Annotated in this window: 97 protein-coding genes (2 of these 97 cut by a window edge); 62 read left to right on the forward strand and 35 right to left on the reverse strand. The window is 63.6% G+C overall.

All coding sequences use genetic code 11. The features are described 5' to 3' along the window. The 3 genes from hprK to BV071_RS12380 form a co-directional block, all read right to left on the reverse strand. Positions 1-170 carry the beginning of an HPr(Ser) kinase/phosphatase gene (gene hprK / locus BV071_RS12370; RefSeq protein WP_035607213.1) on the reverse strand. It extends 784 nt beyond the left edge of the window, so only the first 170 of its 954 coding nucleotides appear in the window; its start codon is at positions 168-170; the stop codon falls past the left edge of the window. A 75-nt stretch (positions 171-245) separates the two neighbouring features. Then, a complete protein-coding gene (locus BV071_RS12375; protein ID WP_052573255.1) occupies positions 246-1,466 on the reverse strand; it encodes an outer membrane protein transport protein in 1,221 nt (406 codons plus the stop codon). A 127-nt stretch (positions 1,467-1,593) separates the two neighbouring features. Further along, positions 1,594-1,956: a cupin gene (locus tag BV071_RS12380; RefSeq protein WP_035607220.1), complete on the reverse strand. Its 363-nt coding sequence runs from the start codon at positions 1,954-1,956 to the stop codon at positions 1,594-1,596. A gap of 71 nt (positions 1,957-2,027) precedes the next feature. Between BV071_RS12380 and BV071_RS12385 the strand changes: the two genes are divergently transcribed. The 4 genes from BV071_RS12385 to BV071_RS12400 are packed head-to-tail and all read left to right on the forward strand — an operon-like array spanning position 2,028 to position 4,269. After that, entirely contained in the window at positions 2,028-2,384 is a 357-nt protein-coding gene (locus BV071_RS12385; protein ID WP_035607223.1) for a DUF3817 domain-containing protein, read from the forward strand. A 34-nt stretch (positions 2,385-2,418) separates the two neighbouring features. After that, the gene (locus tag BV071_RS12390) at positions 2,419-3,171 is read left to right on the forward strand and encodes an FKBP-type peptidyl-prolyl cis-trans isomerase (RefSeq protein WP_265594367.1); all 753 of its coding nucleotides are present in this window, start codon (positions 2,419-2,421) and stop codon (positions 3,169-3,171) included. A gap of 9 nt (positions 3,172-3,180) precedes the next feature. Then, a complete protein-coding gene (locus BV071_RS12395) occupies positions 3,181-3,504 on the forward strand; it encodes a pyrimidine/purine nucleoside phosphorylase (RefSeq protein WP_035607226.1) in 324 nt (107 codons plus the stop codon). Positions 3,505-3,537: 33 nt separating this feature from the next. Next, positions 3,538-4,269: a DUF2459 domain-containing protein gene (locus BV071_RS12400; RefSeq protein ID WP_035607228.1), complete on the forward strand. Its 732-nt coding sequence runs from the start codon at positions 3,538-3,540 to the stop codon at positions 4,267-4,269. A 78-nt stretch (positions 4,270-4,347) separates the two neighbouring features. Here BV071_RS12400 and BV071_RS12405 read toward each other — a convergent pair whose 3' ends face one another. Further along, the gene (locus tag BV071_RS12405; RefSeq protein ID WP_081885955.1) at positions 4,348-4,740 is read right to left on the reverse strand and encodes a GreA/GreB family elongation factor; all 393 of its coding nucleotides are present in this window, start codon (positions 4,738-4,740) and stop codon (positions 4,348-4,350) included. Positions 4,741-5,107: 367 nt separating this feature from the next. On the opposite strand from BV071_RS12405, the gene BV071_RS12410 reads away from it, so the two are divergent. Next, on the forward strand, positions 5,108-5,827 hold the full coding sequence (locus BV071_RS12410; protein ID WP_035607238.1) for an NlpC/P60 family protein: 720 nt from the start codon (positions 5,108-5,110) through the stop codon (positions 5,825-5,827). Here BV071_RS12410 and BV071_RS12415 read toward each other — a convergent pair. Beyond that, positions 5,818-6,423: a YiiX/YebB-like N1pC/P60 family cysteine hydrolase gene (locus BV071_RS12415; RefSeq protein ID WP_035607241.1), complete on the reverse strand. Its 606-nt coding sequence runs from the start codon at positions 6,421-6,423 to the stop codon at positions 5,818-5,820. The two genes, BV071_RS12410 and BV071_RS12415, sit on opposite strands and share 10 nt — an antisense overlap. A 120-nt stretch (positions 6,424-6,543) precedes the next feature. Here BV071_RS12415 and priA point away from each other — a divergent pair, with 120 nt between their 5' ends. Then, complete coding sequence (gene priA, locus BV071_RS12420) at positions 6,544-8,766, forward strand: primosomal protein N' (RefSeq protein WP_035607243.1); 2,223 nt, start codon at positions 6,544-6,546, stop codon at positions 8,764-8,766. A gap of 37 nt (positions 8,767-8,803) precedes the next feature. On the opposite strand, the gene BV071_RS12425 is transcribed toward priA, so the two are convergent. Beyond that, positions 8,804-9,541 carry a YARHG domain-containing protein gene (locus tag BV071_RS12425; RefSeq protein ID WP_035607245.1) on the reverse strand — a complete coding sequence of 246 codons (738 nt, stop codon included), beginning with the start codon at positions 9,539-9,541 and terminating at the stop codon, positions 8,804-8,806. A gap of 64 nt (positions 9,542-9,605) precedes the next feature. On the opposite strand from BV071_RS12425, the gene BV071_RS12430 reads away from it, so the two are divergent. The 13 genes from BV071_RS12430 to BV071_RS12485 all read left to right on the forward strand — a co-directional run bounded on the left by BV071_RS12430 (position 9,606) and on the right by BV071_RS12485 (position 21,797). Further along, positions 9,606-10,313, forward strand: a complete 708-nt coding sequence (locus BV071_RS12430) for a DUF2306 domain-containing protein (RefSeq protein WP_052573306.1) — start codon at positions 9,606-9,608, stop codon at positions 10,311-10,313. A gap of 28 nt (positions 10,314-10,341) precedes the next feature. After that, entirely contained in the window at positions 10,342-11,739 is a 1,398-nt protein-coding gene (locus tag BV071_RS12435; RefSeq protein WP_035607248.1) for an ethanolamine ammonia-lyase subunit EutB, read from the forward strand. Then, positions 11,736-12,512 carry an ethanolamine ammonia-lyase subunit EutC gene (eutC, locus tag BV071_RS12440; protein WP_035607251.1) on the forward strand — a complete coding sequence of 259 codons (777 nt, stop codon included), beginning with the start codon at positions 11,736-11,738 and terminating at the stop codon, positions 12,510-12,512. Before BV071_RS12435 ends, eutC begins: the two co-directional genes overlap by 4 nt. A 5-nt stretch (positions 12,513-12,517) precedes the next feature. After that, complete coding sequence (locus tag BV071_RS12445) at positions 12,518-12,835, forward strand: hypothetical protein (protein WP_265594368.1); 318 nt, start codon at positions 12,518-12,520, stop codon at positions 12,833-12,835. A gap of 40 nt (positions 12,836-12,875) precedes the next feature. Then, positions 12,876-13,118, forward strand: a complete 243-nt coding sequence (locus tag BV071_RS12450; protein WP_265594369.1) for a hypothetical protein — start codon at positions 12,876-12,878, stop codon at positions 13,116-13,118. Positions 13,119-13,158: 40 nt separating this feature from the next. Beyond that, positions 13,159-13,869, forward strand: a complete 711-nt coding sequence (gene creB / locus BV071_RS12455; protein ID WP_035607265.1) for a two-component system response regulator CreB — start codon at positions 13,159-13,161, stop codon at positions 13,867-13,869. A gap of 102 nt (positions 13,870-13,971) precedes the next feature. Beyond that, on the forward strand, positions 13,972-15,408 hold the full coding sequence (gene creC / locus BV071_RS12460) for a two-component system sensor histidine kinase CreC (protein ID WP_052573256.1): 1,437 nt from the start codon (positions 13,972-13,974) through the stop codon (positions 15,406-15,408). Positions 15,409-15,491: 83 nt separating this feature from the next. Next, complete coding sequence (locus BV071_RS12465) at positions 15,492-16,259, forward strand: hypothetical protein (RefSeq protein ID WP_265594370.1); 768 nt, start codon at positions 15,492-15,494, stop codon at positions 16,257-16,259. Continuing rightward, positions 16,256-17,038, forward strand: coding sequence for a hypothetical protein (locus BV071_RS12470; protein ID WP_035607271.1), 783 nt, complete (start codon positions 16,256-16,258; stop codon positions 17,036-17,038). The genes BV071_RS12465 and BV071_RS12470 overlap by 4 nt, the downstream gene beginning before the upstream one ends. Next, on the forward strand, positions 17,035-17,166 hold the full coding sequence (locus BV071_RS35360; RefSeq protein WP_265594371.1) for a hypothetical protein: 132 nt from the start codon (positions 17,035-17,037) through the stop codon (positions 17,164-17,166). Before BV071_RS12470 ends, BV071_RS35360 begins: the two co-directional genes overlap by 4 nt. 87 nt (positions 17,167-17,253) lie before the next feature. Further along, positions 17,254-19,311, forward strand: coding sequence for a TonB-dependent receptor (locus tag BV071_RS12475; RefSeq protein WP_035607274.1), 2,058 nt, complete (start codon positions 17,254-17,256; stop codon positions 19,309-19,311). Between the two features lie 201 nt (positions 19,312-19,512). Further along, on the forward strand, positions 19,513-21,060 hold the full coding sequence (locus BV071_RS12480; RefSeq protein WP_035607276.1) for an FGGY family carbohydrate kinase: 1,548 nt from the start codon (positions 19,513-19,515) through the stop codon (positions 21,058-21,060). A gap of 32 nt (positions 21,061-21,092) precedes the next feature. Then, positions 21,093-21,797, forward strand: a complete 705-nt coding sequence (locus BV071_RS12485) for a hypothetical protein (RefSeq protein ID WP_035607278.1) — start codon at positions 21,093-21,095, stop codon at positions 21,795-21,797. A gap of 39 nt (positions 21,798-21,836) precedes the next feature. Here BV071_RS12485 and folP read toward each other — a convergent pair whose 3' ends face one another. Beyond that, positions 21,837-22,721, reverse strand: a complete 885-nt coding sequence (folP, locus tag BV071_RS12490) for a dihydropteroate synthase (RefSeq protein ID WP_265594372.1) — start codon at positions 22,719-22,721, stop codon at positions 21,837-21,839. 81 nt (positions 22,722-22,802) lie between these two features. Here folP and BV071_RS12495 point away from each other — a divergent pair, with 81 nt between their 5' ends. From BV071_RS12495 to BV071_RS12515, 5 genes are all read left to right on the forward strand, one after another. Next, positions 22,803-24,251: a radical SAM protein gene (locus BV071_RS12495; protein WP_081885958.1), complete on the forward strand. Its 1,449-nt coding sequence runs from the start codon at positions 22,803-22,805 to the stop codon at positions 24,249-24,251. 51 nt (positions 24,252-24,302) lie between these two features. Then, positions 24,303-25,190, forward strand: a complete 888-nt coding sequence (locus tag BV071_RS12500; RefSeq protein ID WP_052573258.1) for a sugar phosphate isomerase/epimerase family protein — start codon at positions 24,303-24,305, stop codon at positions 25,188-25,190. A gap of 60 nt (positions 25,191-25,250) precedes the next feature. Next, positions 25,251-26,375 carry a Gfo/Idh/MocA family oxidoreductase gene (locus BV071_RS12505; protein ID WP_035607284.1) on the forward strand — a complete coding sequence of 375 codons (1,125 nt, stop codon included), beginning with the start codon at positions 25,251-25,253 and terminating at the stop codon, positions 26,373-26,375. Between the two features lie 254 nt (positions 26,376-26,629). Continuing rightward, positions 26,630-27,295, forward strand: a complete 666-nt coding sequence (locus BV071_RS12510; RefSeq protein ID WP_035607652.1) for a superoxide dismutase — start codon at positions 26,630-26,632, stop codon at positions 27,293-27,295. Positions 27,296-27,452: 157 nt separating this feature from the next. Beyond that, entirely contained in the window at positions 27,453-29,159 is a 1,707-nt protein-coding gene (locus BV071_RS12515; protein ID WP_035607287.1) for an RNA polymerase sigma factor, read from the forward strand. A gap of 219 nt (positions 29,160-29,378) precedes the next feature. Here BV071_RS12515 and queD read toward each other — a convergent pair whose 3' ends face one another. After that, positions 29,379-29,744 carry a 6-carboxytetrahydropterin synthase QueD gene (gene queD / locus BV071_RS12520; protein WP_035607290.1) on the reverse strand — a complete coding sequence of 122 codons (366 nt, stop codon included), beginning with the start codon at positions 29,742-29,744 and terminating at the stop codon, positions 29,379-29,381. A gap of 312 nt (positions 29,745-30,056) precedes the next feature. On the opposite strand from queD, the gene BV071_RS12525 reads away from it, so the two are divergent. From BV071_RS12525 to BV071_RS12545, 5 genes are all read left to right on the forward strand, one after another. After that, positions 30,057-30,839, forward strand: a complete 783-nt coding sequence (locus BV071_RS12525; RefSeq protein ID WP_035607293.1) for a glycosyltransferase family 2 protein — start codon at positions 30,057-30,059, stop codon at positions 30,837-30,839. Next, the gene (locus BV071_RS12530) at positions 30,836-31,486 is read left to right on the forward strand and encodes a class I SAM-dependent methyltransferase (protein WP_052573260.1); all 651 of its coding nucleotides are present in this window, start codon (positions 30,836-30,838) and stop codon (positions 31,484-31,486) included. The genes BV071_RS12525 and BV071_RS12530 overlap by 4 nt, the downstream gene beginning before the upstream one ends. Positions 31,487-31,800: 314 nt before the next feature. Continuing rightward, entirely contained in the window at positions 31,801-32,415 is a 615-nt protein-coding gene (locus tag BV071_RS32880) for a TetR/AcrR family transcriptional regulator (RefSeq protein ID WP_052573262.1), read from the forward strand. Further along, on the forward strand, positions 32,412-33,509 hold the full coding sequence (locus BV071_RS12540) for an efflux RND transporter periplasmic adaptor subunit (protein ID WP_035607296.1): 1,098 nt from the start codon (positions 32,412-32,414) through the stop codon (positions 33,507-33,509). Before BV071_RS32880 ends, BV071_RS12540 begins: the two co-directional genes overlap by 4 nt. Before the next feature lie 173 nt (positions 33,510-33,682). Beyond that, a complete protein-coding gene (locus tag BV071_RS12545) occupies positions 33,683-36,769 on the forward strand; it encodes an efflux RND transporter permease subunit (protein WP_035607299.1) in 3,087 nt (1,028 codons plus the stop codon). 288 nt (positions 36,770-37,057) lie between these two features. Here the strand turns inward: BV071_RS12545 and BV071_RS34740 are convergent, their stop codons facing one another. Together BV071_RS34740 and BV071_RS12555 are read right to left on the reverse strand one after the other, a co-directional pair. Then, a complete protein-coding gene (locus BV071_RS34740; RefSeq protein WP_081885960.1) occupies positions 37,058-38,248 on the reverse strand; it encodes a polysaccharide deacetylase family protein in 1,191 nt (396 codons plus the stop codon). After that, on the reverse strand, positions 38,245-39,129 hold the full coding sequence (locus BV071_RS12555) for a hypothetical protein (protein ID WP_265594373.1): 885 nt from the start codon (positions 39,127-39,129) through the stop codon (positions 38,245-38,247). Before BV071_RS12555 ends, BV071_RS34740 begins: the two co-directional genes overlap by 4 nt. Before the next feature lie 177 nt (positions 39,130-39,306). Here BV071_RS12555 and BV071_RS12560 point away from each other — a divergent pair, with 177 nt between their 5' ends. Beyond that, positions 39,307-40,743 carry a sulfatase-like hydrolase/transferase gene (locus tag BV071_RS12560; RefSeq protein WP_035607301.1) on the forward strand — a complete coding sequence of 479 codons (1,437 nt, stop codon included), beginning with the start codon at positions 39,307-39,309 and terminating at the stop codon, positions 40,741-40,743. A gap of 25 nt (positions 40,744-40,768) precedes the next feature. Here the strand turns inward: BV071_RS12560 and BV071_RS12565 are convergent, their stop codons facing one another. Together BV071_RS12565 and BV071_RS12570 are read right to left on the reverse strand one after the other, a co-directional pair. Beyond that, positions 40,769-41,974 carry a hypothetical protein gene (locus BV071_RS12565; protein WP_035607304.1) on the reverse strand — a complete coding sequence of 402 codons (1,206 nt, stop codon included), beginning with the start codon at positions 41,972-41,974 and terminating at the stop codon, positions 40,769-40,771. Positions 41,975-41,977: 3 nt separating this feature from the next. Next, positions 41,978-43,903: a sigma-70 family RNA polymerase sigma factor gene (locus BV071_RS12570; RefSeq protein WP_035607307.1), complete on the reverse strand. Its 1,926-nt coding sequence runs from the start codon at positions 43,901-43,903 to the stop codon at positions 41,978-41,980. A 160-nt stretch (positions 43,904-44,063) separates the two neighbouring features. Between BV071_RS12570 and BV071_RS12575 the strand changes: the two genes are divergently transcribed. The 4 genes from BV071_RS12575 to BV071_RS12590 all read left to right on the forward strand — a co-directional run bounded on the left by BV071_RS12575 (position 44,064) and on the right by BV071_RS12590 (position 48,080). Beyond that, a complete protein-coding gene (locus BV071_RS12575; RefSeq protein ID WP_035607310.1) occupies positions 44,064-44,567 on the forward strand; it encodes a GNAT family N-acetyltransferase in 504 nt (167 codons plus the stop codon). Between the two features lie 145 nt (positions 44,568-44,712). Further along, positions 44,713-46,209, forward strand: coding sequence for a glycogen/starch synthase (locus tag BV071_RS12580; protein ID WP_035607312.1), 1,497 nt, complete (start codon positions 44,713-44,715; stop codon positions 46,207-46,209). 11 nt (positions 46,210-46,220) lie between these two features. Further along, positions 46,221-47,138 carry a metallophosphoesterase gene (locus tag BV071_RS12585; protein ID WP_035607315.1) on the forward strand — a complete coding sequence of 306 codons (918 nt, stop codon included), beginning with the start codon at positions 46,221-46,223 and terminating at the stop codon, positions 47,136-47,138. A gap of 84 nt (positions 47,139-47,222) precedes the next feature. After that, a complete protein-coding gene (locus BV071_RS12590) occupies positions 47,223-48,080 on the forward strand; it encodes a hypothetical protein (protein WP_052573264.1) in 858 nt (285 codons plus the stop codon). Here the strand turns inward: BV071_RS12590 and BV071_RS12595 are convergent. The 4 genes from BV071_RS12595 to BV071_RS12610 form a co-directional block, all read right to left on the reverse strand. Next, positions 48,077-49,798, reverse strand: coding sequence for a histidinol-phosphate transaminase (locus tag BV071_RS12595; protein ID WP_052573266.1), 1,722 nt, complete (start codon positions 49,796-49,798; stop codon positions 48,077-48,079). The genes BV071_RS12590 and BV071_RS12595 overlap by 4 nt on opposite strands. Before the next feature lie 66 nt (positions 49,799-49,864). Next, positions 49,865-51,334, reverse strand: a complete 1,470-nt coding sequence (gene lysS, locus BV071_RS12600; RefSeq protein WP_035607320.1) for a lysine--tRNA ligase — start codon at positions 51,332-51,334, stop codon at positions 49,865-49,867. A 105-nt stretch (positions 51,335-51,439) separates the two neighbouring features. Beyond that, positions 51,440-53,764: a M56 family metallopeptidase gene (locus BV071_RS12605; RefSeq protein WP_035607323.1), complete on the reverse strand. Its 2,325-nt coding sequence runs from the start codon at positions 53,762-53,764 to the stop codon at positions 51,440-51,442. Then, positions 53,761-54,153, reverse strand: a complete 393-nt coding sequence (locus BV071_RS12610) for a BlaI/MecI/CopY family transcriptional regulator (protein ID WP_265594374.1) — start codon at positions 54,151-54,153, stop codon at positions 53,761-53,763. Before BV071_RS12610 ends, BV071_RS12605 begins: the two co-directional genes overlap by 4 nt. A gap of 129 nt (positions 54,154-54,282) precedes the next feature. On the opposite strand from BV071_RS12610, the gene BV071_RS12615 reads away from it, so the two are divergent. Next, a complete protein-coding gene (locus tag BV071_RS12615; RefSeq protein ID WP_052573267.1) occupies positions 54,283-55,245 on the forward strand; it encodes an arabinan endo-1,5-alpha-L-arabinosidase in 963 nt (320 codons plus the stop codon). A gap of 302 nt (positions 55,246-55,547) precedes the next feature. After that, positions 55,548-56,807: a hypothetical protein gene (locus tag BV071_RS12620; protein ID WP_035607334.1), complete on the forward strand. Its 1,260-nt coding sequence runs from the start codon at positions 55,548-55,550 to the stop codon at positions 56,805-56,807. A 12-nt stretch (positions 56,808-56,819) separates the two neighbouring features. Here BV071_RS12620 and BV071_RS12625 read toward each other — a convergent pair whose 3' ends face one another. Genes BV071_RS12625 through BV071_RS12635 form a run of 3 tightly spaced genes read right to left on the reverse strand, consistent with a single transcriptional unit; the run spans position 56,820 to position 58,433 of the window. Beyond that, complete coding sequence (locus tag BV071_RS12625) at positions 56,820-57,422, reverse strand: acyloxyacyl hydrolase (protein WP_035607337.1); 603 nt, start codon at positions 57,420-57,422, stop codon at positions 56,820-56,822. Positions 57,423-57,440: 18 nt separating this feature from the next. Continuing rightward, on the reverse strand, positions 57,441-57,956 hold the full coding sequence (locus BV071_RS12630) for a YbjN domain-containing protein (RefSeq protein WP_035607340.1): 516 nt from the start codon (positions 57,954-57,956) through the stop codon (positions 57,441-57,443). Positions 57,957-57,965: 9 nt separating this feature from the next. Then, positions 57,966-58,433 carry a hypothetical protein gene (locus BV071_RS12635; RefSeq protein ID WP_035607343.1) on the reverse strand — a complete coding sequence of 156 codons (468 nt, stop codon included), beginning with the start codon at positions 58,431-58,433 and terminating at the stop codon, positions 57,966-57,968. 97 nt (positions 58,434-58,530) lie between these two features. Here BV071_RS12635 and BV071_RS12640 point away from each other — a divergent pair, with 97 nt between their 5' ends. The 5 genes from BV071_RS12640 to BV071_RS12660 all read left to right on the forward strand — a co-directional run bounded on the left by BV071_RS12640 (position 58,531) and on the right by BV071_RS12660 (position 65,192). Beyond that, a complete protein-coding gene (locus BV071_RS12640; RefSeq protein ID WP_265594375.1) occupies positions 58,531-58,890 on the forward strand; it encodes a hypothetical protein in 360 nt (119 codons plus the stop codon). A gap of 154 nt (positions 58,891-59,044) precedes the next feature. After that, positions 59,045-60,280 carry a TolC family protein gene (locus BV071_RS12645; protein WP_035607347.1) on the forward strand — a complete coding sequence of 412 codons (1,236 nt, stop codon included), beginning with the start codon at positions 59,045-59,047 and terminating at the stop codon, positions 60,278-60,280. 18 nt (positions 60,281-60,298) lie between these two features. Next, complete coding sequence (locus BV071_RS12650; protein ID WP_035607349.1) at positions 60,299-61,444, forward strand: efflux RND transporter periplasmic adaptor subunit; 1,146 nt, start codon at positions 60,299-60,301, stop codon at positions 61,442-61,444. Positions 61,445-61,446: 2 nt separating this feature from the next. After that, positions 61,447-64,584 (forward strand): CusA/CzcA family heavy metal efflux RND transporter, encoded by a 3,138-nt coding sequence (locus BV071_RS12655; RefSeq protein WP_035607352.1) that lies wholly within the window; start codon positions 61,447-61,449, stop codon positions 64,582-64,584. An 83-nt stretch (positions 64,585-64,667) separates the two neighbouring features. Beyond that, positions 64,668-65,192 carry a hypothetical protein gene (locus BV071_RS12660; protein ID WP_052573270.1) on the forward strand — a complete coding sequence of 175 codons (525 nt, stop codon included), beginning with the start codon at positions 64,668-64,670 and terminating at the stop codon, positions 65,190-65,192. A 144-nt stretch (positions 65,193-65,336) separates the two neighbouring features. Here BV071_RS12660 and BV071_RS12665 read toward each other — a convergent pair whose 3' ends face one another. Further along, positions 65,337-66,617: a hypothetical protein gene (locus BV071_RS12665; RefSeq protein WP_265594376.1), complete on the reverse strand. Its 1,281-nt coding sequence runs from the start codon at positions 66,615-66,617 to the stop codon at positions 65,337-65,339. Between the two features lie 170 nt (positions 66,618-66,787). Between BV071_RS12665 and BV071_RS12670 the strand changes: the two genes are divergently transcribed. The 6 genes from BV071_RS12670 to BV071_RS12695 all read left to right on the forward strand — a co-directional run bounded on the left by BV071_RS12670 (position 66,788) and on the right by BV071_RS12695 (position 72,315). Further along, complete coding sequence (locus BV071_RS12670; protein WP_035607357.1) at positions 66,788-67,102, forward strand: hypothetical protein; 315 nt, start codon at positions 66,788-66,790, stop codon at positions 67,100-67,102. Between the two features lie 313 nt (positions 67,103-67,415). Continuing rightward, entirely contained in the window at positions 67,416-68,783 is a 1,368-nt protein-coding gene (locus BV071_RS12675) for an efflux RND transporter periplasmic adaptor subunit (RefSeq protein ID WP_052573272.1), read from the forward strand. Then, a complete protein-coding gene (locus tag BV071_RS12680) occupies positions 68,780-69,460 on the forward strand; it encodes an ABC transporter ATP-binding protein (RefSeq protein WP_035607361.1) in 681 nt (226 codons plus the stop codon). Before BV071_RS12675 ends, BV071_RS12680 begins: the two co-directional genes overlap by 4 nt. Continuing rightward, entirely contained in the window at positions 69,457-70,605 is a 1,149-nt protein-coding gene (locus BV071_RS12685) for an ABC transporter permease (RefSeq protein WP_035607368.1), read from the forward strand. Before BV071_RS12680 ends, BV071_RS12685 begins: the two co-directional genes overlap by 4 nt. A gap of 5 nt (positions 70,606-70,610) precedes the next feature. After that, positions 70,611-71,762, forward strand: a complete 1,152-nt coding sequence (locus BV071_RS12690) for an ABC transporter permease (protein WP_035607370.1) — start codon at positions 70,611-70,613, stop codon at positions 71,760-71,762. A gap of 19 nt (positions 71,763-71,781) precedes the next feature. Continuing rightward, complete coding sequence (locus tag BV071_RS12695) at positions 71,782-72,315, forward strand: hypothetical protein (RefSeq protein WP_035607373.1); 534 nt, start codon at positions 71,782-71,784, stop codon at positions 72,313-72,315. Between the two features lie 6 nt (positions 72,316-72,321). Here the strand turns inward: BV071_RS12695 and BV071_RS12700 are convergent, their stop codons facing one another. The 6 genes from BV071_RS12700 to BV071_RS12725 form a co-directional block, all read right to left on the reverse strand. Continuing rightward, positions 72,322-73,488, reverse strand: a complete 1,167-nt coding sequence (locus BV071_RS12700) for a hypothetical protein (protein WP_035607376.1) — start codon at positions 73,486-73,488, stop codon at positions 72,322-72,324. Between the two features lie 24 nt (positions 73,489-73,512). Then, positions 73,513-77,580, reverse strand: coding sequence for an Ig-like domain-containing protein (locus BV071_RS12705; protein WP_035607378.1), 4,068 nt, complete (start codon positions 77,578-77,580; stop codon positions 73,513-73,515). 129 nt (positions 77,581-77,709) lie between these two features. Continuing rightward, complete coding sequence (locus tag BV071_RS12710; protein WP_035607380.1) at positions 77,710-81,066, reverse strand: hypothetical protein; 3,357 nt, start codon at positions 81,064-81,066, stop codon at positions 77,710-77,712. Continuing rightward, positions 81,063-84,416 (reverse strand): hypothetical protein, encoded by a 3,354-nt coding sequence (locus BV071_RS12715; protein ID WP_035607383.1) that lies wholly within the window; start codon positions 84,414-84,416, stop codon positions 81,063-81,065. Before BV071_RS12715 ends, BV071_RS12710 begins: the two co-directional genes overlap by 4 nt. Next, positions 84,413-85,789, reverse strand: coding sequence for a DUF3142 domain-containing protein (locus BV071_RS12720; protein WP_035607387.1), 1,377 nt, complete (start codon positions 85,787-85,789; stop codon positions 84,413-84,415). Before BV071_RS12720 ends, BV071_RS12715 begins: the two co-directional genes overlap by 4 nt. 102 nt (positions 85,790-85,891) lie before the next feature. Further along, positions 85,892-86,632, reverse strand: a complete 741-nt coding sequence (locus tag BV071_RS12725; protein ID WP_035607390.1) for an SDR family NAD(P)-dependent oxidoreductase — start codon at positions 86,630-86,632, stop codon at positions 85,892-85,894. Between the two features lie 91 nt (positions 86,633-86,723). On the opposite strand from BV071_RS12725, the gene BV071_RS12730 reads away from it, so the two are divergent. After that, a complete protein-coding gene (locus tag BV071_RS12730; RefSeq protein ID WP_035607395.1) occupies positions 86,724-87,329 on the forward strand; it encodes a TetR/AcrR family transcriptional regulator in 606 nt (201 codons plus the stop codon). 128 nt (positions 87,330-87,457) lie between these two features. Here BV071_RS12730 and BV071_RS12735 read toward each other — a convergent pair whose 3' ends face one another. From BV071_RS12735 to BV071_RS12745, 3 genes are all read right to left on the reverse strand, one after another. After that, a complete protein-coding gene (locus BV071_RS12735; protein ID WP_035607400.1) occupies positions 87,458-87,754 on the reverse strand; it encodes a hypothetical protein in 297 nt (98 codons plus the stop codon). 93 nt (positions 87,755-87,847) lie between these two features. Beyond that, positions 87,848-88,798, reverse strand: coding sequence for a DUF1080 domain-containing protein (locus tag BV071_RS12740; RefSeq protein WP_052573274.1), 951 nt, complete (start codon positions 88,796-88,798; stop codon positions 87,848-87,850). 66 nt (positions 88,799-88,864) lie between these two features. Then, on the reverse strand, positions 88,865-89,536 hold the full coding sequence (locus BV071_RS12745) for a DUF1080 domain-containing protein (protein ID WP_035607403.1): 672 nt from the start codon (positions 89,534-89,536) through the stop codon (positions 88,865-88,867). Positions 89,537-89,765: 229 nt separating this feature from the next. Between BV071_RS12745 and BV071_RS12750 the strand changes: the two genes are divergently transcribed. The 7 genes from BV071_RS12750 to BV071_RS12780 all read left to right on the forward strand — a co-directional run bounded on the left by BV071_RS12750 (position 89,766) and on the right by BV071_RS12780 (position 100,114). Next, entirely contained in the window at positions 89,766-93,026 is a 3,261-nt protein-coding gene (locus BV071_RS12750; RefSeq protein ID WP_035607405.1) for an efflux RND transporter permease subunit, read from the forward strand. A gap of 19 nt (positions 93,027-93,045) precedes the next feature. After that, a complete protein-coding gene (locus BV071_RS12755; RefSeq protein WP_035607407.1) occupies positions 93,046-94,110 on the forward strand; it encodes an efflux RND transporter periplasmic adaptor subunit in 1,065 nt (354 codons plus the stop codon). A gap of 87 nt (positions 94,111-94,197) precedes the next feature. Continuing rightward, positions 94,198-94,440, forward strand: coding sequence for a phosphopantetheine-binding protein (locus BV071_RS12760; protein WP_035607410.1), 243 nt, complete (start codon positions 94,198-94,200; stop codon positions 94,438-94,440). 16 nt (positions 94,441-94,456) lie between these two features. Next, complete coding sequence (locus BV071_RS12765) at positions 94,457-95,797, forward strand: hypothetical protein (RefSeq protein WP_265594377.1); 1,341 nt, start codon at positions 94,457-94,459, stop codon at positions 95,795-95,797. Beyond that, a complete protein-coding gene (locus tag BV071_RS12770) occupies positions 95,794-97,230 on the forward strand; it encodes a class I adenylate-forming enzyme family protein (RefSeq protein ID WP_035607416.1) in 1,437 nt (478 codons plus the stop codon). The genes BV071_RS12765 and BV071_RS12770 overlap by 4 nt, the downstream gene beginning before the upstream one ends. A 254-nt stretch (positions 97,231-97,484) precedes the next feature. Next, positions 97,485-98,774, forward strand: a complete 1,290-nt coding sequence (locus BV071_RS12775; RefSeq protein ID WP_035607682.1) for a reverse transcriptase family protein — start codon at positions 97,485-97,487, stop codon at positions 98,772-98,774. 53 nt (positions 98,775-98,827) lie between these two features. Continuing rightward, the gene (locus tag BV071_RS12780; RefSeq protein ID WP_035607419.1) at positions 98,828-100,114 is read left to right on the forward strand and encodes an NAD(P)/FAD-dependent oxidoreductase; all 1,287 of its coding nucleotides are present in this window, start codon (positions 98,828-98,830) and stop codon (positions 100,112-100,114) included. A gap of 6 nt (positions 100,115-100,120) precedes the next feature. Here the strand turns inward: BV071_RS12780 and BV071_RS12785 are convergent, their stop codons facing one another. After that, positions 100,121-100,528: an HIT domain-containing protein gene (locus BV071_RS12785; protein ID WP_035607421.1), complete on the reverse strand. Its 408-nt coding sequence runs from the start codon at positions 100,526-100,528 to the stop codon at positions 100,121-100,123. A 73-nt stretch (positions 100,529-100,601) separates the two neighbouring features. On the opposite strand from BV071_RS12785, the gene BV071_RS12790 reads away from it, so the two are divergent. The 5 genes from BV071_RS12790 to BV071_RS32885 are packed head-to-tail and all read left to right on the forward strand — an operon-like array spanning position 100,602 to position 105,783. Next, positions 100,602-101,582, forward strand: a complete 981-nt coding sequence (locus tag BV071_RS12790; RefSeq protein WP_265594378.1) for an alpha/beta fold hydrolase — start codon at positions 100,602-100,604, stop codon at positions 101,580-101,582. 37 nt (positions 101,583-101,619) lie between these two features. Beyond that, positions 101,620-102,138 carry a tetratricopeptide repeat protein gene (locus BV071_RS12795; RefSeq protein WP_035607425.1) on the forward strand — a complete coding sequence of 173 codons (519 nt, stop codon included), beginning with the start codon at positions 101,620-101,622 and terminating at the stop codon, positions 102,136-102,138. Further along, positions 102,135-102,539, forward strand: a complete 405-nt coding sequence (locus tag BV071_RS12800; protein ID WP_035607427.1) for a DUF6157 family protein — start codon at positions 102,135-102,137, stop codon at positions 102,537-102,539. Before BV071_RS12795 ends, BV071_RS12800 begins: the two co-directional genes overlap by 4 nt. Before the next feature lie 52 nt (positions 102,540-102,591). After that, a complete protein-coding gene (locus BV071_RS12805) occupies positions 102,592-104,784 on the forward strand; it encodes an excinuclease ABC subunit UvrB (protein ID WP_035607428.1) in 2,193 nt (730 codons plus the stop codon). A 39-nt stretch (positions 104,785-104,823) separates the two neighbouring features. Then, positions 104,824-105,783 carry an archaemetzincin gene (locus BV071_RS32885; RefSeq protein WP_052573277.1) on the forward strand — a complete coding sequence of 320 codons (960 nt, stop codon included), beginning with the start codon at positions 104,824-104,826 and terminating at the stop codon, positions 105,781-105,783. 1 nt (position 105,784) lies between these two features. On the opposite strand, the gene BV071_RS12815 is transcribed toward BV071_RS32885, so the two are convergent. Continuing rightward, positions 105,785-107,530, reverse strand: a complete 1,746-nt coding sequence (locus tag BV071_RS12815) for an SMP-30/gluconolactonase/LRE family protein (protein ID WP_035607431.1) — start codon at positions 107,528-107,530, stop codon at positions 105,785-105,787. 375 nt (positions 107,531-107,905) lie between these two features. Here BV071_RS12815 and BV071_RS35365 point away from each other — a divergent pair, with 375 nt between their 5' ends. Next, positions 107,906-108,070 carry a hypothetical protein gene (locus BV071_RS35365; protein WP_265594379.1) on the forward strand — a complete coding sequence of 55 codons (165 nt, stop codon included), beginning with the start codon at positions 107,906-107,908 and terminating at the stop codon, positions 108,068-108,070. Here BV071_RS35365 and BV071_RS12820 read toward each other — a convergent pair whose 3' ends face one another. After that, on the reverse strand, positions 108,071-108,907 hold the full coding sequence (locus BV071_RS12820) for a S1-like domain-containing RNA-binding protein (RefSeq protein ID WP_035607434.1): 837 nt from the start codon (positions 108,905-108,907) through the stop codon (positions 108,071-108,073). A gap of 108 nt (positions 108,908-109,015) precedes the next feature. Between BV071_RS12820 and BV071_RS12825 the strand changes: the two genes are divergently transcribed. Further along, on the forward strand, positions 109,016-110,467 hold the full coding sequence (locus tag BV071_RS12825; RefSeq protein WP_035607437.1) for an SGNH/GDSL hydrolase family protein: 1,452 nt from the start codon (positions 109,016-109,018) through the stop codon (positions 110,465-110,467). A gap of 207 nt (positions 110,468-110,674) precedes the next feature. On the opposite strand, the gene BV071_RS12830 is transcribed toward BV071_RS12825, so the two are convergent. From BV071_RS12830 to BV071_RS12840, 3 genes are all read right to left on the reverse strand, one after another. After that, on the reverse strand, positions 110,675-111,238 hold the full coding sequence (locus tag BV071_RS12830; protein WP_052573279.1) for a plasmid pRiA4b ORF-3 family protein: 564 nt from the start codon (positions 111,236-111,238) through the stop codon (positions 110,675-110,677). Positions 111,239-111,338: 100 nt separating this feature from the next. Continuing rightward, positions 111,339-113,519 (reverse strand): hypothetical protein, encoded by a 2,181-nt coding sequence (locus BV071_RS12835; RefSeq protein WP_035607438.1) that lies wholly within the window; start codon positions 113,517-113,519, stop codon positions 111,339-111,341. A gap of 393 nt (positions 113,520-113,912) precedes the next feature. Then, on the reverse strand, positions 113,913-115,343 hold the final stretch of the coding sequence (locus tag BV071_RS12840) for a PVC-type heme-binding CxxCH protein (protein ID WP_035607442.1). It continues 3,507 nt past the right edge of the window; only the last 1,431 of its 4,938 coding nucleotides appear in the window; its start codon lies beyond the right edge, outside the window; its stop codon occupies positions 113,913-113,915.

The raw sequence follows: 115,343 nt of genomic DNA on the forward strand, positions 1-115,343 counted from the left end.
TAGCTGAAGAAACCCGCGAGGGCGAGGCCGGGACGGTTCGGGGCGGGCTCGCTGATCGGGCGCTCGAAGCCGTGTTTTTCCCCTAGCAGGGTCATGGATAGAGCCCCGGCATGGCGCTCGAAAAACTCTCCAATCGTGATCGAGGCCGTTTGCTTGACGCGGGGTGTCATCCGCCGCTGACCCTAGCAAAACGCAGGGCCTGATGGCGATGGGAAAAGGTGTCCTGCCTGATCAAGATGAAGGAACTAGAAGCTCGCAGAGAGACCGAGCGACACGACATCGCCGGAGCCAGAGGCCTGGCCGCGGAAGCTGCCAAGGGCGGCGGAGCCCTCGCTGATGAAGACATCGTCGGCGAAGATGTGGGCGTAGCCGGCATCCAGGGTCCAGCAGGGGCTCAGCTCCCAGGAGAAGCCGAGGGTCAGCCAGAGGCGGTCGGCATCGGGGATGCGCAGGGTGATGTTGCTCTCCGGAATCGGGCTGCGGTCGTAGGCGACGCCGGCGCGGAAGGTCCAAGTCTCGGTGGCGCGCCAAGTAGTGCCGAGAGCGAAGCGCCAGGAGTTCTTCCAGTTCTCCGGCGAGGCGGGCGGCTGGGCCGGGGCACCGACGATGAAGGGCGCGAGCTGTTGGAATTTACTCCAGTTCGTCCACATCACGTCGCCATGGATCGACCAGTCGCCGATGTCTTGGACAGCGCTGACCTCAACGCTATCCGGCAGTTCGGTGGCGAGGCTGGCGGGGCCGTTGAAGGCGGGAAGCACGGAAACAGCACGGCCTTCCAGCTCGATGTCGATGGCCGAGCGGTAGTGCACCCCGATGCGGGTGTGTTCCCACGGCTTGAAGAGGACTCCTGCGTTAAAGCCGTAGCCCCAGTCATCGCCCGCGAGGTCCAGCAATGGCCTCACTCCGCCGAGAGAGGAGGTCAGCGTACCATCGGCGTAGAGGGCATCGAAGCCTGCACCGATCGACCACTGCTCGTTGATTTCCCAAGCGAGCGAGGGATTCAGGTTGAAGGAAACCAGCTGGCTAAAGTCCCCCAGACTGCTGGCGGAGAAGCCGACCGGGTAATTCGATTCCAGCCCGAAGGTGGTGTAGCTGCCGAAGCCGAGGACGAACTGCTCGTTCAGGCGCTTGGCGAGGTAGAAGTAAGGTAGGGCCGCGTTCTCGGAGACATTTCCGCCGATGGCGGGCACGGTAAGCCCCGGCGGAGCTGGTGAAGGCGGATCAAAGCGGCCATTGACCTCCACATTCGGAAAAATTCCGCTCACCCCGCCGGAGAAGGACCATTCGCCCGGCAGCAGGATCATCCCGGCGGGATTCGAGGCGATAACCGAGGCGTCATCGCCCATCGCAGCCTCGCCAGAGAAGGCGCGACCGAGGCCGGAGGCGGAGCGTTCCTGGAGCTGGAATCCGGCGGCGGAAACCGCATGCGCGGTGGCCAAGAGAAAGAACAGAAAGCGGACAGTCATCAGGAGGTGTCGCGTTGACGCGATCCCCCGCTGGATAACCGGACATACGTAAAAATGCGAGGTCTAAATGAAGGGCCGATTTTGGGAGGGTGATGCCATAACTCCCGACCCAACAAAGGTCAGAGGCTCAGGCGTCGCGGTGGACCGTATCCGGCGCGAAAGCAGGCAGGCAGACGGCGATGTATTCCGCGCCGCCCTCCTCCGGGGTGCTGTAGCGGACCCACTCGCCGCCGCGGGTGATGACCGCTTGGCCAGCCCGGACTTCGAGGGTGCCATCCTTCGACTCGACGTGCAGACAGCCGCGCAGGACCACGGTGTATTCGTCGAATTCCGGGGTCTGGCTAGGCTCCAGCCAGCCGCTGGGGCTGGTCATGCGAGCGACACTGAGGGCGGCGTCCCCGGAGTTCACGCGGCCGATGAATTCCTCGATCTTCTTAGGCGGGTGGCCGGCGGCTTCAATGATGGTGGGGGCGGGAATCAGGTGGGGCATGGCCGGATTCTCCGCGGCGAAAGGCGGGGAGGCAATATTGACATCCGCCGGAGGGCTGCTCCTTTCGGCCCATGTCTGCTCCCGATCTCCGTGATCCGGTCGGCCGCGTGCGCGTGGCGGGTATGGTGGAAGGCACGTCCTTCCTGATTCTCTTGGTCTTCGCCGTGGTGAAGCGCCTCCCTACCCTGTCCCCGGAATGGAACGAAATCGGCCGGATGGGCGTGCGGATCGTGGGAATCACCCATGGCGTGCTGCTGATGGTCTTCCTGCTGATGCTTTTCCAAGCCTGGGGCAGCCGGGCGCTGAGCGGAAGGCAGTGCGGCATGGCCTTCCTCGCCTCGCTGCTGCCCTTCGGGCCCTTCGTGATCGACCGGAAACTTGCGGTTGCAGAAAGCACTGCTTCACGGACCGAGGATGCGGCGGATTGACAGGGCCGCGGTGCGCGCCAAGTCTCCCCCCGCCATGCCCGCCGCTCCCTCTGACGTCCAAGCCCCGCCCGCCGATGCCCTGACCAGCCCCACGGGCTTGGCCTCGAAAGTCATCCAAGCCGGCAGTGGCACCGAGAAGCCAGGCCCGGCCGATACCGTGACCGTCCACTACTCCGGCTGGACCACGGATGGCCGCCAATTCGACAGCTCGGTGGACCGCGGCAAGACGATTTCCTTTGGCCTCGATCAGGTGATCAAGGGCTGGACCGAGGGTCTGCAGCTGATGGTCACCGGGGAGAAGCGCCGCTTCTGGATCCCCGCGAATCTCGCCTATGGGGAAAATCCGCGCGCTGGCGCACCGAAGGGCATGCTGATTTTCGACGTCGAACTCTTCGACATCAAGAAGGCCCCGGAACCGCCACCGGTGCCGGAAGACGTGGCCGCAGTGCCGGCCGATGCGACCACCACCGCCAGCGGATTGGCCTCAAAGGTCCTCTCGCCCGGCAACGGCAGCCGCCACCCGAAGGCCACCGACCGCGTGGAGGTCCACTACTCCGGCTGGACGACCGATGGCCAACTTTTCGACAGCTCGGTAGTCCGCGGCGAGTCGATCGACTTCCCGCTGAACGGCGTGATCCCCGGCTGGACCGAGGGCGTGCAGCTCATGGTCGGCGGCGAAAAACGGCGCTTTTGGATTCCGGCGAATCTGGCATACGGTAACAACCCGCCTCCGGGTGCGCCCGCCGGGATGCTGGTCTTCGACGTGGAACTCATCGACATTCTCTAATCTCCCATCATGCCTGAATCCTTCGACAACGTCTCCGTTTCCACCAAGGCCAACGTCTATTTCGACGGCAAGGTGGTCTCCCACAGCCTGATCCTCGCCGACGGGCGCAAGAAGTCGCTGGGATTGATTTTCCCCGGTGAATACCACTTCGGCACCGGCGATCCGGAGGTGATGGAAATCACCACGGGCGCCTGCGAGGTGGTGCTCGACGGCACGACCGAGACCCTCAGCGTCGCCGCCGGCTCGTCCTTCGACGTCGCTGGCAACAGTGGCTTCACGATCCGCGTGACGGATTCGCCCTGCGAATACATCTGCTCCTTCGGCACGCCCTGATTCAGGCTGCCGGCGAGCCAACCAGCTCCCGCCATGTCCTTGCTCCGCTCCCTGTTATTCCTGCCGGTGGTGATGCTCGCGTCCTGCGCGATGCATCTGCCGGAGCCGGAGGAATTTGCCACACGGAATGTCACCCGCAGCATGCCGATGGCGGCGGAGAGCGAGGGCGTGGACATTTACCTGCTCTCGGACAATCTGCACACCGGGCTGGTCTTTGACCTGCCTTGGTTGATGCAGAACGGCTACGTGCCGCCACCGGAGATCGCGGCGATGCCCAAGATCAAGCAGGTGACGATGAGCTGGGGCGAGAAGACCGCCTACATCCAGAAACAGTGGCTCAATCCGGCTCAGGTTTTCAAAGCACTGTGCACGCCATCCGACTCGGTGATGGAGATCATCCCGATCGACTGGAAGGTGAATGAGGTCTGCCACCACCAGACTGGCTACGTCGCCAAGGTGGACCGCTCGCGCGGCCGCGACCTTGCAGCCTTCCTGAATGCCTGCGCGGACAAGGGTCCGGATGGCAAGCCGATCACCGTCGCCCCATCGAGCTGGGGGCAGGGCCGTCTGATCCAGTGCCCGGACAATTACTCCTACTATTTCCCTCGTATTTGCAACGTGTGGACCGCTCAGGCGCTGAGCCATTGCGGATTCGACGTGACCACCCCGGGGGCAGTCTCCGCAAGCGGTCTAGTGCGCCAGGCGAAGCAGCCGAAGAACGGCTTCGTGAAGGCTTGGGAAGGGGACGGCAAGGGCGGGGATTGAGCCAGGTAGCGGAGCGGCTGCGCCGCTCCGGCTGGGGCAATCCTCCCTAACGAAACCCGTAGTGATCTACGGGTAAAATCAGACCAAGGCCTGCTTGCGCACGGCGGTGATGGTCATCTCCCGGGTGCCCGCCGGGGTTTCCCACGAAATGCGCTCGCCAATGCGGCGGCCTAGCACGGCAAGGCCGATAGGCATGAGCACGGAGATCAGGTCCTGATCGAGATCAGCCTCGGCAGGCATGACAATTTCAGGCTTGTACCAATCCCGCGAATCAAGCGGCGAGACCAAGGTGAGGCGGTCGCCGAGGGCGACGCAGCACTCCAGTTCGGAGAGGTTTGGGGTGGATTTGGTTTCCTCAAGCACAGCACGCAAGGCGTTCTGCTGCTCCGGTGTCGGTCGCGGGGAAGACGTGGATTCAAGGAGGTTTTCGAGGCGCGAAAAGTCGGCCCCGTTCAACATACGTGGGTTCATAACAATACTAGGTTGATGCCCGGACGACTAACAAGCCGTGGGCAAGTTTGCTTCCAAGGGACTTGGGAAACGGACAGCCGCGGGAAATGAATTCCCTTCAAAGAGGCTGTCCGATCAGGCCCGGAAGGCCGCCATGCGATGGCCACACCATCCCTGCAGGCGCTTCGCCGCGGGGCGAATGCCGTTGCCGGTTTTGATGGTGGATGCCGCTTGCATGGACGACGCTAGAATACCGCACTTTTCTAACGGAGCAACTCGAAAGATGACGGGCGCTTTCCAAACACCTCCTGTGAAGCCGTGATGAATTCGCGGTGAGGAACATCAATGGGCTTTGAGACGAAGCATCGGGAGAAGCATGATCCCGCGAATGATTCGCCGCTTGTTCACGGGATCGCGCCTGGCGGCGTACGGCAGCTTCGCGATCTGGTTCCTGCTATGGAGACCCTTCCATGATGGGATCCTGCGTTACGGCTTGATCGCGGCGATAACCGTGGTGTGGGCGGGCTTGCTGAACCTCGCATGGAAGCGCCGCGGCTGGCGGATCGCAGTCTTGCTGTTGCCTTTGCTGATGGCTCTACCCTTCGTCTTGCCCGGACGCACGCTCGACCAGCAGCGTTTGCGCGAGCGCTATCTGGAATCGATGAAATCCTTTGACGGGACGAAATACGTCTGGGGTGGCGAGAACCGTCGCGGCATCGATTGCTCGGGCCTGCCGCGAGCGGGACTTCGCAGCGCCTTGGCGGATCAAGCCCTTCTGGGGAATGGCCACGCGGCACGGCTGTGGCTGGAGCAGTGGTGGTTCGACACCAGTGCCAAGGCGATGGCGGAAAACTACCGCGGCTTCACGCGGGACCTCGGCATCGGCGGCGATATGCGGAAGCTGGATCTCGCGCAAATCCAAGCGGGCGACCTGGCGGTGACGATGGATCGCCGCCACGTGATGATCTACTTGGGCGGCGGCGAGTGGATCCAAGCGGACCCGGGCCCGGGCAAGGTCTTTACCTCACACGCCGGCTCGGAACTGAGCTTCTATCTGTCCTCCCACGTGACGCTCTGCCGCTGGACGGCACTGGAGGATCACGGATAAACCTGCTTCAGCTCCTTGGCCTTGGCGAGGTCGCGCGGGGTGATCATCTCGCGGTCGAGCGGGAGATTCCCCTGCCCTTCGATCGCTTCGATCACCGGCTTGTAGCGCTGCCAATCGAGCTCGCCGAGTTTCACCACATTGCCGAGTTCCTCGCCGGTGGCGGCCTTCCAGCCACGGAAGATCAGCTCGGAGCAGTAGATTGCCTCGGAGTCGAAGCGGTAGCGGGGATCGTAGGGCTTGCCGAGGTCCTTCCGCATAGCGCTGAGCGCAGCGGGGACGTGCTTGCGGGTGGAATCGTCGAGGCGATAGGCCCAGAACTTCTGCTCGCGGCCGCGGCTAGTGTAGTCGTCAAGGGCAGTCTCCTTCACTGGGCCGATGGCCTCGATGACCTTCCAGTCGCCGCCATCCTTGAAGACCATGCCGCAGTGGGAATAAGGCGAACCGGTGGAGCCTTCGATGGCGTCCACGAGGTCCATGCCGGGCTCATTCGGCAGGGACTGGAAGAGGATGTCGCCCTCCATGGGCTGGTAGGCGGTGGGCCTGTTGCCACTGCAAGCGGGAAGGGCGAGGGCCAGGAGGGCAAGCCAGCGGTACATGGGGACAGTGTAGGGAAGATCCGGCCGGGTGCAAGATAGGTCCTATAAGACCCATGGGGCCTATTCGAAACCGCTATCGCGGGTAGACGCCGGGTGCGGCATGCGCAATCCTCCCCGCAGATGCCTGCCGCGCGCGTCCTGATCGACGGCCCTTCCGAGCTTGTCTTTGACTACGCCATTCCGGAAGGCCTGCCGGTCGTGGCGGGCTGTCGTGTGCGCATTCCCCTGCGCAACAAGACCTCGCAGGGGACGGTGCTGGACATCGTGGAACCGCCTGCGGACTTGGGCTTCGCGCTGCGCCCGTTGCATTCCCTGAGCGACCCGGAGCCGTTGATCACGCCGAATTTACTCAAGGCGGGGCGTTGGATTGCGGACTACTACGGATGCAGTATCGAGAGCGTGATCCGGGCTCTTCTTCCGGAGGCGGTGCGCACCGAGGAAAACTCGGCGAAGGTCCGCAAGACCGTGGTGCTGCACAAGGACCCCGATCCGGAAGTGCTGGCGAAGATCACCAAGCGGGCCCCAAAACAGGCGGCGATCCTGGCGCTGCTGAACCATGCAGCAGACAAGAAGATTCCCCTCGCGGATCTGGGTGAAGGCGCCTCAGCCTCGGTGAAGTCGCTGGTGAAGCAGGAGCTGGTGCTGCTGGTGGAGGAGGAAGTGCGGCGCGATCCCGAGGCGGATGGCATCGAGGAAATCCTGCCCGACTCCCCTCTCCCGCTAAATGACGAGCAAGAGGTCGCCTTGGAGGTGATCCTCGAATCGATCCAAGCCGAGACCAAGCCGCCGATCCTGCTGTATGGCGTAACGGGCTCGGGCAAGACCGAAGTCTATTTGCAAGCCGCCCGACGGACGCTTGATCTCGGCAAGACAGTGCTAGTGCTGGTGCCTGAGATTTCCCTGACGCCGCAGACCGTGCGCCGCTTCCGCTCGCGCTTCGCGGACATCCAGGACCAGGTGGCAGTGCTGCATTCGAACCTCTCGCAGGGTGAGCGCTTCGACGAATGGCACCGCATCCGCAAGGGGAAGGCGCGGATCGTGATCGGCGCGCGCTCGGCGGTCTTCGCACCGCTGCCGGACCTCGGACTGATCCTGGTGGATGAGGAGCACGAAAACTCCTACAAGCAGGACCAGATCCCGCGCTACCATGGACGCGACGTCGCGGTTCTGCGGGCTTCACTGGAGGGCTGCACGATCGTGCTCGGATCCGCGACGCCATCGCTGGAGTCCTTCCAGAACACCATCGAAGGCAAGTATAAGCTGGTGCGCTTGATGAAGCGCGCCGACGGACAGTCGCTGCCGCTGATCCGGATCCTCGACATGCGCCTGGAGTCGAAGAAGCACAAGGGCGGCATGGCGATCCTTTCCGATCGCCTGCGGACCGCGCTGGAGCAGCGGATCGCGAAGAACGAGCAATCGATCCTGTTCCTAAACCGCCGCGGCTTCGCGCGCTCGCTGCAATGCCCCTCATGCGGGCATGCCTGCATGTGCCCGCATTGCTCGGTGGCGTTGACCTACCATCGCGAAGACGAGCGCCTGATGTGCCACATCTGCGGGCACCAGGCGGTAGTGCCGCGCAAGTGCCCGGAGTGCCGCGATCCGGCGATCGCGCTACAGGGCTTCGGCACGCAGAAGGTGGAAGAGGTGCTGGCGAAGGTGCTGCCCAAGGCGAAGATCGCGCGGATCGATGCCGATGCGATGCGCAAGAAGAATGCTCTGCGCGATCTGCTGAATGCCTTCCAGGCCCGCAAGATCGATGTGCTGGTCGGCACGCAAATGATCGCAAAGGGACTGCACTTCCCGAACGTGACCTTGGTTGGAATCCTCAACGCGGACATCGGTCTGCACGTGCCGGACTTCCGCGCCGGCGAGCGAACTTTCCAATTGATGACCCAGGTGGCGGGGCGCGCGGGCCGCGGCGATCTGGAGGGCGAGGTGATCGTGCAGACCTTTACCCCGCATTCACCGTCGATCCAGTTCGCACGGCATCACGACTTCGACGGCTTCGCCGAGCAGGAATTGGAGTTCCGCCGACAATTCGAGTTCCCGCCCTTCGCCCACTGTGCGGTGCTGACCAGCCGCTCGACGCACGAGCGCCGGGCGGAGTTTACGCTACAGACCTTACACCGACGCCTGAGCGAGGACCTCCCGCCGGGAATCTCCTTGGGTGAGCCCCTGCCCAGCCCCTTGGTCAGATCGCACGGACAGTTCCGCTTTCAGCTCATGCTGCGCTGCGCCAAGGCCCGGGTGCTGACCCGGCACGTTCAGCAGGTCCTGCAGAAGACCACGCTGCCGGAGGATGTGACCGTGGTGTTTGACATGGATGCGTGGAGTTTCACATGAGCGGCACTCCACGTCAGGACGTCTTTGTCCGCTCGCTTTATCGCCCGAAGTCGTCGTAGTACTCCGCGCTATACTTCTCGTAGCGTTTGATCAGCTCCGCGTTCTTCTTCTCCGTATCGGAGAGCTTGGTGCTGATGTCTACGGACACCGGCATGTACCAATCCAGCGCATCGAAATGCTGCCGCATATCCGCCAGCTTGAAGCTGTAGCCACGGCGCGCGTAGATCTCGTTGCGCATGATCCGCAGCTCCTCGGGGCGCAGGTTCTCGACGTCAGCTTCCTTCAGGACGCGCGCCGAGGCCTGCGGATACTGCCCGGCCTTCGGATTGTAAGCGAACTTGCGCGCCGGAAGGTCGAACTTCCGGGTGCCGATCTTCTTGTCGTTTGCCACCCACTCGCCGGACAGGGCCTTCGGTTTGGTCGCAAAGCTGAAGTGGAAGACACCATCGGCCGGATGATCGCCAGGCTCCTTGGCCACGACGGTGATCTTGCCATCCTCCGCCTTCCAAGACCCGCTGAAGGCGCGCTCATTCCCCGCAACGATGCTATAGCCGAGCACTGTGGTGCCCACGACCTTCTCAATGCTGACGGTAATCTTCCGCTCACCGAAGGCCCCGACGTAGGTGCCGGCCATCTCGGCCGCGGCGGCGTCCGGCACGCTCACATCCTCCGTGGTGTCCTCGCCCTTGTCTTTGGGCGCTTTCTTTTCCTGGGCGTGAAGCGGCGCGGCGAGGCAGGCGATACCGAGGGCTGACAAAAGGAGGAAAGGCTTCATGATCGAAGAGGGTCCGGTTCCGGTTGCGCCCAGCATCCGCCGAAGCGACGCTCGATTCAAGTCCATGCTCAACTCCGCCCATGCGAAAAAGCGCAGCCCGGTCAAGACCGCGGGCGGGGTCCTGCTGCTCCTGGCTCTGGCATTCTTCAGCGTGCTGATGGCGCGGATCACCGCGGAATACTGGCCGGTCCGGAATGACGCCGCCTTCCTCCAGATCAAGCAGCAGTATCTGGGCATCAAGCACTGGGAATTCGCCTTCTGGACCCACGTCTTCACCAGCATGATCCCCCTGCTGGCCGGCTTCACCCAATTCATGCCCGCGGTCCTGAGCCGCTGGCCCAAGCTGCACCGCGCAGTCGGCAAGACCTACGTGATCGCCGTGCTCTTCGTCACCGGCCCTGCCAGCCTGGTCATGGCCTTCTATGCAAATGGCGGAATCACCTCGCGGATCGCCTTCACCCTGCTGGCGCTCCTCTGGCTCTCCACCACCGCCATGGCCTGGCGGACCGCCCTCCAGCGGCAATGGACCAAGCACCGCGACTGGATGATCCGCAGCTATGCCCTGACCCTCTCCGCCATCACCCTGCGGGCGTGGAAATACCTCATCGTCCTCGCCTTCGAGCCGCGGCCGATGGACGTCTACCGCATCGTGGCATGGCTGGGCTTCATCCCGAATCTGCTGCTGGCCGAGTGGCTAGTGAGAAGCTACCGGAAGAAGAAGGCTCGCGTCGTGGAAGCCGTGAGGGAAGAACCGTCACAACAGCCGACTTGAGGCCCGTATCCTGCTGCCCGCATCCGCCATGTCCTGGACCATCACCCTCGCCGGCCGCAGCCACCACTTCCGCGACTTACGGACTTTGATGGCCAAGGCGACGCCGCACCGCTCTGGGGATACACTGGCGGGCCTCGCGGCTGAATCGGCCGAGGAGCGGGTAGCAGCTCAGTATCTCCTGGCAGATCTGCCGCTGAGACACTTCTTGGAGGAGTTGCTGGTCCCCTACGAAGACGACGAAGTCACACGGCTGATCCTGGACCGCCATGACGCCGCAGCCTTCGCGCCCGTCTCCGGACTGTCGGTGGGCGAGTTCCGGGACTGGCTGCTGGCCTACGAGACCGATGCCACAAAGCTCCGCGCCCTCGCTCCCGGCCTGACGCCGGAAATGGTCGCCGCGGTGAGCAAGATCATGGCAAATCAGGATCTGATCCTGGTGGCGTCCAAGTGCGAGGTGATCAGCCGCTTCCGGAACACCCTCGGCCAGCGCGGGCGGCTTTCCGTTAGACTGCAGCCCAATCACCCTACCGATGATCTGCGCGGGATCGCCGCCTCCATGCTGGACGGCCTCCTGATGGGCTGCGGCGATGCGGTGATCGGGATCAACCCCGCGACCGACCAAGTCACCACCACCTGTTCCTTGCTCCATTTGATGGACGAGCTGATCTCGCGCTACGAGATCCCCACCCAGTCCTGCGTGCTGGCACACGTGACAACCCAGCTCCGGGCCATCGAGCAAGGCGCAGCGGTGGATCTGGTGTTCCAGTCGATCGCCGGCTCGCAGGCGGCGAACAAGAGCTTCGGCATCGATCTGGCGCTGCTGCGTGAGGCGAATGAAGCGGCGCTCTCGCTCAAGCGCGGAACGGTCGGTACGAATGTGATGTATTTCGAGACCGGCCAAGGCAGCGCGCTCTCGGCAAATGCCCATCACGGCATCGACCAGCAGACGATGGAGGCGCGGGCCTACGCGGTCGCCCGGGAATTCTCGCCGCTGCTGGTGAACACCGTCGTCGGCTTCATCGGCCCGGAGTATCTCTTCGATGGCAAGCAGATCATCCGCGCGGGCTTGGAAGACCATTTCTGCGGGAAACTCTTGGGCCTGCCGATGGGCTGCGACGTGTGCTACACCAACCACGCCGAAGCCGACCAAGACGACATGGACAACCTGCTCACCCTGTTAGGGGTAGCTGGCTGCAACTACATCATGGGCGTGCCGGGTGCGGACGACATCATGCTCGGCTATCAGTCCACCTCCTTCCACGACGCGCATTACCTGCGGCAGGTGCTCGGCAAGCGTCCCGCGCCGGAGTTCGAGGCGTGGCTGGAGAAGGTGGGAGTCGCGGATCGCGCGGGGCACCTGCGCGACAATCCGCTGGCCCTCGCGGACGCACCGCTGGCCTTGGGACTTCACACCACCCAACCATGAGCGAGGAACTACAAGCATCGCTGCGACAGTGGACGGATGCGCGGGTCGCGCTTGGACGGGCGGGTGGCTCGGTGATTCATCGCAGTCTCTTGGACTTCCGCCTCTCCCACGCGCGGGCACGGGACGCTGTGCATCTCCCCTTCGATGCGGCGGCAATGGCGGTGGAATTGGAGGCGCTGGGGCAGCCGGTTCTGTTGGCGAGTTCTCAGGCGACTGATCGTGCCACTTACCTTCAGCGTCCCGATCTCGGCAGGCAGCTCTCGGAGGAATCGAGAGCCACCCTCGGGGGCGTACGAAGCGATCAAGGATACGATCTCGCAATCATTCTCTCCGACGGGCTCTCCGCAGAAGCCGCGCACCGCCAAGGCCCTCCCCTGCTCCGGGCTCTATTGCCACTGCTTGCCGGATGGCGGCTCGCGCCTCTGATCATCGCACCCTTCGCCCGCGTCGCGCTGCAAGATGAAATCGGGGAAGCGCTCGGCGCGAGAGCCGCGCTGATCCTGCTTGGCGAGAGACCCGGGCTGGGTTCCGCGGATAGCTTGGGTGCCTACCTGGTTCACTCCCCCCGGGCGGGGAACACCGATGCCGAGCGAAATTGCGTTTCGAACATCCGGCCCGCTGGACTTCCGGCGGAAGCGGCCGCACCACGGATCGCGTGGTTGCTCGGAGAGGCACGGCGGCTAGGCTTCAGCGGGGTGGATTTGAAGGATCACAGCGCCTCCGCCAGCACCCCCATTCTCGACACGACCAGCCTTGGTGATAGGCTCACATAGTGAGCTTGGGTGGCAAAATCACCGTCGGCCTCGCCTGCATGTGGGCTCTTGGCCACATTCTCCTGTGGGCGATGGCCAGCGGCTGGATCCACCTGTCGGAAGGCGTTCTCGCAACTTTAGCGTGTATCCAAATGGCCTTGGCCTTTCCGCTCGGATTTCTCGGCACCGGACTTGCCTCCATGGATCACGGAATGACCTCCTCCGAAGGGATCCGCTACCTCCTCCTCATGGTGCCGAATCTCTTCCTCCAAGGATACCTCTTGGCGGGAATCTGGCAGTTCTATCGGCGATTCACAGCACCCCTCCGGCGCGATTTCACGTAACCTTCACGCTCCCTGCACGCGGATGGTGTTGATTCCAAATGTGCCACGTGCCCTTCTCTGGATTCTGATTGCCCCGCTGTGGATTGCTTGCATCGGCGGCTTGGCCTATTGGCATTGGATGGTGGCGCCGGGGCTCGATGCCAGCGAAGGCTGCGGGGTCGCCTTCGGCGGGGCGGCGGTGGGTTGCACGGGTCCCCTCGTGGCGGTGGTTTTCACGACTTTGATTTTTGCCGCTGACCGGCTACTCAAGCTCCATTCCCGGCCCGGCTTCGTCCCGCTCTAACGTCATTCCCCTGTCCACCCTTCTCCTCTACCATCCCGCCATGAACGTCCTGCTCGTCGAAGACGAACCCGCCATTGCCGATACTCTGGTCTATGCCCTGAAGACCGAGTGCTTTGAAGTCCACCACGCCCTGACCGGCCAGGAAGCCCTGGATGCCTTCGGCTCCACCCGCTTCGACTTCGCCATCCTCGACATCGGCCTGCCGGACATGACCGGCTTGGACGTGTGCCGCAAGATGCGCGAGACCTCCAGTGTGCCGATCCTCTTCCTCACCGCCCGCTCGGGAGAAGTGGACCGCATCCTCGGTCTCGAGCTCGGCGGCGATGACTACGTGACGAAGCCCTTCAGCCCGCGCGAAATCGTGGCCCGCATCCGCGCGATCCTGCGCCGTGCCACGGTGCCCGCCACTGCCGCCGCCACCAATGGCAATGGCAGCTCTGCTCCGGCACCCGCGGAGGCAGCCGGCCCCCTGCACCACGATCCTTCGGCCATGCGCATCCACTGCCACGGCGCCGAGCTGGACCTCACCGCCCACGAGTACAAGCTGCTGCTCGTCTTCCTGAAGAATCCGCGCCGCGTGCTGACCCGCGACCAATTGCTCGACCACGCCTGGGCCGATCCCGGTGCCGTCACCGACCGTACCATTGATGCCCACATCAAGTCGATCCGCGCCAAGCTCCGCGTCGCGAAGCCAGGCGCGGAGGACCACATCCAGACCCGCCGCGGTCTCGGCTACCTCTTCGTGCCCTGAAGCTTCGAGTGAGAATGCCCGTGAAAAGCCTCAACAGCGCGGAATTCGTCCACTAGCCTCAGGCTGATTGCGGGCAGTTCTCGCCCTTGGAACTTCACGGACATGCGTCTCACCCGGGTTACCCTGCTCATCATCGCGCTGATCATCGGCGTCGGCCTCTACCTCTTGCTGCGCCAGCAGCTCCAGGTGGTGGAGCCGCAGACCTATCAGGCGACGGAGGAGTCGATGGTGGATGCGGCGCAGATCCTCGCCTCCTTCGTCGAGACCGACCTCGAAAAGGGCAGCTTCGACAAGGAGCATTTCCAGAAGGCCTTCGAGCGGGCGATCGGCCGCAGGTTCAAGGCAAAGATCCACGGCCACGAGAAAGAACACGTCGGACTCGGCGCCTACCTCACGAATGCGCAGGGCAAGGTCCTCTTCGACTCGAACGGCCGCCTGGAAGGCCTGAACCTAGCCGATGCCCGCGACGTGGCTCTCACCTTGCGCGGCGAGTACGGCGCGCGCAGTAGCCGGACCGACAAGGACAACCCGCTCTCCTCGGTGCTCCATGTCGGCGCGCTGGTGGGACCGCAGGATGCCCCCTTCGGCGTGCTGACCGTTTACAAGCCGCAGAGCGATGTGCTGCCGATCGTCGATGCCCGCCGCCGCAGTATCTACTGGGGCACCGGCTTGATCGGCGCCGGGATCCTCTTCCTGGTGACCGCGGTCTTCATCTGGCAATACCTGCCGGTTGGCCGCCTGACTGAGTACGCCCGCGAGATTGAGCAAGGCAAACGGCCGCCGCTGCCGAAGCTGGGCGCGGGCAAGGAAGTGAACACCCTCGCTCGCGCGCTCGAATCCATGCGCGAGGCGCTCGAAGGCCGCCGCTATGCCGAGCGCTACGTGCAGACGCTGACTCACGAGATGAAGAGCCCGCTGGCCGCCATCCGCGGGGCCGCAGAACTCCTCGGCGAAGAGATGCCGGTAGCCGACCGCCAGCGCTTCCTTGGCAACATCCGTGCTGAGTCCGGCCGCGCCGAGCGGCTGATGAACCGCTTGCTCGAACTCTCCGCTCTGGAAGGCCGCAGCAGCCTGGATGTGACCGAAGTGGTCGACCTTAATCCGATCGTCACCCGCGCCATCGAACAAGGCCAGCCGCCTGCCGAACTTGCCCGGGTCCGCCTGGACGTGGAGATGCCCGGCGATGCGGTGCCAGTGCGCGGCGAAGCTTTCATCCTGCGCTCGGCGGTGACCAATCTGTTAGAGAATGCCATCGATTTCTCGCCCGCTGGCAGCACCATTGAAGTTGCGTTGCGGCGCGAGAATGGCACCGCCTTCATCGAGATCGCGGATCGCGGCCCCGGCATTCCGGAGTATGCGACCGACCGGGTCTTCGATCGCTTCTATTCGCTGCGCCATCATGCTTCCGGCCGCAAAGGCACCGGCCTCGGCCTCACGCTGGTGAAGGAGACCGCAGAGCTTCACGGCGGTTGGGTGACCTTGGAGCCGCGCGAAGAAGGCGGCACCCTGGCGCGCCTCGCACTACCGGTCTACACCTGAGCTTCATGAAGTTCATGAAGTGAGGACCGCCTTTTCATGGCCGGTTCATCACGGGTTCACTGGGGGCCTCTTTGCTCGCGGCAGTGATTCGCCGCCTGCTGCAACCGACTTCCGAGCTGCTCGATGACCCCTCCCCGGGGAACATCGCGCGCACCGCGGGAATCACTGCCCTGGCCCTCGCCGCATACGGTTTCACCACCGGTTTCTGGCGCTCACCGGTGATGGGCTGCTACGTGGCGCTGAAGATGCCGCTGCTGGTCGCCTGCACGCTCGGCTGCAATGGAATGCTGAACGGTCTCTTGGGTTTGCTGCTCGGCGGCATCGGCTTCCGCCAGTCCCTGCTCGCACTCCTCAGCGCCTTCGCCTCCGCAGCCTTGATCCTCGGTTCACTCGCGCCGGTCACCCTGATGCTCGCGTTGAATGCGCCAGCGCCGGATTCACCCGATGCCGGCACCGCGCACGCCGGCTATTTGCTCTTTCATGTCTTCTTGATCGCGGTCGCCGGGATCGCGGGAACCCTCACGCTCTACAAGATTCTGCTCCAGCGCTGCAGCTCACCGGGCATCGCGATCACCACCATGCTGGCGTGGCTCGGTGGGAATGGATTTCTCGGCGCACAGTTCTCCTGGATCCTGCGGCCCTTCTTCGGCACACCGACCATTGCGGTCTCCTTCTTGCGCGATGACCCCATGCGCGGGAGCTTTTACGAGGCGGTCTGGCGCTCGCTCAATCGCGCCACTGACGGCAACGCCCTGGCCGCAGTCTGCGGATTAATCGCAGCCCTCGTACTCATCGCCATTCCCATCATCCTCACCCTGCGTCCCCGAAACCGGATTCCATTACCGCCATGAACAACGATACACCGCCCACCCCGCCGCCCTATTCCTTCACCCCTTCGACTCCACCACTACCGCCCGGGCAGTCGCCTGCACCTGTATCGGAAGCACTTCCCGCCCAACTCGATCTCCGCTCGATCCTCAGTGCCTTGTTGCGCAATCCCGGCGCTCTCATCCAGCGCTTAGCCGATCCAGGCAATGGCGCGATCTACCGCTTCATCGGCATCGCCATCGTATCCATGGTGGTCTTCGGCCTGGTGCTCGGCAGCTTCGCCATGCACGAGCAGCTCTGGGCGGCACCGCTGAAGATCACACTCGGACTCCTCATCGCCGGGTTGATCTGCTTCCCCAGTCTCTACATCTTCTCCTGTCTTGCAGGATCGCGTGCCGAGGCCGGGCAACTCGCGGCCTCACTCGCCGGCATGATGGCACTCGCCGGGCTACTGCTGTTAGGTTTCGCGCCGGCGGTCTGGATCTTCACCCAAGCCACGAATGCCTTCGGCTTCATGGGACTGCTCTCGCTGCTGCCATGGCTCGCCGCGGCAGGCTTCGGCATCCGCTTCCTAAAGACCGCCGTGAACCTCACCGGTGCCACCTCGAAGGGCCCCTTGGTCGTATGGAGCTGCATCTTCCTGCTGGTCACCCTGCAGATGACCACCTCGCTGCGGCCGATCCTCGGACGCTCGGACAAGCTCCTCACCGACGAGAAGAAGTTCTTCGTCCAACACTGGATCGAGGTGGCGGGCGAATCCCTTCCAACGACGCAAGTGCCCACCACAACCACCGCCCGATGAAAGCACGTCCGCCGAAAAAGCCTGTGTCCCCCTCCCGTTCCAGCAAGAAGCCGCTGCGCAAGAAACCGGTCACAGCGAAGCGCGAGGACCACCTCTTCGAATCACTGCGCCAGGAGCTGGGCCTCTAGGTCCAGCCCCGCCGTGGAGAGCGGGATTGCCTTTACTTGGGCGTCCCATCGCGGCTAGGAGTGGAGTGATTATTCTCCTCCCTCTTCATGGCTGCCGATCTATCTCCCCGCCTTCTTCTGGCCTTTTCCACCATGTTTTCCCCGGCCTTCGCCGCGGACCCCGATAAACTGGAGGATGTGGTGGTGAGGGCACGAGAGGAAAGCCAGGCACCGCAGCGCGAGGGCGACTTCGCCATCCCGCTCGCGGGAGGCCGCGGCTTCCAGGAAGTCATCCCCGGAATGCCCAACCTCCAGCAAGGCACCCCGAGTTCGACTGCCTTCACCGTGCGCGGCCTCGGGCAGGACAACGTGATCTTCTCGATCGGCACGCAATCGAACACGCTGGTGAACTTCACCAATGGCGGGCTGCCTGCCTCCGCCGGCACTCTCACCAGCGTCACGCCGCTGATGTGGGACATCGGCGAGATCAGCATGATCCGCGGCCCGGTGCTCTTCGGCCGCGGCGTGGCGGCGATGGGCGGCGAGTTCCGCCTTGAGCCGCACGTGCCGGAGTTCTTCCACGAAGGCAAGATTACCGGAGAGGTCGGCACCTACGGCTCATGGCGCGCAGGCATCACCGAGAATATCGTTCTGGTCGAGGACAAGCTGGCGCTGCGCCTCAACGCGGTCGGCGAAGGCACCTACAACGACGTGACCAACCTCTACGACGGCAACGAGCGTTTCGCCGAAACCCAGCGCTACAGCTACCGCGGCCAATTGCGCTGGCGACCCGCGGGCAACGACCAATCGGTGGTCGACCTGCGAGTGGATATTGATCGCGGCCGCGGCAACTTCTTCGGCCAAGCCTACGACCTGCCCGGTCATGATCTCTACGACCGAGTGGTGGACGTGAATGACACCGCTTCCCTGCCCGCCGATCTCTGGGGCGTGGTGCTGCGCGCCCGTACCGATCTCGGCGGCGGCTGGTGGTGGGACGGCGAAGCCACTGCCCAGAACCTGGACGGCACGCACTACACCGACTTCGATGCCACTCCGATCCTGGATTGGTTCTACCTCTACACCATCGATGAGCGGCGCTTCACCGCGAACACCCGTTTCGCGAAAGATAGCGAACGCTACCACTGGGTCAGCGGCCTGTATGCGGAAAGCTCCGAGTACGGCGTGACCTTCGAGGGCACAGGCCTCGGCCCGGTGCCGCAGGGCCGGCCCTTCCGCGACAAGTTCAACGAAGACGTCCTGATCGCCGCCGCCTTCTTCCACGGTGACCTCGCACTGGGCGCGGACTTCTGGCTGACCGGCGGTGTCCGCCTCGACTACCAGTCGCGGCAGATGAGCACCGCTGCCCGGCTCGGCGGCGTGACCACCGGTGCCGGCTACATTGAATCCGATTACACCGAGTGGCTCCCCGAACTCGGCGTGGAGTGGCGGCACAGCGACCTGACAGCCGGGGCCAAGATCTCGCGCTCCTACCGGCCGGGCGCGGCCTCGGTCGCCCCCTCGCTGGGCGTCGCCAGCCCCTATGGACCCGAGCGCGGTTGGGAGACCAATCTCTTCGTCGAGCAGAAGTGGGAATGCCTGCGCGCCGGCGGCCGGATCTTCTACGCCAAGCTCGACAACCAGCAGGTGCCCTACGTCCCGCCCGGCGGCATCCCGGTGGTGGACAGCTTCATCACCAATAGTGCCGAGTCTCAGCGCACCGGCGCCGAGGTGGAACTCGTTTGGGAAAACGGCGACTTCTCCGCAGGCCTCACCGCCGGCTATCTCTGCGCGAAATACGACGAGCTGATTCTGAATGGGGTCAACCGCTCCGGCCAATCTTTCCCGCTCGCACCCGAGTGGACCGTCGGCCTCGGCCTGAGCTGGAGCCCGGCTACCGGCTGGTTCGGCGAGATGGCCCTCAACTGGGCGGATACCTGCTACTCCCAGGCCGATTCGCCCAGCGGCACCAAGCTCGAGTCCCGCATGCTGCTCTCCGCCCGCACCGGCTACCGCTGGCAGCAGGTGGAAGCCTACATCTTCGGCAGCAACCTGCTCGATGAGGAATACGCGATGTCGAAGAGCGACTTCAGCGGCGTCGGCCAGCCGATCTCCGCCAAGCTGGGCATGCCTACGGTGCTCGGCACGGGAATGACCGTGAAGTGGTGAGCACTTTCAGCGTAGGCGCGTTCGTGAGAGCGCGGACGCCACGAGAACTGCCGATCACAGGTGCCGTTCCGCGCTGTCACCAGCGCGCCTACACGAAAGCCAAGCCCCCGGTGGAACTCTCCACCGCTTTATAGGACGATTCCGCCATCATGCCATTTTTCCTTCTGGTCTATGGCCGCTTGCCTCTAGTTTCTCAGTCCCATGTTCCTCGGTCTTGATTCTTCGACCCAGTCTCTCTCCGCCATCGTCATTGATCCCGCCAGCGGCCAGATCGTCCGCGAAGTCTCAGTGAACTTCGGCGCAGCCCTGCCTGCCTACAATTCCCCCAGCGGCTTCATCCCCGGCGGCAAGGATGGCGAGGTCCATGCCGATCCGCGGATGTGGCTCGATGCACTCGATCTCGCGCTCAAGCAGCTCGCCGATGGCTTCGACCTCTCCAAGATCGAGGCGATCGCCAGCTCCGGCCAGCAGCACGGCTCGGTCTACCTGGACGCCCGCTTCGAGCAGCGCCTGGCCGACCTCGATTCCGCGAAATCGCTCAAGGAGCAAGTTGCCCCGGCACTCACCCGCGCCACCGCGCCGATCTGGATGGACACCTCCACCGGCGCCGAATGCGCGGAGATCGCCGCTGCCGCAGGTGGCAATGCCGAGGTCTGCCGCATTTCCGGCTCGATCGCGATCGAGCGCTTCACCGGCCCGCAGATCCGCCGCTTCTACAAGCAGGACCCCACCGCCTACGAGCGCACCTCGGTGATCCACTTGGTCAGCTCCTTCATCGGCTCCGTCCTCGCGGGCAAGAATATCGAGATCGATCATGGCGATGGCGCGGGCATGAACCTGCTCAACCTGCACAGCCTCGATTGGGATGATACCCTGCTCGATGCCACGGCTCCCGGCCTGCGCGGCAAGCTGCCGCCCGCCGCTACCTCCACGACCATCGCTGGCTTTATCTCGCCCTACTTCGCGCAGAAGTACGGCTTCTCTAGTGATTGCCAAATCGTGCTCTCCACCGGTGACAATCCCTCCTCGCTGGTCGGCATGGGTGCCACCACGCCGGGCACCATGGTGATCTCGCTCGGCACCTCGGATACCTTCTTCGCCGCGATGGAGAAATCCGTGACCGATCCGCAGGGCTTCGGCCACGTCTTCGGCAATCCCGCCGGCGGCTTCATGTCGCTGATCTGCTTCCGCAACGGCTCGCTCGCCCGCGAAGCCTTGCGCGATGTACTCGGCCTCGACTGGTCGGCCTTCGACCGCAGCGGCCTGGCCGCCACCCCGGCTGGCAACGATGGCAACCTGATGCTGCCCTTCTTCGGCCCCGAGATCACCCCGCGCCGCGACTTCAGCGCCCCCATCCGCAAGGGCAGCACCGAGTTCGAAGCTGGCGGCAATCCGCCCGCCCAAGTCCGCGCGGTGCTGGAAGGACAGTTCCTCAACATGCGCCTGCACAGCCAGTGGATCGGCGAGAAGGCCAAGCTGATCCGCCTCACCGGCGGCGCCTCGCAGAACGACGGCATCGCCCAACTGGTCGCCAACATCTTCCAAGCCCCCGTCGAACGTTTCGCCATCGCGAATGGCGCCGGCCTCGGTGCCGCCCTCCGCGCCGCCCATGCGCTCGGCCACGACCTCACCGCCTTGCAGGCCAGCTTCTGCAAGCCGGCCGCCGGCTCCCGCCTGGAGCCGGATGCCTCCCTCGCGGGCACCTACGATCAGGCGTTGGCCGGCTACAAGGCCCTGCTTTCCGCATAGACGGGCGGCCCTTCCGCGCGGAGGATCGGGGCGTGAAGATGCCCGTCGTGATCGCCCTGTGCCTTGGCTTCGCCATCGCTGGATTCTTCGGTGGCCGCTTGTCCGGCAAGGACGGCGGCACCGCAACAGCCGGCGAAACCACTACCACCGGCGCGGGATCGACGAAGTCCTCGCGCCCGGATCCCGACGATCGTCCGGAGAAGACCGGCGCGGGCAAGTCCGACCGCCGCAGCATCTCCTCCAACTCCAACAGCACCCTCGCCGGGTCACTCGGTGAGTTTATCAAAAGCTGGTCTGATCAGAATATCGTCCTCGCGGATGGCGAGGAGCGCGAGGTGCTGGCCGCGGACCTAGGCCAGCTCTCCCGCCTGATGGCATCCATCGGCCGAGCGGATGCCGCCGATGTTGCGGAACTCAGGGAGTTGCTCAACCCCACCGACGAAACCTCCGAGGAGACGGACATGCTCAAGCACCTGATGCTCCTGCCGGTGCTCGGCCGCGAAGTTGAACTCCGCGGCAGCGCCGCCCTCGATGAGATGCTCGATAAGAACAAGGAGACGGAAGACGACATCTTCAGCGAGGCCATGCCACTTATGCTCTACACCTTGGCCAAGCAGAACCCAGCCGAGGCCGAGAAATGGCTGAAGACCTTCAAGGCCCGCTCCGACGCCGACGATTTCACCCTCGATGCCGACGAGCTGAAGGCGATCATCGAGAAGAGCAAGAAGGCCCCCTGAGCCTGCTCTCGTAGTGGAATGGCTGCGCCATTCCACTCCCTACCCCAACGCCGCCAGCATCTTCACCGCCTGCCACGCGGCGCGCACATCATGCACCCGCAGGATACCAGCGCCCCGCCTAACCGCCGCGGCAATACAGGCCACCGTCCCCGCATCGCGCTCCTTCGGCTCGGCAATCCCCAGGACCTCGCCAATCACTGTCTTCCGACTCACCGGAACTAACAGCGGCACCTCAAAACGCTGCAAGCGCTCCATCTCCCGAAACACCCGCAGATTGTCATCGCGCTGCTTCGCGAAATCGATTCCCGGATCCAGCACCAGCGCCTCCTTCGGGAGACCAGCCGCCGTGGCCATCGCGACCTTCTCCTCGAAGAAAGCCTCCATCGCCCCCATCACATCCCCCCACTGCTGGTGAAAGTGCGGCACCTTCGGCTCTCCCACCGAATGCATGATCAGGAGCGAGGCCCCGACCTCCGCACACAGCCGCGCATTACGCTCATCCGGCAGCCCGCCCATGTCGTTCAAGAACTCCACCCCGAGCGGCAGCACCTTCTCCACCACCTCCGGTCGCCAAGTATTCGCCGCCAGCACCGGCGGCCACACCTGTGCCTCATCGCGCGGCACTGCACCTGTTAGAGCCTCCGGCCAGGCCTCGAGGAATGCCCGGAAACGCCGGACCTCCTCCTCCACCGCAATCGCCGCCCGGTTTGTGCGCGCACTCTCCGCGCCGACATCGATGATGTCCGCGCCTTCCTCCGACTGACGCCGCGCCTGCTCCAGCGCGGCGCTGATATCCAGCGTCCCATCACCCGAGAAGGAATCGTCATTCACATTCACGATCCCCATCACCAGCGGGCGGCGGGGAAACAGGATCTCACGGCCCGGCAGGCACCATCTCACGCCGCATTCCAGCCCGGACCTCACGGAGTTCCAACCGGAAATTCACCGCCTTTCCCCCGCCGGTTCACGGGCAGATCATCTACCGCCCCCGGAATCGGCATCGCCATGAGAGTGAAGATGATCCTGCCCTCGCTCACCGAGGCGAAGAGCCCGCTCTTCCGCCCGATCAAGTATTCGCTCTTCCCGCCGCTGGGTCTCGCGACCCTCGCCGCCTACCTCGGCCCGGATGATGAGATCGACCTCCAGGACGAACACGTCGAGCACCTCCGCCTCGACGACGATCCCGAGCTGGTGGTGATCCAAGTCTACATCACCAATGCCTCGCGGGCCTACCGCTACGCCGACCACTACCGCGCCCGCGGTGCCCATGTCTGCCTCGGCGGCCTGCACGTGACCTCGCTGCCGGACGAAGCCGCCGCCCATGCGGACACCCTCTTCCTAGGCCCCGGCGAAGACACCTGGCCGGAATTCCTGAAGGACTTCAAGGCCGGCAAGGCCCGCCAACGCTACGTCGCCCCCGCCAAGCGCAGCATCCACGGCATCCCGCCGATCCGCCGCGACCTGATCAAACGCCACCTCTATCTGGTGCCGAACTCGATCGTGGTCTCCCGCGGCTGCCCGCACCGCTGCGACTTCTGCTACAAGGAGGCCTTCTTCGAGGGCGGCAATTCCTACTACGTCCAGAAGGTCGATGAGGCTCTCGCCGAGATCGAGCGCCTCCCCGGTCGCCATCTCTACTTCCTCGATGACCACCTCCTCGGCGACCCGCGCTTCGCCACCATGCTCTTCGAGGGCATGAAGGGCATGGGCCGCCTCTGGCAGAGCGCCGCCACGGTCAATTCCGTGCTCAAACCCAAGCTGTTGGAGAAAGCCGCCGACGCCGGCCTGCGCTCGCTCTTCGTCGGCTTCGAGAATCTCGACACCAATAACCTGCGCGATCACCAGAAAGTCCAGAACCTCGGCCGCGACTACGCCGCCTGCATCCGCCGCCTCCACGAGCAGGACGTGATGGTGAACGGATCTTTCGTCTTCGGCATGGATGCGGACGAACCGGACGTGTTCAGCAAGACCGTCGACTGGGCCGTCACCCACGGCATCGAGACCGCGACCTTCCACGTGATGACGCCCTACCCCTCCACCGGCCTCTTCCACCGGATCGAGCAGGAAAAGCGCCTGCTCCACCGCGATTGGGACCTCTACGACACCCGCCATGCGGTCTTCCGCCCGGCGCGGATGAGCACCACCCAACTGGAAGAAGGCTACCAGCGCGCCTACCGCGATTTCTACACATGGCGGAACCTTTTCGCCGGGGCCTCGGCGCACGAAAATTTGACCGGTAAACTCCGTCACTTCGCCTACGCCGCCGGCTGGAAAAAGTGCGAGCCCTTGTGGCATCTCTTGATACGCGGGCGACAGGTAGCCCGCGGCCTACCCTTTCTGGAAGCAGTGCTGGACGGTCTCGGGAAGGTCGGGGACACCCGCCGGGAGCATCTCCCGGAGCCCACACCAGCCACCACCGATGCCACACTTCACGCGGAAACATACACACCTTGACCTGATTCATCATAGCCCCTTGCCGGGTTTTCATTAGTGTGGTCGCCAATCATGAGCGTCACTTTTGGAGCAAGCACCTGGTTGTGGACTTCCCCTTTCACCTCGGAGCAAGGCGATTTGCTGCGCAGCATCGCCCGGCTCGGTTTCGATGCGGTCGAGCTGCCGATTGAAGACCCGGACCTCGTGGATCCGCAAAAAATCCGCCCGATCCTCGAGGAGACCGGCCTGACCCCCTACCTCTGCGGAGCCTTCGGCCCCGGCCGCGACCTGACGAATCCCGACTCCGCCGTCCGAGCGAATACCCGTGCCTACCTTTCCCGCCTCATGGACCTCGCCGAGGCCCTTGAGATCCCCTTCATCGCCGGCCCCATGTATGCCCAGGTCGGCAAGGCCCGCCAGCTCTCCCCGGACGACCGCAAGCGCGAGTGGGATCTGGCCGCCAGCGAATTGCGCACCGTCGCCACGGAGGCCGACAGCCGCGGCCTGAAGCTGGCGATCGAGGCCATCAACCGCTTCGAGAGTGACTTGGTCAACACCACCGCCGACACCCTGCGCCTGATCCGCTCGATCGGGCACCCGGCGGCAAAAGCCATGATCGACACCTTCCACATGACCATTGAGGAAGCCGACATTGGCGACGCGATCCGCCAGGCCGGCGACGATCTCATCCATGTCCAGGTCAGCGAAAACCACCGTGGCGTGACCGGCACCGGGCTCACCCCCTGGCAGGATTTCCACGACGCGCTCCGTGATATCAAATACTCCGGCGCCATCGTCATCGAGTCCTTCACTCCGGACAATCGCGACCTCGCCGGCGCGGTCTGCATCTGGAAGCGCTTCACCGCCACCCAGGATGAGTTCGCATCCCGTGGCCTTGCCTTCATGCGCGAACTCTTCGGCAGCCCCGCCAAATTGCCCGCCCTCGCCGCTTCCGCTTGATCGCGTCGGACCGATCGTCCTTATTTCATATCTTACATCCCGCCTCCCAGTCCTTTACCCATGAGTGATATCAACGTTGCCATCGTCGGCCTCGGTTTCGGTGCCGAGTTCATCCCCATCTATCAGCGCCTGAAGGGCGTGAACATGTATGCCATCTGCCAGCGCACCCAATCGAAGCTGGATGAAGTGGGCGACAAGTACGGGATCGCCAAACGCTACACTTCCTACGAGGACCTGCTCGCCGATCCGGATGTCCACGCGGTGCACATCAACTCGCCTATCCCCGACCACGGCCAGCAATCGATCAAGGCTCTGAAGGCTGGCAAGCACGTCGCCTGCACCGTGCCGATGGCCACCAGCCTCGACGAGTGCAAGCAGATCATCGACCTCTGCAAGGAGACCGGCCTGAAGTACATGATGATGGAGACCGTGGTCTACGCCCGCGAGTTCCTCTTCATGAAGGAGCTCTACGAGAAGGGCGAACTCGGCAAGGTCCAGTTCCTCCGCGCCACCCACCAGCAGGACATGGAAGGTTGGCCCGGTTACTGGCCCGGCCTGCCGCCGATGTACTACGCCACCCACTGCGTCGGCCCGATCCTCGGCCTCATGGGCAGCCAGGCGGAATACGTTTCCTGCTTCGGCTCCGGCACCATCGCTGAAGAAATGCATGCCTGCTACGGCTCGCCCTTCGCGATCGAGACCTGCCACATCAAGATGAAGGACAGCGATCTCTCCGCCCAGGTAGTCCGCTCGCTCTTCGATGTCGCCCGCCAGTACCGCGAATCCTTCGAAGTCTACGGCACCAAGAAGTCCGTCGAGTGGCCGCTGATCGAGCACGACCCGCTCGTCATCCACACTGCCAAGAAGCCCGAGCCGGAGATTCCGGAAGAAGTGCAGTGCCCCGACTTCGCCCACTACCTTCCGGAAGAAATCCAGCTCTTCACCAAGGGCGGCGTCTACGGCGGCGACAGCGGCGAGGACCACCTCTCCTTCACCCAAGGTGCCGGCCACGGCGGCAGCCACCCGCACCTGGTGTGGCAGTTCGTGAAGATGCTCCAGACCGGCCAGGACTCCTATCCGAACGCCGTCCAGAGCGCGAACATCACCTGCACCGGCATCCTCGCCCACGAATCCGCCCTCAAGGGCGGCGAGATCGTGCGCCTGCCGGAGTGGACCCTGTCCTGAGGCAATCGATTTCCGGGTTACACAGTTAGATCCGCATCAAAAGAAAGGCACTCCGCGAGGGGGTGCCTTTTCTTTTTCACCGGCTGCGCCCCTCCCCGCAACTCCCAGGCCATTCCTTTCACCCTCTTTCCATTTGTCGCACCGGTCCTCCTGTCTATCGTGGCTAGACCATGAGTGCACCGAACTACGACCGCCGATCCTTCGTGAAGCTGACCGCCGCCGCTGGAGCCGTCGCCGCAGCCGCCCCCTCCGTCATGGCGCAAGCCGGAGCCGCCGCTGACGCCGCCTTCTCGCTGCCGAAACTCCCCTACGCCTTCGACGCGCTCGAGCCCCACATCGACGCGAAGACCATGGAGATCCACCACGACAAGCACCATCAGGCCTACGTCGACAACCTCAACAAGGCCATCGCCGCGAACGCCGCACTCAAGGGCCAGACCCTCGAAGGCATCGTCGGCAACCTCGCGCTGATCAAGGACGAGGCCGCCCGCACCGCCCTCCGCAACAACGGCGGCGGCCACTGGAACCACAGCTTCTTCTGGGAAATCATGGCCCCCGCTGGCAAGGGCGGCGAAGCCAGCGCCGACCTCACCGCCGCGATCAAGGCCTCCTTCGAGTCGCTCGATGGCCTCAAGAAAGCCTTCAACGAAGCCGCCACCAAGCGCTTCGGTTCCGGCTGGGCCTGGCTCATCGTCCAGGACAAGAAGCTCAAAGTCGTCAGCACCCCGAACCAGGACAACCCGCTGATGAAGGAAATCATCCCCGACGCCGACTTCGGCAAGCCGATCCTCGGCCTCGATGTCTGGGAGCACGCCTACTACCTCCACTACCAGAACAAGCGCCCCGACTACATCGCCGCCTTCTGGAACCTCGTGAACTGGAAGGAAGTCGACAAGCGCTTCAAGGCCGCCACTGCCTGAGAAGCAAAATCTAGTCACGGGGACGCCCCTCCCACCTTCGGATAGGTCCTATATGTCCTATAGGACCTATTTCTTTTCCCGGTGAGTCCGCGTTTTCACCGTTCCGTGAACTTTTTTGTCCGTTTCCGCCCGTAGCCGGACAAACGATTCCATAACGATGTCCGGGCCCACCGATGCCGAACTCCTCTCCGACTGGCTGGATCGCCAGCGGGAGCCGGCCTTTCACGCCCTGGTGGACCGCTACGCCGGCCTCGTCCACATGGCCGCCCGCCGCACCACCGCCGGGGATGACTCCCTCGCCGCGGAGGCCTCACAGCTCGCCTTCATCACCCTCGCCCGCAAGGCCCGCTCCCTGACCGGGCGATCCTCCTTGGCCGGCTGGCTCCACGCCACCGCCGTCCTCCAGGCCCGCAACCTCCTCCGCCAGCGGGCCCGCGAGATCCGTAAACTTCAAATCCTGCGCACGCATATGGAACACGAATCGCAGGCCTCCCCTGCCGCGGACTGGCAGCGCGTCCAGCCGGTGCTGGATGAAGCCCTCGCCGCCCTCTCCACCAAGGATCGCGAGACCCTCCTGCTGCGTTTCTACCGCTCACTCAGCGTCCGCGAAATCGGGGCCGCCCTCGGCATCGCCACCGATGCCGCCCAGAAGCGCCTCGACCGCGCGACCGAGAAGCTCCGCGGCCAGCTTGCCCGCCGCGGCTGCCAGGTCGGCGGCTCCCTCGGCGTCGTCCTGCTCACCGGTTTCACCGCGGATGCCAAGGGCGCCGCGATCCCCTCCAGTTCCATGCTCGCCTCAAATGCCCTCACAGCAGCGGGCGCGGGCAGCACCGCCACTCTCACCACCATCGGAATCATTGCCATGACCAAGAAAGCCGCCATCACCGCCGGAGTCGTCGTTCTGCTCGCCGGAGCGGGCACCGCCGTATTCCTCAATCAAAACAAGGAACAAGCCGCCCCGAGCGGCCCCGCGGCCCCGACCAAGTCCGCCTCCACCCATCCCACCACCACCTCCGGCCTGGCTCCGACGGAATCCACCGCCAAGAGCGAGCGCCCCAAGGGCCGCGAAGCCGCCGATGACTCGGCGCTGGTCACAAAGTACGGCGAATCTCGTACCAACCTCTCCAAGCACGTCGCCACCCAGCTCATCGGCGTGCTCGAAGACGCCGTCGCCATGGGCGAACTCGCCATGTCCGACCAGAATGCAGCCATGTTCGGCGGCCGCCGCGGCGGCATGCGCGGTGCCATCGGCGGCGACCTCAGCGACAAGCTCGCCATGACCGACGAGCAGCAGGAGAAGGCCGGCGAGATCTTCAAGGAGTATCAAAAGCGCGAACTCGCCAAGACCAAGGAGTCCGTCGAGTCCATGAAGAAGGACCCCACCGCGCTCATGACCCTCATGCTCGCCAGCGACGCCCAGTCCAACGGCAAGATGACCGCCGACGAGTTCAAGGAAGTCCAGGCCTCCATCTCCGACGATCTCAAGGGCACCATCAATCCACTCGACCGCAAGAACTTCCAAGGCGGCCAGCCGATGAAGGACGCCACCTTCCGCAGCGAGATGGCAGCCATCCTCGAACCCGACCAGGCCGAAACCTTCAAGTCTGCCGCTGCCGAGCAGGAGGCCAAGAAGGCCGATGACCGCAGCATGAACAACCTGCCCTCCATGAAGCTGGAGGAAATGGACACCACCGTCAGCTCCGCCAAGAAAATGACCTCCGGCATGAAGAGCATGATGGAAGGCATGGGCGGCCTCGGCCCCTTGATGGAAATGGAAAAGAAAAAGCGCGAAGCCGAAGAAGCCGCCAAGGCCGCTGCCGAAGGCACCGCACCGGCAGTCCCCGCCACTCCCGCCGGGCAGTAAACCGCCCGATAGATTCACCTCCCTAACTCTCCCCGCCGCCCCCGGCTCCGTCTCCTCCCAGGCGGATTCCGGGGGCGGTTGTTTTATGACCCTAGTAGCAAGAGCCTCGGCAAGGACCGCAGCAGGAGCATGCGGTCCTCGGTTTCTTCAGGGCCAAAGGCCCGGCCTAACCGTGGACGCTCCGTTGAATCAAAAACGCCTCCCTTTTGGACCGATTAATCAAAACTCCCCCTTAAACGAGCACCGCGCCGTCGGCGTCTCGAAAATCACGATCTCCGCCAGCCCCGGCAGATCCGCTTCCAGCTTCCGCCAGAACCACGCCGCCATGCGCTCGATCGTCGGGCTCTCCAGCCCCGGAATGTCGTTCAGATACCCGTGGTCGAGCTGCTCCAGCAGCGGCCGCATCGCATCGGAGATCTTCTTGTGGTCGTAGATCCAGCCGATCGATTCATCCACCTCGCCCTCCACCGAGATCTCGATCTTGAAGCTGTGGCCGTGCATCTGCCGGCACTTGTGCCCCTCCGGCAGGCTCGGCAGGGTGTGGGCGGCTTCGAAGCGGAACTCTTTGGTCAGGCGGGCGCGCATTGTTGAAGGGTTCTAGCCGGGAATCCCGCGGGCAGCAATCGGGGAAGTGCCGGGCAATTCATACAGAGCCAGACACCGCAGAGGCTCAAAGGCCGCAGAGGGATCGCGGAGGAAAGGCAGGAATCCACTCCCTCTTTCTCAACTCTGCGATCCCTCTGCGACCTCCGCTCCTCTGCGGTGAATCGAAGCCAAGCTTCTGCGTGTTCCGTGTATTTCATGGTTTGATTTCCCCGTCGCGCAATTTGCCACCTCCGGCCCATCCCCACATTCCGGGTTGGACCACCCCTCCCCCAGCCGCCACAATCAGCCCCGATGCGCGAGTCAAACCCGGTGGTCCTCATTCCCAGCTACAACACCGGGGGAATCCTGCCAGGCACCGTCGCCGCCGCCCTCGCTCAAGGCCTGCCCGTCCGCGTCGTCATCGACGGCTCCACCGACGGCTCCCCGGACCTGCTCGATCCGCTCCTCACCAATCCCCTTCTCAAGCTCACCAAGCTCAGCCCGAATGCCGGCAAGGGCTCCGCCGTCCTCCAAGGCACCAAGAACGCCCTCGCCGAAGGCTTCACCCACGTCCTCTGCATGGATGCCGACGGCCAGCACCCGGCCGAGATGATCCCGCAGTACTTCGAGATCTCCCGCCGCCACCCCGAGGCCGCCGTCTTCGGCCGCCCGGTCTTCGATGCCTCCGCCCCCGCCCTCCGCGTCAATGGCCGCAAGGTCTCCAACTTCTGGGCCAACCTCGAAACCCTCGGCTGGGGCATTGATGACTCGCTCTTCGGCATGCGCCTCTACCCCGCCGCCGAGCTCGTGGAAGTCTTCGAAAGCACCGCCTTCGCCCGCCGCTTCGACTTCGATCCCGAGGTCGCCGTCCGCCTCGCCTGGCGCGGCGTGCCGATCGTGAACCTGCCCACCCCGGTGCGCTACCTCAGCCGCGAGGAAGGCGGCGTCTCGCAATTCCGCTATCTGCGTGATAACACTCTGCTCACCTGGATGCACACCCGCCTCTTTTTGGGCTTCCTCGCGCGCCTGCCATGGCTTGTGCTGCGCGGCGGAAATCCGCTGATTTCCCACAGCCCGCCGTCGTCCACCCCGTGACTGCCCAAATCGCCAAAAAACTCTCGGCACCCTTCCCCGGCATCTGGGCCCGCTCCTACGTGTCTTCGAAGGTGAAGACCGATCCGCTCTACGGCGCGGTCTATGAGGAACTCCGCGAGACCGGCCTGCCCCTCCTCGACCTCGGCTGCGGCATGGGTCTGCTCGCCTTCTACCTCCGCGAGAAGGGCCTCAACTTCCCGATCCACGGACTTGACTACGACGCCCGCAAGGTCGAGGCCGCCCGCCGCGTCACCGGCCTCCTCGGCCACCGCAGCCTCAGCTTCGATACCCACGACGCCCGCGGCGGCCTGCCCGAGCACGTCGGCAACGTCAGCATCCTCGATATCCTCCAGTTCTTCACCCCGCCCGAGCAGGAGACTCTCCTGAACCTCGCCGCGGATCGCGTCCTCCCCGGCGGCAAGCTGGTCATCCGCTCCGGCCTCCGCGACGACTCCTGGCGCTTCAAGGTCACCGTCGCCGGCGACCTCCTCGCAAAGGCCAGCTTCTGGATGAAGGCCGCCCCGACGCACTACCCCGCCGCCGCCGACTTCGAGCGCATCCTCTCCCCCCACGGCGAAGTCCGCATCGTCCCTCTCTGGGGCGGCACCCCTTTCAATAACCACCTCATCGTCCTCGAGGTCGGCTGAGGGGCACTGCCCCTCCCAAGGAGCCCAAGCAGCTCGCCATCAGCGGTATGTAGTCCCGCCTTTAGGCGGACGAAGTAGTTCTGGCGGCGGAGTCTACCTGAAGACCCTCCGGAGAATGCGGCAGTTCAAGTAGCTTCTCTCATTCGGAGAATCTTCTATTTCTCCGGTCCCCCCTGTCACATCCCACCTTCCCCATTCGTCGGAATGACGAACCGGTGCCGCACCTACGTAAATTCCCCTTGCCTCCCGACCGTCTGGACGGTTTGCTCCCGACCGTCTGGACGGTATCTCCGTCTTTTCCCTTCTTTGACCCAATGGGAATCTCTCGCACCAATTCCGTCCGCGACGCCCTCCTCGACGCCGCCGAAACCGTCGCCGCCAAGGACGGCATCTCCCGCCTCACCTTCGATGCCGTCGCCGCGGAGGCCGGTGTCAGCAAGGGCGGCCTGCTCCACCATTTCACGAACAAGGACCAGCTCATCGAAGCCATGGTCCGTCGCACCGCCGAGGGCTGGCGCAAGCACTTCACCGACTCCTACAACGCCGTCGCGCCCGGCCCCGGCCGCATGGTTCGCGGACTCCTCCAGGGCTGCTTCACCGATGCCGAGCAGTGGACGGAGGACCTGCGCCGCAGTTATTCCTCCGTCTTCGCCGCGCTGGCCCAGAACCCCGCCTTGGTCGAGCCGATGCGCGAGGCCTACAACGAACTCTACACCCTCGTGGAGGCGGACGGCCTGCCGGACGGACTCGGCGAGACCCTGACCACCGCCATCGATGGCATGTGGTTCTACTGGGTCATGCGCCTCCGCCCCGTCGACCAGAACGCCTTGGACCGCATGCGCAAGACCCTGGAGGGCATCCTGCATCAAGCGATGCAAGCCACCAAGCAAAGCAGCTCTGAAACGACTACTCCTCAAGAACAACCATGAGAGCTTTTCAATGGATCGGATCATTCGTCCTGATCGGCGGCGTCGTTGCGGCCGGCACCGGACTGGCCGCGTGGAAGAAAGGTGAGATCGGGAAATCGGCGGCGGCCGCCGCCGGCATGCCGGAGCCGATGGAAGCCGCCGTGGTGGAGACCGCCACCGAGATGGAGCATCGCAAGTCCACCACCGCCATCGGCACCGTGCTGGCGATGCGTTCCGTGACCCTCCGCAACGAACTCGCCGGCACCGTCGCGAAGGCGGACCTGACGCCCGGCAAGATCGTCGAGACCGGCACCATCCTCGTCGCCCAGGATGTCTCGGTGGAAGAAGCCGAGCTCAAGGCCCAGCAAGCCCAGGCCGAGCTGACCCGCACCACCCTCGAGCGAACCGAGCGCCTGACCAGCAGCAGCGCCACTTCCAAAAAGGATCTCGACCAAGCCATCTCGGAGCGGGAAGTGATCCTCGCCCAGATGGAGCGCACCAAGGCGATGATCGCCCGCAAGGTGATCCGTGCGCCCTTCCGCGCCAAGGTCGGCATGGCAGATCTTCACCCCGGCCAGTATCTGGAAGAAGGCACCGTCCTCACCACGCTGCAGGGCGTCGATGAAGCGGTGCACGTCGACTTCACCGTGACCCAGGCCGTGAGCACCGGCTTGAAGGAAGGTGATACCGTCGAGGTCGTCGTCGCAAACAAGGACAGCATTCCCGCCACCATTGAAGCCATTGATGCCCGCGTGGACTCCAACACCCGCAGCGCCGTCATCCGCGCCAAGGTCGCCGACGCCAGCAAAGTCCCGCCCCCTGGCGCCTCCGTTCAGGTGAAGGTCCCCGTCGGTCCACCGCAGAAGTTCGTCGCCCTTCCCGTCAGCGCCCTTCGCCGCGGCCCCGAAGGCGACCACGTCTTCACCATCAATCCGGACAAGGAAGGCAAGCCACGCGCCCACCTGCAGATCATCCAGGTCGCCACCGTGCTAGGCGATATCGTCCTGATCGAAAAAGGCCTCAAGCCCGGCGACCAAGTCGCCTCCAGCGGCTCCTTCAAACTCCGCGAAGGCGTCCTAGTCGGCGCCGCCCCACCCAAGCCCGCGGAACAATAAGGCCTCGCCACGAATGCCACTCAGTTAAGGCAGATTCCGTGGAACGCCAGCACTGGGTGCGCCGGCTTTAGCCGGCCCGAGTGATCGGCCAGCCAAGGACACGCCCGTGGCTTCCTCACTGATCACTCCCCGCCCTTCCACTGCTCACTGATCACTGCTCACTCGGCACTTCAATGACCCGCTCCTCTTTCACCGATATCTTCATCAAGCACCCGGTGCTCGCCGTGGTGGTGAACCTCGTCATCGTCCTCATGGGCTGGCGCGCCATCGGTTCGCTGCCCATCCAGCAGTACCCGAAGCTCGAGAGCTCCTCGATCATCATCACCACGCTCTACTACGGAGCCAGTGCCGAGACCGCGCGCGGCTTCCTCACCACCCCGATCGAGCGCGTGGTGTCACAGATCGGCGGTGTCGATCACGTGGAATCCACCAGCCGCGCCGGCGTCAGCACGGTGACCGTGCACCTGAAGCTCAACCACAACACCACTGCGGCACTCGCTGAAGTAACAGCCCGCCTGCAACAGGTGCGCTCCGAGCTGCCACCGGAGGCAGAGCCACCGATGGTCGAAATCCAGCGCGCCGACCGGCCCTACGCGACCTTCTATCTCAGCTTCAATTCCAAGGAGCGTGGTGTCCCCGCGGTCACCGACTGGCTGACCCGCACGCTCCAGCCACAGTTCGCCACTGTGCCCGGCGTGCAACGCGTGACCATCGAAGGCGGCCGCCAGATCGCCATGCGCGTGTGGATCGATCCCGATCGCCTCGCCGCGCTCAACCTCACGCCCGGCGATGTCCATGAAGCACTCCGCCGCAACAACTACCTCGCCGCCGTCGGCCGAACCAAGGGCAAGCTGGTCGAGATCAACCTGCTCGCGAATACCGACCTGCGCTCGAAGGACGAGTTCGACAAGCTGATCGTCTCCGAACGCAACGGCGGAATCGTCCGCCTCAGCGACGTCGCAACCGTCGAACTCGGTTCCGAAGAGCCGGACTACATCGCGAAGTACAGCCAGAAGGAAGGTGTCTATCTCGGCGTCTGGCCGCTGGTCGGCTCGAACGAAATCGACGTCCAGAAGAAGCTGACGGAGGAGATGGACCGCATCCGCCCCACCTTGCCTCCGGACATTGAGATGAGCTTGGTCTGGGACGGCACCATGTTCATGCGCGAGGCACTCAAGGAGATCAGCAAGACCTTGATGGAGACGATTGGAATCGTCGGCCTCGCGGTCTTCATCTTCATGGGCTCCTTCCGCACCGCGTTGGTGCCGCTGATCGCCATGCCCATCTCGCTGATCGGCGCGGCGGGCATCATGCTGGCCTGCGGCTTCAGCCTAAACTTGCTGACCATCCTCGCCATCGTGCTCTCGGTGGGTCTGGTGGTGGATGATGCGATCGTGGTGGTGGAGAACGTCGAACGCCACGTCCACGAAGGAAAATCACGGATCCAAGCCGCCTTGATCGGGGCACGCGAACTCACCGGCCCGATCATCGCGATGACCATCACGCTCGGCGCGGTCTATGCGCCCATCGGCTTCCAAGGTGGCCTCACCGGCTCGCTCTTCTTGGAGTTCGCGATCACCCTGGCCGCAGCAGTGCTGGTCTCCGGCTTTGTCGCCCTGACCCTCTCGCCGGTGATGAGCTCGCGCTTCGTCCACGCCCGTGGCAAGGAAGGCCGCCTCACCCGCTGGGTGAATCATGGCTTCGAGAAGGTGAAGCGCGTCTATGCCGTGATGCTCGACGGTGCCCTTCAGATCCGCTGGGTGATCCTCGCCGTCGCGGTGCTGATCATGCTCGCGGCGATCCCCTTCTACATGTTCTCCGAGCGCGAAATGGCACCCGTGGAAGATCAGAGCCACATCAGCCTCTTCCTCGACACCCCGCCGGACGCCACCATCGACGCCGCGAACAAGGAATCGCTCGAGCTGGTCAAGACCGTGACCGAATTCCCCGAGGCGGAGTACATGTGGTCCCTCACCGCTGGCTGGGGCGGCTTCGGCGGCATGGTCGCGAAAGACTGGAAGCATCGCAGCCGCACCACCGAGGAGATGTATGGCGAACTCTTCGGCAGGGTCTCGCAGATCCCCGGCCTGCGGATCTTCCCGCGCCTCGATCCACCGCTGCCGACGCCCGGCCAATACGACGTCGAGCTGGTCCTGCAAACCGATCAGCCGGTCGAGCAGATGATCCAGAGCGCGAATGAGATCATCGGCGCGGGCTTCATGAGCGGCAAATTCCTCTACGTCGATACCGACCTCAAGATCGACCGCCCGGAAGCACGTGTGATGATCGACCGCGAACGCCTCGCCGACCTCGGCATGGACCTCGCCGGTGTCGGTCAGGAACTCGGCACCCTCCTCGGCGGTGCCTACGTGAACCGCTTCAATTACTTCGACCGCAGCTACAAGGTCATCCCGCAGCTCGGCGACAGCGACCGTGCCTCGGTGGGTCCCTTGCTCGACCTCAAGATCCGCACCCCGGATGGCCAGATGGTTCCGGTCTCCACCTTCACCAGCGTCGAGGCCCATGCCGCGCCGCGCACCCTCAACCGCTTCCAGCAGCGCAACTCCGTGCGGATCTTCGGCGGCGTACAACCCGGCGTCACCAAGGAAGCCGGACTCAAGGTCCTCGAAGATGCCGCCAAGGCCACCACCGGTCCAGGCGTCACGCTCGACTACGCCGGCGAGTCCCGCCAAATCCGCAAGGAAGGCTCCGCCCTGGTCGTCACCCTCGGCTTCGCCGTGATCCTGATCTACCTCGTGCTTGCCGCGCAGTTCCGCAGCTTCCGCGATCCCCTGATCATCCTGTTAGGCTCGGTGCCGCTGGCGATCTCCGGTGCACTGGTCTTCACCTTCCTCGATTTCACCACCATCAACATCTACTCGCAGGTCGGGCTGATCACCCTGGTGGGCCTGATCGCGAAGAACGGGATCCTGATCGTCCAGTTCGCCAACGAACTCCAGGAGCGTGGCCTCGAAAAGATGGCCGCCCTCCGCGAAGCCGCCCAGACCCGCCTGCGCCCCATCCTCATGACCACCGCGGCCACCGTCTTCGGCCACGCCCCGCTGATCTTCGTCACCGGCCCCGGCGCCCAGGCCCGCAACAGCATCGGCATCGTCCTCGTCGCCGGCATGATCGTCGGCACCCTCTTCACCCTCTTCGTCGTGCCCGCCTTCTACTCCATCATCGCCGCGAAGCACCGCAAGGCAGAGCCGATCGAGGAACCCGAGGAAGTCACCGAACTCGTCGCGAGTCCTGCCTGAGGCCTCCCTCAGATCATCCCCGATAACAGCCGCAGGCCCTCGGACTGCTGGGGTCATCCACAGCTTTTGAGTGCATCTGGCGGCGCTTTGAGGGTGTGGGTTGAATCAGCCTTCCCGGCACTGTGCTGCCGTTCTCGCGGGCACGAAGCCACAGGAAGATCGCTTCGTTCTGCTAGAACAGGTAGGCTCCACCCTGCATTCGAAAGCTGCGGATCACCGCTGCAGTCCAAAGCGGCTAACGCCGCAACCATCAGGCGGCACGCCTCATCTAACAAGATTACACAAACCTCACTCCTCCTTCCCCAACTCCTCCAACACCCCGTCCAATACACCCACCCCCGTCTTCGTCCCCTCGTGCAGCAGCAGGATATCCCCATCCCGCACACCCTGCGTCAGACATTGCACAATCCCTGCAACATCACTCCGCACCGTATCGAAAGCCCGCCGGTTCCAAGCCACCACCTCCATCCCCAGATCCTTGCACACCGGATGCGTGAACCAATTCCGGTGCCCCACCGGCGCACGGAACCAGCGCGGCTTCACCCCGGTGACTTCTTCAATCACCCGGCTGCACTCGGTGATCTCACGCCGGGTCCGCACCGCCCCGGCCGCCCAGAAGCTCCCGGCAGGATGAGTCATCGTGTGATTCGCGATCTCATGCCCGCGCCGCACGATCTCCCGCGCGAGCTCCGGGTAAGCCTTCACGTTCTTGCCAATCACGAAGAACACCGCCTTCGCACCGCGCGCATCGAGCAGATCGAGAATCGCAGGCGTGTCTTCCGGATGCGGGCCATCATCGATCGTGATCAGAGCGCCCTCACCTTCCACCCGCGACACCATCGGCCCGAACAAGCGGGCGTTCGGCAAGAAGGTCCCGCAGCACCAGATGATCCCAATCGGCGCGAGCCCTAACAGAAGTCCCGGCATCCCGTAACGCAGCAGCAGGACGAAGGCTGGCACGTGCGCCGCCAGTGCCAGGAAAAAGCGGAAGCGCCCGTTGAGGAAGGGCGGCATCGACATGAATACTTTCCAGGTCAGCGCCGCGTTGCAGAGGAAGTTCAGCAGGAAGAAAAGCACCCACAGCCCCGCCGCCCAAGTCACCCCGCTGCCGCCGGAGAAGACCAGCAGCCACACACTCCAGAGGGTCAGCACGAATTCCCAGCGCGCCCACTGGATTCCCGGATTCTTCCCGCCGAGACCGAAGGCGATGAGGTGAAGAAGGGCAAAAAGGCCCGGCAAAAGCCCTGCTACTGCCCCCCAAAAGCCACCTACCCGCCACAGGAAATCGAAGAGGAAGGCCCCCAGCACCAGCGGCACGAAGCGCGACAAAAACTTCCACTCCCCGCGGTGCAGCCCCTGCCCCTCCGCCATCCGCCGGACATCCCCCGCCGGCTGCGGACGGTGATGCCCGAAGATCCGAAAGAAGGGCGTAACTGCCCGATTGTCAGGCCGATATTCCGCAGTCCGGGGCCAGCTCATGCGCGCCCCCTTTCCTCGCGGCGCAGCACTGGTTCGAACACAAACCACTGGTCCCAGTGGCCCTTCACCACTTCTAGAATCGCCCCCGCCCACACCGGCGTCGCCGGATCTTCCGCCCTGCCGCGCACGCGCTCAGGCAGTTGCAGCGGTGGCTTCACCAGTATCCGGTAACGCCGCCAGCCATCCCGGATGATGAAGAGCGGGAAACTGGCCGCACCGGTGATCCTAGCCAAATAGAGCGGGCCTCGCGGCAGCCGCATCATCAGTCCCGGCTCGACCTCCGCTTCCATCGGCGAGACCTCGAAGATCACGCGGTCCCCTTGGACCGCGACGATGTCGCCATCGCCAAGGAAGCGGGCCAGCTCCACGCCGAGCATGTCGCCACCGGTATTGAAGCAGGTGCGGAACCACGGATTGAGCCGCTCCTTCTCGCGCTGCTCGGCCTCGCGGATTGCTTGCATCTCCGGCACACGCTCGGGCGCACGGACCGCATGAACCACACGGCCGAACTTGTCCGAGAACAGCGGCGCGGCCATATCGTAGTTCCCCATGTGTGCGGTGAGGATCAGGCTGCCCGCCGGGCGCGTCCGCAGGTCCTCGAAATGCTCAAGCCCATCGATCACCCAATCGACATCGCCGCTGCCGGTCTCGGCGCGCATGGCCTCGACGTAGGTATAGGCGAAATTGAGGAAGACCCGGTAGGCCCCGACCCAGGCACGCAGGCCTGACCAGTCCGGAAAAAGCGCCTGCAGGTTGCCCGCGACGGCGCGGCGTTGCTTGGCGGCGAGCAGGAAGAACAGGAAGGTCCAGGGCGGCACCAGCACAGGCTCCAGGAACCACGGCGCTACCTTCAGCCCGCGCATCAGGCAGCGCGTCGGCAAATCGCCGAAGATGCCGAGTCGCCGCCACCGGCTTGCTTGCTTAGTTTCCTCATCCGCCAAGGCGCGGGGAGCAAAGCGGCTGAGCGTCAGGGGGGCAAGCTTGCGACGTCTTGAATCTCAGTATCCAGCCTCCGCACCTTGACAGATTACCGCAGTTCCGGGCGTCTAAAGCCACTCATGCGCCTGTTCCTTGCCGCAATTTCCCTCCTGCTGGCCTTCCCCGCCGGGGCCCGGCCCGCCTTGGAAAAGCCGAATGTGATCGTGATCCTGCTGGATGATGCCGGTTATGGCGACTTTGCGCATACCGGGAATCCGGTGATCCAGACCCCGAACCTGAGCCGGATGGTCCGGGACGGCGCGAATTTCCCGCAGTTCTATTCCGGGGCCGGGGCCTGCACCGCCTCCCGCTACGCCATGCTGACTGGCCGCAACCACCTGCGCTCCGGCTTGCCCGCATGGGCGATCGGGCCCGACGTGAAACGCTACATCCACCCGCGCGAGCTGACGATCGCGGAGGGACTGAAGGCGCAGGGCTACGCCACCGGCATGTTCGGCAAGTGGCACCTCGGCACACCGAACGACAAGAACGGCATGGCAGTGGAAGCGCTGCCGCTGGCGAATGGCTTCGACCGCTGGATCGGCACGAATGTCTCCAACGACTACGAGACCGGCTCCAACCTCATGCAGGGCCCTTCCGACAAGAACACTCCGGTGACGGGCTACGAGATGATCGAGAGCGACATCGACCAGAACGTGCCGCTCCAGGAGGGCCTGACCAAGCGCTATGCGGATGCGGCGATCGGCTTCATCCGTGAGAAGAAGGATGTGCCCTTCTTCATCTACATGACGCCGAACATGCCGCACCTACCAGTGCATGCCTCGGCGGAGTTCAAGGGCACTTCGAAGCGCGGGCTGTATGGCGATGCGATCCAGGAGATCGACGCGAATCTCGGGCGAATCCGCGCAGCACTGGTGGATGCGGGGATCGAGAAGAACACGCTGATTATCTTCACCTCTGACAATGGGCCGTGGATCCAGTTCCAGAATACCGCGAAGCATCCGCGCTACGATGAGGCGCGCTTGTTGATCGGCTCGGCACAACCTTTCCGCGACGGCAAGGCATCGACTTGGGAAGGCGGCCAACGGGTGGTGGGCGCGTGGTGCTGGCCGGGGACGATTCCCGCGGAGACAGTAGTCGCTGAACCTGCTTCCAGTCTGGATGTCCTGCCGACGGTATTCTCGCTTACGGGAGCGAAGCTGCCGGAGGACCGGACCATCGACGGGCGGAACATCCGTCCGTTGTTAGGCGTGGAGCAGTGGCAGGGAGCGGTCCCTGACTTCCGCTTCATCTATGCAGACAGCACGGAGGTGAATGCCGCGCGCTTCGGGCCGTGGAAGATTCACACGAAGATCATCTCGCAGACGGGAAACATGTATGGCTTCACGGCGTCGCCGGAGAAGCCGCTGCTGTTCCAAGTGGAGCAGGATTTCTCGGAGCGGATCGATCGCGCGGCAGAGCAGCAAGAGAAGGTGAAGGAAGGCTTGGCGGTGATCCAGGCTTTCAAGGACTCGGTGGCGAAGGAGCGGAGTTTTTGGGATCAGGAGGGGAAATGACGAATACAGTGTCAGGTAGCAGCGGCTACTTGCCTTCGAACTCCTTGCGGACTTGTTCGGGGACTTCGTTTTCCGCGAGCCATTTGCGGGCAGCGGCGGGGTCGGCCTGAAACCAGAGTGCGAGGGCGCATTGGTAGCGGTTCACTTTCAGCGGGCCGTCCTGGAGGCGTGGGATTTCTGCGAGGATCAGAGGTGAGTCCTTCGCGTCGCCGCCGAGCAATAGATCCGACAAGAAGCCATTGGAGATCTTCTCGGGCCAGCGGCGGGTGAGGGCCAAGGCCTCCGCCAAACGGCCCTTCATGTACAGCCCATTGGCGATTGCGTATAGGGCTGCCTCGTGCATGGGGCCGGGCTCCATGTCCTCAAAGGCCTTGAGGGCCGCGGCTTCATCGGCCTTGAACCAATCCTGATAGATCGGCCCATAGTTCCGGGGGCCGATGTCATCGGGAAAGCGACGCGCGAAGGCCAGTTTGGCATCCGCGCCTTCCAGATTGGTGAGGACCAGGTGCATCACCTGTTCGCGCCGGACTCCTTCGAAAGAGTCAGCCCAGGCATAGAAGGTATCTGCGGGGATCTTGGAGAACCTGGGGTGGGCTTGCTCTACCAGCATGCGCCCGGACCGCTCTGGCACAGCCATCAATATCTCACGAATACGCGGCAGATCCCCAGCCAGCGCTTCCATGGCCCGCGCAAACCCGAGCACCCTGGGAGTAGAGCCGAGGTCGTCCTTTGATTTGAGGAAAGCAATGGCTGCGTCGGGATCCTTGTGGAGCCAGGCGGGGAGCACGTAGCTCTCCATCTTGTTAGCAGTCGCCCACGCCATCGCGGCTTGCGGATCCGACTCGGTCCATGCGGAGATGATCAAGAGATACCAGGCGCTGCCCGAGCTGGCACCGATCTTCTTCATGGTATCGAGGGCCAGGGCCCAATCGTCACCTTTGAAGGCGGCAACCAAGTCCAGGACGGCACGGGCGCCATCGGCCTCATTGGAAGTCGCGAAAATGGCACGGAGCCGCTGCTCCAAAACCTGAGGGTCAGAAGGCTTGGTTGCGGAGCGCCCGGCCTTGGTGTTCCGCGAGTCTTCCGGTGCCTTGGGAAGCGTAGCGGCTTGGTCCTTCGGACTGCTGATACCTGTATCCTGCCGGTCGATGGTATAGCGCGCACCCACGCACAAGGCGGAGCCGACGAGGAGCAGAGACACGGTGAGGGCGGTGGCGGTTTCCGGCTTCATCAGTCAGTATTTGAGTGGTTCAACTGGCCCCTTCAGGGCATCGCGCACTTCGGCGGGGAGTTCGTGAGCCTCCATCCATTTGCGGGCATCGGCTTCGCGGCGCTGGAGCCACCACTTGAGCCGGTTGACTAGAACCTCATTGCGTAGGGTGGCATCCTTGATCGGGAGCATCTGTTCGATCCCGAGGGCCACGTCTTCGATCGCGCATTCCTGGCCCATTTCCGCTAGCACCATGTCGGTCGCGGCTCCCGGATAGCGATGCAGCAGGGCGAAGATTTCCGGGGGATTGGAGTTAACCGCAGCTACGCAGTATCCCGCCACCGCCTGATCCTGGAGGCTACCCGCAGGGACCTTGTCGATCGCGGCCAAGGCGTCCTCGGGGTGAAATCCCTGCCAACTCCGGAAGATGTTTACCATGGGTAACAGCTTCTGCGCACCTTCATCCGCGATGTATAACTCCAAGGCGTGCTCACCTCTGCCGCTATTCGCCAAGGACTCGAAACTCCATGCCAGAAGCGCGCTGTATTGCCCCCCGCGCTCTTGTCCCACCGCATCTAACAGAGCCTCGATCCTTCCGGCGCCACTGCCCGACAATTGGGAAGCCAACTGCTTGGTCGCCTCGATGCGGTCTTTCTCCTCCGGAATCGACTCAAGGCCCTTGACCGCAGCCGGGAAATCCCTGGATGCGGTGCCGGCAAGCACCGCGATCAGAGCTTCCCGTGCTTTCACATCTGGTCCAGTAGCTGCGGGGATATGGTGGACGACCCAATCAAGGGCTGCAGCAGGGTCCGCTTCCCCCCAAGGTTCCAGCACCCGGACCAAGGCAGCTTCGGCCGAACTTCCCTTGGCCCAAGCGACGGCGGCAAGAGGATTGGCCTTGGTCCAAGCTCCGATGAAGATCCCGAACTCGGCACCATAAAGCGAGGCCTTCAACTGTTCCAGTTGGGCCGCGGTCTCGGCAAATTGATCGCTGCCAAGTTCATCGATGAAAGCGAGCATGGCACGGGGGCGCTCCACGGCACTGGGAATCGCAAGAATCAGGCGAAGACGCTCGAGCCGTTCCGCTGCGGAGAGCGGCGAGCCTCTTCCTGTCCGCGCGCGGGAGTTTGCGCTTGAGCCTGCCTCCCCTGCCCCTGAGCGGGGCGGCTCCGCCACGGCATTCTCCGGTGAACTACTACGCAAGGCGTAGCTGGCGGATGCCATGAAAATGATGGCGGCCGCAGCGATGGCGGTTTTCTGAGCGGTGGTCATGGCGAGATGGACGTTAAAGCTGCTGGCAGCCAGAGGTGCCGCGCCTTTGGCCGCGGCGGAGACGGCGAGCACGTAGGACCCGGGAACGGGAGTGGCGGCATGCGCGGGGAGGATGGTGGCGAGTGCAGCGGCGGTGGTGGAGATGCCTTTCTTGGCAAGGAGGGCGCGCAGCTTCTCCAGGGCCCGCGCAGCGCGCTTCTTGGTCGCCGCCTCGCTGAGGCCGAGTTGCCGGGCCACAGCGGCGTGCGGCTCGTTCCGATAGTAGCGAAGCAGAAGCAAATCGCGGTCCGCCGCGGGCAGGCGGTTGACCAGGTTGTCGATGACCGGAGCCAACTCCGACCAGACTGGAGACGGGCTGGTGTCCATGAGGGCGGGATCAAGGGAGATGAGTTCGCGCTTCTTGCGGCGTTCCTCACTGCGGACGAGATCAATCGCGAGGTGGTGGGTCACGCGGTGGAGCCAAGCAGCGAGGGAGAGATCCTTGGGTATCAAGGCGGCGCGCTGGGCAAGCCGCAGGAAGGAATTCTGCGCGACGTCGCGGGCCAATTCCTCGTTGCCAGTGACCCGCCGGGCGACGCCATGGACCACCGCCAGATGCCGCTCCACCAATTGGCGGAAGGCAGCGTCATCGTGCCGCGTGATGAAGCGATCGAGCAGTTCCCGGTCGGATGGTTCCATGATCCAAGCGATATCCGTCGCCAGCGGAAAGTTGGAGACAGGAAATTGGCAAAGTTTCAGGCGGGAGAGATTCGACCAAGATGGATCGGATGGATAGGATCAGGGTGGAAATCGATGAGAACTTGCCGCTGGGGCTCATGGTGAGATAGGCGATGCGGGAATGAGCACGATCTTGATCCGCCCCATTCGCGAGAGCGATGTCCCGGGCTTCCATGCCGCGGTCCATGCGGTGTGCCGGGAGAAGCGCTACCTGGCGACTGTAGTTTCACCGCCGATTGAGAAGACCGCGCTATTCGTATCGGGCAATGTGAAGAACGGGCATCCGCAGTTCGTGGCGGATGATGCGGGGATCATCGTCGGCTGGTGCGATGCGATTCCGGGGAGCGATGGCAGGGCGCACATCGGTCGCCTCGGGATGGGAGTGTTGAAGGAGCACCGGGGACAAGGCTTGGGGAAGCGCTTGTTGGAGGCGACGATTGATGAGGCGCAGAGGATTGGTTTGGAGAAGATCGAACTGTCAGTTTATCTGTCGAATGAGCCAGCGATCGCTCTATACCGGAGCTTTGGGTTTGTGGAGGAGGGGCTGAAGAAGCGCGGGAGGCTGGTGGAGGGGATTTATGATGATGTGGTGCTGATGGGGTTGTTTTTGAGGGAGGGGACTTAGGCCTGAAGCAAGCGGCTTGGGGAGTTCCCCGGACGCAACCTGAAAAGTTCCGCTACTTTTGCGGAGGAAGACGCAGATTCGCGTCACGCTTTCTTGCACTGGTCGGGGCTACGGGCTTAATTTTCAGGGAAACCCGGGAAAAATCATGTCTGAAAACCCTCCCCGCCGCCCGCGGATCCTCGTCGTCACTCCTGAGATCACCTATCTGCCGGAAGGAATGGGCAACTTGGCCCAGCGCATGTGCGCGAAGGCCGGTGGTCTGGCCGATGTTTCCGCCTCGCTCGTGAAGGCCCTCTATGACCAAGGCGCCGATGTGCATGTCGCGCTGCCGAACTACCGCCGGATGTTCCACCTGGACGTGGCGAGCGTGTTTGACAACGAGTTCCAGAAGGTCAGCCGGGCCCTGCCGGAGCAGCGCATCCACCTGGCCCAAGACCGGGTCTTCTACCACCGTTCCAGTGTGTATGGCGCGGAGAATCACCTGATCGCCCTGGCCTTCCAGCGTGAGGTGATCAACCACACCATCCCGCAGGTGCGGCCGGACCTGATCCACTGCAATGACTGGATGACCGGCCTGATCCCTGCCGTGGCGAAGCGGCACGGGATCGCCTCACTCTTCACGGTCCACAACATCCACTCCGAGCACCTGACGCTGGCGCAGATCGAGGACCGGGGGATTGATGCGGCGGACTTCTGGCAGCACCTGTTCTTCCGCCGCGCGCCCTATTCCTATGAGGAAAGCCGCAGCGGAAATCCGGTGGATCTGTTGACGAGCGGGATCTTCGCGGCGGATCACGTGAATACGGTGAGTCCGACCTTCCTGGAGGAAATCGTCGGCGGTGGGCATTCCTTCATTCCGGATGCGATCCGCAACGAGCTGCGCGGCAAGAAGCATTCGGACTGCGCGACGGGCATCCTGAATGCGCCGGATCCTGTCTTTGATCCCGCGAGCGATCCCTACTTGAGCCACCACTTCGGCCCGAAGGATCACATTGAGGGCAAGCGCAAGAACAAGCTGGAGCTGCAGGAACGCCTGGGTCTTGCGGGCGATCCGGATGTGCCGCTGTTCTACTGGCCGTCGCGCCTGGACCCGGTGCAGAAGGGCTGCCAATTGCTCACGGAGATCCTCTACGATCTGGTCTCGAAGAACAAGATTCAGATCGCGGTGGTGGCCAGCGGCAATTTCCAGAAGCACTTCCTGAACATCGTCAAAGGCCACAACCTCTGGGACCGGGTGGCGGTGCGGGACTTCGACGAGAAGCTATCCCACATTGCCTACGCGGGCAGCGATTTCATCTTCATGCCCTCGTCCTTCGAGCCCTGCGGCCTGCCGCAGATGATCGCGCCGAAGTATGGCAGCCTGACGGTGGCCCACGATACCGGCGGCCTGCACGATACGGTGGAGCCGCTGGATGTGGCGGGAAACAAGGGCAACGGCTTCCTGTTCCGCCACTTCAATGCCGACGGCCTGCGCTGGGCGATCGGCGAGGCGCTGAAATTTCACGCCCTGCCAGCGGAAGACCGGGCCAAGCAACTGGCGCGGGTGATGGCGGAATCGTCAGCAAGATTCAATCACGAGACGACCGCGGCGGACTATATCAAGCGCTACGAGCAGATGCTCAACACCACGGTCACCGCCTGAGACGAAACAAAATGAAGCGCCGCACATTCCTGGGAAGCACCGCCGCTGCTGCCGGCATCCTGCCACGCCTCGCCGCTGCGGCTGAAGGCGGCGATTCCGAGCCGATCCTGCGCTTCGGCTTGATCACGGATGCGCAGTACGCGGATTGCGAGGCGGAGGGCGAGCGGCACTACCGCTCGACGCCGGAGAAGCTGAAGCGCGCGGTGGAAGCACTGCACGGGGAGAAGCTACCCTTCACCCTGCACCTCGGGGATTTCATCGACCGAGAATTCAAGTCCTTCGACGTGATGCTGCCGCTACTGAACGGCCTGGAGCATCCGGTATATCACTTGCTGGGAAACCACGACTACTCGGTGGCGGACACGGAGAAGGCGCGGATCGTTTCCACGCTAGGGATGTCGCACGACTACTATACTTTCCGTAGCAAGGGGATCCGCTTCATCATGACGGACACGAATGACCTTTCGGTCTATCGCAATCCCTCGGACTCCCCGGAAACGGCCAAGGCCAAGGATGTCCTCAAAGGCCTCGAGGCGGCGAATGCACCGGGGGCGAAGCCGTGGAACGGCGGCATGTCCAATGTGCAACTGGCTTGGCTGGAGCGGGAGCTTTCGGCCGCTGATGCGGCGAAGGAAAAGGTGATCGTGTGCGGGCACCATCCGCTGATCCCGGCGGGCATGCACCAGGTGTGGAATCACGCTGAGATCATCGCGATGCTGGAACGGCATCCCTGCGTGATGGCGTGGTTCAACGGCCACAACCACGCGGGTGCCTTTGAGGAACGGAACGGGATCCCCTACGTGACCTTCCGCTCGATGCTGCATTTCCCGGAGAACAATGCTTACTCGGTCGTGGAGGTGCACTCCGATCGCATCCTGATCAAGGGCTTCGGGCGCGAGGTTTCGCGGGAGCTGAAGCTGCGGGCTTGAGCCGATTCCTTATCGACCGCTACAGATTCCGCCGCTGACGCGTGGTGGAATCGCCTCGGCGCGGACTTCGGCAATCGTGGTGGCATGAAAGCCCTCGCGGTCTTGTTTGTGTGCCTTTCCTCTCTCGCGCTAGCCGAGATCCAATCGCCGGTACCGGAAAAGCTGCGGCAGGACTTCAAGCTGGATCCCTTTTACGCCAAGTGCGTGATGGTTGGGGACTTCCCGATCGTGGCCTCAGCGAAGGTCAATGATGCTGCGCTCACCGAAGCTGAGGTGATCGTGAAATCGATGCTCGCGGGACGTGAGGACATCCTCACCGCAATGGCGAAGAACAAGGTCCGCCTCACCGTGATGGCCACTTCCGAGCGGACCTGCGATGCACCGGAGCACTCGGACCTGACGCCAAAGGAATACTGGAACCGGCGGGCACGCGGACTGGGTGCGACTACCGCAAGGCCCTCGGTGAGCTGCGGGGAAGAGAATCTGCTCAACTGTCCCGGCGATCCGTATTCTACGGAAAACATCATGGTGCATGAGTTCGGCCACGCGATCCACCAAATGGGCGTGAACAGCATCGACAAGACTTTCGACCGGCGGCTGAAGGAGACCTACGAGGCGGCGATGAAGGCGGGAAAATGGAAGAACGGCTACGCTGCCGAGAACTACTACGAGTATTGGGCGGAGGCGGTGCAGTCGTGGTTCGGGACAAATCGCGAGAATGACTCAATCCACAATCATGTGAATACCCGTGCGGAGCTGCTGGAATACGATCCCGGCGTGGCCAAGCTCTGCGCGGAGGTGTTCCCCAATAACGACTGGACCTACCGTCGCGCCGATGATCCAGCCCGCAAGGACGAGCCCCACTTGAAGGGGCTCGATCGGAGCAAGCTGCCGAAGTTCGAGTGGAGCGAGGCGGAGAAGAAGGCGGATAAGAAGGACTAAGCCGGGCAGGGCACCGCGCTGGCGACAGCCTCCAGGATCGAGATCATCCGGCGTTGGGTCGGAGCATCCTTCACGGCGACGCGAATGGCGAACTCGCCAAGCGCCGAACCCATCTTTCCGGCATCGCGGAGGAAGAGGTTTTGCACTCGTGCCTGCTTCACGATTTCGGCGGCGGTGGGACCGTCCTCGGGGAGATGGGCGAGGACGAAATTCGCGCAGCCGGGCACGACATCCCAGCCAAAGCCCCGCAGGGCCTTCTCCAGCTGCTTCCGCAGAGCATGGGTCTCGGCGATACGGGAAGCATAGTAGCCGGGATCCTGGAGCGCCCGTACCGCAGCCACTTGGGCAGGCAGGCTGACGACCCAGGGAGGGGTGAAGGCGCGGAGTTCCTCAAGGTGATGCGGACCGGCACACAGGTAGGCGACCCGGGCGCCGCTGAGGGCATAGACCTTCGACATCGACTTGCAGACGATGAGTGAATCGTAGCGCGATACCAGTGGCTCGACGCTTTCGCCGGTGTAGTCGATGTAGGTTTCGTCGATCCATACCCTCGTCCGCGCTGTTGCGGACTTGAGCAGGGACTCGATCTCGCCGCAGGTGAGTCCGCGGCCGGTGGGGCTGTTCGGGTTCACGATGACGACTAAGTCCGGGCCACGGGAGATGAGTTCCCGCAGGCGATCCAGATTCACGGCGTAGCCATCGGAGCGGCGCAATGGCAGGCGCTCCACGTGGCAGCCGATGACCTTTTCCAGGACATGGGCATACTCGCCATAGGTCGGATCCAGCAAAACGGCATGCGAGTCGCGGTTCAGCCAACGAGGAAAGGCGCGGAAGATCAGGTCAGAGGATCCGGCACCCGGCAGGATGCAGGACTCAGGAACACCACCGGCCGCCGAGATCGCGGCGATCAAACCCTCGCAGCCGGTGGGCGGCGAGGTCCGCAGGAGCCAAGGCAGATGCGAGGAAAGGCTTTCCAGCACGCCGGGAGCTGGAGGAAACCATGCATCGAGGACATCCGCATTGATCACCGTGCGCGATTTATCCAGCGAGTCGAAGCCGCTGCCAACCGCGTCAAAGAAGGCACCGCCATGGAAACATGCCGCGGGCTTGCGCAGCGGCACTTGCAGTTCCCAGCGTATGGAGCGCTCGACCCGTCGCAGCAGATCTTCCCTTCGATCGAGACCGTCGCGGACCACCGACACCGGCGCCTGCATCAGATCGTAGGTGACCGCACCCGAGCGCACCGACATGCCTGCTTCCGCAAGACCCACGCGGCGATACATGTCCACCACCTCACGGCGCCCGATCGCAACGATGCGGGTGCCGCCACGCGACTCGATCCAGCGGAAAGCCGCGATCATCAGCGCCACAGCAGCATCCGAGGCGCGATAGTCCGGCAGCACGGTGAGAAGGCGGATCTCGTAGGTGCCGCCATCCGGAGTGAAGGGCAGCTCCTCGCGCCGGAAGTATTTGTCGATCGAGTAGCCGTGCGGCCCCGGCGGCGTGATGCTTACGAAGCCTGCGAGCATGCCGCCACAAGTCGCGGCGATGTAACGGTTCGAGGTATCAAGCGCATCCGTCAGACGGCCCACGTCATTCGCCGGATGTTGGCCGATCTCCAGCGCATAGACCGCATGCCGGGCCCGGTAGATCGCTTCGCGCAGATCGCCCGGGGCCTCGGCAAGCGTGATCGGCAGGTGACATGCGCGGTTCGACATCTTGCCACGCTGCCGGAAATCCGGCTCCGCGGGGCATCGATAATCACGCGTGCATCATCGGCGGAATCAATCCTTCCGCTTCAGCAGCGGGAAGAGGAGCACGTCGCGGATCGTCGGCGCACCGGTGAGCATCATGATCAGGCGGTCGATGCCGATACCGATACCACCGGCCGGCGGCATGCCGTGCTCGAGGGTCTCGATGAACTCGTAGTCGACCTTCTGCGTTTCCTCACCGGACTGGTGCTCCAAGCGTTCGCGCTGGACGTCGGGATCGTTGAGCTCCGAGTAACCGGGCGAGATCTCCTGGCCGTTGATGACGAGCTCGTAGACCTCCACGGTCTTGCCGCCGGGGCTGAGTTTGGCAAGCGGCACCAGTTGGCTCGAAACACGCTGAACGAAGCAGGGATCGAAGCTCTTCTCCTCCACCAGCTTTTCGAAGACCTGCTGGATCACCTCGTGGTCTTCCATCTCCTTCGAGATCTGCACACCGAGCTGTTCGCAACGCTCGCGGCGCTGCTGCGGGGTGATGTCGAAGAAGTCGGCACCGGCGGCCTCGGCGACGAGATCGTTGTAGTCGGCACGCTTCCAAGGACGCTCGAGGTTGATGGTGCGGACCACGTTGCCTTCCTCGTCCTTGTGCTCGATCTTCAGGCCGCCGCAGAACTTCTCCGCGAGGCCGCAGATCAGCGACTCGACGAGATCCGCCATGATCTCGAAGTCACCGAAGGCCTGATAGGCCTCCAGCATGGTGAACTCCGGATTGTGGCGACGCGAAATGCCTTCGTTGCGGAAGTTGCGGTTGAGCTCGAAAATCTTGGTGAAGCCACCGACCAGCAGGCGCTTCAGGAAAAGCTCCGGCGCGATGCGCAGCGTGAGCGGCATGCCCAGCGCATTGTGGTGCGTCTCGAAGGGACGGGCCGCGGCACCACCAGGGATGTCCTGCAGCATCGGCGTCTCGACTTCAAGGTAGCCGCGCTCGTGGAAGAAGTTGCGGATCTCCGCGAGCATGCGGCTGCGGGTCACGAAGATCGCGGCGCTTTCCTCATTCGACATCAGGTCGAGGTGGCGCTTGCGGTACTTGATCTCGCGGTCGGCCACACCGTGCCACTTGTCGGGCATCGGGCGCAGGGACTTCGAGAGAACGGTGAACTTGGCGACCTTCACAGAGGGTTCGCCAGTGCGGGTCAGGAAGGTCTCGCCCTCGATGCCGAGCCAATCGCCGCGGTCGAGGCACTCGAAGATCTCACGGTCGTGGTCGGAAAGCTCCTTCACGGAGATGTAGCCTTGGATCGAGCCGAGGATATCGCCGATGTGGAAGAAGCAGGACTTGCCCATGTTGCGCAGGCCGGTGATGCGGCCGGCGACCTTCACCTGCTGGCCTTCGGCGAAATTCGCGCGCAGATCGGCCGGCGTGTGTGTCGTTTCGAAGGCGGCACCGAAGGGGTCCACGCCCAGTGCGCGCAATTTACCGAGTTTCTCACGGCGCACAGCGATGAGTTCAGCTTCGGTCGATTGGGGCTGCGTGGTTTCGGACATGGCGGCGCAGGGAGTAGAGCGCCGCGCGCCAAGAGTCCAGAGCCCAGATGCAAGAGATTGAAAAAGAATGGGCCGCGAGAAGCCAGAAGAGGCCCATTTCCCGAGTTACCACTCGTGGCGGCGGCGCTCGTAGTCGAGATCCAGGCTCTTGAGCTGCTCCGGACCTCTGTAGACGGGGGGCTGATAGGAGTCCGAGGGAAGAGGTTTGGCACCCCGTGCCCGGCGTTCCTGCATCTGCTCCTCCTGAGCGCGGCGCCACTGTTCTTCACGTTTCCGCATGAATTCGAAGGCGGCCCGGCGAGCAGGTTCATCCAAGCGATTGAGCTCTGTCATCATTGCGACGACCTCGGGGTCCTTGTCGGAGTTGCGGTAGATCCCTCTCTCGAATTGATCCCGCTTCCACTCCGCGCCCAAGTCACCCGGCTTCTCGGTCAAAATCTTCCGCTGGAGATCCCGGTGATGGACCAGTTCGGCATTACCCGGGCACCGCTCTCTCGCAAGGACGATCCGGGTAAGCAGCTCTTTCCTCTCAGGTGAGTCTACCCATGGCAGCGGAGTGCCATCGTCGTAGGCCTTTACCGTTTCCATTTTCACTTCCACCTGCTTGAAGGTGGGCTCATCGAGTTGCAGCATCGGGAAGTACTTGGCCTCCCTCGCAGCGGGAAGATCCCATGGATCGACGGCATTGAGCCCGAGAATCAAGCTGACATGGACACCCGGCTCCACTTCCCCCATCGGGAATGCCATCGCTTGTCCGGATGCCAGCGTCGCTTGTTCCTCGACCTCCACCATCTCCTCCGCGGGATGGCCGGGGAATACATACGAAGGAGCGGGATGATGACCGGCGACGAAGGAATAGGCCGCATGGAGAGACAGCTCGAACGTGTCGCCCACGGGCCGGTAGCTGTGGCTCGCCATCCACCCGTTGAAGTGCTTGACCGGACAGTCCTCATCCCACGGTGCAACCAAGGCCCCATGGGAGGAGAAATAGTAATCGCTCAGGTTGGTCCACAGCGTCCGCTGGAGCGGGCCGATGCAGAGTGGCCCGGGCACCAGCGTGAGCTTCTGCGGGCTTCCCGCGGCCTGGGCGCGTGCAAGCTGTTCCTTGTAGCGCCGGATGTGATTCGCGAGCGAAGCGGCGTCGAAGAGTTGGCCATGCTCTGCAAAGGCTGTGGGTGAGACCACGACTCCCGCCGATACCACCATCGTCTTTTCCGGATGCAAGATCTGCTCGATTTCAGAGGGAGCATCAGTTGCGATTGGGGCTTCGATTGGAGAAACGGCAGCGACCGGTGGCATGAAGCCAAAGCGCGTGGCGAGCAGCAGCGCCAGCAGGCAGAAGCCCGAACTGAGGATCCTTTGCAGATTCGAAGCCTTCTTCAAGGGCCCGGCAGGAGCATCCAGCAGGCTGCCGATCCGCCGGCCCAGGCGCCGCTTCGATGCCGCTGCCATCGCAACCACACACACGTAGCGCTGGCCTGCCAGCGAGACCAGGAAGTGACCGTAGGCGGCGCGCTCCTCGGCTGTGGCTGCCGCAGCGCTGTCGCATACTTGCTCGCGTGCATTTGTCCACACGCGGTGAAGCAAGTGAACGATCGGATTCCACCAGAAGATCGTCCGGATGATCTGGGTGGCGAAGGCCCAGCGCGTGTCGTGTCCATCGCGGTGCGATATTTCGTGGCGGAGAGCCCAAGCCAGTTCCGTCTGCCGGGCGGGCTTGAGAAGGAAGCGTGGAATGATGATCCGCGGATGCCAGATCCCAGCCAGCGCCGGACCGACGTCTCCAGAGCCAAGGCGAAAGCCATCGCGCGGCCCGCACTCCGGACACGCAGCCAAGATCGCAGCCCACTCATCATCATCCGGCTGCTCCATCGAGCGATGCCATCTCGCAATCCGGAGCGCGCCGAACACCAACATGGCGAGTCCCACCAGCGCGCCGCTTCCCCATAGCATCAACAGCGTGCGTCCGGGATTGAATCGATCAATCACAGCGGTCGTATTCGGATCATCTCCGCCTACGGAAAGTTTCGGCCCTGGCCTGAGAACTTGGACACGAGGGGAATCCGTCAAGATATCGAGAAGTGTGTCGCCGGACTTGGGCCGATCAACCGCGGGCACCTTCTGACGATCCACCGACACGAAAGACTGAGGCCCCGGCATGAGAGTCAAGTCACGAGGAGCCGATGGGTCCTCGAGGAAAACAGCCGCCTCCTGAGCCGGAGCCGGGCCAGTGGAAGTCGGAGTCATCCCAGACGGCTTCGGCTTCATCGGCAGCACAATCCAAGACAACAAAGCCGTCGCCAGCAGGGACAGCAGCGAGAAGCCCGCCCGCCACCGCGCTTGGCGAATGCACAGGGTCACGAGGAAGCAGCACAGCGAAATGACTCCCGCCTGAAGAGCCACGCTGAGGAAGTAAGTCTCCAGCTTCACGGCTTCCCTCCTTTCCCGTGCTTCTCGATCATCTCGCGCAGCTCGCGGATTTCCTCGTCGCTGAGTCCACCCTCCTCCACCAGGCAGCGCACCAGCGAGAGGCCGGAGCCACCGAAGAGCCGCTGCGTTAGCTCCGACAGGATCTTGCCGCGGCCGCGCTTCTCCGGCACCGCGGCGCGGTAGAGCCGGGCGCGCTCGCTTTCATCCGCCTTCAGCCAGCCCTTCGCGTGCAGGCGGGTGAGCTGGGTCTGCAGGGTGTTGCGGCTGATCGGCTCGCTGCGATCGGCATTCACCAGATCCAGCAGCGCCGCGACCGAGACCGGCTGGCGTTGCCAGATCAGGTCCATCAGCGCCTGCTCGGCGGGAGAAAGGGGCGGCAGGGATTTCATGCTTGCGACATACATGACGACAGATGTCGTCAGTTGTCGAGGTGAATTTGACGACATCTGTCGTCATTGAGCACCCGTGCTTCCGTGACAGCACTGAAACTTTGTGGGCCCCCGGGCGTTTCCAAGAAAATGATCCGCTTCCTGCCACTCGCCATTGCCCTGCTGCTCCCGGCCATGGCCTGCCACGCCCAGCGCCTGCCGGAGGGGGACTACCCGCGCATCCACGATCCCTCAACGCTGGTCGAGGAGAAGGGCGATGCCTGGTGCCTTTCGACCGGCCAGGGCATCCAGCTCATGAAGCGCGAGCCCGACGGTCGCTGGAAGAAGATGGCCTCACTCTTCACTGAATTCCCGGCATGGCACAAGACGGAGGTCCCAGCGAACAAGGGCCACCTCTGGGCACCGGACATCATCCGCCGCAAGGACCGCTGGTTCGTTTACTACTCCGTCTCGAGCTTCGGCTCGAATGAATCCGCCATCGGCTTGGCAAGCAGCAAGGCGCTCGACCCAGCATCGAAGGACTACGGCTGGAAGGACGAGGGCATGGTGCTGCGCTCGCGCAAGGGCGACCGCTTCAATGCCATCGACCCCGCGGTGATCGCGGACGGCAAGAAGCTGTGGATGAGCTACGGCTCCTTCTGGGACGGCATCTTCCTGTTAGAGCTCGATCCGGAAAGCGGGCTGCGCAAGGACAAGGCCGAGCCCATCCGCCTCGCGATGTATCCCGAGATCGAGGCTCCCTTCATTCACAAGCACGGCGACTACTACTACCTCTTCGTGAACTGGGGCAAATGCTGTCGTGGCGTGGACAGCACCTACGAGATCCGCGTCGGCCGCAGCAAGGACATCACCGGCCCCTACAAGGACAAGGATGGTGCGGACATGAAGGCCGGCGGCGGCTCTGCCTTCCTCGCCAGCGATGGCCGTTTCATCGGTCCCGGTCATGCCTCAATCTTCGTGGCGAAGGGCAAGGAGATGCTCGTCCACCACTTCTACGACAAGGACCGTCGCGGCCGTTCCGACCTGCGAATGCTGCCGATGGAGTGGAAGGACGGCTGGCCGATGGTGGAGAAAGACGCCGGAGCGAAATAGCAGGAGCCCACCAGGGATCCTGCCCAGCGAGTGAACTGAGTATCGGAGTTTGCCCAAGCGAGTATGAGCGGCCGCACTGAAAACCCGGCAAGCTCAGGCCCAATTGGCAAACCTCCATGGACCTTCCGCCCCAAGCGCCCGCTGATCCGCCGCAGCCATCAGCCCCGCGACGGCCTCCGGTCCAACTTCCCCAGACGGTAAAGCAGTCTAGCCGAGGGCCTGCCGCGCAAAAGCAAGCGTTCGTCCAGCGCCCCCAGGTACCCACTCGGACAACCAGGGCATCCAAGAACACGCAGACCCAATTGCCGGCCCAGCGGGTCTCCCCGCCTGCTTCGGCAGACCAAGCGCAGCCCCAAGCCGCCCTCGCGCCCCCCGGCAAGCAGTCGATCTGGCGGAAGATCGGCGGCGGCTCGCTTTCCGTTTCGATCATCTTCCATGTCCTGCTGCTGGTGCTCGGCGCGTTCTGGATCCTACGCATCATTCCACAGCCGGAAAAGACGGTGGACTTCATGCCAAACGGCGGCGGCGGCGGATCCTCCGCAGCCCCGGCGACGAACGTGAAACGGCAGCAGGCACTGATGCCGAGGCCGAATCTCGCCAAGGTGGTCGCCGCGGGCGCGACCAGCGCCTTCACCATGCCGGAGATGGACCCCAGCAGTTCGATCGCCTCCATCGAATCCACGACCACCAGCGGGCTGTCATCCGGCGGGCTCGGCGGCAAGGGTGCCGGCGGAGGCCGCGGCGACGGACAAGGCAAGGGCTTCGGCAATGGCTTGGGTCCCGGCACCGCGGGCGGCGGCATGGGCAACCTGTTTGGCATGCCAGACGACCGGGAGCGGATGTCCGGCTACATCTACGATCTGACCCAGTTGAAGGACGGCAAGCCATCGCCCTACAAGGAGCTGTTCCGTGAGACCAACTGCGAATGGCAGGACCCGCTGGTATCCGAGCTCTTCAAAGGCAAGCTGCAGGACTCCACGCTGGAGAAATACTACCGCGGCCCGGAGAAGCTCGGTGTGCACCAGATCCTGATTCCTTGCAGCAAGGACATCACCGCGCCAAAGGCCTTCGGGGCGGAAGGCAAGATGAATGGCGGTGCTTGGGTGATCGTCTACCGTGGCAGGGTCTGCGCCCCGGAGTCCGGCGAGATCCGCTTCTGCGGCACGGCCGACAACTACCTCGGGGTGCGCTTCAACAACAAGAACGTGCTCTACTACGCCTCGGGCGCATTCTCCAAAATCCAGCTGTCCCCGACGGAAGCCATCCCAGGCCTGCGCATGCCGATCGCGAAGGGCGACTGGATGCGCGTGGACAAGGGCCGCTGGTACGACATGAACATCGTCATCGGCGATGCCGGCGGGGTGTTCTCCGCCGTGCTCTACTACGAGCGCAAGGGTGACGCCCAGAAAACCAAGGTCCTCTTCCGCACGCAGAACATCCCCTGGGATGAGGTGCTGGCGTTGGATGGCAAGTTCTACTCAGCCTACCTCGATCTGCCGAAGGACCTCGATCCCAACAGTCCGGTCTGGCAGTGCAAGCCGGCAGTCTCCTCCGCCTTCTGAGCGGCGCCCCCCTTAGAAGCGCCAGCCCAAGCCCAGTGTGAAGCCCAGCGCATCGATCCCCGGATTCGGGTCGGTCATGCCGCCGTTCGAGTGATGGATGAAGTACGCCCCGCCTAGTAAGGAGAGGTCTGGCGCGATCTCCCGGCGCAGGCCGAGCTGGGAAAACCAGTTCAGCGTGAAATCCTGCCCCAGCCCTTGCGCCCCGCCCGACGAATCCGTCCAGCCGAAGCCACCGCCGAGCGAAAAGAAAATCGAGGTCTTCTCATCCGGAAACCAGTACTCGATCGAAGGCGCTCCATTGATCCCGAAGTAGTAGTCTTCCGGGCCCGCCGTGATCGCCTCCGCCAGCAGCGAGAAGCGGCTCCGCACGATCAGCCGCGAGCCATCGTCACCCGCGAACCAATTCAGCACCGTGGGGCTGCGGAAGGTGAGCTGCGTCGGCACGATCTCATAATCGATCTCCGTGTTGTTGCCGATGTTCCAGAGATAGCCGGACTCGACCGTCATTTCCCACAGGTCCGCCGGGTGGCCGCCTTTCGGCGCCGGAGTATCGGTGAATGAACCGGCGAAACCGAGCGAGGCGGAACAAAGCAACAAGGCAAAGGTCGTTTTCATGGGAGAGAATCTATCAGATCAGGGCAGGTCGTCATCATCACCCGGCACCGGCGGGATGAAGTCCTCGCGCTGGAGCAAGCGCTTCAGGTCCAGATCATCCAGCAGATCCCCCGGCGTCCGCACCACCGTGGTGGCATAGGGCGTGATCCGGTCCATCTCCGCCACCGTGCAGTGCACCATGGAGGACACGATGTCTGCGTCGTAGCGCTCCCTGTCGAAGAGATTGGTAATACGGAAGACCAGCCGCTGGCGGTCCAGATCATACTCGAAGCCGCCGAGGTTCAGCGTCTTGTTCGCCCGCGCCAGCAGTTCCAGTATATAGGGCTGGTGCTCCTCATCCACCGGCAGCGGCATCTCGCCCATGATCGCCAGCGCGTTCATCGGCGGGTAGGCCTGCACGATCATCTCGATCCGCGTGTGGTGTGCGGAGAAGACGGCGCGCAGCACGTCCTTCCCTTCCACCAACTCGCAATGCCAGCCTTGCTGCCCGAAGGCTTCTTCAACGGTGAGGATCTGTCGGGATGGCGGGCGCATGGCAGTGATTCAGGAAGCAGGAAAGCGGCCGCGGATCGCGGCTGCGAGGAGTTCGCGGCGGTCCTTCGCGAGGGGCAAGAGCGAAAGATGAATCCCCGAATTCTTTTCCACATTGAAATGCAGGGTCAGCCGCTCCTCGTCCACCTCCGCCCCGGCAATTTGCGCCCACGGAATCACCTGCATATTCGCCGCCGGCCGGAAGAGCGGGAAAATCTCCACCCCGATCGGGCTCAGCAGGATGTAGGCATGCCGCGCGCAGTGCCAGGCCATCCGCATCAGCCCGAAGGAAAGCGCCAGCGGCAGCAGCCCCCACGCCGGGTGCGGCAGCACCGGATGATCCGCCCGGTAGGGCGCGAGAAGGAAAAACACCAGCGCCGCCATGAAGCACACCGCTGCCAGGATCATGAAGGGCAAGGCCTGCCCCGCGCGGGTAAAGCGCAGTTCCTTATGCGGCTCGGCGACGGGCATGGCGGCCATGTTCAGCGGTGGATCCGTCCATGGAAAGCGGGATTTGCGACGCCCCTGCCCTACCTTTGGACTTGCAGAACGGGATATTGCGGGTTTCCTCAGCATCGTGCGCGCATGGCTCACATGGCTGATGGTCTTCGGCGTATACGCCGGAATCTTCGGTCGTGTACTCGCGGTGGACCACGTCCACGCCGAGCCTCAGGGCAATGAATGCTGCGGCGGCCACCACCACGATGGCGGTGGCTCGGACAAGAGTCAGGACAAGGACCAGCACGGTCCCGATTGCCCTCCCGGCCCGCACGACCACCATACCCATGCCTGCTGCCACCCGGCACCGCTGGCGGGTATGGACATCCAGCTCCCGGGCCTCCTGTCGCCCGATGGATCGCGGCTGGATCTGACTTGGCACCGGTCACAGATACCGGACGAGCCGGTCTTTGCCTTGGATAAGCCCCCTCTGATCTGAGCGTCGCCCATTCGATGCTCCGGCCGGCTCCTTGTACGCCCGCCGTCTATCCGTTAGGCCTGCCCTGAATCGAGCGCCTGCGGATTCGTTCCAAGGTTTGTTTTCCAAGTGATTCATCCGTCCCGTGTCCAGTGGACGGCACTTTTTATCCTTCATGCATTCTCTGTTTACCCGTGCTGCGGCGGCATCATTCTGCCTGCTCGCGGCCGCTCCCCCCCTCAAGGCGGAGCCCGGCGTCGTCGTCTCGCTCGCCAGTATCGGCGACCGGATCCGCGCCCAGAATCCGGACCTCGCCGCCGCGCGGCTGAGGATCCGGGAAGCCCTCGGCCGCAAGCTCCAGTCCGGCCGTCTTGCCAACCCCAACCTCGAGGTCGACATCAGCCACGACCAGCGCTTCCGCGAGCGCTCGATGGAGATCGGCTTCTCGCAGAAGTTCCCGGTCACCAACCGGCTGCGCCTCGAAAAGGAAGTCTCCGCCACCGAGGTGAAGGTCGCCGAAGCCGAAGTCCGCGAGGTCGAGCGCCAACTCATCGCCCAAGCCCGCGAAGGCGTCGTCAACGTCCTCTCCGTCCGCAAACGCCGGGAGCTGCTCAAGGAACAGTCCGCATTGTCGAAGGACTTCGCCGACTTCCTCTCCGCCGCCGCCGCCAAGGGCGAGGGCTCACCCCTCGATGCCGGCCAGGCCAAGCTCGAAGCCGCCAGCCAGACCCTCGAAATCCGCACCCTCGATGCCGAGGAGACCGCCGCCGTCGGCACCCTCAAGCCGCTCTTAGGCATCCGCCCCGATGAGCCACTGCACGTCGGCGGCACCCTGCCGGATGCCGTAGTTCCCGGGACCGCCGTCGATCCCTCGAAGCGCCCGGACTTCCAAGCCGCGGTGTTAGGCGCAAAGGCCGCCGGCCAGGGCGTCGCCGTCGAGCAATCGAAGCGCTATGAGGACATGGAAGCCGGCGTCTTCTTCGGTGCGGAGAAAACGGAGGACGCTCCCAATGGCTTCGACAAGGAAGGCATCCTCGGCCTGAAGCTCACCATTCCCCTGCCCCTCTGGAACAAGAACGAGGGCGCGATCGAGGAGGCCAAGGCCAAGCAGGAGCGGATGGAGAAGGAAGCCAGCGCACTGGCCCGCGGCATCCGCCTCGAAGCCGAGGCCGCCAAGGCCGAGATGGAACAATGGTCGAAGCTCCTCGCCGAGACCGGAGACACCTTGCTGCCCCTCGCCGAGGAGCAGTCCAAGGCCGCGGAGGACGCCTACCGCAAGGGCCAGGGCGAAATCCAGACCGTGTTCCGCACGCGCGAGAAGCGCGTCCAACTGCTGGCCGCGCGCGTCGATGCGCTGCGCCAGTTCCACCTCGCCCGCGTGCGCTACGAAAGCGCCCTGGCCAAGCCCTGAGACCACTCCTGTTAGAACATGAAGTATTTCCCATTTGTCTGTGCGGTCCTGTTCGCGAGCAGCCTGCTCGCCACCGCAAACGAGGACGCCAACACGGTCGTCCTCGATGAAACCGGCGTGAAGAACCTCCGCATCGAGACCGTCGTCGCGGAGGAATCCGACTTCGAGGAGTCGGTCTTCGCCCTTGGTCGCATCGAATCCCTGCCGAACAAAGCCGCCGCGGTCAGCAGCCGCATTCCCGGCCGCATCGTCGATCTCACCGTTTCTCCCGGCGACAAGATCAGCGCCGGCCAAACGGTCGCGAAGGTCGAAAGCCGCCAGCCCGGCGATCCACCGCCAACCATTGAACTGAAGGCCCCGATCAGTGGCCTGGTCATGAGCTCCGACGCCCGCCTCGGCGATCCCGTCGAGCCGGACAAGGCCCTGTTAGAGATCATTGATCTCGGCGAAGTCCAAGCCATCGCCCAAGTCCCCGAGCACCAGGCGGCCAAGCTCAAGCCCGGCACCAAGGCCCACATCAAGGTGAGCGCCCTGCCCGAAGGCAACTTCGAGGGCGAGCTCCTGCGCTTCGGCAACTCTGCCGATCGCGAGAGCGGCACCATCGATGCGATCTTCAAGCTCGCGAACACCACCGGTGCCATGCGCCCGGGAATGCGCGCCGAGTTCTCGATCGTCGTCTCCAAGCGCGAGAACGTCATCAGCGTGCCGCGCGCCGCACTACAGGGCGATGCGATCAACCGCTTCGTCTACGTGAAGCACTTCGACCTGCCGAACGCTTTCATCAAGACCCCGGTCCAGATCGGCCAGATGAATGACCGCATGGTGGAAATCACCAGCGGGCTGCTTCCCGCAGACGATGTGGTCACGCGCGGCGCTTACTCGCTGTCCTTCGCGGGCGGCGGCAGCGTCTCGCTCAAGGAAGCGCTCGATGCCGCCCACGGCCACGAGCACAACGCCGACGGCTCCGAACTGACCGCAGAGCAGAAGAAGGCCAAGGACGCCGCCAAGGGTGACGGTGGCCATGACCACGAGCACGGGGAGGAAGAACACGGCAGCGGCAACGCCACCTTGTGGAAGATCATCAGCGGCGTCCTGGCGCTGATGCTGGTGGTCTCCGCCTTCGTGAACCGCAAGGGCAACCCGAACCGGGAGGAAGCCGTCTAGAGATGCTGAACAAGCTGATCCACTGGTCCCTTGCCAACCGAGCCATCGTCGTCGGGATCTCGATCCTGCTGCTGGTGCTAGGCTTCCAGACCGTGAAGGAACTGCCGGTCGAGGTGCTGCCTGACCTCACCAAGCCCACGGTGGTAATCCTCACCGAGTCCCCCGGACTCGCGCCGGAGGAAGTCGAAACCCGCGTCACCCAGCCGATCGAAAGCGCCCTCATGGGCGTCGGCGGTCTCACCCGGGTGCGATCGAATACCGATGTCGCGCTGTCCTTGGTCTTCGCCGAGTTCTCCTGGGGCACGGACATCTACCGGGCCCGCACCTTGGTGCAGGAGCGCCTGCAAAGCGTCTCCGAGCAGTTGCCCGCAGGCACGCAGCCCTTCATGACACCGGTCGCTTCCCTGATGGGTGAAATCCTGTTAGTCGGCGTCCGCTCAACCCTGAAGGAAGGCGATCCCGGCTACCTGCCTCCGCGCGAGATCCGCTCGCTTGCCGATTGGACCATCCGGCGCCGCCTGCAAAGCGTGCAGGGCATCGCCGAGATCCTGAACATGGGTGGCGGCGTGAAGCGCATGGAGATCCAGCCGGATCCCTACCGCATGCAGGCCGCCGGCGTCTCGCTGGAGGAATTGCGCCAGGCCGCGGCAGAAGCGGCCAGCACCACCACCGGCGGCTTCATCGATTCCGGCTCCACCGAGATCATGGTCCGCAACCTGGCCATGACCGTGCAGGTCGAGGACATCGCCGGCACCGTGATCAAGAAGGTCCAGGATCGACCGATCTCCATCGCCGATGTGGCCAAGGTCGAGTGGGGCACCGAGCCGATGCGCGGCGATGCCTCGCTCAACGGCACCCCCGGCGTGATCATGTCGATCACCAAGGCACCGGGCTTCGACACCGTGAAGCTCACCGGTGAGATCACCAAGGCCCTCGATGAACTCAAGGCCACGCTGCCTCAGGGCGTCGAGACCGTGGTGCTCTTCCAGCAGAAGGACTTCATCGATCACGCCATCGACAACCTCATCGAGGCAATCCGCGAGGGCGCGATCATGGTGATGATCGTGATCTTCCTCTTCCTGCTGAACTTCCGCACCACTTTCATCACCCTGATGGCGATGCCCCTGAGCTTCGCGATCACGCTGATCACCTTCAAGTGGCTGCACATCTCCGTGAATTCGATGACCCTCGGCGGCCTCGCCGTGGCCATCGGCATGGTGGTGGACGATGCGATCGTGGACGTGGAGAACGTCTACCGCCGCCTCTTGGAGAATGCCGCACTGGAGAAGCCGCACCCGAAGATCCAGGTGATCGCACGCGCCTCGGGCGAAGTCCGGAACTCGATCCTCTACGCCACACTGTTGATCATCCTGGTGTTCCTGCCGCTGCTCGGCCTGAGCGGGGTAGAGGGCAAGCTCTTCGCGCCGATCGCGATTGCGACCATCATCTCGATGATCGCCTCCTTCATCGTCTCGCTGGCGGCCATTCCGGTGCTCTGCTCCTTCCTGCTGAATCCAAAGCACGGCAAGGAACACAAGGACGGCATGCTCACCCGCGGCATGAAGTGGCTGCTGGAGCACACCCTGCTCCGTTTCGGCCTGAACCAGCCCTTCCTCTTGTTAGGCGGGGTGCTGGCACTGGTCGTCGTTTCCTTCAGTCTCTATCCGCAGATGGGCAAGGACTTCCTTCCCGCCTTCAAGGAAGAGACCGCACTGGTCTCCACCACCTCGGCGCCGGGCACTTCGCTCGCAGAGATGAACCGCATCTGCGATGCCGTGGAGCAGCAACTCCTCAGCATTCCCGAGGTCCAGAAAGTCGGTCGGCGCCTCGGACGCGCCGAGCGCGGCGACCACGTGGTACCGGTGTCAACCGCCGAGTTCGACGTCGATTTCCGCAAGGAAGGCGGCGGACGCAGCCGCAAGGATGTGCTCGCTGACATCCGCGCCAAGATCAAGACCGTACCCGGCACCTTCAGCGTGCTCACCGGCCCGCTCGCGGACCGCATCGGCCACATGCTCAGCGGTGTCTCGGCACCGGTGGCGGTGAAGATCTTTGGGCCGGACCTCGACAAGCTGCGCGAGATCGGCACCCAGGTGCAGGCGGTCGCAAAGACCATCCCCGGCTTCGAGGATGCCAAGCTCGACCAGCAGTCCTCGATTCCCCAGATCCGGATCGAGGCGGACCGCGATCGCGCCCGCGCCTATGGCATCGCCCCGGGCCACTTGAATGAGCAGGTCTCCACCCTGGTCGGCGGCGAGGAAGTCGCCGAACTCCGTGAAGGCCAGCGCAGCGTCGGCCTCGTCGTGCGCCTGCCCGGCGACTGGCGGGATTCGCCGGACAAGCTCGCCGAGCTGCCGGTGGAAACCGGCAGCGGCCAACGCGTGCCGCTCTCGCTGGTGGCCGATGTCCGTGAGGCCAAGGGGCCGAACAACATCAGCCGCGAGAACAACCAGCGCCGCTTCGCCGTGGCGATCAAGCCGACCGCGCGCGACGTGGGCGCACTGGTGACCAAGCTGCAGGCCGAGGTCGCTGAGAAGATCAAGCTGCCGGAAGGCTACTTCGTCAGCTACGAGGGCGAGTTCCAGGCACAGAAGGAAGCCTCGCAGCGGATCATGATCCTCAGCGGCGTGGTCTTCCTGATCATCGCCTTCCTGCTCTACGGCTACTTCCGCACTCCCTTCTTCGCCATCCAGGTGCTCTGCGATATCCCGCTGGCCCTCGTCGGCGGGCTGATCTTCACCTGGATCATGCTGAACAACATCAGCATTGCCACTCTGGTCGGCTTCATCGCGGTGGCGGGCGTGGCGGCACGGAATAGCATCATGCTGATCTCCCACTACCTGCACCTCATGCAGCACGAGGGAGCCGCCTTCAGCAAGGCGATGGTCATCCGCGGCACCAAAGAGCGACTCGTTCCCGTGCTGATGACCGCGCTCTCCGCCGGCATCGGCCTGATCCCGCTGGTGCTCGCTGCCGATCAACCGGGCAAGGAGATCCTCCACCCCGTGGCAGTGGTCATCACCGGCGGCCTGATCACCAGCACCCTGCTCGGCCTGGGGGTGACTCCGGCCGTCTTCTACGCCTTCGGCCGCAAGGCCGCTGCCAAGTCCATCGAACTCGAAGCACCCGCTTCGCATTGAATGAACGAATGAATGAAAGTCACGGACTCACGTCCCAATCTCAACTGAATCGAACGAACAACCGACAACCCCAAGCAACGATCATGAAATCCAACATCAGCCTGCTGTTCGCCGTCCTCGGCCTCGCCTTCTCTCCCGCTCTTCGTGCCGCCGATGAGCACGAGCACAAGGACGGCGACAAGAAGGAGGCCCATGAGCACGGCAAGAAGCAGCCCGGCCCGAACGGCGGCCGCATCGTCACCTCCACCGAGCCGCACTTCGAGTTCTTTGTCATGCCCGATGGCAAGGTGAAGATCACCTTCCTCGGTGAGGACGGCAAGGCCACCGCTCTCAAGGAGCAAAGCGTCACCCTCACCGGCGGCGACCGCGCCAAGCCCACCAAACTGGCCTTTGCCAAGGACGGCGACTCCCTTGTCTCCGACAAGGCGCTCCCCGAAGGCAAGGAAGTCCCCGTCGTCCTCCAGGTGAAGGTCACTCCTGACGCCAAGACCGTGAGCGAGAAGTTCAACGTCAACCTCGCCGACTGCCCGACCTGCAAGTTCAAGGAATACGCCTGCATCTGCGAGCACGGCGGCGACGACCACGAAGGTCACGATCACAAGCATTGATCGAACGGCAACGCCGTTCCGGAACAAAGCCCAGGGTTGGCCGGCGTCCTTCGTAGCCCCAGAGGGCGAAGAAGGGCGCAGGCCTACCCTGGGTACCCGCCGAACCTATCACTCGACCCCGAAGGGGTCGCAGCGCGCCCCACATCACTTCCCGTCCCCTTGGAGCGCCGCCTCGAAAAACTCCCCCAACTCCCGCGAGATCCTCTCATGCACCTCCTTCGCCGGCCGCTTCCCCGTCTTGGACAACCTCGGCCAAGGTGAACGGAAAATCGCATCGCTGAAGCCCAGGTGGGAAACCCCATTCATCACCACCCGCTTCCGCGCCGGCCCCACCATCGCCGCTTGCAAGCGCGCCTCGGCCTGCCGGACCAAAGTCTCCTCCGCCGATTCTCCAGGCACAGCGGCTAAGCCAAGCCACGGCGGCAACTCCGAATCAAAGAACAGAAAAGGCCCGCGCGGATCCTCCCCCGGAAAGCAAAGGCCGTCTTCATTCGCCCCTGCCCGAAACAAGGGATTCGTCGCACACAGCCTCAGCGCATACGAGCCGCCGAAGGAAAAGCCGAAGATCCCCATCCGCTGGAAGTCCAGACGTCCTGTTAGACGGGTGACGGTATCGCCATCGCCGTTCAAGGCCCGCACCGTCCGCTCCAGGTTGCGATCGCGCGCCGCGAAGCACTTCTCCCCGAGCGCCAGGAACTCGTCCACCTTCGCTTGGGTGCTGAAGTCAGGTGATCCGGGCAGCTCCGAGGTGACGACACTGCCATCCACATAGCGGACCCGCGAAGCTTGGCCGGGATGATCCACCGCGATCACCACGAAGCCGCGGCTCGCCAGGTCGGAAACCTGCGCCACATTCTCCGCGCGGTGCCCGGTCCATGAGTGCTCGTAGAAGATCACCGGAAAGCGCTGCGGCGTGGCCAGCAGCGGCGCATCCACCCCGATCGGCACCATGGCCTTCGCCAGATGATGGAAGGGGAATTTCGGTGCCAGCCCCTGATCCGCCAGCCAACGCGAAAACTTGCCCTTGGCTTCGGTCGGATACCAGGCCTGCGCCACCAGCCGCGGCTCAACGCCCTCCGCCGGGATCTCGAACCTGCAGGTGCCCACCTGATGCGGTCCCTGCCACTCGGGCAACACCGGCTGCGGCAAGGCCCAGCCCAAGACCAGCGTGGCCGCCGCTCCGCCCAATGCCATGGCAGCACCCAAAATCCGCCGGATTTTGCTTCGGCTTCCCAGAACAAACGCCGCCAGCCCTCCGACCGCGACCGGCAGCAGCCACTCCTTCGCATCGCCCATCCCGTAGGCCAGTGCGACCGCCCCAAGCCCGAGCCCCGCGGCTAAGCTACTACCACGTCGCGACGGCAGGACCGGAGCAACGACCACAAGCCCACAGGCGAGCCAGTCGGACCATGAGCTTCCGTTCATCGTGAGCATTTGGGAGGAGACCAGGCAGCATTTCGCGATCCGGCCTCCCGACTTTCAGCACACCCGCAGCGGATACCAAGGGAATATCGCCTTGACCCACGGCATCCCACGGGCGACCCCTATTTGCGATGCGACGGCTAATAGCAGCTTTTCTGCTGGCCTGCCTCGGGATGCTGATCCCGCTGGCAGCCTCGCCGGTGCGCATCTGTCTCGTGGAAACCAAGGCGGCCGCTTCCTGTTGCGCCAAGTGCAAGCAGAAGCACACGCCGGAGTGCTGCCTCGATGTCGAGCGCTTGCCGAAGGCCCAACCGCCAGCCACTCCCGTCGGGCTCCCGCCGGCAGCGGCAATCGACCTGCCGCCAGTGGTTTTCGAATTGCCGCCGGTGAACCTCGTTCCGCTCGCGGCCTTCGATTGGTTCGAGCCGATCCGCGGACCGGATACACCCTGTTGCCTACGGGCGCGATTGGGAGTCTGGAGACTGTGAAGCGCCGGCCTTGAGCCGACGTCGGACTGCGTCTTTGCCGCTGTCCTATGCGCGCCCCTTTGCGGGCATCCAGTGATCTCCAGTTCCCTAACAATACTTCCGTCGATTCTCCTCGTTTCGTCCCGGAGACACGGCCCATTCGCCGCCCCAAAGGCTCGGCCACTGTCGAAGGTCTTCGTCCCCAAGGGACGGCTCATAAAAGCCCGGCACGCAGTGCCGGCTAGGCCACCCAAAAGCATCGCGTCCTGAAGGGACGCCTCATGCAGGGAAATGCCAAATCCACCGAATCGCCGCGCCCATCCCCACAGTCGCTATGACTCCCTCTCTCGATACGCTCACCCGCCGTGAGCCCGAACACGCCGCCCCGCGGCGCGTCCCCGCGTGGTTGCTGCCTTTCGGCCTGCTCGCCGCCTTCGCAGCCCTATTCTTCGCTCTCTTCCGCGACCGCCTCTTGCCCGCTCCTGCGGTCACCACCGCCATCGTCCTCACCACCTCCGCCAAGCAAGGCGACGTCACACCAGCCGCCGCCGAGGGCAGTATGCTGTTCCAAGCCAGCGGCTGGATCGAACCCGATCCCCTGCCGGTGAAGGCCACCGCATTGATCGATGGCGTGGTCGACCAGGTCCAGGTCCTCGAAGGTCAAGCGGTCCAGAAAGGCCAGCCGCTCGCCACCTTGATTGATGCCGATGCCAAGCTCGCCCTCGCTGCCGCGGAGCGCACTCATGCCGCCCTAGGTTCCGCCTGTATCGCCCACCAGGCTTCCGTCGAGACACTCAGGAAAAAGCTCCAAGGCGCCGCCACCCGCATCGCTGCCGCCAAGGCTTCAGAGGATGAAGCCGAGGACCGCTATTCCCGGCTCAAGGATCTCAAGACCGCGGTTTCCGAATCGGACATCGTGTCCGCCCGGCTCCGCTATGAGCGCGATCGCTCCCTGCACCTCGCCGCCCAGGCCGAGGCCGCGGAGCTCGAAGCCGAGATTACCCGCGTGACTCTCGAAACCGACTCGAAGCGCGATGAGATCCTCACCGCCGCCGTCGCTGTCGATCAGGCAAAGCTCGCTCTCGAACGCACCCGTATCCTTGCCCCGATCTCCGGCCGCATCCTGCGTTTGGCCGCTGCGCCCGGCCAAAAGAAGATGCTTCTGATGGACGATCCCGACAGCTCGACCATCGCGATCCTCTACGATCCCGCCCACCTCCAGGTGCGGGTCGATGTGCCTCTGGCAGATGCCGCCAAGCTCAGCGTCGGCCAGCAGGCCAAGGTCCGTTGCAGCCTGCTGCCGGACAAATCCTTCGCCGGCGAGGTCACCCGCATCACCGGCGAGGCCGACCTGCAACGCAACACCCTGCAGGTGAAAGTCCGGATCGAGCAACCCACGGAACAGCTCCGTCCGGAAATGCTCTGCCGCGTCGAGTTCCTCGGCAGCGCCTCCTCTAACAGCTCGGCAAGCACCGGCTCACTCGCCGCCTGGGCCCCCGCCGCCGCCATCGATGGTGGTAATGTCTGGGTCTGCGATCCCGAATCGAAACGCGTCGCCAAACGCGCGGTGCAAGCCAGCAGCGAAACCCGCGACGGCATGATCCGCATCACCGAAGGCCTCCGCCCCGGCGAACACGTCATCCTTTCCCCGCAAGGCCTCCACGAAGGCCAGCGCGTCAAACCCCAACTCTCCAAGCCATGAGCCTACCGATGATTGAATGCCGCGGGGTTTCGAAGAGCTACCACAAGGGCAGTACCGTGGTCACCCCGCTGGAGAAGCTCGACCTGCAGGTGGCCAAGGGCGAGTTCCTCGCGCTCATGGGGCCCTCCGGCTCAGGCAAGACCACCTTGCTCAACCTGCTCTCCGGCATCGACTCGCCCAGCGAGGGCGCACTGCTGATCGATGGCAAGGACATCGCTAAGCTCGGCCGTCGCGACCTCACCAAGTGGCGCGCCAGCCACGTCGGCTACATCTTCCAGCTCTACCACCTCGTACCGGTGCTCACTGCCTTCGAGAATGTCGAGCTGCCGCTGCTGCTGTCCCCGATGGCGAAGAAGGAACGCCACCAGCGCGTGGAATCCGCCCTCGCCCTCGTCGGCCTCGCCGACCGTATGCATCACAATCCTTCCGAACTCTCTGGCGGCCAAGAGCAGCGCGTCGCCATCGCCCGCGCCTTGGTCGCAAACCCCTCGCTGTTGGTCGCGGACGAACCCACCGGCGACCTCGACCGCGAATCGGCCACCCGCATCCTTGATCTTCTCCGCCAGCTCTCCCGCGATCACGGCAAGACCATCGTGATGGTCACCCACGATCCCCGTGCCGCGGAAGCCGCCGATCGCACCCTGCATCTGGAGAAAGGCCAGCTCATGCTGTCATGAACGCCATCGTCAATCTACTACGCCTCTCGTGGGTTCAGCTCACGCGGCACAAAGTCCGCTCGCTGCTCACAGTCCTCGGCGTGGCAGCGGGCATGTTCCTCTTCACCGCGGTCGAAACGCTCCAGCACGCGCTCGCCAAGGCCACCGAGGAAACCGCCGCCGATACCACCTTGGTGGTCTATCGCCAGAATCGCTTCTGCCCCTCCGCCAGCAAGCTGCCCGAGCACTATGCCGATGAGATCCGCCGCATGCCCGGTGTGCGCGAGGTCATCCCCGTGCAGATCGTGGTCAACAACTGCGGTGCCTCGCTTGACGTGATCACCTTCCGCGGCGTCCCGGATGATGAACTCGAAAAGTTTGCGCCCGAGATCAAGGTCACCCAAGGCAGCATGCAGGAATGGAAAGCCCGCGGCGACGGGGCCCTGCTCGGCGAAGTCTTCGCCCAACGCCGTGGCCTGAAACCCGGCGACCGTTTCAGCGGCGCGGGCGTGACCGTCCACGTGGCAGGCATCATTTCCTCGCCCTTCCCGCAGGACAACAACGTGGCCTACGTGAAGCTGCCCTTCCTGCAACGCGCCTCGAAGGTCGGCCTCGGCACCGTCACCCAGTTCAACGTCCGCGTGAATTCCTCCAAGGACCTTGCGCCCGTGGCCAAGGCCATCGACGAGCGCTTCCACTCCGACGCCAATCCCACCGACACCCGCCCGGAGAAGGCCTTCTTCGCGGAATCCGCCAGCCAGCTCATCCAGATCATCGGCTTCACCCGCTGGCTCGGCATCGGCGCGGTGCTGGCGGTCGGCGCACTGGTGGCGAATGCCCTGCTCTTGGTCGTCCGCGGCCGCGTGAAGGAAAACGCGGTCCTGCGCACCCTCGGCTATCCCGGCCGCGCCATCGCCTGCCTGGTGGTCAGCGAGGGCGGCATGCTCGGCCTGATCGGCGGGGCCGCGGGCGTCAGTCTCGCCGCCCTCTTCCTCCACTGGCGCAGCTTCACCATGGGCAATGAAGGCCAGACCCTCGCGGTCCAGCCGGACGCTACGGTAGTCACCCTCGGCATCGGCTTCGCCTTGGCCCTCGGCATCCTCGCCTCCCTTTGGCCGGCATTTCAGGCCATAACGCAACCGATCGTGAAAAACCTGCGGAACTAAGAGCGATGCTCCCCTTCACCTACGCCGTGCGGAATCTCTTCCGCTCGAAAACCCGCCTCCTCCAGACCGTCGGCGGCAGCGCCCTCGTCGTCCTGCTGGTGATGGCTGCCGTGGCGATCAATACCGGCATGAAGCGCGTGCTCTCCGCCTCCGGCTCGCCGAACAATGTGATCCTCGTCGGCGCGGGCTCGGAGGAGAGCATCCAGCGCAGCGAGGTCAGCGAAGCCGCCGCCGGCATCGCTGGCACCGCGGTCCCCGGCATCTCGAAAGCCCTCGGCGTGCGCGCCGTCTCGACCGAGATCCACTACATGAACAACATCGACCTGCCGGGCGGTGTGCGGAAGCAGGCCACACTCCGCGGCGTGACCCCCGAAGCTCTGCGCGTTCACCCGGAGCTCCGCATTACCGAGGGCAATTTCCCCGCTGCCGGACAAGCCATGGTCGGCCGCCTCGCGTGGAAGAAGCTCGGTGTCCCCGAAGCCGAGCTGAAGCCCGGTGCCCATCTCAACCTCGATGGCCAGGACCTCACCATCTCCGGGATCTTCGCCGCTCCCGGTACCGTGCTGGAGTCCGAGATCTGGGCCACCCTCGGTGACATCCGCGTGCTCTCGAAACGCGATACCGTCTCCTGCGTAACCCTGCGGCTCGACAACCCCGAGGACTTCTCCGAGGCCGATCTCTTCGCCAAGCAGCGGCTCGACCTGGAGCTCAGCGCCCTGCGCGAGAGCGACTACTATGCCCGCCTCGCATCCTTCTTCCAGCCGCTCCGCGCGATGACTTGGATCACCGCCGCGCTGATCGCCGCGGGGGCCCTCTTCGGGGGGATCAATACGCTCTATGCTGCCTTTGCCTCACGGGTCCGTGAGATGGCGACACTACAGGCGATCGGGTTCAGCCGCGGCTCACTGCTCGCCAGCTTGATCCAAGAGAGCACCCTTGCCTGCCTCATGGGGGCTCTGCTCGGCTCCGTGCTTGCCCTCCTGTTCCTGGATGGCCGGACAATTCCCTTCTCCATCGGCGCTTTTACCTTGGACATCGGCCCGGATGTGGCCCTCTCTGGCCTCTTGACCGGGCTTTTTCTGGGCCTTTTAGGCGCAGTTCCACCCGCCATCCGCTGCTTGAAGCCTCCCCTTCCCGCCGCCCTGAGATCCTCCTGAACACCCTCCCCAAACCGCTATGAAAACCATTGTCGCTCTACTCACCGTCATCGCCCTCGCATCCTGCGAGAAGAAGGCTGAAACCGCTGCCGCCGCGAAGGCGTCCGCCGCGCCTCCAAGCGCCGCTCTCTCCAAAGTGCTCGGTACCGCACCCGCCGCCGCGCCGCAAGCCATTCACAACGTCCGCACCTCCGCCAAGCCAGGGGACACCATCACCATTTCCGGCAAGATCATGGGCAATATCTCGCCCTTCGTCGCCGGCCGCGCCGCCTTCGTGCTGGGCGATCCGGAAGTCATCCAAGCCTGCAACGAGATGCCCGGCGACAAGTGCGAGACGCCTTGGGATGCCTGCTGCGATACGCCGGAGAAGAAGAAGCAAGGCACCGCCACCATCCAGGTTGTGGATGCCGAGGGCCGCACGCTCAAGGAACCGCTCGAAGGAGTCGGTGGTCTTGAGAAGCTCGCCAAGGTGACCGTCACCGGCACCGTCGCCGCCGAGTCCAGCGCTGACTTGCTGCTGGTGAATGCGACGGCAATCCAAGCCGGAAAATAGCCAGCCTCAGGGCAGCCTGTAGCGCAGCATCATTCCAATCGTTACTCCGGATGGATCCACCTCGTAGTGGGTCGGTCCGGCGCCAACGGTGAAGTCCTTGGCTGCATCCAGCCGTGCGAATCCAGTGACTCCGATGAGATCGGTGAGCCGGTAACTTGCATCACCCTGAAGGTACACGCCCGGGCGGAATTTCACGCCATCGTCCTGATCGAGCCAGCGTGCGTAGGCGGTGGTGCCGCCAGCCGTGGTAACGTCGAGTCTTTCGTCCTGTCGGGCTTCCCAGTCATAGACATTCAGGGAAAAGCCGGCGGACACGGCAAAGTCGAAGTCCCCTTGGCTCAGGGTCAGCGAAGGCCCCAAGGTGATGTTCAGGGCATTGAGCTCAAGTGACGAGAACACCGTATTTGAGAAGACGGCACTCTCGCTGCCGATCAGGACCGGGGTCATCTCCCTGGATGAAGGAAGGTTTCCGATCGTTGGGCCCGGGCCGCCGGATGTGCCTTGGTAGGGAGCTTGGGGAACAAGCACGCCACTGACATCGTAGCGGTCGACGTAGTCGAGGCGGTAGTCTTGCCGCAACTGGGTCATGGAAAAGCCCGAGAACGCGAGGTTCCGGTCGGCGCTCATGTAGTCGAGCCCGGCTGAGAAGCCGACCCGGAAGGGGCCCAAGCGATGGGGACTCACCGCATCAAACTGCAAGTGGGGTGCCAGGCCTTCCAGCTCGCTGCTGGGGATGGGGCCCGCCCCGAGGGCGGAGCGATTCTCACTGTAGATGCTCTGGGCTCCGGTGGCGGCGAAGGCGAGTTGATTGCCCTGCAATTGATCGGCCCGATCATAACCCCAATTCCAAGTGTAGCCGTCCGCAGGCGTCCCGGCGTCTTGGCGGACATAGCCGTCGTTGTAGGTCCGGTCGCCATAAGTGCCGGGATCTCCGATCGGTGGAGTGACCAGAGAATCCCCTCCCACCAAGGAAGGGATCGCGAGTCCACCGCTGCGATACCCGCCCAAGACCCGGACATCGCCAAGCTGCCGCCACGCGGGTCCGGCGGAAATGGAGAACTCCCAGTCTCCGGCGGCGGAAGTAGTGACGCCCGCCGACTTGGCGTCTCCGGCGGTGGCGGGCTGGGCCGCGACGACCAGCAGGCCCGGCAGCAGGGTTCGGAGCAGATTCATGAATTGGGGATGGAGGAGAGAGGATTAGCGGGGGGCGTCTCCAAGCGTCACAATGCGGTAATAGCGGAGACCGGAGGCAGAGGGCTTCGATGGCGTTTTCGGAGGACCGCTATCGACCCACTGGGTGCGGTTCGCCGCCGCGGTTACGGGGTCTCCAGCCTGGGTCCAGTCGCTGAGATTGCCGCTATACTCCACGGCATAGCGGGTACCCGGGACCGATGACCACTCGATCAAGAAAGTGCCATCCGGCAAAGAGGAGCAGTGATCGATCGAAAACCGTGTCCCGGACAAGGCGGCGGGCGGTGGCGTGGGACGAAGTAGCTCAAGACGGTACTGCGGCACAAACGCGGTGGAGCGGTTGGGAGAATAGTACTCGATGCCCAGGTCAAGGCGCCCGCCGGCAGCGAGCGGTGCTTCGATCAGGAAATAGGGATAGCCCTCCGGCGTGGTGCCGCTGGCCCCTTGCGGCACAATGCCGGCAGGAAGCCCCGTGATTACCACACGGAAGGGACCAATGGCGGCAGGATTGTCATTCGTGACCGTGATCCGGTGTACCAGCAATCCGTTCTGCCGATTCAGCACTGCGGACGCCTCCCGACCGAGGAAGCTCATGCTCGCGGGGCTGAGGATGGAAGTATCAGCCTTCGCAAGATCGTCATTCGTCAGGATCAGGGGCTGTTGGACCGCCTGCACCTGTGCCGAACTCTTGAGGATCGAGCTGCCGCCCACAACCTCCGCCGGAACGCTGAAAGGCAAGAGCAGCTCCGCGCTCGCACCGGGGGCAAGCGTTGCAAGCCGCCATACGCTGCCATCAAACTCTCCGCTGGTCGGAGCTGAAGCCGCACTGGTCACTGCGGGCGGCAAGGTCCGGGTCAAGGCGATCTCGATTCCGGTCGCGGTGCTCGGCCCGGCATTCACCAGCGTGTAGCGGTGCCATACCGGTTCGTTGAATCCGGCAAGCACCGGATCGGAAGACTCCGCAACCGCGAGTTGGAGATCCACCTCCTCGATCACCTGGATCGAGACACGCGTCAGCGCCGAGTGGTTAACGCCATCACTGGCGCGGAAGGTGAATTCATCCGGTCCATGGTAGGCGGTGGTCGGCTGATAGACGAAGGAGCCATCCGCCCGCAGTTCGAGCGAGCCATGGAGCGCGGTATCCACCAGCTCCGCGGTCAAGGTTTCGGGCGCATCATCGAGGTCGCTTGCTCCCACCAGGACGCCATTGGCCCGGTTGACTTCAAGCCGCCCGTTTTCGGGAACCTCCCGCAGTGGCCCCGCGACGGTGACCGGAGAGTAGTCATCATTCAGGATCGTGCCTTCGGCGCGGCCCTTGGTCGCGGCGATCGAATACAGGGGGTCGGCTTGAAGCTCGAAGGCCAAGGTCTCGTCCTGCTCTTCGAGGCGGTCCTCCAGCGGCAGGGCCGACCATTCGGTAATCGCGCTGCCCGCTGGCAGGATCACCTCCTGCGCAGTGGCCCCTGTGAGCGTGTATTCCGCGGGCACCGCGGTGCCGGAAGCTGAAAGCAAGACACGGAGCGGCGCATTCACTGGACCCGTGCGCGAGACCCGGAAGCCAAGCGTGGCAATGCCATCCTCCGGCACTGCGGCGGGACCGGAAAGCTCAAGGGCAAGCTCCGGGACCACCACGCTGCCCTGAACCGAAAAGGAGAAGGGAGTGCGGTGGGCCACATTCGAAGCAAAGGTCACCTCCCCGCCGTAGCTGCCGGGAACCGGCGAATTCAGCCGCAAGCTCAGGAGGGCGCTGCCACCGGCAGGAATGGACGCGGGCAGTGCCTCGGCAAGTTCCACACCGGCAGGCAACAAGGGCTGGGACAAAGTAAGCGGCGCATCACCGGGATTCCGGATCTGCAGAGTCCGTGCGGCACCGGGAGTTCCGATCGCCGCCGCAGCCAGATCAAGCTTTTCCCCACCGCGGCCATCGAGCAGAGCGCCCCCGGCGCCGGTCCCGTCAGCGACTTCCAGCGCGGCCACACCGCTGCGGGAGAAGAGGAAGCCCGGCAGGCTGCGCCCGGTATTCCCCGAGCTGGCATCCGCAGGCATCTTCATGGTCAGGTCCCGGCTGACCAAGGAGCCTTGGACCTGGATGGCAGGGTCGATCTGCACCCCATTGGTACTAGACTTCACCGAGATGACGAAGGTGGTGAAAACCCCGACGACATACTGCGTGCCCGGCTGGAGAGTCACCGGCGTGATCGGGAGGTAGCGATGCCCCCCGGAGAGCAACCCTGAAGTGCCCGGCGGCGTGATCATGGAGCGGGCAAGCAATTGCCCGGTCTGGCGATTCCAGAGGCCGATCTCCACCGGGTAGAGCGTCCCATCCGGAACGATATCGAGGCAGCCAAGATGGGTGATCTTCAGGGCCTCCGTGGTGCTGAAGGAGAAGCCCATGGTGTACTGCTCACCGGTCGAGGCTCCGCCATCCGCCTGGGTGGTGGTCACTGCCGGGATGCCGGGAACGGGTGCCACCGTCAGCTGGGTCGGCGGGGTCTCGGCGGACCCAAAGGCATTCTTCACCACGGCGGTGTAGAAGCCGGACTGCTCCACCACGAGGTTGGTGAGGTCCAGGGTGGACGAGTTCTTGCCCGGGAGATCCTGGCCATTGAAGCGCCACTGGTAGCTCAGCGTCCCGGGGCCGGTGGCTGGCGCGGAAAAGGTCACTGCTTGTCCGGGCTGCCGCACCGAGTGCTCCGGCAGCCTGCCGAAGACCGGGACCGTGCGGGTGCGGTTGAAAGTATAGACAGCCCCGCCCCCACGGTTGAGACCGGAGGTGGGATCTACCGTGGCGGCGATGAAGATCTTGTCCTCGCCGATGGCCACGGCTCCGCCGAAGCCATAGCCGGTCTGATTGTCGCGGCCCTGATCGTAAGGGGCGAAGGCCTGCGAACGGACCCAAGCATTCGCACCGCTGCCAGTGCGATCGAAGGCGTATGCACGGAACCCATATGGCGCTCCGACAACCAAGAGGTCGCCGCTCAGATTCACGGAACGTCCGAACTGATCGAAGGTTCCGGTGCCTGATGTGACTTTGGCAACGGCTCCCCATCCATTGGTTCCGCCTTGGTTGCGCTCGAAGATGTGGACCGCCCCGGTGGGATTGAGGGCGCTGTCGGCCCGCAAGGCTGCAACCGCCAGGCGATCGCCTTCGAGATCAAGCTTCGAGCCGAAGCGGTTGTCGCTGGGACCATCGGGGGCCTCCAAGGTTTTGGTTTGGCCCCAGTTGCCGGCACCGCCGCTGTTGCGTTCGAACAGGAAGACCGAGCCGGGCGGCTGGTTCGACGAATCGAATTGGCCCGCGCCGGCGGCGATCAGATCGCCGCTGATGCTTACCACCGAACCGAACCCGGATGTGGAACGCGTGGTCGTCGGAACGAGCTTCTTGCTTTCGATCCACGACCCGGCCTGGTTCCGGTCGAAGACATAGAGCGCGGCCCGCGAGCCGATCACCATGGTATTTCCGTCAATCGCGACCGTGTTGCCGAATTGATCGTCGTACTTGGCATCGGAGGCATTGAGCTGCTGGATCTCCGTCCACCCGGCGGGATCGCGCTGGAAGAGATGGACGATACCGCCAGTGTAGGCATAAAGGCTGCCGACCCTGACATCCTGGGAGGGGGCACCGATCGCGACCAGCTTCCCTTGGGCAGCGACGGAGGCACCGAAGTAGGATGAGTTGCCTGCCTCCGGGTTGATGAGCTTCGCGGTTTCCAGGTATTTCTTCGGCCCATAGCTGGTCGGAGAGAATACGTAGGCCCCATACACCATGCGGAACTTGTAGGAGGTCGCGATGAGTTCCTTGTCCGCAAGGGCCAGGCCATAACCCAAGGCGGCTTCCGAGGTGAGGAGCGCCTCGGAGGTTTCCAGCTTGGAATCACCGATGGCATAAGTGGGCCCGGTGGCTTGGGCATGGGTCTCCGGAAGCAGCGCAAGCACGAGCGCGGAGCCAATCGAACAGAGTAGCTTGGATGAGAGGGTCATCGGGCCGAGGGGTGGCGGGGTGACGCGGGCGGTGCCCGCGGCGAGTCCTCCCCAATTGCCGATTTCACCAATCGAACAAGCAAGAAGTGCCAAACAACCGTAATTTCACGGAAAAAGCGTGAAACATTTGCATGCCTTCCTGCGGCCCCAGCAGTGATCGGCAGAATCTAGAAAGAATAGGCACTTCTGGAGCCTCACGTCTTCAAAGGCTCGAAATGGCGCTCACGACGCTTCGATCCAAGGCAGGAATTGCTTCAGGCGGATGAGGAAGGTTCTGCCATTGGCGAGCTTGCGCAGGTAGGGCAGGACCTCGGGCGACTGGCGCAAGGCAGCGCCGACTTCGAGACGTTGCGCTGGGTCAAGCAGGCGCATGCTGAAGCAGCCGAGATGCTGGACGGCATCAATATGAAGTTCCGGATGCATGCTATCCCCGAGGATGGCTGCGAGGTCCTTCACGCCCTCCTCAGGATGCGGGCCAGCCATGCCGACGGTGGCACGGAGCATGAGGACATCAGCTTGGTAGCGCCCGTCGGGGAAGCGTTGCTGGTGGGCGGCGATGGCTTGGCGGAGCTTTTCCAAGTCCTCTTCCGCCGGCTGCGGCTTGCCCTCGAAGTGCGAGTAACCGCGGAGCAGCGGTGACTCGGGGAAGGCGCAGTATTTCACCAAGGGGATGGAGCAAGTGGCCTGAACCTTGGCCCGCAGGATCCGCAAGGCGGCGGCTTCGGCTTTGGGACTATCCGGAAAGTCGCGCAGGTAGGCCGCCCAGGATTCCATGCTGATATCGCGCGGACGCTGGAAGCCGTAGTGGTCCACGCTGGGACGCGCGAGATCCCAGAAGGCGAGCCATGGTTTCAAGGGCAGCCACTCGCCTTCCGCGACGGGCGGAGCATCGCCTTTGATGCGCATGGTGGCGTAGCGCTGGAAGAGATCGAGGGTGATACCCGGGGCTTCAGCCACGCTGCCCAAGTCATCGAGGTGATCCACCAGTGCCAGGATCCGGTCTTGAGTGAATTTCGGGCGGGCAATGGCGAAGGCATCGCGCAGCTCGGAAAGTGCACCCTTGGCCGCTGCCATGTGCGCAAACTCCTGGCTGCCTAGAGCCTTGAGGCGGGTGAGGAGCGCGTAGAACTCGATCTCGTCATCCTGGGAATCAAAGCGGCCGCTGATCTCCGCAGCCATACGGTTCGTGACCAGCCACTCCGGACCGCTGCCGGGCATCCACCGCTTCAGGTTCGCCGGATCGGTGAAGGTCCATGCAATCGCACGTGCGGCTTCGGGACGATCCGGGAAGTCTCGCTTGAGGCGGGCGACCAGCTTGGCGGAGAGCGCGGTGTGATCCCCCTCGAAGGCCCGCATGGCGTGGTAACGGGAGAACTCACCCAAGCGGAAGAGCGCTTCGTTCGCAAGTTCAAGGGCAGGCGCGGCGATGGCGGGATCCGGGCTGTGCTCCGCGGCTTGCAGGAAGTGGACGAGCGCCCGATTCAGTTCATCTCGTGAATCAAGAGCCGAGGTCGCCTCATTTGCAGGAATGCCGAAGAAGGCGGCATTGCGGCAGCGGAGTTGGTGGAGCTTGTCGGGCTCCGAGTTCGAGAAATCGAAGAAGCGGTGAATCGGCATCGTGACCTTGCCGCGCAGCGATTGCCAGAGCTTGCCGGCTTCCAGATGCAGGGCGGCATCGTCGGGTGACCCGGCAAGCTTCGCCTCCAAATCTGCCAAGGGCTGGACCTCGCGGTCCCAGTGCGCCTGATCCATCGGCACGAACTTCCGCCACTCCATGGAAGCGGTGGCCAGCACCGCGTCTTCTTGCTCCGTGGCCGAAGGGTCGTTGGGGAGATCAAGATACTGCTTGGCCAAGTCGAAGTTCCCGGCGGCAAGAGCGCGATAGCGGACAATGGCGCGGAGTAGATCCTCCCGCGTTCCACCAAGCGTTCCCGGCACCAATGGCTTGGCGAGCTGCTCGATCGGCGCAAACTGCGCGATGGTATCGATCCACTGGATCGGCTCGAACTCGGCATGCAGGGTGCCGGGTGTCGGGCGATCCCACGAGCGACGGGACAACGGGATCAACTCCAGCAAGGCTTCGCCCGCCTCACCGGCATGGAAGCGCGCCATGGCCGCATCGAACTCAACCGTGCCAGCCAACTGGCTTTCCGGGTAGTCGCGACCAAGCTCGGCGTAGGCGCGAGCCGCCTCAGCGTGACGACCCACGGCCGCGAGCGCCGCGGCGTGACCTTGGAGCAATTCATCGCTGCGATCCTTGAGCAGGGCTTTCTCGAAGAGCGCGAGCGCTTGCTCATTTTCGCCAGCGCGCAGGGCAGCCCACCCGAGAACGGTCAAGCTGAGCGAATCCGAGCCACCAGCCGACGCGATGGCGGCGCCAAGGAGACTGAGAGAGCGCTTGGCAAATTCCTGCGGGCGAGTGATCCGATCGGTGAGGAAGTTCACCGTCCGCTCGTCGCTGGAGAAGTTCTCCACATCGTTGAATTTCTCACGGGTCACGGGATCGAGCGCCTGGAAAACGAAGAGCCGCACGACCTGTGGCTGCCGGGCGATGGCTCCCCATGGCAGCGAATGGGCCAGCGTATCCGGATCCGTGGCGGCGACGGGATCGTTGAACATGGCCGCGAAAATCCAATCGCACTCACGCAGCACGGAGGCGAGGACCTCGCGGGAATCGCGGACTGCCAGACGGTCCATCTGGTGGCCGACGGCGTCGCCCCAGAGGCCTTCATCCACGGCCAAGCCGCCGAGCCAACCGTGGGCATCGGACACGAAGCGGCCCTGCGGATACCTGCGCAGGTAGTCCTTGAAGGCCTCCTCCGATTTCGCGCGCAGATCTTTCACCAGCACCATGAGCTCCTCCTCCTTCAGCTGCCGGGTGATCACGACGCGGGACTGCTCCAGCAAGCAGCGGCCGATCATGAAGCAAGCGACCTCAGAGCGCGGATGATCTGGCGAGGCTTGGAGCAGATCGCGGAAGCCCTTGAGCGAATCATCGAAACGCTGGTTGCGCAGGAAGCGAGCGGCGCGCTGGAGCTCGTAATTCGGCTGCAGGAAGGGCGGCGTGCCGAGCTTTCCGGCTTCCAGCCAATCCTCCTCATCCTTCAAGTCCCTGCGGTACTGCTCCTCCGCATGGCGCATGTCCTCGTCCGCCCAATCCCAGCGCCGGGCCGGCGGCAGCAGGGGCTTGCGCTCGACCGCTTGCAAGCGCCACTCGAGATAGCGGCCCGCTTCATCCTCCAGCTTCTCGTTGCCAGCGATCTCCTTCAGCTCCAGCAAGAGCGTCGCGGCGCGGGCACTGAAGTTGCCGCCGCGATTGCGCTCCACCATCTCGTCGATCTTCGCTTGGCGGCGCTCGACAGGAAGAAGCGGCAAGACATCCGCGAGCTTCATCGCCACACGCAGGGTTTCCGCGGCGCTGGGTGAGTCTTCGCGCGGCGGCTTGGCATCCTGCAGCAGGCGCTCCCAGGTCTTACCGGGGACGCGGTGCGGATATCTCTCCAGCGGCGGCGGTGCCTGATAAAAGAAAGGACCGCAGGCGAGCAGCAGGGGCGTAAGGATGAGGATCCGGCGTTTCACGGCGAGGGTGATTGTGATTGTTGCAAATTGTTTCCTTCCAGCCAAGGCATCAAGGGGCGCAACCTGAAAAGACAGGTATCACCCTTCACCATTTTGCGCAGCCAGGGCATGGCCGCCGGGTGTTTCCGGAAGGCATCCGCCAGGGCGGCGCGCTGCGTCACATCGAGCAGGCGCATGCTGATCTCGGCGAAGTAGCGCGCGGTGGTCATCCGCAGTTCCGGATGCATGGGATCGGCGAGGATCGAACTGAGCCCGGCGATCGCGGTATCGTAGTCGCCCATCTGCGCGGCCACGGCGCAGCGTAGCTGGAGAATGTCCGCCGCGTAGAGCTTCTTGGGGAAACGCTCCTCGTGGGTAGAGAGGGCCCAGGCCAAGGCCTTCAATTCATCTTCCGGCACCGCGGCAGCTGGCTCCGGCCGCTTGTAGCCACCGGGAATTGGCGCATCCGGAAAACGGCAAACGCGAATCATCGGCACCGGCAAAACCTGACGGACCCGTAAACGCAGCAGGCGTAGCGAAGCGGCCTCCGACTTCGGCCCGCTCGGGAACTTGGCGAGGTAGTCGCTCCAACCTTCAATCAAAGCCGGAGTGGCCTCGGGATCCGGCCAGTCTCCCGCCTTGGCGGCTTCCCAATAGAAGGCCTGATGTGCATCCAGCATCGACCCGTCACCCCTTGCCTCAGCGGGAACGATGCCGTCGCGATAGCGGGAGTAGAGCTCCGGGGTCATGCCGGGCAACTCGGCGATCGAGATGCGGTCATGGATCGCGTTGCCGAGTTGGTTGATCGCTTCTTCAGAAAGGTGTGGCCGCTGGCGATTGAACTCCTCCAGTTCCCTCTGGAGTTCCGCGAGGAGGGTTTTCATGCCGTCGCCTGCCGGGGAATCCCAGCGGTCGGACGGCTCGGGAGCCGGTCCGGGGTCCGCGAATTCAAGGGCAGCGAGAAGCTCCTCCGCGCAGTGGTCCGGAGTGTAGTCTCCGGGCATCCAGCGATCCATCATGAGCGGCGGAATGAAGGTCCAGGTGACGGCGCGCTTCGCCTCCGGCCGGTCCGGGAAATCGCTGCGCAAGCGCCCGACCAAACGCGCGGAGAGACCCGCAAGATCGGTTTCAGCCGCCCGAACACCGCGATAGTGAGAGAATTCCGTAAGATGGAAGAGCGCTTCATTCGCGCCCTCCAAGGCGGGGGCCGCAAGCTCGGGGTCTCGCGAAAGCTCCGCCGCCTTGAGAAAGTGGGCGAGCGCGTGATCGAGCTCATCGCGAGACTCCAACTGCTTCACGATTTCATCCGCGGGGATGCCGAGGAAGCTCGCGTTGCGGCGGCGCAGCAGATCGAGCTTCTCGGTCTCGCTCTGCGAATAATCGAAGAGCCGTTCCAGCGGATAGGTCACGCGCCCACGCAGATCTCTCCAAAGGCGGCCGATTTCCAAGTGCAAGGCAGGGTCCTGGCCACCGGCTGCCTCCAGCCGCTTATAAGCATCCGCCAGCGGCGCGATATCGCGCTCCCAACGCGCCGCATCCATTTCCAGCCCAAGCGGAATCAATTGGCTCAGGATGTAATTGTCGCCGGGATATCCCCCATCGGGAGGGCCTGCAATGGAGAGATCCAGATACTGATGCGCGAGATCGAAGCGATGGGCGGCCAAGGCGCGCGAGCGGACGACGGCGCGCAGTAGAATGGCACGCGGGTCTTGCCACGGCAGCCGCGCCAAGGGCCGGGCCAAAGCATCCAGCTCTCCAAACTGGGCGATGCTATCGACCCACTGGCCCAGTTCGAGTTCGGTATGCAGGCCTTCGCCTTCCATCAGTCCGTAGGAACTGGAAGAAAAGCGCCCCAGCAAATCGATCAACGCTTCCCCCGCTTCGCCGGCACGGTAGCGCGAGATCGCCCGATCGAAGGTGGCGGACTGCGCCAAGGAACTTTCCGGGAAGCTCTCCACGAGCTCCTGGTAGGTCGATGCGGCCTCGGCGTGGCGGCCCAGCGAGCTGAGGGCTGCGGCCCGCCCTTGCAGCAGGTCATCAGACTTCCCCAGCGCAAGCGCACGATCGAAGAGCACAAGCGCCTGCCCCGGTTCACGGTCCATCTGCGAAGCCCAGCCAAGGACAAGCAGGGTGAAGGCATCGGGCTCGCCCTTCTTCTCATTCAGCACGGCCTTCCCCAACTCCACCAGCGCCTGGCGGGTAAAGGGGCGGCGTCCAATGATCCGGCGGTTCAGGAAATCCAGCGTGACGCCATCGCTCGACAGATTGCGGTCGATATTGGGCAAACCATCGCGGGCAGCGGGGTCGAGCGACTGGATCACGAAAAGACGCGCAAGCTCCGGATGCCGGGCCATCTCCGCCCACGGAAGGTCCTCATCCTCGTCACCGGCACTGCCCATGAATTCCGAATCGCCGAGGAGATCATCGATGATCGCATCGCACTCGCGCAGGGAGGAAGCGATGACCTCGCGCGTGGGGCGGCTGGACCAGCGGGCAAGCTGCTCCTTCAGCGCCTCGCCGGGCTGCTTCATTTCCCGCAGCGCGCCGGCCCGCCAGCCATGGGCATCCGGCACGAAGCGCCCCTGCGGATACTTTGCAAGATAGTCGGCAAAGGCCTGCGCGGCGGGCCCGAAGGATGCCTGAAGCTGCCCGAGGCCCCAGCTGTTGTGCTTCTGGCGTCGCATGTCTTCCAAGAGACAGCGCCCGAGCATGAAGGCCGCGACCTCCGCACGGGGATGCTCGGGATAAGCTTCCACGACGCCGCGGAATTCATTTGCCGCCATGGCGAAGTCCCCGCTGCGGAACAAGAAGGAGCCGCGTTGGACACGGTAGTTCGCCTCAAGGACCGGAGCTGCCTGCTGCAATCCCCTCTCGATCCAGCCCAGGGCCCCGTCACGCATGACCTCGTAAACCGCCAGCTTCGCGCGGTAGTCCTCGTCACTCTGATTCCAGTAGCGCGTGGGACGCATGGGCACCCAATGCGAGCCGATGCAATCCCCGCGCTCCGAGAGATAGCTCTGCGCGGCGGAGAGAATGGCGTAGTCCTCCGCCAGCTCGCGCAATTCGATCAGATAAGTCGCGATGTCCGGATTGAACTCGCCCTCGCGGTTGCGGGCGATCAGCGCATCGATCCTCGCAAGGCGCTCCTCCCGCACAAGCTGTGGCAGCTCCGCGGCCAAAGCCCGGCAATCCTCGGCCGACACCGCATCCGCCGCGGCCTCCGGATCTTGGGGATAGGCTTCACGATACACCTCGCGCCAGGACTTCCCCGGAGTGCGCTGCGGATAAGCTTCGAGCGGCGGCGGCGCTTGGTAAAAGAAGTCGCCACAGGCGATAAGAAATGGCGCCAACAGCAGGACGCATTTTTTCATTCAAGGGGCACAGGTGTGGAATCGTCGATGGTCCACTGGAGTTCACGGCCGTCTTTCAAGGTGACGAGGCCGGATTCACTCGCGACGACTTCTCCTACACAAAGCCCGTGAAAAGTTAACTCGATTTCGTGTGAAAAATTGATGGAGACGCGCGAAGCGGATGGAACCGCCACGCTGAGGAATTCTCCGGGGCCGACCGCGGCAAAGGCACCCGCCTGGCTGCTGGTGAGCTTGAGGCGATTCGCCGCCTTGCCGGGAGCGGGGATGAGATCACCCGACCCTTCGTTACGAAGGGTGATGCGACCGCTCTCATCACGTTGGAGCTTCAAGGATGGCTGTGGGGATTCACCACGCGCCAAAGCCGCGAGATGGCTTGGCGTGTGGCTTGCGCGCAAGCCGGGGCCGGGCAAGGCAAACCAAACGATGCCACGGGCACCCGCGGCGAAGGAGGAGGCAATGAGCTGGCGCAAGGTCTCATCATCAGGCGCGCGCCATGCGAGGAACTGTCCGGCATGCAGGGCGGTTCCTTCCAAGCTGGCATCGCGGGTCACGCGGTAGAGCGCGAGTCCCGGAGCAGTGGAGAGCGGCTGGAGGTAGTCCGCGGCCAAGACTGTCTCGGGACTCCACTGGCGGAGATGTCCGGAGAGAGTTCCATCGCTTTGGAACAAGGTCAGTCGCTCGAAGTTCGGCAGGCCCGCGCGCCATGGCGTGGAACAGTCCTTCCACTTGGCAATCCACTTCTGTGCCTCGCCACCGGCCATGGGGACGAACTTGCCCGCAAGGACATCGGCCGGGGGATCGGCGGTGATGTCGTAGAACATCGGCACGATTTCATCCGCTGCCTTGCCGACTTTCTCCAGGCCGGGTGTGCCGCCCCACGAGGCGAGGGCGGTGACGCTGAGCTCTTGCAGGGAAAGCTCGGCGCGGAGGGCGCTGATGTATTCCGCATATTTCGGCAGTAGGCGGACCGGGCAATCGTAGTCGAGCTGGAGAGTATGCGGCGGATTGCCGTCGAAGTGGAAGCGCAGCCACTTGGCGAGGGTCGCAGCGGCGTCCGGCTTGAGAATAGAATCCGGACCGGGATCGAGGCGGACGACAGGGACGAGATTCGGGGAGTCGGCTTGGGGTTTGCCCAGCGGACGCGGTGACCACTCGCCGTTGCGCCAACCGAACTCGGCGATCTGCCAGTAGAGGCGCGAGACGCCGCCGACCGAGAATTGCTCAGCCGGAGTGAGCGCGCTGGAACGGTGCCAGACCCAGAAGGAAGGTGTGGGGTCGGGTGGATGGGAACTCGCTAAAGGCGATGGCTTCTTCCCACAGCCCGTGAAGAGAAGGAAGAGAAGAAGCGCGAGGATGGTTCGCCCTGAGGCCATGGAATGGAAGTGACTACTTGAGGCGCATACCAACTCTCTCCCAAAAGAAAAGGGCTGGCATCTCCCATGATGGAAATGCCAGCCCCAAGATAATCGGTCGACTCAAGCGATCGCCCCGCCGTCCACCGTAATGGTCGTGCCGGTGATCTGCTTGGCTCCCTGGCCCGCGAGGAAGACCACCGCGGCGGCGATGTCCTCAGGGGTCCCGTATTGGCCGAGCGATATCGAGCTCTTCTGCGCCTCCGCGCCGGGGCCATCCGCCGGGTTCATGTCGGTATCGGTGGAGCCTGGTTGCACCAGATTCACCGTAACGCCGCGGGGTCCGAGCTCACGCGACAGGCCCGCGGTCAAGGAGCGCAGCGCGGATTTCGTCGCTGAGTAGACCGTCACGCCTGTAAAGGGGACCCGTTCGCCCAAGCCGCTGCCGATATTGATGATCCGCCCGCCGGCACCGAGATGCGGGATGGCGGCCTGGCTGGCCACGATCACGCCCCTGACGTTCACGTTCAGCAGCGCGTCGATGTCTTCCAGCGAGATCTCCTCGAAGCTGCCTTGGCGCGCGATCCCGGCATTGTTCACCAGGATGTCCAGACCGCCGAGTTCCGCGACCGTGCGGTCGATGCCAGCTCGGACCGCCTGCGGATCGGCGCTATTCGCCGCGAAGGCCACGGCCTTGCCACCGGCGGCTTCGATTTGCCGGACCACCTCAGCGGCCTTATCCGCCGAGCGCTCGTAGGTGATCGCCACGCTCGCGCCTTCCGCTGCCAAGGCCTTCGCGATAGCTGCGCCGATGCCACGGCTCGCTCCAGTGACCAATGCCCTTTTTCCTTTCAGTGTGCTCATGGTATTTCTGTATCGTTCGACACAGAAACCTGTATCCGCTTGCGGAGAGCCGTCAACCGAATTATATATCGGTCAGCACAAAAATCTTTCCATGAGCGAAAAGACCAGCACCCGCGGACGCCCGCGCTCCTTCGACCGCACTGCCGCGCTGGGAGCGGCCACGCGGGTGTTCTGGCAAAAAGGCTTCACCGCCTCCTCCATGAATGACCTCTGCGAAGCCATGGGGATTGGCTCGCCCAGCCTCTATGCCGCCTTCGGCAGCAAGGAACAGCTCTACGCGGAAGCCATCCGCCACTATGCCGCGGCCGGAGCCCCGCAGCTGGCCGAGGCCTTGGAATCCGCGCCCACCGCGAAACTCGGCATCGAGGCCTTCCTCAGGCTATCCGCCCGCTCCTTGGCCTGCCCGGAGCGTCCGCTCGGCTGCATGGTCGTGCTCTCGTCCGTCGCCAGCGAAGGCGTAAGCGGGCTCGCGGAGTTGGTCGTGGCGGAGCGGAAGAGATCGCTGAAACTGGTGGAAGCCCGCCTCCAACGCGGCATCAAGGAAGGCGACCTCTCGCGGGAAACCAACATAAAGGCCCTCGCCCGCTTCTTTGTCACGGTCCAGCAGGGCATGTCGATTCAGGCGCGAGATGGGGTGAGTTCGAAGGAGCTTGAGGCGGTAGCTGCTACGGCCATGCAGGCGTGGCCCGGGGAGTGACCTTTGAGAGAAGGACCGGACCAAGGATCACCCTAGTCTGGAATCGGTCTGATTAACGTTTCCAAAAACGGCCACCCACCCGCGGTATCTAACAAAGAGCGGGATTTCGCCGACGGCATCCCCGCACCTCAGTTCCTCTCGCCTTCGGGCAGCACACGGTCCGGAATCACGATTTGCTCCCCATCCAGCTGGGGCGAGCCGCTTTCTACCCTGGGATCCCTCGCGCCCTTCGGAATCTCCGGCGGCGGGGCTGTCTTCACTTCCGGGTTCGTCTCCTTTTTCTTGTCCAAGGTCTTCGCATAGCTGGAAGCCCAGCCCTTGTTAGTGCCCTTGCTCGCTTTCCAATTCGATTTCGATTTGGATGAGGCGCAACCCGTCACCGCGGAAGACAACAGGAGCGCCAGAAACAAGGTCACCAACTTCATCCCTGAAGCATGGCAGCCCGCGTCGCAAAAGGAAAGCCGGGCTTCAGCCAGGATGCTCCGCTGGCGACCCGAATCGGCGGGGGCAACGCTCCCTCATTTCTTCACCACCCAGATATTGCGGTAGCGCACTTGGTTGCCGTGGTCCTGGAGAAGGATCGGGCCGGGTTCGGCTGTGTCCTTGAGGACGGCTCCGCCGGTGGGGCCGGGAAGTTCGAGATCCTTGTGCACCACCACGCCGTTGTGGGTCACGGTGACAACGGCCTTTTTCTTCTTCTCGTCCTTGTTAAACTTCGCGGCGGTGAACTCGATGTCGTAGGTCTGCCAGACCATCGGCGGGAAGCACATGTTCGGCTTGGGCTGGGCGGTCTGGTAGATGCCGGCGCACTCGTTGTCCTTCCCTTCAAGTCCGAAGCTATCGAGCATTTGAACCTCGTAGCGGCCTTGGAGATAGAGACCACTATTGCCACGGCCTTGGCCACGGGCCTTCGGCATGAAGGGCAGACGGAACTCAATGTGAAGGGTGAAGTCGCCGAAGGTTTCCGCGGTTTTGGCACCTTGGGACAGCAGCCCGTCCGCGGTGACCTTGTCCTTGTCGAAGAGGTTGACGCCATCGCCGAAGAGGACGACGGCACCCTTGGGAGGCTTTGCGCCAAGGGTCGGCGATTCACGGTTGATGCGGGTCAGCTCGATCTCCTTCCCGCCGGGATTCTTCAGCGTGAGTTTCTGGCCTGCGATCTCGCCCTCCAGATCCTTGCCGGTGAATTTGGCGGTTCCGGCTCCCTCGCCACGGAATCCCTCGCTATGGGTGACCGCGTCCCACTTGCCTTCCCAACCCGCGCCGGGCAATCCGCGCTTGTAGGAAACGGCCTCAAACTTGCCATCGCCAAGGGCAATGACTTGAACTCCGGGGCCCTTTTGAGGGGCTTTCGCGTCGAGCGCGTATTCGCCTTGGATCGCATAGTCGGGATCTGCGGTCGAAGGATCGTTCTCCTGGGCGGTCAGGGGAGCGCAAAGCAAGGGAAGGAAAAGCAGGGTGGTCTTCATCGGGATTCCGGGGTCGTTGATATTGGCGGTCTGGTTAAAAGGAATGGCCTTGGGGGCCTTGGAGTCTCAGCGCACCGGCTCCAATTCCACTTTGCGGAATTCGACTTCGGTGCCTTCGGCCTGGAGGGCGATCTTGCCCTTGGTGGCGGTGCAGTTGTCGCCGACGTTCACTTCGGTGCCGTTGACCGAAACGGTGATGCTGTCGCCCTTGCAGACGATGACCATGGTGTTCCACTCGCCGAGCGGCTTCTCGGAGCCGTCGGTGAGGTTCTTGATGTTGCGGGCGTCATCGGCACCACCGCCGTAGGCCTGGCCTTCCTTCTTGGGGCGGCGCTTCTCCATGTCCGGCACCTGGATGTTCTCGCCGATGCACCAGAAGTCGCCGGCATTTCCGGATTCCATCTGCACCTCGATCGACTGCGGGAACATTTTGTAGAGCGTGCGCGGCTTGGAGGCGTGGACGAGGACCCCGCAGTTGCCGCCCTTGCCGGGGAAACGGTATTCCACGGTCAGGCGGTAGTTCGCATATTCCTTCTCCGTGACCAGGTGGCCGAGGGGCTTGCCCATCGAGACCAGCTTGCCATCGCGGACGATGAAGCTGGGGGCCGTATCCGGTTTGTCATCGGCCGCCGGCACATCGGGCTTCCAGCCGCTGAGATCCTTGCCATTGAAGAGGGCTTCGGGCTCGGCGGAGGCGGTCAAGACGAGCAGCGGAAGGAGAAGTGCGAAGGATTTCATAAGTTCGGGGAGCGCTTACGTCCTGATACTGAGGCTCATTTCCCGGCGACATCCGTTTCAAACCAAAAAAGTTTGCGACGTTTGATCATTATCGAACTACGCTGGCTCAGATCGCGCTGACGGGGAACTCCGTCAGGCGGGATGAAATCGGGAATATCCCCTGCCCCGAGCCCATCCCGGTGATCGTCAAATATGCGCCCCCCGGGAGCGCCGGACTCCGAAAGCAGCCATGTGGATCGTTCTTTTTGCACTTCGTTACAAGTATACCATCGGCGTTCTCGGCATCCTGATCCTGCTCTTCGGCATTATGTCGGCGCGGAAGATGTCCACCGACATCCTGCCCCGGGTCGATAGCCCGGAGATCACGCTGGTCTGGTCCTACAACGGCCTCAACGCGGCTGAGATGGCCGCCAAGATCACCTCCTTCTCGGAGATCGCCACGATGAACAGCGTGGACGACCTGCTGGAGGTGCGGTCCGAGACTTCGAACGGCGTGGCGCTGGTGAAGCTGAAGTTCCAGTCCTACGTGGACATCAATTCGGCTCTGACCCAGGCGACCGGGGTGTCGCAGACGATCCTCCGGCGCATGCCCTCCGGCACGACGCCACCGCTGATCATCCGCACCAGCCCCTCCAGCGTGCCGATCATCCAGCTGGTGATCTCCGCGGACAACAAGACCGGCGGGGAACTTTATGACTACGCGCGGCTGGCGCTGCGCGCGCAGTTGCAAAGCGTCCCCGGGATGCGGATCACGCTGCCCTACGGCGGTGCCGCGCGCCAGGTGATGGTCGATCTGGACCCTCAGGCGCTCAATGCCTTCGATCTCTCCGCGGCCGAAGTTAGCGCGGTGGTCGGCCGGCAAAACCTGACGCTGCCCTCCGGATCGATCCGTGAGGCCGGGCGCGAGCTGCCGGTGGAACTCAACGCCAGCCCAGAGAACATCCAGGGCTTCCTCGATCTGCCGATCCGCTCCTCCGAAGGCCGGACCATCCTGCTGCGCGACGTGGCGAATGTCCGCGACGGCGAAGCGGTGAGCTCGAACATCGCGCGGCTCAACGGCCAGAACGCGGTGATGATCTCGATCCTCAAGCTGGGGAACGCTTCCACCGTCGACATCATCGACGGGATCATGTCGCGCATGGACGACATCCGGAAGGCGGCGCCTCCCGGAATGGTGATCGAGCCAATCTTCGACCAGTCGGTTTTCGTGCGCGCGGCGGTGAACGGCATCGAGCATGAAATCATGCTGGTGGGCGGACTCGTCGCCGCGGTGGTGCTGCTATTCCTCGGCTCCTGGCGCTCGACCGGGATCGTGCTGTGCTCGATCCCCCTGGCGCTGCTCTGCTCGATCATCGGGCTCAAGCTGGCAGGTGCGACCTTCAACCTGATGACCTTGGGCGGCCTTTCGCTGGCGATCGGTATCCTGGTGGACAACGCGCTGGTGGAGATCGAGAACATCAAGCGTCAGATAGGGCTCGGGAAGAGCGTGAAACAGGCGATCATCGACGGCGCGAAGGAAGTTGCCTTCCCGGAGTTCGTTTCTACGATCTCGATCTGCATCGTGTTCCTGCCGATCTTCTTGCTCAGCGGCACGGCGTCCTACGTTTTCCGGCCCTTGGCGCTGGCGGTGGTCTTCGCGATGATCGCCAGCTATCTGCTGGCGCGCACATTGGTGCCCACGCTGGCATCGATCATCCTGCCGGGTGAAGCGCGGGCGGAGGCGAAAGCCAAGGCCGCAGGCAAGGGACCGCGTGGCTTGGGCCTGATCCATCACGCGATCGAGCACGGGGTGGACAAGATCGCCGCCGTGCAGGGACGCATCCTCAGCTTCCTGATGCGCGCCAAGTATCTGATCCTGATCCCGGTGGCGGCGGCCGTCGCGATCGGCATTTTCTCCGGCTGGCACTCGGGGCGTGAGTTCTTCCCGAAAACGGATGCCGGCTTGCTGCGGCTCTTCGTCCGGATCCCCAGCGGCATCCGGATCGAGGACACCGCGCGGGTGATGGCGGACATCCAGGTGCAGATCCGCAAGATCATCCCCGCCGATGAACTCCAGTTCGTGGTCGAGAACATCGGCGCGCCGGTGTCGATCAACCAGGCCTACGTGGAGACCACCTCGATCAGCTCCGCGGATGGCGAGATCCTGGTGCAGCTTCACGGCGAGCACGCGCCCAGCGTCGGCTACGAGCGCAAGATCCGCGCGATGATGGCGGAGAAGTTCCCGGAGGTGCAGTCCTTCTTCCGCCCGGCGGATGCGACCAGCCAGACCCTGGCCTCCGGCGCCCCGACCACCTTTGAAGTCCGTTTCACCGGGCGCGACATTCCCGGCAACCTGGCCCTCGCCAAGGACCTCCGCGAAAGGTTCTCCAAGGTCCCGGGGGCCGTCGATGTGACCCTGCGCGAGGTGCTCGATCAACCCGGCTACGCGATCCGCGTGGACCGCGCACGCGCCGCGACCTTCGGCATCGTCCAGCAGGACGTCGCGAACTCGATGCTGGCCGCGCTGGGTAGCGGTGGCTCGATCGCCCCGAACTACTGGGCAGACCCGGCAACCGGTGCTTCCTACGACGTGCAGGTGATCGCCCCGCCATCGACCCTGAACTCGGTGGAGCAGCTCCTGAACCTGCCAGTGAAGCCTTCGGTCGGGACCGCGACCTCGGTGCCCTTGCGGGCCTTTGCAACGGTGATTGAGAAGCGTGCGCCGGCAAGTGTCTCGCGCACGACCCTGGCACCGACTTTCACGGTGGTGGCGAATGCCGATGGCCGCGATCTGGGCAGCCTGACCAAGGAACTCGAAGGCATGATCGGCAAGGAGGCGGTAGCGGCCGATCCTTCCAAGAAGCAGGAGGCCCAGCCGGCGACCGGCCTGCGGTCCAAGCAGAAGCCGCCGAACAAGATCGAGCTGGCCGGTCAGGCGGCGCTGATGAGCTCGGCGTATTCGGAGCTGATCGGCGGCCTCGGCCTGGCCGCGGTCTTGGTCTTCCTCGTGATGGTGGTGAATTTCCAATCCTGGACCCTGCCCTTCGTGGCGATCGCAGGCCTGCCGGTGGCGGTCTCCGGCGCGCTCTTCGGGTTGTGGGTGACGGGCACGCCGATCAGCGTGCCGGCATTGATGGGTATCATCATGGTGGTGGGCGTCTCGACCGCGAACAGCGTGCTGGTGAGCAGCTTCGCGCGGGACCGCTTCGACCAAGGCGAGACGGCGGTGGACGCCGCGATCGAGGCCGCGACGACGCGCCTGCGGCCGGTGATGATGACCGCCCTTGCAATGGTGCTGGGCGTGATCCCAATGGCCCTGGGCCATGCCGAGGGTGGCGAGCAGAATGCGCCGCTGGGCCGCGCGGTGATCGGTGGCTTGGTCTTCGGCACCATGGCCTCGCTATTCGTGGTGCCGATCGCCTTTGCATTTGTGCGCGGGCTGACGAAGCGGAAGGTGCACGAGGAGGAAGAAACCCTGCCCGAAACCACGGCTGTGCCTGAGCCATCCTAATTTCAAATCTGTTTCCATCATGATCCCACGTTTGCTTCCCCTTTTTCTGGTCGCGACCGCTGTCGCCCAAGAAGCCGCCACGGTTCGCACGGTGCTGCCGAAGCCGGCCGAGGCCACGCGCAGCTTCGAGCTGCCCGGCCGCACCGAGCCGATCGAGCAGGCACGGATTTTCTCGCGCGCGACCGGCACCGTGAAGGAGCGCCCCGTGGACATCGGCGACCGGGTGAAGGAAGGCGACACGCTGGCAGTGATCGACACGCCGGAAATCGACCGCCAACTGGAGTCGGCACGGGCGGCGGTGGACCAAGCGGTCGCCAAGGCGGACATCGCGCGCAGCACGGCCAAGCGCTCGGCCGGGCTGGCGGAGGCCAAGGCCGTGTCGCAGGAGCTTTCCGAGCAGCGCGAGGCCTCGGCCGCGGAGCTGGAAGCGGCGGTGCGGATGGCCAAGGCGGAGGTCGGGCGGCTGGAGGAGCTGCAGAAGTTCTCAACGGTCAAGGCGCCCTTCCGGGGCACGGTGCTGGCGCGGCGGATCGATCGCGGCGATTTCGTGCGCGGCGACTCGGCCACCACGGCGGAATGGGCCTTCCAACTGGCGCGGATCAACGAGCTGCGCTTCGCGGTGGCGGCCACGCCGGATGTGGCGCTGCGCCTGAAGGCGGACACCGAGGCACAGCTGCGCTTCCCGGAGCTGCCGGGCCGGCAATTCCCGGCAAAGGTCTCCCGCGCCAGCAATGCCTTCGATACCGGCAGCGGCACGATGCGGGTGGAGCTGCTCTTGGATAATGCGGATTTCACGCTGCCAGCCGGCCTGACCGGCACGGCGGCCTTCAAGTTGGCACCGGCACCGGGAACCTACCTGCTGCCGAACAACGCGCTGGTGCTGCGCGAGGGCAAGTCGCTGGTGGCGGTGGTGGACCAGGGCAAGATCAAATTCGTCGACGTGCTGCCGGGGCGGAACCTCGGGCCGAACATGGAGATGACTTCCGCGTCCCTGACGCCGGAGAGCCAGGTGATCGTGAGCCTGAACGCCATGATCAAGGAGGGCGACGCGGTGACCGCGAACCCGCTGGTGGCCGGGAAGTAGGGGCGGACCTCGGGCCAAAAGGTCCAGACAAGGACTGAAGCGAAAGGTTGAACCGCCCGGCGATCTGCCTATGGTCCGGCGGGCCGCATGGAACAAGACCTGATCGAACTCATCCGCAGCGAAATCCTGGACACCACGGAGCCCTTGGCGCCGCAGAGCGATCTTTTCGCTGCTGGGCTGGACTCGATGGGGATCATGCAGTTGCTGCTGGCGATCGAGGATCGCTTCGGGGTGGCGATGGACCCGGCCGACCTCTCGCGGGAGAATTTCTCGACCGCGGAAAAGATCGCCGCCCTGGTGGCGGAAAAGAAGGGCACGGCAACCCCTTGATTTTTCTTTTTGCGTGGTGCCGGTCGAACTCCCATCCGCCAAACCGCTGCGAACCAGCAGCAGCGATGGATTTTTGTTAGGTCTGGAGAGCCTGATGCGGCGGACCGGCCAAGGCCGGCATGTGGCCACGACGGTGCTGGAATGCGCTGGCGCGCCCGATCTGGCCACGATCCGCAGAACTGCGGATGAAGTGGGCCGCCAGTATCCGATCCTGCACGCACGGAATGCGCGAGGCGGCGATTGGCTGGCCAAGTGGCGGACGGACGAGGTCAGCCCGGCAGCAGTGCCGGTGCACGTCTGGCACCTGCCGGGAGTGGCCGCCGAGGGCGAGGAAATCTCCAGCCTGAATGAGTGGCTCGCGCTGCAACTGAACAGCCGTGAGATCGACATCTACTCGGCGGGACCGAATCTGGTTTTCCATGTGGTGGTGAATTCCCCCACCCGCTGGACCTTCGTGCTGGTGTGGAGCCACTCGCTGCTCGACGCGGTGGGGATGACGAAATTCCTGCAGTTGCTCGCGGGGGTCTCGGTGCCGGTGACCGGAGCGGCAGACGAAGCGCCTGCCTCGCCAATCTCGCAGCTCTACCAGCAGGCGAAACCGATGATCGAGGAGATGCGGCGCTTCCCGCGGTGGAAGATCCGCTCGCTGCACCGCAAGGGCACGCGGCCGGGCGAGAGCCGTTTCCTCCTCGCAAAGTTCGGACCGGAGGCCACCGCCGCGATCCGGGCGAAGATGGCACAAACCGCGGGTGAATTACTATTGCTGCCGTACTTTGCAGCTTGCGCGGCACGGGCGGTGCAATCGGTGATTGCGGCGCGGCATCCGGATGAACCGGTATCGATCCTGCTGACCCTGCCGGTGCAGCGCCAGAGCGACCCGGCAAAGCGCCCGCTCTTCTGCAACCACATGTCACCTTACACGGTGCTGCTCGAGCCCGGCGAGCTGGTGGATCTCAAGACCTCATCCAAGGCACTCTACCGCAAGTATGCCGACTTCATGCGCCGCAAGCTGCCTGCCGCGATGCAGGCGCTGATGCGGATGATGGAGCGCTGCCCCTCGCGCTTCTACAACCTGCCGGCCTTCGTTTACATGCGCGGGGAAATCTGCAGCTTGTTCCACTCGCACACCGGGGAATTCCTGCCGGGAGCGGACAGCATTTTCGGCAGCCGGATCGTGAACGGGTATCATGTGCCCTCGGTAAGCTCGCCGCCGGGGATCGGAATCTTCTTCTCCCAGCACGCGGATTGCCTCACCATGACCCTCTCGTGGAAGGAAGGCTGCCTTTCGCCGCTGGAATTGGAGTTGCTGAAGCAGACCCTGAGCGAAGACTTGGGAGCCGAGCTGCCGCCGCCGTGAATCTGATCGAAGAAATCGCCCACCGCCACGATCCCGCCACGATCGCGATCGTCAGCGGGGATACGCGCGCGAGCTATGGCGACCTGTTCGGCGAGGCGCGGCGGATCGCGGAGCTGCTGAAGGCGCACAATCGCTTCGGCCGGATTCCACGGATCGGGCTGCAGTGCCCGAACGGACTCAGCTACATCGTCCTGTCGATGGGTATTCTGTTAGGCGGGGCCTGCCTGGTGCCGCTGGCGGAGGAACTGAGAGACGCGGAGCGCTCGGAGATCGCGGACACGACCTCGCTGGACCTGATCCTGGCGGCGGGGGATTTGCCCTGGCACGGACCGGAGGATGTCATCGCGGAGCACACCAGCATCGGGGTGAGCTGGAAACTACACCTGTGCCGCCCCGCCACGCCACGCTTTCCCGAAGAGGAATTCCAGAAGCTGAATCCCGCCTTCATCCGCTTCAGCTCCGGGACGACCGGGACGAGCAAGGGCGTGGTGCTGTCGCACGAGACCCTACTGGCGCGGATCAGCGCTGCGAATGAAGGGTTGAAGATCGGCCCCGAAGACCGGGTGCTGTGGATGCTGCCAATGGCGCATCACTTCGCAGTCTCGATCGTGCTCTATCTCTACTTCGGGGCGACGACGGTGCTGGAGAACTCGCCTCTGCGGGAGGATGTGCTGGCCACGGCGGATCGCAGTGAAGCGACGGTGATCTACGGCTCGCCCTTCCACTTCGCGATGCTCTCGGGAGATCGCGGTGACTTCATGTGGCCCTCGCTGCGTTTGGCGGTGGCAACCGCGGCAGCCCTGCCTGAGGCGACGGCACGGGCTTTTGACGCGCGCTTCGGCAAGCCCTTGACCCAGGGACTCGGGATCATCGAGGTGGGCCTGTCAGTGCTCAATATAGAGTCCGCGCGGGAAAAGCCCGAAGCACTGGGCCGGCCGATGTCCGCTTACGAGGTCGCATTGTTAGACGAAGCAGGCTCTCCAGTGGCGGAGGGCGAGGCGGGAGAATTTCATGTGCGCGGACCGGGCCTGCTGGATGCTTACCTCGTGCCCTGGAATGCGGATCCTTCAGTAGATGGCTGGTTTGCGAGCGGTGACTTGGTGCGTCGCGATGCCGAGGGCGACCTCTTCCTGATGGGACGGAAGAAGTCGGTGATCAACGTGGCCGGGATGAAGGTGTTTCCGGAAGAGGTGGAGCGGGTCCTGAATGAACATCCCGCCGTGAAACGCAGCCGGGTGCTCGGGCGCGAGCACCCGCAGATGGGACAGGTTCCGGTGGCGGAGATCATCCCGGCGGATGCCACCGCCCCGCCAAAGCCGGTGGAGTTGCAGCGCTTTTGCAAGCAGGTGCTCTCGGCCTACAAAGTGCCGATGCAGTTCAAGATGGTGGAGGAGTTGCCGCTGACGGCTTCGGGGAAGTTGAAGCGGGGCTGATCGCTGCGATGGAACAGCGTTGTCGTTCTGAGAGGGCTTGCTAGCTTCGCGATCGACGAACTGCGGGAGGCTCGCCTCCAAGCCGGTCGTGTTGGACTCGTTCCATGCGGCCTCTCCGGGGTTACCCCGGGGGATCGGAATACCAAGCATCACGAGGCAAGGGCCACGTCACGCTGCCGCGTGAAATTGCCCAAGCCAGACAGGACGCGTTGGAGCACGGGCCTTCCGCGTTCGTCATTCTCTTTCTTACCCTTGTGTCCGCTCGTGCCCATCACATCCTACGTCTGGCGACAGCCCTGCTCGCCGGGCCGCTGGATGATCGTGTTGCGATGGCTGCGAGGACTCTGCCGCTGGTGGGTGATCCCCGGAAGGCACGCTGGCTGGATTCACTGGCGAAGGTGCTGGTGCAGGAATTCGGTGTAAGACCACGGCCGACAGCCCGGGAGCTGGCAGAGCGAATCGGCAATCACGGGCCCTATGCGAAGGCATGGTCGCTTGGGCATGGACGGATTCTGCCAGCGATCGTCGAGCCACAGATGGCACCGGCACCGGGAGCTCCCCGGTCATGGAAGCTGCCGGGGATCGCCTGCACGGGAGAACTGGCTGAGCTGTTAGGACTACATGCGGACGACCTCGGCTGGCTGACGGCCTATGGGCAGGCGGAACACTATTCCCACCGCTGGCACGCGAAGGCGCATGGCGGCTGGCGCTTGATCGAAAGCCCGAAGCCGCTGTTGAAATTGGCACAGCGCCGAGTCCTGGAGCGCATCCTTGGATCCATCCCTCCGCATGAGGCCGCGCGAGGCTTCCGGCCTGGAACCTCGATCCGTGACTTCGTGGCACCACATGTGGGGAAAGACGTGCTGATCCGCTTCGACCTCGAGGATTTCTTTCCTTCGATCACCTCGACGCGGATCCTGAGGATCTTCCTCACCGCAGGTTACCCGGAGAACGTGGCCCGGGCTTTGACGCGACTGACGACACATGCAACGCCAACTGAAGCGCTCGCGGATCAGTCCCTGCCATGGGCACAGCGCCGACGCTTGGCAACGCCGCATCTACCACAGGGTTCGCCGACCTCACCGGCGCTGGCGAATCTAGCCGCCTTCACACTGGATTGCCGCTTGGCCCGGCTGGCGGAGTGCTGCAGGGCGGAATACACACGCTACGCGGATGATCTGCTCTTTTCCGGAGGAGAGGATTTCGCACGCGGCGCGGAACGCTTTCGGGTGAAGGTAGCTGCAATCTTGTTAGAAGAAGGATTCCTCCCGAATCATCGCAAGACACGGGTCCAGCGCCAGGGCCAGAGGCAGCACGCCGCGGGGCTGGTCTTGAATGAAAAGCCGAACATCGGACGGCGGGACTTTGACCGGCTGAAAGCGATTTTGACCAATTGCGCGAACTTCGGGCCAGCTTCGCAAAATCGTGGGGAGCATGAGGATTTCCGGGCACATTTGCAGGGCAAGCTGGCATGGGTCGGATTCATCCATCCCGGAAAGGGCGAAAAACTGCGGGCGATTTTTGAGAGGATTAAGTGGGACTAGCGGATTTTCAGTTTCGCTCCGGCGCGGATGGGGCAACATGGCGGCGCCATCTGATGACACCCGATCTCGCCATTCTCGGAGCCGGTCCCGCAGGTTCTACGCTGGCCGCGCTGCTCGCTCAGCGTGGTTTCAAGGTGCTGGTCTTCGACGACGAGAAACGCCCGGAGCTCCTCGTGGGTGAATCGCTGGTCCCCGCCACAGTGCCGGTAATGCGGCGACTGGGAATCGAGGATCGGGTAAAAGCCTTCTCCCAGCACAAGCCAGGTGTGAGCTTCCTGCACCGCCACGGGACGCGGATCGATTTCAATTTCGGGCCGATCGCAAAGTGGCTGCCCGCCTACGCCTACAATATCCCGCGGCCGCAATTCGACGACACCCTGCGTGAACGCGCAGAGGAGCTTGGCGTCTGCTTCGTGAAGCAGCGCGCCGCAGTGGAGAAAGGCAATGAGACCCGCGAGATCCAACTCACCGCAGAGACCCTGGAAAAGGCCGGCCTAACAGAACATCCGAAGCTTTTGATCGATGCCACCGGACGGGCCCGGACCTTTGCCCGCGCACTCGGGATCGGTTCGAAGACCGGTGAGCGCAGTGACGTTGCCTACTTCGCGCATTTCGAGAACTTCCGCCACGACTTTCCACCGGAGGGACAGGTGGTGATCACCATCCTCGATCACGGCTGGAGCTGGCGCATCCCGCTGCCCGGGCGGCTCTCGGTCGGCATCGTCGTCCACAAGGACGCGGTGAAAGGCTGGGGCAGCACGCCGGAGGAGCGCCTCGACTACGCTCTGAAACACGAGCCGCTGCTGATGGATCACGCGAAGGACGCGCGGCGGGTCACTCCGGTGATGACCTACACCAACTACCAGCTCGTCTCCGACCGGGGCCATGGCCCGGGCTGGGCGGCCTGCGGGGACTCCTTCGGTTTCGTCGATCCGATGCTATCACCCGGCCTGTTCATGGCGCTGGAGTCCGCGCGCTTGTTCGAGGAGCACGTCTTCAGCAAGGGCACGGAAGTGTTGGATAAGCCGGAGGAGATCGCGGCAGGCTTCGCGATGGCAGAGGCAGAGCTGCACGATTGGCACGAGAGCTGGCGCGAGCTGATCCGTCATTTCTACGATGGCGGCATCTTCTCGCTCTACGAGACCGGCACCAAGTTCTCCGAGAAATTCAAAGGCTGGCCGGGGATCGGATTCATCGAGCGGCACATGACCAAGCACATCGCCTCGATGGCCTCCGGGGCCTTTACGCGGCGCAAATACAGCCGCGGACTCGTGAAGTTCATGCGGCAGTACATGATGCGCGACTGTCGCCCGCCGGAAGACTACGCGGTGGTGCCCTGACCTCACTCAAGCAAGCCAAGCATACCAGGCCTTGCGGATCTCCTCCACGGCTTCGGCAGCGTAGGCTTCCTTGCCCTCGTAGGACCACACCACCCCGGGCCATGCTGGATCCTCCGGCGAGCGGCCAACGACGTGGATATGCATCTGCCGGACCTGATTGCCGATACAGGCGACGTTCAGCTTGTCCGGCTGGAAGTGGTGCGCGACGAATTGCGAGACCTCTCGGATCACGCCGGTAACTTCCTGATAGCGCTCAAGGCTGAGCTGGTGAAGGTCTTCGATCCCCTCCTCCACCTCGGGCACGATGATGATCCACGGGAAGACCGCGTTGTTCTTCAGCAGGATGTGGCAGCGCTGCCGGATGCCGAGATCGAAGCCGCCTGCGGCAAGCCGGGGATGAAGCACAAAATCCATGTGAAATGGATGGCGGGGATACCGCGGTGAGGCAAGCCCGCGGCGTGCGTAGCTCCCGCCCTTGCCGGGAGGGATGGCTCGCTCTAGTTTCCCCGCCGTGCCGCTGATGTCATCTGCCTACCGCGCTCCCGCATTCCTGCGAGGCGGGCACTTGCAGACCATTCACCCGGCACTCTTCCGGCGGGTGCCACGGGTGACCCGGCGGCGCGAACGACTGGAATTGGCAGACGGCGACTTCCTGGATCTCGACTGGGCCAGCGCGGGGCGCGGGAAGCTCGCAATCCTCTCGCACGGGCTCGAGGCGAGCTCGCAGGCCCCCTACATCCAAGGCATGGCGACGGCTCTCATCGCCCGCGGCTGGGACATCCTGGCTTGGAACTACCGCGGCTGCAGCGGTGAGATGAACCGCCTTCTACCCTTCTACCACAGCGGCGCCTCGCATGACTTGCATGAGGTGGTGGAGCACGCGCTCAAGGTGCATCCTGCAGAGCAGGTCGACCTCGTCGGCTTCAGCCTCGGCGGGAATATGACCCTCAAGTATCTGGGCGAACGCGAGGCCCACCCACGCCTCCACCGGGCGGTCGCTTTTTCCGTGCCCTGCGATCTCGCGTGTTCCTCGGTGCGGCTCTCAGCCCGCGTGAACCAATTGCTCTACATGGAGCGTTTCCTGCGCAGCCTGCGGCAAAAGCTGGTGGCGAAGAAACCAAGCTTTCCGGAGCAGATCGACCTGCAGGGTATTGGTGCAATTCGCAACTTCCGACAGTTCGACAATCGCTTCACCGCCCCGCTGCATGGCTTCCGCGATGCGGAAGACTATTGGGCGCGAGCGAGTTCCCGCCCCTTCCTGCCGCGGATCAAGATTCCCGCACTGCTCGTGAATGCGGCCAATGATCCCTTTCTCGGGCCGGGATGCTTTCCCCGCGAGGAGGCCGAGGCGAGTGAATGCTTCCACTTGGAAGTACCGGAGGACGGCGGCCACGTGGGCTTCAGCACACAGGGCCGCGAGTATTGGTCGGAGCAACGGGCGGCGGAGTTTCTATCAGCTGAGATCTAACCTTTGCCAAAACGGCGGAGATGCTATCTCTCCAATTGTGAGCTACGAAAGCGACGCAGCCGTCCAGCGCGCGACTGGTTTTCTCGAACTCGGTCTCGCGGAAGAAGCGTTGTCGGAACTCGATGATTTGCCACCCCCGCTCAGGCAGGAATCGCTGATCCTCCATCTCCGGGTAGACGCTTACTTCCGGATGAAGCGCTGGGCCGAGGCCGCGGAAATCTGCGTGCCGAAGTTGGAAACGGAAGCCAGCGATGTCGCGTGGTGGATCCAGGCGGGCTATGCACTGCGCCGCTCCGCATCGCTCACCAAGGCGGAGGAAACTTTGTGCAAGGCTCTGGAGTTTCATCCGAAGCATTCGCTGATTCACTACAACCTCGCCTGCTATGCCTGCGTCGATGGCCGCGAGGAAGAAGCTCGCGAGCGCCTTGTAAAAGCGACTGAGGAGGACGTGGATCTCTACCTGAAGATGGCGAAGGATGATCCCGACCTAGTGAGGATCCGGCCCTGGGTGATCGCGTGGCAGGCGCAGCGGCGCGAGCAACTTTCGCCACAGTGACGAGCTTCCGCAATACCTTCATCCGGATCGCGCCGGACTGCCCGGAGAGCGAGGGCATCGAACCTCCGGCACGCGACGGCAAGAAGCCGGTGCACCTGATCCACCTGGAGCTGCTGCGGGCGAAGCCCTACAAGCTGGGGCACGAGGATTTGATCGTGGAGGGTGAACTGCGCCGCGAGTCACCGGGCGTGGAAAGCAAGGCGGAGATCCGCGAGCGGCTGCGCCAGAAGCCCCTGCCCTGCCTGCGCACCTCGGCACTTGGCAAGCGCTACGGCTGGGGCATCCATTTCGACGAGAAGGGGAAAATCGCGGCTTATCCCGCGGGATCGCCGGAATACCGAAAGTTCGCGGAGGATCCGGGAATCGAGCAAACCGTGGCGATGCGGAGCAGCCGGAAATAGCCGGGAAGCCCCCCTTGCGGGCTGGGGTTTCCGCGTCTAGAACAGGGGCCCGATGGCGTTCCAATTGGTCAGCGAATACGATCCGCAGGGCGATCAGGCCCAGGCGATTGAGAAACTGGTGAAGTCGCTGGAGGCCGGCAACGCGCACCAGACGCTGCTGGGGGTCACGGGCTCGGGAAAGACCTTCACGATGGCGAATGTGATCGCGCGGCTGGGCAAGCCGACGCTGATCATGAGCCACAACAAGACCCTGGCGGCGCAGCTCTACTCGGAGTTCAAGAACTTCTTCCCGAACAACGCGGTGGAGTACTTCGTCTCCTATTTCGACTACTACCAGCCTGAGGCCTACATCCCGCGGACGGATACCTACATCGAGAAGGATTCCTCGATCAATGATGAGATCGAGCGCCTGCGGCTGTCGTCGATGGGCTCGCTGTTGACGCGACCGGACACGATCGTGATCGCATCAGTATCGTGCATCTACGGCTTGGGCTCGCCGGATGACTACGAGGGAATGATGGTGCCGGTCTGGGTGGGCCAACAGCTGCGCCGCGACGACTTGCTGCAATCGCTGGTGGCGATCCTGTTCGAGCGCAATGACATCGCCTTCGGCCGCGGCAAGTTTCGCGTGCGCGGGGATGTTGTGGAAGTGCATCCGGCCTACCTGGATGAGACGGCGGTGCGGGTGGAATTTTTCGGCGATGAGATCGACCGGATCACCACGATCGACACGCTGACTGGCGCGACCATCGACCGGGTGGACAAGCATACCTTCTTCCCGGCGAAGCAGTTCGTGACGCCGGGGGACAAGATGAAGAAGGCCATCATCGAGATCCGCAAGGAGGCCGAGGAACGCGTGGCATGGTTCGAGAAGGAGGGCAAGCTGATCGAAGCGCAGCGGCTGCGGATGCGCACCGACTACGACATCGAGATGATGCAGGAGATGGGCTTCTGCCAGGGGATCGAGAATTACTCGCGGCACCTGACCGGACGCCCGCCGGGATCGCGGCCCCACACCTTGCTGGATTTCTTCCCGAAGGACTACCTGCTGATGATCGACGAGAGTCACGCGACGATCCCGCAGATCGGCGGAATGTTTGAGGGCGACAAGAGCCGCAAGACGGTGCTGGTCGATCACGGCTTCCGCCTGCCGAGCGCGCTGGACAACCGGCCGCTGAAGTTCGACGAGTTCATGCAGATGACGAACCAGCGTCTCTACGTTTCCGCAACTCCCGGTCCCTTCGAGATCGTGAACTCGCGGCCGGAGAACAAGCGCTACATCCCGGTGAAGGGCCGGGGCGATGACCGGGGCTTCACGCACATCGACCTCAAGAAGCTGCGGGTGACGCCCAGCGGCAATGCGGAACCGGTGAGCGCCTTCGATCCGACCAAGCCGGGACGCCCGCTGGTAGTGGAGCAGATCATCCGCCCGACCGGTTTGTTAGATCCCACCTTGGTGCTGCGGCCACTCGCGCGCCAGATCGACGAGACGATCGAACTCTGCCGCCAGCGTGTCGAGAGAGGTGAGCGGGTGCTGGTGACGACTCTGACGAAGAAGACCGCGGAGGATCTTGCGGAATACCTGCAGGGCACCGGCCTGAAGGTGCGCTACCTCCATGCGGACATCGACACCGTGGAACGGGTCGAGATCCTGCGGCAACTCCGTGCCGCGGCCTTCGATATCCTCGTCGGCATCAACCTGCTTCGCGAAGGACTCGACCTGCCGGAGGTCTCCCTGGTCTGCATTCTCGATGCCGACAAGGAAGGCTTCCTGCGCAACGAGACCAGCCTGATTCAGACCGCGGGCCGCGCCGCGCGCCACATCAATGGCCAGTGCGTGCTCTTCTGTGATGAGGTCACGGATTCCATCCAGCAGCTGATCAACGTGACCGAGTATCGCCGCAGCCGGCAGATGGAGCACAACGAAACGCACGGCATCACCCCACAAGGCGTGAAGCGCGCGGTCCAAGAGAGCCTGGCACTCTACTCGAACCAACGCGAGCAGGCCGACAAGCTGAACCGCTCGATGGTGGCAGACGACGAGGAGACCTACGACAAGGTCCGCGTGCTCGCCGAGCTGGAGAAGGAGATGCTCGATGCCTCAGCGAAGCTCGAATTCGAGCGCGCCGCGCACCTCCGCGACCAGATCGCAGCCCTGAAAGGCGGCACCGAAGCAGCCACGGCACCACGGCAGAAGGTGGCCTACCCGAAGGCCAAGGGCGGCGGGAGAGGGCGGAGGAAGTAAAAAGCTCCAAATTTTGGTTGGGATGCGCGTTACTGGCTCATGAGCCACGCCATCCGGATTTCCTTTATCCTGCCGCTGATCACCTGCGGCGTGGCCTTCGCCGTCTTTCAGCCTCCCAACAAGCAAGAGCGCGAAAAGGCAGTAGGCTCGCTCGCAAAGCTCGACCCGAAGCTCCAGCGCACGTTCACGGACGCAGGCGAATTCCAAGCCAAGTCGACGCCCGGGACCTTTGGTTGGCTGGCGCAACACGAGGAACCGGGCCAGACCTACGACCAATACTTCGATTCGCATCCGAACATCCCCGATGTGGTCCGATCCAAGCTATACATCCAGCCGATCGGCACTTTCGACAAGGCAATCTCGCCCGACCTGAACCTGCTGCGCGACTACACCGCCGCTTACTATCAGCCGCTGGAGGTGGTGCTGCTGCCTGCCGCGGAGGACAAGGATGTGCCCGCCACGGAGCGGATCAACACGATGTCCGAGAAGAAGCAGTGGAAGACTGGCGACATCATGCAGTGGATGAGGAAGCGGCTACCGAGGGATTGCTACGCGATGCTCGCGGTGACGATGACGGACCTGTATCCGGACGAAGGCTGGAATTTCGTCTTCGGTGAGGCCTCAACGCGTCACCGTGTGGGCGTCTTCAGCTTCGCCCGCTATCACCCCGCATGGTTCGGCGGGAAGGGAAACGAGGGCACGCAGAAGCTGGTGCTTCGTCGCGCGGCCAAAGTTCTCACCCACGAAATGGGACACATGTTCGGCATCGAGCACTGCATCCACTACGAATGCAACATGAACGGGGCGAACAGCCTCGAGGAAGCGGACTTCACGCCCATGGAGCTGTGCCCGGTGTGCCTGAGAAAGCTCCACTACGCCATCCGTTTCGATCCGGTGGCGCGCTACGAGAAGCTGCAACGCTTCGACGCCGCCAACGAATTGGAAACGGAGAGCAAGTGGATCAAGGCGCGGATCGAGGCGATCCGCGCGGCAAAGTGAATTAGAGCCCCGGCTTCGGCGGCATCACCGGCTTCTCCCAAGGCCGGATACCAGTAAGCTTCGTCACCCGCTTGAAGACCTTGTCTCCGGCGGTGACATAGAGAGTGTGCAGATCCGGCCCGCCGAAGCAGAGGTTCGAAGGGTAGCGGGCACCGGCTGGCGGCGGAAGGATGAGATTCACCCGTCCAGGCTGATCACAGATCTGAATACCCATCGCTGTGGCAACCAACAGCCACCCATCCTTCGTAACTTTCATCCCATCGGCGCGGCTCCGCGGATCGGGATCAGCGGGCGGCAGATGAAGATGGTGATAGGGCTGAACGTAGGTGAGCGACCCATCGGCCGTCCGCACAGCATCCCATACATAGCGACCACCGGGATCGGCGATCTCCACGCGGGTCTGGTCCGGCGTGAGCGTGATCCCATTCACACCATTGCAACGATCCGTGCCCATCACCTTGTCCTGGCCGGGGCGAATGACCCACACGGCCTTCTTCGCCGGCTCGGTGGCGTAGATCGTGCCGTCGTTCGCGACGACCAGGTCGTTGCCCTTGATGTCCTTGGCATGGACCTTCTCCTCCTTGCTCGCGATGTCCCATGAGACGATCTCGCTACTCCCCGTGCGGCAGCCGTAGAGGCGACCATCCGGGCCGAAGGCAAGGCCATTGGTGCCCTGGGTGTTCTCCATGAAGACCGTGACCGAGCCATCCGGCGCGATGCGGTGGATCTTGTTCTGCGGGATGTCGGTGAAATAGACACTGCCGTCGTTGGCAGTGATCGGGCCTTCGGTAAAGCCGTGGCCTTCGCTGACGAGTTGCCAGTCCTCGCCCGGCACCAGCATCTCCTTCGCCCGGCCACGGCAGGCATCGTAGTTCAGTGCCACCGGCTTCGGGAAATCCTTCCAGAGCCAGCGCAGCACTTCCGGCATGATTGCACCGCCGTGCTGATGGGAGTGCGGACCCTCGCCCCACTGGTGATTCACCTCGTAGCCGGAGAAGGTCAGCGCCCGCTCCATCGCTTGGTTGGCCATCCACCAGTCGCCGCAGTAGATGTTCTGGTCGTTCGAGCCATCCTGGAGGAATACGCGCATCGGCTTGGGCTCGGTCTTGCGAACGAGGGTCTCGAATTCATCCCCACCCCGTAGACCCACGAAGGTACCGATCATCGAATACACCCGGCGGAAGGCATCCGGCCGCTGCCAGGCAACATTGAAGGCCGCGATCCCGCCGGACGAAGCGCCGCAAATCGCGCGGTGGTCCGGATTGCTGCTGATGTTGTAGTCCTTCGTGACCACCGGCAGCAGCTCCTCGATCAGGAACTTCGCGTAGTCCGCGCTGAAAGCGTCATACTCGTAGCTGCGGTTGAAGCGCGGCTGGGACTCACCATTCGGCGCCGGCACCACACCGGGATCGACGAAAAGGCCGATGGTCACCGGCATCTCGCCCTTGGCGATCAAGTTGTCGAAGACGATGGGGATCTTGTTCGCCCCCTTCTCATTCACATAGCCGCCGCCATCCAGGAAGACCATCAGACAGGCTGGCTTGGCAGGATCATACTGCGCGGGCACGTGCAGCCAGCAACTGCGCTCCGTACCGGGGTAGACCTTGCTGTCCTTGAAGCTGAACTTGGTCGTCACCCCCTTGGCCACCCCCTCTTGACGGACCGAGGCGGGATCGACCGGATAAGGGCCATCGGCAGCGAAAGCGGCCATGGGCAAGAGGACGGCAAGGGCAGTGGCAAGTTTCATGGAATCGGAGCGGATCAAAAGGGACGCAGCCGCGCCCGGCCTTCTTTCCCGGCAGGGCGGCGAAGTCTGTCACCGGCGGCCCTCCCTCCCCCTGCGGAGGATCGACACGGGCCTGCCCGCGGCGTATTTAGGAAACGCTGAAATGAAACTGATCCCCTGCTTCCTGCGGGCCTGCGTAGTGCTGGTGGCAGGACTCGCCTGCCGGGGCTACTCCCAAGTCTCGCGCGCCTATCCCGATGGCACGCTCTTGTCCGAACTGCAGACCCGCCCCGTCATGCTCGCCGCGGCGACTGACTCAGCGCTGATCGTGCCCCCTTTCTCCAAACCGCATCTTCGATTACAATGCCGTGGACTGGGAGATGGCTTATCTACCAGATGCGCCGTACTTCCAATCTCATGAAGTGGATCAATACCGACGCCGATGGCGGACTCGGCTTCAGCGATCCACCGGGGCGCTACTACCGGATCACCGGGGATCGCGGTTTCTTCCGCATCGAGTTCCACTATCCGCAGGACAGTGAGGAAGTGATCATCGAGTGATCATTCAGTGAGCCGGATCCCATCGTCACCGATGCTGATCTGGCGCTTCTTGAAGAGAGCACCGGTCGCCTGCTTGAAGGCCTTTTTGCTCACTCCTAGAGCCTTGTGGATTTCCTCCGCAGGGCTCGAATCGCAGAGCGCCCAGAAGCCGCCGCGTTGCTTGAGCTCTTCCTCGATCCGTGTCTCGAGATCGTCCACCTTGGCTCGACCCGGCGCGTAGAGCGAGAGATCGATCTTCCCGTCCGGGCGGACTTGGACCACGTATGCCGTGGTCTTCTCCCCCGCACGCAGGCGGCGGAAGACCTCATTGCCGAAGAGCACACCGCTGTGCTTGCCCTCGATGATCGCCTTGTAGCCCAGCTCGGTCTTGCCGTAGAGCACGACCGAAACCTCCTGCCCCGGCGTGTAGTTTGCCGGTGATTGGTTGAGATACTTGTTGAGCCGCCGGGTCGCGATAATCCGCCCGCTGGCATGATCGACGTGGACGTGGACGACGTAGGACTTGCCGACTTCCAGCCGCTCCTTCTGCTCGCGGAAGGGCAGCAGCAAGTCCTTCGGCAGCCCCCAATCGAGGAAGGCTCCCACCCCGGTGATCTGCAGACATTCCAAGTAGGCGAACTCGCCCGGCATCGCCTTCGGGTGCTTCAGCGTCGCCACCGGCCGGTCCTCGGAGTCGTGATAGAGGAAGACGTCCACTTCACCGCCGATGTGCCACTTCACCGGCATCTCGCGGCGCGGCAGCAGGACCTCACCGAGCTCGTCCCCGGCATCGAGGAAAAGTCCGAAAGGTTGCTCACGGAGAATGGTCAGGGTGGCGCGCTCGCCGATATGGGCCATGGCGGAAGGCTCGGGGAAAAGCAGCCCCGCGTCGATGATGATTCGCCCCGGATTCCACGCAGCGCCGGGGCTGGACGCCTCCGGGAAATGCGCTAAGACTCTAGCCCCATGAAACTCCCCCCCTTGGCCGTCCTCTTGGCGCTCCAGGCTTCCGCATTCGCCGCCGACCAAGTGGTCACGCTCGGGGATTCGCTGACCTATGCCTACGAAGGTGAGTTCTGCTTCCGGGTCACCATTCCCTTCACCGGCACCTACGGCGACAACATGCCCGCCACGGTCCGCAACTGGATCGAGACCCTGAGTTCGACCACCTACCGCAACGCCTCCTTCGACCAAGGGACCCGCATCCCCATCGTTCTCGATTTCCGGTCGATTTTCGGACAGAAATACACTCTCCTCCTCCGCAACCGCTACAACTGGGCGATCCCCGGACTGAAGGTGGACGAGATGCGACAATTCGTGCTCGGCGAAAAGACCTTCCTCGAGCTGCTTGCGGCAGATCCGGACTTCGCTCCGCTTGCCACCGCGTTGGACTCAAAGTACTCCTCCTTCAACGAGACCACGGACTTCAACCTCACGGAGATGAACGACCAGATCACCAACAGCGCGGAGCGCTTGGTGTTCTTCATCGGTGGCAATGACGTCCGCACCATCTACGGGACCGTTTACAATGGCGGCTCTGCCGGCACTTTCGTCGACGACTTCATCGCGGACTCGACTGCCATCCTCGACAAGGTCCAGCAGCTGAAGCCTAACATCCAGATCGTCGTGGTAGCGGTGCCGCACATCGGCATCACCCCGGACATCAAGACCGACTTCCCCACCGATGCGGTGAAGACCGGCCGCGTGACCGCGCTGATGCAGGAGCTGAACGGACGGCTCGAGGCTTTGGCCGTACAAAAGGGCGCCGGCTTCGCGGACATCTTCACCCCTACCCTGCCGATGTTGAACGCCACGCCTTACGGCATCCACGGGATCCCAGTGACGAACTCCGGCACTGCCAATGGCAACCAGGGCTTCCTGTGGCTGAATGGTGAGTTCAGCGCGAACTTCCACCCGAACACGAATGCCCAGGCCTTGATCGCAAACGAGATCGTGCTCGCCTTCAACCGGCGCTACAATACCGGCATCGCGCCGCTCACGGCCACCGAGATGCTCGGTGGCCTGATGGGCAAGACGGCCCCCGAGATCGACATGACTTTCGCCAACTGGATGACCGGCTTCGGCCTAACAGGGGGCACCGAAAATTCCGACGCGGATGGCGATGGACTCGACGCAGGCATGGAATTCGCCCTCGGATTCAATCCAATTCTGCGCGATGCCAACCTGCTCAGCACCTCGCTGATCAACGGCGGGACCACCTTGGAACTGGCCTACCCCCGGCGCCTCACCAGCTCCACGCGCTACACCTTGCAAGCGCAACAGTCACCCAATCTAACAACACCCTTCGCGACCTTGGCCCCGGCTCCCACCGTCGGCACCGATGGCCGTCTGCGCGCACAGATCCCGGTGAGCCCCGGAAAGGGCTTCATGCGATTGAATAGCACCCTGGCACCGTGAGGAGGTGCGATACACGCGAAAGCGACCGGGAGCGCGGAGCCTCCGGCCCGCAGAAGCATCCAGAACGGAACCATCGATCTCGCGGGTTGAATGGATACTGCCGTCGCTATCCTGCAGACCTTTCCGGCTGACTGCAGCAAAGCCCCATCCTGCGGGGCAGAGCCTCCGCATTTCCGGAGCTATCGCTGATTCGGGCCTCCAACTCACTCACCGCAGCTTCCGCTTCTTCGGATTCCGCTTCTTCCCGCCGAACACGACTTCCTTGATGTCGAAAGCCTCGGGATCGTATTCGCCGCGGTACCAGCCAATCTGCCCCTGCAGCGCTTCCATATACTGGAAGACGCCACCGAAATCCTCGGGCGGACAAGCGCGTGCCCCGTCGATCATGATCGGGCCTTCCAGGTCGCTGTCTTCCTTCTTCTCCAGCACCACCTCGTGGATCCAATCCTCCGCGAAGTCGTAGCGGTAGAGCAGGCGCATCGGCAGGCGCTTCTTGCCGATGAACTCGGCAATAGTGACCTTCAGCTCATCCTGGAACTCACCACCCTGCGGCACCTGGTCGGCAAGGCCGACGGGCCCGATCACATCCTTCAGATTCTTGCCGGAGCCGTGGCGGAATTCGTGCGGGTGCTTGTTCTCCCAGCCCATGGCGTCCTGGATCGCGTCATTGAGCTGGAGGAAATTGAAGGAGGCCGGCACCGAAAACTTCCGCCAGATCTGCGGGGTGATGCGGTAGAGGAAGACCTTTACGGTGATGCGCGGCGCGGACATGCCGAGAGCCTAGGCCCATGTCCCGCCGCGAGGCAAACCGCAAGTTGTTCCTAATCAGGATCAGGATCGTGTCAGGCAGCCGGCAACCGGCCGCCGCGGCTCAGTTGGCATAGCGCACATGCAGGCTGGCGCGCGGCTTCCCTTGCTCCAGCCACTTGCGGTAGCTCAGCCCCTTCATCTTGCGCATGGATTCCAGAGCCTTCTCGACATCCTCCGGCTTGGTGAGCTTCTTCATCTCCTCGGGAGCTTCTTCCAGCAGCTGGTCGGCATTCAGGCCGTTGCGCTTCACCAGCTCCTGCATCCAGTCCCAGTAGGGTGCCATGTCGATCTCCACCAGCATGCCGCTCTCGCTTCCGCTGGCAGGAGTCGCCAGCGCCTTGGCCATACCGGAGGCCAGCTCGCGCGAGGTGCCCACCATCCACAGCTTGTCATTCAGGCTGACGCCGGGGACGAAATCGCCACCGATGAAGGGTGCCGGGAAATACCAGGTGGTGAGATCATCCGAGTCCAGCTTCTGCGGCAGGATCAGGGGCATCTCATTGCCGGAATACTTGGAAGCCATGCCAGTGAGATTCGACCAGACTCCGGCGCTGGTGGCACCCGCCTTGTCCAGCAGCGCGCGATCCTTCACCTCCCGCACGATCACGAAGCGGGGCATCGTGTTGTTGCGGATCACCTCCTCGGAGATGCCGGGCACCGCAGGGATCTCGCCCTTGAGATCGGCGACGATCGCCACCTCATCACCGATGCCCGCGCGGAACTCATCGCGATAGGCACGGTTCAGCGCCCGGATCTCGGAGAGCAGCTCAGGAATCGCGCCCTCCGGAACCTTCTTCAGCGGCGAGTCGGCATGCGCTTTCGCCTCCTCCAAGGCCGCATCGACAATCAAGCCGTAGGTCTCCCAACTCTTCCACGAGAGATCATTGCGCGCCCGGTTCTGCACCCAGTGGGCACGCAGCACTGGCTTCTTGGCATCGGCAGCTTCGGCCATCCGCAGCGGCGCATTGTAGTCGAGCGCCGGATCGGGCCAACCACCGCGGAACTCCAGGCGGAAACCTTCATCGGCCACGCCAATCACGGACAAAGCCGAGGCATCGCGCTGCGCGAGTTGCTTCTCCGTCTGCGCGAGATCGGAAAGGAGCTCGCGGAAGATCCGCTCATTGCGGATCGGCGGCCCGATCTTCTTCGCGATCTCCTCGAAATACACGGAACTATCGAGCAGCGGCAGGACGGTGCGGACCATCGCTTCCGAAAAGTAGACCGTGCCGGAGATCTTCTTCTCGGCATAGGCATTCGTCCACTTCAGGTCATCCGTGGCAGCCAGCGATTGCTCGGGACTGGCGGCGAGGCGGAAGCCTTCCTTGCCATTGCCACAATAGAGGAAGATGCGGCCATCCAGCGAACCGCTGGCCACGGTGAAGTGGACCTTCTCCATGGCTGCCAGCACCCGCTCGATCCGCTCTTGCGGGATCTGGTCCAGCATCTCCTTGGCCTTCGGATCCTCCGCCATCGCCTTGCGGGCATCCTCCAGCGCCTTCGCGAAAACCTTGCTGCCTTCGAATTCGAAGCCCTTGAAGCTGGCGCCCTGGGCCTCGAAACTCACCGGCTGCGCGTCCGGGCTCTTCTTGAGCAACTCATCCAGTCCCTCCGCCACTTTCTTGCTGCACGCATCGAGCTTGGCGGCATCCGGGTGCCAACCCATGACCACGCTCGGCACCTGCAGCTGGGAATCCTTCTCCACCGCATTCAGGATCCGCTCCAGCAGGTCCGCGCTCATGCTGTCTGCCCAGGCCTTGGTCTCCGCGGGGTCGCGCTCTTTCTTCTCCAGTTCCCGGAGCGCCCCTGCGACGAACTGCCCGGTGCTCCACGCCATCACGTCCCGATAGCCGCTGGTCAGAGCCTGGAGTTGAACCCCTCCGCCATTCACAAAGACAAAGGCCTCATCTCCCACATAAAGCGGGACCTCCTCCGGCTTCGGCGCATCCGGCTTGCTCTCGATATCCTTGAAGAGCTCGCTCTTCAGGAACTCCTCGATGGTCTTCTTCACCCACTCGTCGGCGTGATAACCCGCGAGGAAGAAATCGGCATCCGCCGGCACCCGGGTGGCGATGCCCAAATGGCTGGCCACAGGCAGCGGCGCCGCCACCGGCACCGTCGCCGCGGTCGGCACATCCGGCAGCGAAGGCGTGCCCTTCCCCGGTTCCGATGTCGCAGCCGGCTTATCGCAACCGGTGATGAGCAGGCAGGTGGAGGCGGCCGCAAGGAGGAGGGCGTTTCTCATGGCCCCAGACTGCAACGTCCCGAGCCCCGCTGGCCATGGGAAATCGCACCCAATATTTCAACCAGCCCACTGGCTGCACCCACCTCTCCCCGCGGCGCAGCCGCCTTGGACTGCGTGTAGCCTGCTACCGCTTTCCGGCAGGCAGCCTGCTGCCGTGTAGCACCTCAAACCACCCTCCCCACAACAGATCTTCCCCAAGCCCACCCTGGCGTCCTCCAAACATCCTCTCGTATCCCCCAAGCACAGCTTCAGGAATGCCCAAGAAACCACGAACCAACACCGCCCAACACGACTAAAGATTCACCTCCGGCAGTCCTTCCTGCCTTTCATCCGTGTTCATCAGTGTTAATCCGTGGTTTCCGCCGCCTTTGACTAAGGCCTCTGCATCCTGCCTCACTTCCCCCCCGCCCACTTCACCGCATTCACCAACAACCTCCGGAACTCCGGATTGCGATGCACCGCCCCATCGTGCCCCGGAGCAATACACACAATCCGGCACTTCGGATGCGCGGTGATCCACACCGACGGATGCTTCTTCCCGGTCTGCGCCGAAACAGAGGTCTCAATCAAGGTCTCGGTCTTCGCGCCCGGCTCGAAGTTGATCTGATAATGCTCATCGCGGATCTTGAACTCCTTGCTCAAACCCGCAACCACCGGATGCTCCGGCTTGATCACGGTCAGCGTGAATTCCCCCAACGGATCGTGCGCACGTGAGCCACCACCCACGAAGCTCGTGTTATAAGCCGGCCAATCCGGCCAGTTGTACCAAGTGGCAGGATGCAACAGCACCAAGCCACCGCCACGCGCGACGTAAGCATCGAAGGCCTTGCGGAAGGCCTCGCTCTTCGGATAGGCGGGGTCATTCGAGCTGAAGAGGAAGACATCGGTGTTCGGCAATTGCGCCGCCGCATCTTCCGGACTGGAGGTGTAGTAGGGCAGCAGGCCGCCCGCCTCGGTCAGGATCTTCCGGTCCTCGCTGTCATACCACGCGCCGAAGTCGTGCGAGCCACCACCGCCGGCCAGCAGCACGCGCTGGGTATTGGCCGGCAGGACGAATTCCTTGTCCGAGAATCCACGCGCGCCCGATTTGGCATCACCCTTGTCGGCATCGGAGGGCAGCGGACCACCTTCCGCAGGCGCGGGCTTCATCTTGCCGTCCTTGTCCGCGGATTCGAAGGTGATCGCCGCGATCATCGGCGCGGCAGGGCGATCGGCGCTCGCCAAGACAATCTTCTCAATCGTAGCCGCTGGCTGCTTGAGATCGCGCCACAGGTAGCGGATCTGGCCGCGCTTCACCTGATCGGCCCAGGCCGATCCGGCGACATCGATGCGTCCAGCATGGTCGGCGAAGTCGATGCCATTGCGCAGCACGATCTTCTCCGAACTACCACCGCTATAGTAAACCGTGATCTCCACCAGCGGATCGCGGTCATTCGCCGCCGGGAAGCCCCAGCCCGCCACCGCACCCAGCAGGTGAATGCGGCCGGCCGCGAGGCCCACGGGAATCTCCACCCGTTGCGGCATGGTCTTGCTGACCGCACGCGGGTCCATCCCGCCCTTGAGAACAATCACGTTCTTGCCATCGGGAGCAGTGGCTGGATCCTGGAGCTGGAAGGGCACACCGCGCTCCTCGACGAGGCCATATTTCTTGAGGCTGACCTGATCTCCAGGCGTCTCATGCGAGAGATAGACACCACGGCTGCCATCGGCCGTCGCGGCCTTGCCGAAGGGCAAGGTGTGGAAGCGCTGCTCTCCGGAGCGTAGGTAAGCGATCAGGTCGCGCAAGGTGTCCGCACCGAGGCCTTCGAAACCTTCCGGCATCAG

Origin of the sequence: Haloferula sp. BvORR071 (assembly GCF_000739615.1) — a bacterium.
Classification (GTDB): domain Bacteria; phylum Verrucomicrobiota; class Verrucomicrobiia; order Verrucomicrobiales; family Akkermansiaceae; genus Haloferula.

What these genes read in the sequence shown, in the direction of transcription:
- BV071_RS12790 (WP_265594378.1), top strand. Translation starts at nt 100,602, where the DNA reads ATGGCTCGCTCTAGTTTCCCCGCCGTGCCGCTGATGTCATCTGCCTAC.
- BV071_RS12815 (WP_035607431.1), bottom strand. Translation starts at nt 107,530, where the DNA reads ATGAAACTTGCCACTGCCCTTGCCGTCCTCTTGCCCATGGCCGCTTTC.
- BV071_RS32880 (WP_052573262.1), top strand. Translation starts at nt 31,801, where the DNA reads ATGGGAATCTCTCGCACCAATTCCGTCCGCGACGCCCTCCTCGACGCC.
- BV071_RS12645 (WP_035607347.1), top strand. Translation starts at nt 59,045, where the DNA reads ATGCATTCTCTGTTTACCCGTGCTGCGGCGGCATCATTCTGCCTGCTC.
- BV071_RS12725 (WP_035607390.1), bottom strand. Translation starts at nt 86,632, where the DNA reads ATGAGCACACTGAAAGGAAAAAGGGCATTGGTCACTGGAGCGAGCCGT.
- BV071_RS12480 (WP_035607276.1), top strand. Translation starts at nt 19,513, where the DNA reads ATGTTCCTCGGTCTTGATTCTTCGACCCAGTCTCTCTCCGCCATCGTC.
- BV071_RS12675 (WP_052573272.1), top strand. Translation starts at nt 67,416, where the DNA reads ATGACTCCCTCTCTCGATACGCTCACCCGCCGTGAGCCCGAACACGCC.
- BV071_RS12700 (WP_035607376.1), bottom strand. Translation starts at nt 73,488, where the DNA reads ATGAATCTGCTCCGAACCCTGCTGCCGGGCCTGCTGGTCGTCGCGGCC.
- BV071_RS12565 (WP_035607304.1), bottom strand. Translation starts at nt 41,974, where the DNA reads ATGAAGCCGGAAACCGCCACCGCCCTCACCGTGTCTCTGCTCCTCGTC.
- BV071_RS12835 (WP_035607438.1), bottom strand. Translation starts at nt 113,519, where the DNA reads ATGAGAAACGCCCTCCTCCTTGCGGCCGCCTCCACCTGCCTGCTCATC.
- BV071_RS12780 (WP_035607419.1), top strand. Translation starts at nt 98,828, where the DNA reads ATGACACCCGATCTCGCCATTCTCGGAGCCGGTCCCGCAGGTTCTACG.
- BV071_RS12425 (WP_035607245.1), bottom strand. Translation starts at nt 9,541, where the DNA reads ATGAAGCCTTTCCTCCTTTTGTCAGCCCTCGGTATCGCCTGCCTCGCC.
- BV071_RS12525 (WP_035607293.1), top strand. Translation starts at nt 30,057, where the DNA reads ATGCGCGAGTCAAACCCGGTGGTCCTCATTCCCAGCTACAACACCGGG.
- BV071_RS12735 (WP_035607400.1), bottom strand. Translation starts at nt 87,754, where the DNA reads ATGAAGTTGGTGACCTTGTTTCTGGCGCTCCTGTTGTCTTCCGCGGTG.
- BV071_RS12585 (WP_035607315.1), top strand. Translation starts at nt 46,221, where the DNA reads ATGAAGCGCCGCACATTCCTGGGAAGCACCGCCGCTGCTGCCGGCATC.
- BV071_RS12685 (WP_035607368.1), top strand. Translation starts at nt 69,457, where the DNA reads ATGAACGCCATCGTCAATCTACTACGCCTCTCGTGGGTTCAGCTCACG.
- lysS (WP_035607320.1), bottom strand. Translation starts at nt 51,334, where the DNA reads ATGTCCGAAACCACGCAGCCCCAATCGACCGAAGCTGAACTCATCGCT.
- BV071_RS12830 (WP_052573279.1), bottom strand. Translation starts at nt 111,238, where the DNA reads ATGTCCGCGCCGCGCATCACCGTAAAGGTCTTCCTCTACCGCATCACC.
- queD (WP_035607290.1), bottom strand. Translation starts at nt 29,744, where the DNA reads ATGCGCGCCCGCCTGACCAAAGAGTTCCGCTTCGAAGCCGCCCACACC.
- BV071_RS12395 (WP_035607226.1), top strand. Translation starts at nt 3,181, where the DNA reads ATGCCTGAATCCTTCGACAACGTCTCCGTTTCCACCAAGGCCAACGTC.
- BV071_RS12660 (WP_052573270.1), top strand. Translation starts at nt 64,668, where the DNA reads ATGAAATCCAACATCAGCCTGCTGTTCGCCGTCCTCGGCCTCGCCTTC.
- BV071_RS12470 (WP_035607271.1), top strand. Translation starts at nt 16,256, where the DNA reads ATGAACAACGATACACCGCCCACCCCGCCGCCCTATTCCTTCACCCCT.
- BV071_RS12495 (WP_081885958.1), top strand. Translation starts at nt 22,803, where the DNA reads ATGAGAGTGAAGATGATCCTGCCCTCGCTCACCGAGGCGAAGAGCCCG.
- BV071_RS12760 (WP_035607410.1), top strand. Translation starts at nt 94,198, where the DNA reads ATGGAACAAGACCTGATCGAACTCATCCGCAGCGAAATCCTGGACACC.
- BV071_RS32885 (WP_052573277.1), top strand. Translation starts at nt 104,824, where the DNA reads ATGAGCCACGCCATCCGGATTTCCTTTATCCTGCCGCTGATCACCTGC.
- BV071_RS12720 (WP_035607387.1), bottom strand. Translation starts at nt 85,789, where the DNA reads ATGGCCTCAGGGCGAACCATCCTCGCGCTTCTTCTCTTCCTTCTCTTC.
- BV071_RS12805 (WP_035607428.1), top strand. Translation starts at nt 102,592, where the DNA reads ATGGCGTTCCAATTGGTCAGCGAATACGATCCGCAGGGCGATCAGGCC.
- BV071_RS12515 (WP_035607287.1), top strand. Translation starts at nt 27,453, where the DNA reads ATGTCCGGGCCCACCGATGCCGAACTCCTCTCCGACTGGCTGGATCGC.
- BV071_RS12595 (WP_052573266.1), bottom strand. Translation starts at nt 49,798, where the DNA reads ATGTCGAACCGCGCATGTCACCTGCCGATCACGCTTGCCGAGGCCCCG.
- BV071_RS12435 (WP_035607248.1), top strand. Translation starts at nt 10,342, where the DNA reads ATGTCCTGGACCATCACCCTCGCCGGCCGCAGCCACCACTTCCGCGAC.
- BV071_RS12745 (WP_035607403.1), bottom strand. Translation starts at nt 89,536, where the DNA reads ATGAAATCCTTCGCACTTCTCCTTCCGCTGCTCGTCTTGACCGCCTCC.
- BV071_RS12670 (WP_035607357.1), top strand. Translation starts at nt 66,788, where the DNA reads ATGCTGATCCCGCTGGCAGCCTCGCCGGTGCGCATCTGTCTCGTGGAA.
- priA (WP_035607243.1), top strand. Translation starts at nt 6,544, where the DNA reads ATGCCTGCCGCGCGCGTCCTGATCGACGGCCCTTCCGAGCTTGTCTTT.
- BV071_RS12430 (WP_052573306.1), top strand. Translation starts at nt 9,606, where the DNA reads ATGCTCAACTCCGCCCATGCGAAAAAGCGCAGCCCGGTCAAGACCGCG.
- BV071_RS12385 (WP_035607223.1), top strand. Translation starts at nt 2,028, where the DNA reads ATGTCTGCTCCCGATCTCCGTGATCCGGTCGGCCGCGTGCGCGTGGCG.
- BV071_RS12540 (WP_035607296.1), top strand. Translation starts at nt 32,412, where the DNA reads ATGAGAGCTTTTCAATGGATCGGATCATTCGTCCTGATCGGCGGCGTC.
- BV071_RS35360 (WP_265594371.1), top strand. Translation starts at nt 17,035, where the DNA reads ATGAAAGCACGTCCGCCGAAAAAGCCTGTGTCCCCCTCCCGTTCCAGC.
- BV071_RS12505 (WP_035607284.1), top strand. Translation starts at nt 25,251, where the DNA reads ATGAGTGATATCAACGTTGCCATCGTCGGCCTCGGTTTCGGTGCCGAG.
- BV071_RS12580 (WP_035607312.1), top strand. Translation starts at nt 44,713, where the DNA reads ATGTCTGAAAACCCTCCCCGCCGCCCGCGGATCCTCGTCGTCACTCCT.
- eutC (WP_035607251.1), top strand. Translation starts at nt 11,736, where the DNA reads ATGAGCGAGGAACTACAAGCATCGCTGCGACAGTGGACGGATGCGCGG.
- BV071_RS12410 (WP_035607238.1), top strand. Translation starts at nt 5,108, where the DNA reads ATGATTCGCCGCTTGTTCACGGGATCGCGCCTGGCGGCGTACGGCAGC.
- BV071_RS12590 (WP_052573264.1), top strand. Translation starts at nt 47,223, where the DNA reads ATGAAAGCCCTCGCGGTCTTGTTTGTGTGCCTTTCCTCTCTCGCGCTA.
- BV071_RS12570 (WP_035607307.1), bottom strand. Translation starts at nt 43,903, where the DNA reads ATGGAACCATCCGACCGGGAACTGCTCGATCGCTTCATCACGCGGCAC.
- BV071_RS12390 (WP_265594367.1), top strand. Translation starts at nt 2,419, where the DNA reads ATGCCCGCCGCTCCCTCTGACGTCCAAGCCCCGCCCGCCGATGCCCTG.
- BV071_RS12415 (WP_035607241.1), bottom strand. Translation starts at nt 6,423, where the DNA reads ATGTACCGCTGGCTTGCCCTCCTGGCCCTCGCCCTTCCCGCTTGCAGT.
- BV071_RS12750 (WP_035607405.1), top strand. Translation starts at nt 89,766, where the DNA reads ATGTGGATCGTTCTTTTTGCACTTCGTTACAAGTATACCATCGGCGTT.
- BV071_RS12680 (WP_035607361.1), top strand. Translation starts at nt 68,780, where the DNA reads ATGAGCCTACCGATGATTGAATGCCGCGGGGTTTCGAAGAGCTACCAC.
- BV071_RS12400 (WP_035607228.1), top strand. Translation starts at nt 3,538, where the DNA reads ATGTCCTTGCTCCGCTCCCTGTTATTCCTGCCGGTGGTGATGCTCGCG.
- BV071_RS12690 (WP_035607370.1), top strand. Translation starts at nt 70,611, where the DNA reads ATGCTCCCCTTCACCTACGCCGTGCGGAATCTCTTCCGCTCGAAAACC.
- BV071_RS35365 (WP_265594379.1), top strand. Translation starts at nt 107,906, where the DNA reads ATGCGCCGTACTTCCAATCTCATGAAGTGGATCAATACCGACGCCGAT.
- BV071_RS12820 (WP_035607434.1), bottom strand. Translation starts at nt 108,907, where the DNA reads ATGGCCCATATCGGCGAGCGCGCCACCCTGACCATTCTCCGTGAGCAA.
- BV071_RS34740 (WP_081885960.1), bottom strand. Translation starts at nt 38,248, where the DNA reads ATGAGCTGGCCCCGGACTGCGGAATATCGGCCTGACAATCGGGCAGTT.
- BV071_RS12635 (WP_035607343.1), bottom strand. Translation starts at nt 58,433, where the DNA reads ATGGCCGCCATGCCCGTCGCCGAGCCGCATAAGGAACTGCGCTTTACC.
- BV071_RS12625 (WP_035607337.1), bottom strand. Translation starts at nt 57,422, where the DNA reads ATGAAAACGACCTTTGCCTTGTTGCTTTGTTCCGCCTCGCTCGGTTTC.
- BV071_RS12730 (WP_035607395.1), top strand. Translation starts at nt 86,724, where the DNA reads ATGAGCGAAAAGACCAGCACCCGCGGACGCCCGCGCTCCTTCGACCGC.
- creB (WP_035607265.1), top strand. Translation starts at nt 13,159, where the DNA reads ATGAACGTCCTGCTCGTCGAAGACGAACCCGCCATTGCCGATACTCTG.
- BV071_RS12560 (WP_035607301.1), top strand. Translation starts at nt 39,307, where the DNA reads ATGCGCCTGTTCCTTGCCGCAATTTCCCTCCTGCTGGCCTTCCCCGCC.
- BV071_RS12755 (WP_035607407.1), top strand. Translation starts at nt 93,046, where the DNA reads ATGATCCCACGTTTGCTTCCCCTTTTTCTGGTCGCGACCGCTGTCGCC.
- BV071_RS12615 (WP_052573267.1), top strand. Translation starts at nt 54,283, where the DNA reads ATGATCCGCTTCCTGCCACTCGCCATTGCCCTGCTGCTCCCGGCCATG.
- creC (WP_052573256.1), top strand. Translation starts at nt 13,972, where the DNA reads ATGCGTCTCACCCGGGTTACCCTGCTCATCATCGCGCTGATCATCGGC.
- BV071_RS12405 (WP_081885955.1), bottom strand. Translation starts at nt 4,740, where the DNA reads ATGAACCCACGTATGTTGAACGGGGCCGACTTTTCGCGCCTCGAAAAC.
- BV071_RS12655 (WP_035607352.1), top strand. Translation starts at nt 61,447, where the DNA reads ATGCTGAACAAGCTGATCCACTGGTCCCTTGCCAACCGAGCCATCGTC.
- BV071_RS12475 (WP_035607274.1), top strand. Translation starts at nt 17,254, where the DNA reads ATGGCTGCCGATCTATCTCCCCGCCTTCTTCTGGCCTTTTCCACCATG.
- BV071_RS12610 (WP_265594374.1), bottom strand. Translation starts at nt 54,153, where the DNA reads ATGAAATCCCTGCCGCCCCTTTCTCCCGCCGAGCAGGCGCTGATGGAC.
- BV071_RS12575 (WP_035607310.1), top strand. Translation starts at nt 44,064, where the DNA reads ATGAGCACGATCTTGATCCGCCCCATTCGCGAGAGCGATGTCCCGGGC.
- BV071_RS12500 (WP_052573258.1), top strand. Translation starts at nt 24,303, where the DNA reads ATGAGCGTCACTTTTGGAGCAAGCACCTGGTTGTGGACTTCCCCTTTC.
- BV071_RS12375 (WP_052573255.1), bottom strand. Translation starts at nt 1,466, where the DNA reads ATGACTGTCCGCTTTCTGTTCTTTCTCTTGGCCACCGCGCATGCGGTT.
- BV071_RS12650 (WP_035607349.1), top strand. Translation starts at nt 60,299, where the DNA reads ATGAAGTATTTCCCATTTGTCTGTGCGGTCCTGTTCGCGAGCAGCCTG.
- BV071_RS12825 (WP_035607437.1), top strand. Translation starts at nt 109,016, where the DNA reads ATGAAACTCCCCCCCTTGGCCGTCCTCTTGGCGCTCCAGGCTTCCGCA.
- BV071_RS12630 (WP_035607340.1), bottom strand. Translation starts at nt 57,956, where the DNA reads ATGCGCCCGCCATCCCGACAGATCCTCACCGTTGAAGAAGCCTTCGGG.
- BV071_RS12715 (WP_035607383.1), bottom strand. Translation starts at nt 84,416, where the DNA reads ATGAAAAAATGCGTCCTGCTGTTGGCGCCATTTCTTATCGCCTGTGGC.
- BV071_RS12510 (WP_035607652.1), top strand. Translation starts at nt 26,630, where the DNA reads ATGGCGCAAGCCGGAGCCGCCGCTGACGCCGCCTTCTCGCTGCCGAAA.
- BV071_RS12665 (WP_265594376.1), bottom strand. Translation starts at nt 66,617, where the DNA reads ATGAACGGAAGCTCATGGTCCGACTGGCTCGCCTGTGGGCTTGTGGTC.
- BV071_RS12380 (WP_035607220.1), bottom strand. Translation starts at nt 1,956, where the DNA reads ATGCCCCACCTGATTCCCGCCCCCACCATCATTGAAGCCGCCGGCCAC.
- BV071_RS12740 (WP_052573274.1), bottom strand. Translation starts at nt 88,798, where the DNA reads ATGAAGACCACCCTGCTTTTCCTTCCCTTGCTTTGCGCTCCCCTGACC.
- BV071_RS12695 (WP_035607373.1), top strand. Translation starts at nt 71,782, where the DNA reads ATGAAAACCATTGTCGCTCTACTCACCGTCATCGCCCTCGCATCCTGC.
- BV071_RS12545 (WP_035607299.1), top strand. Translation starts at nt 33,683, where the DNA reads ATGACCCGCTCCTCTTTCACCGATATCTTCATCAAGCACCCGGTGCTC.
- BV071_RS12785 (WP_035607421.1), bottom strand. Translation starts at nt 100,528, where the DNA reads ATGGATTTTGTGCTTCATCCCCGGCTTGCCGCAGGCGGCTTCGATCTC.